General features: G+C 66.9%; 120 protein-coding genes and 1 tRNA gene (1 of these 121 only partly in view). 47 read left to right on the top strand and 74 right to left on the bottom strand.

Annotation, left to right across the window (positions count from 1 at the left end):
• Positions 1-323, top strand: partial view of a PLP-dependent aminotransferase family protein gene (locus ACLKOY_RS01740; protein WP_436452173.1) — the final stretch only. 1,081 nt of this gene lie to the left of the window's left edge; only the last 323 of its 1,404 coding nucleotides appear in the window; the start codon falls outside the window, past its left edge; its stop codon occupies positions 321-323.
• 138 nt (positions 324-461) lie between these two features.
• Here the strand turns inward: ACLKOY_RS01740 and ACLKOY_RS01735 are convergent, their stop codons facing one another.
• Both ACLKOY_RS01735 and ACLKOY_RS01730 read right to left on the bottom strand, forming a co-directional pair.
• Entirely contained in the window at positions 462-965 is a 504-nt protein-coding gene (locus ACLKOY_RS01735) for a DUF3145 domain-containing protein (protein WP_053096393.1), read from the bottom strand.
• A gap of 189 nt (positions 966-1,154) precedes the next feature.
• A complete protein-coding gene (locus ACLKOY_RS01730; RefSeq protein WP_241797560.1) occupies positions 1,155-1,928 on the bottom strand; it encodes a hypothetical protein in 774 nt (257 codons plus the stop codon).
• Positions 1,929-2,104: 176 nt separating this feature from the next.
• Here ACLKOY_RS01730 and ACLKOY_RS01725 point away from each other — a divergent pair, with 176 nt between their 5' ends.
• From ACLKOY_RS01725 to ACLKOY_RS01715, 3 genes are all read left to right on the top strand, one after another.
• Positions 2,105-4,108 carry a DUF262 domain-containing protein gene (locus ACLKOY_RS01725; RefSeq protein ID WP_436452172.1) on the top strand — a complete coding sequence of 668 codons (2,004 nt, stop codon included), beginning with the start codon at positions 2,105-2,107 and terminating at the stop codon, positions 4,106-4,108.
• Position 4,109: 1 nt separating this feature from the next.
• Entirely contained in the window at positions 4,110-5,357 is a 1,248-nt protein-coding gene (locus ACLKOY_RS01720) for an alpha/beta fold hydrolase (RefSeq protein ID WP_436452171.1), read from the top strand.
• 65 nt (positions 5,358-5,422) lie between these two features.
• Complete coding sequence (locus ACLKOY_RS01715; protein ID WP_436452170.1) at positions 5,423-5,704, top strand: hypothetical protein; 282 nt, start codon at positions 5,423-5,425, stop codon at positions 5,702-5,704.
• A 75-nt stretch (positions 5,705-5,779) separates the two neighbouring features.
• Here ACLKOY_RS01715 and ACLKOY_RS01710 read toward each other — a convergent pair whose 3' ends face one another.
• From ACLKOY_RS01710 to glgA, 3 genes are all read right to left on the bottom strand, one after another.
• Positions 5,780-6,037 (bottom strand): type B 50S ribosomal protein L31, encoded by a 258-nt coding sequence (locus ACLKOY_RS01710; RefSeq protein ID WP_042537536.1) that lies wholly within the window; start codon positions 6,035-6,037, stop codon positions 5,780-5,782.
• Positions 6,038-6,128: 91 nt separating this feature from the next.
• A complete protein-coding gene (locus ACLKOY_RS01705) occupies positions 6,129-6,914 on the bottom strand; it encodes an ABC transporter ATP-binding protein (protein WP_436452169.1) in 786 nt (261 codons plus the stop codon).
• A gap of 17 nt (positions 6,915-6,931) precedes the next feature.
• Entirely contained in the window at positions 6,932-8,116 is a 1,185-nt protein-coding gene (glgA, locus tag ACLKOY_RS01700; RefSeq protein WP_436452168.1) for a glycogen synthase, read from the bottom strand.
• Between the two features lie 69 nt (positions 8,117-8,185).
• On the opposite strand from glgA, the gene glgC reads away from it, so the two are divergent.
• The 3 genes from glgC to ACLKOY_RS01685 are packed head-to-tail and all read left to right on the top strand — an operon-like array spanning position 8,186 to position 10,855.
• Complete coding sequence (gene glgC / locus ACLKOY_RS01695; protein WP_140037274.1) at positions 8,186-9,427, top strand: glucose-1-phosphate adenylyltransferase; 1,242 nt, start codon at positions 8,186-8,188, stop codon at positions 9,425-9,427.
• Between the two features lie 60 nt (positions 9,428-9,487).
• Positions 9,488-10,123: a phosphoserine phosphatase SerB gene (serB, locus tag ACLKOY_RS01690; protein ID WP_436452167.1), complete on the top strand. Its 636-nt coding sequence runs from the start codon at positions 9,488-9,490 to the stop codon at positions 10,121-10,123.
• Between the two features lie 33 nt (positions 10,124-10,156).
• Positions 10,157-10,855, top strand: coding sequence for an alpha/beta fold hydrolase (locus tag ACLKOY_RS01685; protein WP_436452165.1), 699 nt, complete (start codon positions 10,157-10,159; stop codon positions 10,853-10,855).
• A 21-nt stretch (positions 10,856-10,876) separates the two neighbouring features.
• On the opposite strand, the gene fabG is transcribed toward ACLKOY_RS01685, so the two are convergent.
• Positions 10,877-11,584: a 3-oxoacyl-ACP reductase FabG gene (gene fabG / locus ACLKOY_RS01680; protein WP_436452164.1), complete on the bottom strand. Its 708-nt coding sequence runs from the start codon at positions 11,582-11,584 to the stop codon at positions 10,877-10,879.
• 103 nt (positions 11,585-11,687) lie between these two features.
• Between fabG and ACLKOY_RS01675 the strand changes: the two genes are divergently transcribed.
• From ACLKOY_RS01675 to ACLKOY_RS01660, 4 genes are read left to right on the top strand one after another with little or no spacing between them, the layout of a single operon-like run.
• Complete coding sequence (locus ACLKOY_RS01675; RefSeq protein WP_436452163.1) at positions 11,688-12,317, top strand: DUF4190 domain-containing protein; 630 nt, start codon at positions 11,688-11,690, stop codon at positions 12,315-12,317.
• Positions 12,318-12,368: 51 nt separating this feature from the next.
• Complete coding sequence (locus ACLKOY_RS01670; protein WP_436452162.1) at positions 12,369-12,725, top strand: DUF3099 domain-containing protein; 357 nt, start codon at positions 12,369-12,371, stop codon at positions 12,723-12,725.
• A complete protein-coding gene (locus ACLKOY_RS01665) occupies positions 12,722-12,916 on the top strand; it encodes a hypothetical protein (protein WP_140037279.1) in 195 nt (64 codons plus the stop codon). Before ACLKOY_RS01670 ends, ACLKOY_RS01665 begins: the two co-directional genes overlap by 4 nt.
• Positions 12,917-12,924: 8 nt before the next feature.
• Positions 12,925-13,725 (top strand): SURF1 family cytochrome oxidase biogenesis protein, encoded by an 801-nt coding sequence (locus ACLKOY_RS01660; protein ID WP_436452161.1) that lies wholly within the window; start codon positions 12,925-12,927, stop codon positions 13,723-13,725.
• Positions 13,726-13,731: 6 nt separating this feature from the next.
• Here ACLKOY_RS01660 and ACLKOY_RS01655 read toward each other — a convergent pair whose 3' ends face one another.
• The 4 genes from ACLKOY_RS01655 to ACLKOY_RS01640 all read right to left on the bottom strand — a co-directional run bounded on the left by ACLKOY_RS01655 (position 13,732) and on the right by ACLKOY_RS01640 (position 17,145).
• On the bottom strand, positions 13,732-14,499 hold the full coding sequence (locus ACLKOY_RS01655) for a hypothetical protein (RefSeq protein WP_436452160.1): 768 nt from the start codon (positions 14,497-14,499) through the stop codon (positions 13,732-13,734).
• A gap of 3 nt (positions 14,500-14,502) precedes the next feature.
• Positions 14,503-15,117, bottom strand: coding sequence for a pyridoxamine 5'-phosphate oxidase family protein (locus ACLKOY_RS01650; protein ID WP_436452159.1), 615 nt, complete (start codon positions 15,115-15,117; stop codon positions 14,503-14,505).
• Between the two features lie 50 nt (positions 15,118-15,167).
• Positions 15,168-16,766, bottom strand: coding sequence for an ABC-F family ATP-binding cassette domain-containing protein (locus tag ACLKOY_RS01645; protein ID WP_042537558.1), 1,599 nt, complete (start codon positions 16,764-16,766; stop codon positions 15,168-15,170).
• Positions 16,767-16,842: 76 nt separating this feature from the next.
• Positions 16,843-17,145, bottom strand: coding sequence for a CHY zinc finger protein (locus tag ACLKOY_RS01640; RefSeq protein ID WP_436452158.1), 303 nt, complete (start codon positions 17,143-17,145; stop codon positions 16,843-16,845).
• A 111-nt stretch (positions 17,146-17,256) separates the two neighbouring features.
• Here ACLKOY_RS01640 and ACLKOY_RS01635 point away from each other — a divergent pair, with 111 nt between their 5' ends.
• From ACLKOY_RS01635 to ACLKOY_RS01620, 4 genes are all read left to right on the top strand, one after another.
• Positions 17,257-17,877 carry a DedA family protein gene (locus tag ACLKOY_RS01635; protein ID WP_436452157.1) on the top strand — a complete coding sequence of 207 codons (621 nt, stop codon included), beginning with the start codon at positions 17,257-17,259 and terminating at the stop codon, positions 17,875-17,877.
• A gap of 5 nt (positions 17,878-17,882) precedes the next feature.
• On the top strand, positions 17,883-19,139 hold the full coding sequence (locus ACLKOY_RS01630) for a sensor histidine kinase (protein ID WP_436452156.1): 1,257 nt from the start codon (positions 17,883-17,885) through the stop codon (positions 19,137-19,139).
• Entirely contained in the window at positions 19,136-19,807 is a 672-nt protein-coding gene (locus ACLKOY_RS01625) for a response regulator (protein ID WP_436452155.1), read from the top strand. Before ACLKOY_RS01630 ends, ACLKOY_RS01625 begins: the two co-directional genes overlap by 4 nt.
• Positions 19,808-19,916: 109 nt before the next feature.
• Positions 19,917-21,233 (top strand): acyltransferase family protein, encoded by a 1,317-nt coding sequence (locus ACLKOY_RS01620; protein ID WP_436452154.1) that lies wholly within the window; start codon positions 19,917-19,919, stop codon positions 21,231-21,233.
• Here ACLKOY_RS01620 and ACLKOY_RS01615 read toward each other — a convergent pair.
• From ACLKOY_RS01615 to ACLKOY_RS01605, 3 genes are read right to left on the bottom strand one after another with little or no spacing between them, the layout of a single operon-like run.
• Entirely contained in the window at positions 21,180-21,773 is a 594-nt protein-coding gene (locus tag ACLKOY_RS01615) for a CbiQ family ECF transporter T component (protein ID WP_436452152.1), read from the bottom strand. The genes ACLKOY_RS01620 and ACLKOY_RS01615 overlap by 54 nt on opposite strands.
• Positions 21,770-22,462 carry an energy-coupling factor ABC transporter ATP-binding protein gene (locus ACLKOY_RS01610; protein WP_436452151.1) on the bottom strand — a complete coding sequence of 231 codons (693 nt, stop codon included), beginning with the start codon at positions 22,460-22,462 and terminating at the stop codon, positions 21,770-21,772. The genes ACLKOY_RS01615 and ACLKOY_RS01610 overlap by 4 nt, the downstream gene beginning before the upstream one ends.
• A complete protein-coding gene (locus ACLKOY_RS01605; RefSeq protein ID WP_436452150.1) occupies positions 22,452-23,039 on the bottom strand; it encodes a biotin transporter BioY in 588 nt (195 codons plus the stop codon). Before ACLKOY_RS01605 ends, ACLKOY_RS01610 begins: the two co-directional genes overlap by 11 nt.
• 57 nt (positions 23,040-23,096) lie before the next feature.
• Between ACLKOY_RS01605 and ACLKOY_RS01600 the strand changes: the two genes are divergently transcribed.
• On the top strand, positions 23,097-23,696 hold the full coding sequence (locus tag ACLKOY_RS01600) for a TetR family transcriptional regulator (protein WP_436452149.1): 600 nt from the start codon (positions 23,097-23,099) through the stop codon (positions 23,694-23,696).
• Here ACLKOY_RS01600 and ACLKOY_RS01595 read toward each other — a convergent pair.
• From ACLKOY_RS01595 to sufB, 7 genes are read right to left on the bottom strand one after another with little or no spacing between them, the layout of a single operon-like run.
• Complete coding sequence (locus ACLKOY_RS01595; RefSeq protein ID WP_436452148.1) at positions 23,659-25,032, bottom strand: MFS transporter; 1,374 nt, start codon at positions 25,030-25,032, stop codon at positions 23,659-23,661. The two genes, ACLKOY_RS01600 and ACLKOY_RS01595, sit on opposite strands and share 38 nt — an antisense overlap.
• A complete protein-coding gene (locus ACLKOY_RS01590; protein ID WP_436452147.1) occupies positions 25,029-26,183 on the bottom strand; it encodes a MalY/PatB family protein in 1,155 nt (384 codons plus the stop codon). The genes ACLKOY_RS01595 and ACLKOY_RS01590 overlap by 4 nt, the downstream gene beginning before the upstream one ends.
• Before the next feature lie 2 nt (positions 26,184-26,185).
• Positions 26,186-26,515, bottom strand: coding sequence for a metal-sulfur cluster assembly factor (locus ACLKOY_RS01585; protein WP_042537580.1), 330 nt, complete (start codon positions 26,513-26,515; stop codon positions 26,186-26,188).
• 10 nt (positions 26,516-26,525) lie between these two features.
• Positions 26,526-27,296, bottom strand: coding sequence for a Fe-S cluster assembly ATPase SufC (gene sufC / locus ACLKOY_RS01580; protein ID WP_140037293.1), 771 nt, complete (start codon positions 27,294-27,296; stop codon positions 26,526-26,528).
• Entirely contained in the window at positions 27,297-27,623 is a 327-nt protein-coding gene (locus tag ACLKOY_RS01575) for a non-heme iron oxygenase ferredoxin subunit (RefSeq protein WP_042537584.1), read from the bottom strand.
• Positions 27,620-28,825, bottom strand: a complete 1,206-nt coding sequence (gene sufD / locus ACLKOY_RS01570; protein WP_436452146.1) for a Fe-S cluster assembly protein SufD — start codon at positions 28,823-28,825, stop codon at positions 27,620-27,622. The genes ACLKOY_RS01575 and sufD overlap by 4 nt, the downstream gene beginning before the upstream one ends.
• Complete coding sequence (gene sufB / locus ACLKOY_RS01565) at positions 28,826-30,244, bottom strand: Fe-S cluster assembly protein SufB (protein WP_042537589.1); 1,419 nt, start codon at positions 30,242-30,244, stop codon at positions 28,826-28,828.
• A 233-nt stretch (positions 30,245-30,477) separates the two neighbouring features.
• On the opposite strand from sufB, the gene ACLKOY_RS01560 reads away from it, so the two are divergent.
• Complete coding sequence (locus ACLKOY_RS01560) at positions 30,478-31,581, top strand: COX15/CtaA family protein (RefSeq protein ID WP_436452145.1); 1,104 nt, start codon at positions 30,478-30,480, stop codon at positions 31,579-31,581.
• 100 nt (positions 31,582-31,681) lie between these two features.
• Complete coding sequence (locus tag ACLKOY_RS01555; protein WP_436452144.1) at positions 31,682-32,125, top strand: hypothetical protein; 444 nt, start codon at positions 31,682-31,684, stop codon at positions 32,123-32,125.
• Here ACLKOY_RS01555 and ACLKOY_RS01550 read toward each other — a convergent pair.
• Positions 32,071-32,976, bottom strand: coding sequence for a heme o synthase (locus tag ACLKOY_RS01550; protein ID WP_140038720.1), 906 nt, complete (start codon positions 32,974-32,976; stop codon positions 32,071-32,073). The two genes, ACLKOY_RS01555 and ACLKOY_RS01550, sit on opposite strands and share 55 nt — an antisense overlap.
• A gap of 369 nt (positions 32,977-33,345) precedes the next feature.
• Here ACLKOY_RS01550 and tkt point away from each other — a divergent pair, with 369 nt between their 5' ends.
• From tkt to pgl, 6 genes are read left to right on the top strand one after another with little or no spacing between them, the layout of a single operon-like run.
• Positions 33,346-35,442, top strand: a complete 2,097-nt coding sequence (tkt, locus tag ACLKOY_RS01545; protein ID WP_436452143.1) for a transketolase — start codon at positions 33,346-33,348, stop codon at positions 35,440-35,442.
• Positions 35,439-36,551 (top strand): transaldolase, encoded by a 1,113-nt coding sequence (gene tal, locus ACLKOY_RS01540; protein ID WP_140037297.1) that lies wholly within the window; start codon positions 35,439-35,441, stop codon positions 36,549-36,551. The genes tkt and tal overlap by 4 nt, the downstream gene beginning before the upstream one ends.
• Positions 36,548-38,155, top strand: coding sequence for a glucose-6-phosphate isomerase (locus tag ACLKOY_RS01535; RefSeq protein WP_436452142.1), 1,608 nt, complete (start codon positions 36,548-36,550; stop codon positions 38,153-38,155). The genes tal and ACLKOY_RS01535 overlap by 4 nt, the downstream gene beginning before the upstream one ends.
• A 22-nt stretch (positions 38,156-38,177) precedes the next feature.
• Positions 38,178-39,728 carry a glucose-6-phosphate dehydrogenase gene (gene zwf, locus ACLKOY_RS01530; protein ID WP_436452141.1) on the top strand — a complete coding sequence of 517 codons (1,551 nt, stop codon included), beginning with the start codon at positions 38,178-38,180 and terminating at the stop codon, positions 39,726-39,728.
• The gene (locus ACLKOY_RS01525) at positions 39,725-40,660 is read left to right on the top strand and encodes a glucose-6-phosphate dehydrogenase assembly protein OpcA (protein WP_436452140.1); all 936 of its coding nucleotides are present in this window, start codon (positions 39,725-39,727) and stop codon (positions 40,658-40,660) included. The genes zwf and ACLKOY_RS01525 overlap by 4 nt, the downstream gene beginning before the upstream one ends.
• A complete protein-coding gene (gene pgl / locus ACLKOY_RS01520; RefSeq protein ID WP_436452139.1) occupies positions 40,660-41,445 on the top strand; it encodes a 6-phosphogluconolactonase in 786 nt (261 codons plus the stop codon). The genes ACLKOY_RS01525 and pgl overlap by 1 nt, the downstream gene beginning before the upstream one ends.
• Positions 41,446-41,455: 10 nt before the next feature.
• Here the strand turns inward: pgl and ACLKOY_RS01515 are convergent, their stop codons facing one another.
• Positions 41,456-42,439: a DMT family transporter gene (locus tag ACLKOY_RS01515; RefSeq protein ID WP_436454076.1), complete on the bottom strand. Its 984-nt coding sequence runs from the start codon at positions 42,437-42,439 to the stop codon at positions 41,456-41,458.
• A 61-nt stretch (positions 42,440-42,500) separates the two neighbouring features.
• Here ACLKOY_RS01515 and def point away from each other — a divergent pair, with 61 nt between their 5' ends.
• The 3 genes from def to ACLKOY_RS01500 all read left to right on the top strand — a co-directional run bounded on the left by def (position 42,501) and on the right by ACLKOY_RS01500 (position 44,848).
• Positions 42,501-43,067, top strand: coding sequence for a peptide deformylase (gene def / locus ACLKOY_RS01510; protein ID WP_436452138.1), 567 nt, complete (start codon positions 42,501-42,503; stop codon positions 43,065-43,067).
• A 117-nt stretch (positions 43,068-43,184) separates the two neighbouring features.
• On the top strand, positions 43,185-43,700 hold the full coding sequence (locus ACLKOY_RS01505) for a septum formation family protein (RefSeq protein WP_436452137.1): 516 nt from the start codon (positions 43,185-43,187) through the stop codon (positions 43,698-43,700).
• 332 nt (positions 43,701-44,032) lie between these two features.
• Complete coding sequence (locus ACLKOY_RS01500) at positions 44,033-44,848, top strand: tyrosine-type recombinase/integrase (RefSeq protein WP_436452136.1); 816 nt, start codon at positions 44,033-44,035, stop codon at positions 44,846-44,848.
• On the opposite strand, the gene ACLKOY_RS01495 is transcribed toward ACLKOY_RS01500, so the two are convergent.
• The 24 genes from ACLKOY_RS01495 to ACLKOY_RS01380 all read right to left on the bottom strand — a co-directional run bounded on the left by ACLKOY_RS01495 (position 44,817) and on the right by ACLKOY_RS01380 (position 61,273).
• On the bottom strand, positions 44,817-45,050 hold the full coding sequence (locus tag ACLKOY_RS01495; RefSeq protein ID WP_436452135.1) for a hypothetical protein: 234 nt from the start codon (positions 45,048-45,050) through the stop codon (positions 44,817-44,819). The two genes, ACLKOY_RS01500 and ACLKOY_RS01495, sit on opposite strands and share 32 nt — an antisense overlap.
• Positions 45,051-45,071: 21 nt before the next feature.
• Entirely contained in the window at positions 45,072-45,359 is a 288-nt protein-coding gene (locus tag ACLKOY_RS01490; RefSeq protein ID WP_436452134.1) for a hypothetical protein, read from the bottom strand.
• Positions 45,349-45,672: a hypothetical protein gene (locus ACLKOY_RS01485; RefSeq protein ID WP_436452133.1), complete on the bottom strand. Its 324-nt coding sequence runs from the start codon at positions 45,670-45,672 to the stop codon at positions 45,349-45,351. The genes ACLKOY_RS01490 and ACLKOY_RS01485 overlap by 11 nt, the downstream gene beginning before the upstream one ends.
• A gap of 7 nt (positions 45,673-45,679) precedes the next feature.
• Positions 45,680-46,390, bottom strand: coding sequence for a hypothetical protein (locus tag ACLKOY_RS01480; protein WP_436452132.1), 711 nt, complete (start codon positions 46,388-46,390; stop codon positions 45,680-45,682).
• Positions 46,387-47,502 (bottom strand): SGNH/GDSL hydrolase family protein, encoded by a 1,116-nt coding sequence (locus ACLKOY_RS01475; RefSeq protein WP_436452131.1) that lies wholly within the window; start codon positions 47,500-47,502, stop codon positions 46,387-46,389. The genes ACLKOY_RS01480 and ACLKOY_RS01475 overlap by 4 nt, the downstream gene beginning before the upstream one ends.
• Complete coding sequence (locus tag ACLKOY_RS01470) at positions 47,499-47,999, bottom strand: hypothetical protein (RefSeq protein WP_436452130.1); 501 nt, start codon at positions 47,997-47,999, stop codon at positions 47,499-47,501. The genes ACLKOY_RS01475 and ACLKOY_RS01470 overlap by 4 nt, the downstream gene beginning before the upstream one ends.
• 13 nt (positions 48,000-48,012) lie before the next feature.
• On the bottom strand, positions 48,013-48,366 hold the full coding sequence (locus tag ACLKOY_RS01465) for a hypothetical protein (protein WP_436452129.1): 354 nt from the start codon (positions 48,364-48,366) through the stop codon (positions 48,013-48,015).
• Entirely contained in the window at positions 48,363-50,201 is a 1,839-nt protein-coding gene (locus ACLKOY_RS01460) for a M23 family metallopeptidase (protein WP_436452128.1), read from the bottom strand. The genes ACLKOY_RS01465 and ACLKOY_RS01460 overlap by 4 nt, the downstream gene beginning before the upstream one ends.
• Positions 50,192-51,613 (bottom strand): hypothetical protein, encoded by a 1,422-nt coding sequence (locus tag ACLKOY_RS01455; protein WP_436452127.1) that lies wholly within the window; start codon positions 51,611-51,613, stop codon positions 50,192-50,194. The genes ACLKOY_RS01460 and ACLKOY_RS01455 overlap by 10 nt, the downstream gene beginning before the upstream one ends.
• Before the next feature lie 123 nt (positions 51,614-51,736).
• Positions 51,737-52,090 carry a hypothetical protein gene (locus ACLKOY_RS01450; protein WP_436452126.1) on the bottom strand — a complete coding sequence of 118 codons (354 nt, stop codon included), beginning with the start codon at positions 52,088-52,090 and terminating at the stop codon, positions 51,737-51,739.
• Positions 52,087-52,470 carry a hypothetical protein gene (locus ACLKOY_RS01445; protein ID WP_367819864.1) on the bottom strand — a complete coding sequence of 128 codons (384 nt, stop codon included), beginning with the start codon at positions 52,468-52,470 and terminating at the stop codon, positions 52,087-52,089. The genes ACLKOY_RS01450 and ACLKOY_RS01445 overlap by 4 nt, the downstream gene beginning before the upstream one ends.
• Position 52,471: 1 nt before the next feature.
• Positions 52,472-52,888, bottom strand: coding sequence for a hypothetical protein (locus tag ACLKOY_RS01440; protein ID WP_436452125.1), 417 nt, complete (start codon positions 52,886-52,888; stop codon positions 52,472-52,474).
• Between the two features lie 11 nt (positions 52,889-52,899).
• Positions 52,900-53,289 carry a hypothetical protein gene (locus ACLKOY_RS01435; RefSeq protein ID WP_436452124.1) on the bottom strand — a complete coding sequence of 130 codons (390 nt, stop codon included), beginning with the start codon at positions 53,287-53,289 and terminating at the stop codon, positions 52,900-52,902.
• On the bottom strand, positions 53,289-53,609 hold the full coding sequence (locus tag ACLKOY_RS01430) for a hypothetical protein (RefSeq protein WP_436452122.1): 321 nt from the start codon (positions 53,607-53,609) through the stop codon (positions 53,289-53,291). Before ACLKOY_RS01430 ends, ACLKOY_RS01435 begins: the two co-directional genes overlap by 1 nt.
• 2 nt (positions 53,610-53,611) lie before the next feature.
• Positions 53,612-55,411, bottom strand: coding sequence for a head maturation protease, ClpP-related (locus ACLKOY_RS01425; RefSeq protein ID WP_436452121.1), 1,800 nt, complete (start codon positions 55,409-55,411; stop codon positions 53,612-53,614).
• Positions 55,404-56,627 (bottom strand): phage portal protein, encoded by a 1,224-nt coding sequence (locus ACLKOY_RS01420; RefSeq protein WP_436452120.1) that lies wholly within the window; start codon positions 56,625-56,627, stop codon positions 55,404-55,406. Before ACLKOY_RS01420 ends, ACLKOY_RS01425 begins: the two co-directional genes overlap by 8 nt.
• A 92-nt stretch (positions 56,628-56,719) precedes the next feature.
• Positions 56,720-58,033, bottom strand: a complete 1,314-nt coding sequence (locus tag ACLKOY_RS01415) for a hypothetical protein (RefSeq protein WP_436452119.1) — start codon at positions 58,031-58,033, stop codon at positions 56,720-56,722.
• 76 nt (positions 58,034-58,109) lie between these two features.
• Positions 58,110-58,496, bottom strand: a complete 387-nt coding sequence (locus ACLKOY_RS01410) for a hypothetical protein (RefSeq protein WP_436452118.1) — start codon at positions 58,494-58,496, stop codon at positions 58,110-58,112.
• Positions 58,497-58,671: 175 nt separating this feature from the next.
• Entirely contained in the window at positions 58,672-59,364 is a 693-nt protein-coding gene (locus ACLKOY_RS01405; protein ID WP_436452116.1) for an HNH endonuclease, read from the bottom strand.
• Positions 59,357-59,554 (bottom strand): hypothetical protein, encoded by a 198-nt coding sequence (locus ACLKOY_RS01400; protein ID WP_436452115.1) that lies wholly within the window; start codon positions 59,552-59,554, stop codon positions 59,357-59,359. The genes ACLKOY_RS01405 and ACLKOY_RS01400 overlap by 8 nt, the downstream gene beginning before the upstream one ends.
• Entirely contained in the window at positions 59,551-60,063 is a 513-nt protein-coding gene (locus ACLKOY_RS01395; protein WP_436452114.1) for a hypothetical protein, read from the bottom strand. Before ACLKOY_RS01395 ends, ACLKOY_RS01400 begins: the two co-directional genes overlap by 4 nt.
• A 93-nt stretch (positions 60,064-60,156) precedes the next feature.
• Positions 60,157-60,477, bottom strand: a complete 321-nt coding sequence (locus tag ACLKOY_RS01390) for a hypothetical protein (protein WP_436452113.1) — start codon at positions 60,475-60,477, stop codon at positions 60,157-60,159.
• Positions 60,474-61,097 carry a hypothetical protein gene (locus ACLKOY_RS01385; RefSeq protein ID WP_436452112.1) on the bottom strand — a complete coding sequence of 208 codons (624 nt, stop codon included), beginning with the start codon at positions 61,095-61,097 and terminating at the stop codon, positions 60,474-60,476. Before ACLKOY_RS01385 ends, ACLKOY_RS01390 begins: the two co-directional genes overlap by 4 nt.
• On the bottom strand, positions 61,094-61,273 hold the full coding sequence (locus ACLKOY_RS01380) for a hypothetical protein (protein WP_436452111.1): 180 nt from the start codon (positions 61,271-61,273) through the stop codon (positions 61,094-61,096). Before ACLKOY_RS01380 ends, ACLKOY_RS01385 begins: the two co-directional genes overlap by 4 nt.
• A 95-nt stretch (positions 61,274-61,368) precedes the next feature.
• Here ACLKOY_RS01380 and ACLKOY_RS01375 point away from each other — a divergent pair, with 95 nt between their 5' ends.
• Positions 61,369-61,677: a helix-turn-helix domain-containing protein gene (locus ACLKOY_RS01375; protein ID WP_367821320.1), complete on the top strand. Its 309-nt coding sequence runs from the start codon at positions 61,369-61,371 to the stop codon at positions 61,675-61,677.
• On the opposite strand, the gene ACLKOY_RS01370 is transcribed toward ACLKOY_RS01375, so the two are convergent.
• The 5 genes from ACLKOY_RS01370 to dusB all read right to left on the bottom strand — a co-directional run bounded on the left by ACLKOY_RS01370 (position 61,639) and on the right by dusB (position 67,021).
• A tRNA-Asn gene (locus ACLKOY_RS01370) sits at positions 61,639-61,711 on the bottom strand. The genes ACLKOY_RS01375 and ACLKOY_RS01370 overlap by 39 nt on opposite strands.
• Before the next feature lie 96 nt (positions 61,712-61,807).
• The gene (locus ACLKOY_RS01365) at positions 61,808-62,581 is read right to left on the bottom strand and encodes an ATP-binding cassette domain-containing protein (protein ID WP_363570060.1); all 774 of its coding nucleotides are present in this window, start codon (positions 62,579-62,581) and stop codon (positions 61,808-61,810) included.
• Between the two features lie 36 nt (positions 62,582-62,617).
• Positions 62,618-64,483: a DNA primase gene (dnaG, locus tag ACLKOY_RS01360; RefSeq protein WP_436452110.1), complete on the bottom strand. Its 1,866-nt coding sequence runs from the start codon at positions 64,481-64,483 to the stop codon at positions 62,618-62,620.
• A complete protein-coding gene (locus ACLKOY_RS01355) occupies positions 64,483-65,877 on the bottom strand; it encodes a deoxyguanosinetriphosphate triphosphohydrolase (protein WP_436452109.1) in 1,395 nt (464 codons plus the stop codon). Before ACLKOY_RS01355 ends, dnaG begins: the two co-directional genes overlap by 1 nt.
• Positions 65,867-67,021, bottom strand: coding sequence for a tRNA dihydrouridine synthase DusB (gene dusB / locus ACLKOY_RS01350; RefSeq protein ID WP_363570056.1), 1,155 nt, complete (start codon positions 67,019-67,021; stop codon positions 65,867-65,869). Before dusB ends, ACLKOY_RS01355 begins: the two co-directional genes overlap by 11 nt.
• A gap of 59 nt (positions 67,022-67,080) precedes the next feature.
• Here dusB and ACLKOY_RS01345 point away from each other — a divergent pair, with 59 nt between their 5' ends.
• Together ACLKOY_RS01345 and ACLKOY_RS01340 are read left to right on the top strand one after the other, a co-directional pair.
• On the top strand, positions 67,081-67,575 hold the full coding sequence (locus ACLKOY_RS01345) for a glutathione peroxidase (RefSeq protein WP_140037308.1): 495 nt from the start codon (positions 67,081-67,083) through the stop codon (positions 67,573-67,575).
• 39 nt (positions 67,576-67,614) lie between these two features.
• Positions 67,615-68,400 (top strand): phosphotransferase, encoded by a 786-nt coding sequence (locus ACLKOY_RS01340; protein WP_436452108.1) that lies wholly within the window; start codon positions 67,615-67,617, stop codon positions 68,398-68,400.
• Here ACLKOY_RS01340 and ACLKOY_RS01335 read toward each other — a convergent pair.
• The gene (locus ACLKOY_RS01335) at positions 68,397-69,089 is read right to left on the bottom strand and encodes a DsbA family oxidoreductase (RefSeq protein ID WP_363570052.1); all 693 of its coding nucleotides are present in this window, start codon (positions 69,087-69,089) and stop codon (positions 68,397-68,399) included. The two genes, ACLKOY_RS01340 and ACLKOY_RS01335, sit on opposite strands and share 4 nt — an antisense overlap.
• A gap of 53 nt (positions 69,090-69,142) precedes the next feature.
• On the opposite strand from ACLKOY_RS01335, the gene ACLKOY_RS01330 reads away from it, so the two are divergent.
• A complete protein-coding gene (locus ACLKOY_RS01330; protein ID WP_436452107.1) occupies positions 69,143-69,754 on the top strand; it encodes an AAA family ATPase in 612 nt (203 codons plus the stop codon).
• Here ACLKOY_RS01330 and ACLKOY_RS01325 read toward each other — a convergent pair.
• On the bottom strand, positions 69,694-70,497 hold the full coding sequence (locus ACLKOY_RS01325; RefSeq protein ID WP_436452106.1) for an isoprenyl transferase: 804 nt from the start codon (positions 70,495-70,497) through the stop codon (positions 69,694-69,696). The two genes, ACLKOY_RS01330 and ACLKOY_RS01325, sit on opposite strands and share 61 nt — an antisense overlap.
• Complete coding sequence (recO, locus tag ACLKOY_RS01320) at positions 70,494-71,240, bottom strand: DNA repair protein RecO (RefSeq protein ID WP_042537620.1); 747 nt, start codon at positions 71,238-71,240, stop codon at positions 70,494-70,496. The genes ACLKOY_RS01325 and recO overlap by 4 nt, the downstream gene beginning before the upstream one ends.
• A 34-nt stretch (positions 71,241-71,274) precedes the next feature.
• Between recO and ACLKOY_RS01315 the strand changes: the two genes are divergently transcribed.
• Positions 71,275-71,970: a trimeric intracellular cation channel family protein gene (locus ACLKOY_RS01315; protein WP_436452105.1), complete on the top strand. Its 696-nt coding sequence runs from the start codon at positions 71,275-71,277 to the stop codon at positions 71,968-71,970.
• A gap of 85 nt (positions 71,971-72,055) precedes the next feature.
• On the opposite strand, the gene leuA is transcribed toward ACLKOY_RS01315, so the two are convergent.
• Complete coding sequence (leuA, locus tag ACLKOY_RS01310) at positions 72,056-73,810, bottom strand: 2-isopropylmalate synthase (protein WP_436452104.1); 1,755 nt, start codon at positions 73,808-73,810, stop codon at positions 72,056-72,058.
• Between the two features lie 197 nt (positions 73,811-74,007).
• Here leuA and ACLKOY_RS01305 point away from each other — a divergent pair, with 197 nt between their 5' ends.
• Positions 74,008-74,646: a hypothetical protein gene (locus ACLKOY_RS01305; RefSeq protein WP_436452103.1), complete on the top strand. Its 639-nt coding sequence runs from the start codon at positions 74,008-74,010 to the stop codon at positions 74,644-74,646.
• On the opposite strand, the gene ACLKOY_RS01300 is transcribed toward ACLKOY_RS01305, so the two are convergent.
• The 12 genes from ACLKOY_RS01300 to hrcA are packed head-to-tail and all read right to left on the bottom strand — an operon-like array spanning position 74,643 to position 84,691.
• Entirely contained in the window at positions 74,643-75,593 is a 951-nt protein-coding gene (locus ACLKOY_RS01300; RefSeq protein WP_436452102.1) for a quinone oxidoreductase family protein, read from the bottom strand. The genes ACLKOY_RS01305 and ACLKOY_RS01300 overlap by 4 nt on opposite strands.
• Before the next feature lie 15 nt (positions 75,594-75,608).
• Entirely contained in the window at positions 75,609-76,067 is a 459-nt protein-coding gene (locus ACLKOY_RS01295) for a hypothetical protein (protein ID WP_436452100.1), read from the bottom strand.
• Positions 76,068-76,090: 23 nt separating this feature from the next.
• On the bottom strand, positions 76,091-77,074 hold the full coding sequence (locus ACLKOY_RS01290) for a hypothetical protein (RefSeq protein WP_436452098.1): 984 nt from the start codon (positions 77,072-77,074) through the stop codon (positions 76,091-76,093).
• On the bottom strand, positions 77,064-77,591 hold the full coding sequence (locus ACLKOY_RS01285; RefSeq protein WP_436452097.1) for an RNA polymerase sigma factor: 528 nt from the start codon (positions 77,589-77,591) through the stop codon (positions 77,064-77,066). The genes ACLKOY_RS01290 and ACLKOY_RS01285 overlap by 11 nt, the downstream gene beginning before the upstream one ends.
• A gap of 51 nt (positions 77,592-77,642) precedes the next feature.
• On the bottom strand, positions 77,643-78,539 hold the full coding sequence (gene era, locus ACLKOY_RS01280; RefSeq protein WP_436452095.1) for a GTPase Era: 897 nt from the start codon (positions 78,537-78,539) through the stop codon (positions 77,643-77,645).
• A complete protein-coding gene (locus ACLKOY_RS01275) occupies positions 78,532-79,827 on the bottom strand; it encodes a hemolysin family protein (RefSeq protein WP_436452094.1) in 1,296 nt (431 codons plus the stop codon). The genes era and ACLKOY_RS01275 overlap by 8 nt, the downstream gene beginning before the upstream one ends.
• Entirely contained in the window at positions 79,824-80,282 is a 459-nt protein-coding gene (ybeY, locus tag ACLKOY_RS01270) for an rRNA maturation RNase YbeY (RefSeq protein ID WP_140037322.1), read from the bottom strand. The genes ACLKOY_RS01275 and ybeY overlap by 4 nt, the downstream gene beginning before the upstream one ends.
• Positions 80,279-81,412, bottom strand: a complete 1,134-nt coding sequence (locus ACLKOY_RS01265) for a PhoH family protein (RefSeq protein WP_375137370.1) — start codon at positions 81,410-81,412, stop codon at positions 80,279-80,281. The genes ybeY and ACLKOY_RS01265 overlap by 4 nt, the downstream gene beginning before the upstream one ends.
• Entirely contained in the window at positions 81,369-81,716 is a 348-nt protein-coding gene (locus ACLKOY_RS01260; RefSeq protein ID WP_140037324.1) for an HIT domain-containing protein, read from the bottom strand. Before ACLKOY_RS01260 ends, ACLKOY_RS01265 begins: the two co-directional genes overlap by 44 nt.
• 45 nt (positions 81,717-81,761) lie before the next feature.
• Positions 81,762-82,490, bottom strand: a complete 729-nt coding sequence (locus tag ACLKOY_RS01255) for a 16S rRNA (uracil(1498)-N(3))-methyltransferase (protein WP_436452093.1) — start codon at positions 82,488-82,490, stop codon at positions 81,762-81,764.
• A 14-nt stretch (positions 82,491-82,504) separates the two neighbouring features.
• A complete protein-coding gene (gene dnaJ, locus ACLKOY_RS01250; RefSeq protein ID WP_140037326.1) occupies positions 82,505-83,620 on the bottom strand; it encodes a molecular chaperone DnaJ in 1,116 nt (371 codons plus the stop codon).
• Positions 83,621-83,659: 39 nt separating this feature from the next.
• Positions 83,660-84,691, bottom strand: a complete 1,032-nt coding sequence (hrcA, locus tag ACLKOY_RS01245) for a heat-inducible transcriptional repressor HrcA (RefSeq protein ID WP_436452092.1) — start codon at positions 84,689-84,691, stop codon at positions 83,660-83,662.
• Between the two features lie 90 nt (positions 84,692-84,781).
• On the opposite strand from hrcA, the gene ACLKOY_RS01240 reads away from it, so the two are divergent.
• Complete coding sequence (locus ACLKOY_RS01240) at positions 84,782-86,197, top strand: carboxylesterase/lipase family protein (RefSeq protein WP_436452091.1); 1,416 nt, start codon at positions 84,782-84,784, stop codon at positions 86,195-86,197.
• Between the two features lie 33 nt (positions 86,198-86,230).
• On the opposite strand, the gene hemW is transcribed toward ACLKOY_RS01240, so the two are convergent.
• The 3 genes from hemW to lepA all read right to left on the bottom strand — a co-directional run bounded on the left by hemW (position 86,231) and on the right by lepA (position 90,042).
• Complete coding sequence (hemW, locus tag ACLKOY_RS01235; protein WP_436452090.1) at positions 86,231-87,448, bottom strand: radical SAM family heme chaperone HemW; 1,218 nt, start codon at positions 87,446-87,448, stop codon at positions 86,231-86,233.
• 16 nt (positions 87,449-87,464) lie between these two features.
• On the bottom strand, positions 87,465-88,118 hold the full coding sequence (locus ACLKOY_RS01230; protein ID WP_363570023.1) for a DUF1990 family protein: 654 nt from the start codon (positions 88,116-88,118) through the stop codon (positions 87,465-87,467).
• A gap of 70 nt (positions 88,119-88,188) precedes the next feature.
• Positions 88,189-90,042 carry a translation elongation factor 4 gene (gene lepA, locus ACLKOY_RS01225; protein WP_363570021.1) on the bottom strand — a complete coding sequence of 618 codons (1,854 nt, stop codon included), beginning with the start codon at positions 90,040-90,042 and terminating at the stop codon, positions 88,189-88,191.
• Between the two features lie 240 nt (positions 90,043-90,282).
• Here lepA and ACLKOY_RS01220 point away from each other — a divergent pair, with 240 nt between their 5' ends.
• The 5 genes from ACLKOY_RS01220 to ACLKOY_RS01200 all read left to right on the top strand — a co-directional run bounded on the left by ACLKOY_RS01220 (position 90,283) and on the right by ACLKOY_RS01200 (position 96,793).
• Entirely contained in the window at positions 90,283-91,266 is a 984-nt protein-coding gene (locus ACLKOY_RS01220) for an ABC transporter permease (RefSeq protein WP_436452089.1), read from the top strand.
• On the top strand, positions 91,266-92,183 hold the full coding sequence (locus tag ACLKOY_RS01215; RefSeq protein ID WP_436452088.1) for an ABC transporter permease: 918 nt from the start codon (positions 91,266-91,268) through the stop codon (positions 92,181-92,183). The genes ACLKOY_RS01220 and ACLKOY_RS01215 overlap by 1 nt, the downstream gene beginning before the upstream one ends.
• Positions 92,180-94,111 (top strand): ABC transporter ATP-binding protein, encoded by a 1,932-nt coding sequence (locus ACLKOY_RS01210; RefSeq protein WP_436452087.1) that lies wholly within the window; start codon positions 92,180-92,182, stop codon positions 94,109-94,111. Before ACLKOY_RS01215 ends, ACLKOY_RS01210 begins: the two co-directional genes overlap by 4 nt.
• 118 nt (positions 94,112-94,229) lie before the next feature.
• On the top strand, positions 94,230-95,942 hold the full coding sequence (locus tag ACLKOY_RS01205; protein WP_436452086.1) for an ABC transporter family substrate-binding protein: 1,713 nt from the start codon (positions 94,230-94,232) through the stop codon (positions 95,940-95,942).
• Between the two features lie 83 nt (positions 95,943-96,025).
• On the top strand, positions 96,026-96,793 hold the full coding sequence (locus ACLKOY_RS01200) for an alpha/beta fold hydrolase (protein ID WP_436452085.1): 768 nt from the start codon (positions 96,026-96,028) through the stop codon (positions 96,791-96,793).
• Here the strand turns inward: ACLKOY_RS01200 and ACLKOY_RS01195 are convergent.
• Positions 96,744-97,946: an MFS transporter gene (locus tag ACLKOY_RS01195; RefSeq protein WP_436452084.1), complete on the bottom strand. Its 1,203-nt coding sequence runs from the start codon at positions 97,944-97,946 to the stop codon at positions 96,744-96,746. The two genes, ACLKOY_RS01200 and ACLKOY_RS01195, sit on opposite strands and share 50 nt — an antisense overlap.
• 300 nt (positions 97,947-98,246) lie before the next feature.
• Between ACLKOY_RS01195 and rpsT the strand changes: the two genes are divergently transcribed.
• Entirely contained in the window at positions 98,247-98,507 is a 261-nt protein-coding gene (gene rpsT, locus ACLKOY_RS01190) for a 30S ribosomal protein S20 (protein WP_042537672.1), read from the top strand.
• Between the two features lie 167 nt (positions 98,508-98,674).
• On the opposite strand, the gene holA is transcribed toward rpsT, so the two are convergent.
• The 3 genes from holA to ACLKOY_RS01175 form a co-directional block, all read right to left on the bottom strand.
• Positions 98,675-99,712 carry a DNA polymerase III subunit delta gene (gene holA, locus ACLKOY_RS01185; RefSeq protein WP_436452083.1) on the bottom strand — a complete coding sequence of 346 codons (1,038 nt, stop codon included), beginning with the start codon at positions 99,710-99,712 and terminating at the stop codon, positions 98,675-98,677.
• Positions 99,713-99,752: 40 nt separating this feature from the next.
• On the bottom strand, positions 99,753-102,044 hold the full coding sequence (locus tag ACLKOY_RS01180) for a ComEC/Rec2 family competence protein (protein ID WP_436452082.1): 2,292 nt from the start codon (positions 102,042-102,044) through the stop codon (positions 99,753-99,755).
• Between the two features lie 296 nt (positions 102,045-102,340).
• On the bottom strand, positions 102,341-103,924 hold the full coding sequence (locus ACLKOY_RS01175; protein WP_436452081.1) for an SLC13 family permease: 1,584 nt from the start codon (positions 103,922-103,924) through the stop codon (positions 102,341-102,343).
• 299 nt (positions 103,925-104,223) lie between these two features.
• Between ACLKOY_RS01175 and ACLKOY_RS01170 the strand changes: the two genes are divergently transcribed.
• The 7 genes from ACLKOY_RS01170 (at position 104,224) to ACLKOY_RS01140 (ending at position 109,639) form a co-directional block, all read left to right on the top strand.
• Positions 104,224-104,976, top strand: a complete 753-nt coding sequence (locus ACLKOY_RS01170; RefSeq protein WP_341957873.1) for an SDR family oxidoreductase — start codon at positions 104,224-104,226, stop codon at positions 104,974-104,976.
• 34 nt (positions 104,977-105,010) lie between these two features.
• Positions 105,011-105,421, top strand: coding sequence for a cupin domain-containing protein (locus tag ACLKOY_RS01165; RefSeq protein WP_341957875.1), 411 nt, complete (start codon positions 105,011-105,013; stop codon positions 105,419-105,421).
• 32 nt (positions 105,422-105,453) lie between these two features.
• A complete protein-coding gene (locus tag ACLKOY_RS01160) occupies positions 105,454-105,915 on the top strand; it encodes a hypothetical protein (RefSeq protein WP_436452080.1) in 462 nt (153 codons plus the stop codon).
• A 447-nt stretch (positions 105,916-106,362) separates the two neighbouring features.
• Entirely contained in the window at positions 106,363-107,259 is an 897-nt protein-coding gene (locus tag ACLKOY_RS01155) for an SDR family oxidoreductase (protein ID WP_436452079.1), read from the top strand.
• A gap of 85 nt (positions 107,260-107,344) precedes the next feature.
• Positions 107,345-108,178 carry a helix-turn-helix transcriptional regulator gene (locus ACLKOY_RS01150; RefSeq protein ID WP_341957881.1) on the top strand — a complete coding sequence of 278 codons (834 nt, stop codon included), beginning with the start codon at positions 107,345-107,347 and terminating at the stop codon, positions 108,176-108,178.
• Between the two features lie 46 nt (positions 108,179-108,224).
• Positions 108,225-108,644, top strand: coding sequence for a MerR family transcriptional regulator (locus tag ACLKOY_RS01145; RefSeq protein ID WP_341957882.1), 420 nt, complete (start codon positions 108,225-108,227; stop codon positions 108,642-108,644).
• Positions 108,641-109,639 carry an aldo/keto reductase gene (locus ACLKOY_RS01140; RefSeq protein WP_341957884.1) on the top strand — a complete coding sequence of 333 codons (999 nt, stop codon included), beginning with the start codon at positions 108,641-108,643 and terminating at the stop codon, positions 109,637-109,639. The genes ACLKOY_RS01145 and ACLKOY_RS01140 overlap by 4 nt, the downstream gene beginning before the upstream one ends.

The following is a 109,639-nucleotide window of genomic DNA, read 5'->3' as shown; positions in this document are numbered from 1 at the left end:
GTCGTGACGCCGTGGCGTCGGCACTCCGGTCGTTCGAGACCATATCCATGCCGCAGACGAGCGGAGGTCTCTCGGCCTGGCTCGACCTGGGCGCCCCCGTCTCGACCGCCCTGTCGCTGGCCGCCCGCGATCACGGGCTGATCCTCCCGCCCGGGCCGCGGTTCTCCACGGGCGGCGTCCTCGAGAGGCGCCTGCGGATCCCGATCACCCTGCCACCCGAGCGCACCGCCGAGGCCATGGATCGACTGCGGCTCGCCTGGGACGACGTCATGACAGGGGGCACAGCAGCCGGGGCCGAGATGCCCCGCTCGGCCGTCATCTGACAGACGAAGACCCCGTTCCCGGGTGCCTGGGAGCGGGGTCTTCGTCATGTGTGGAACGGGAATTCGCCTTCTCAGCGTCCGGGATCGCTCACCGGCATCCGATACTCGCGCCTTCCCGTTCCAGGTCTGCGTGGGCGCCTAGCCGACCTTGTGCAGCCAGACGACACGAGCGTCGTCGCTCGCATGCCGGAACGGCTCCAGCTCCTCGTCCCAGGCAGAGCCCAGGGCGATGTCGAGCTCGCGCTGCAGCTCGGTCGCACTGCCGGCGGCGATCTCCATCGCATAGCGGATGCGGTCCTCGCCGATGACGATGTTGCCCGCAGCATCCGTCTGCGCATAGTGGATGCCGAGGTCGGGCGTGTGCAGCCAGCGTCCGCCGTCGCTGCGGGGTGTCGGATCCTCGGTGACCTCGAAGCGGAGATGCTCCCAGCCACGGATGGCGGTCGCGAGAGCAGCGCCCGTGCCCACCGGGCCGTCCCAGTAGAACTCGGCGCGACGAGCGCCGTCGAGCACCGGCTGGTCGCTCCAGTCAAAGTTCACTGCGCGACCGATAGCGCGTCCTACCGCCCATTCCAGGTGCGGGCAGAGCGCGCGAGGTGCAGAGTGGATGAACACCACTCCGCGTGCGTAAGCCGTCGCCATGATCTCTCCGTTTCATCAGGTGCGTCTTCCCCAACGACCTGAAACAACGAGAACTGGCGTGAATATGCGGTTGTGGGGCTATTCTCGCCCAGACCAGGCGAAATAACAAGCGTGTGATTCATGCGACGAAGGCCCCGGTCACAGGGACCGGGGCCTTCAGACCGCGAACGGCCGTGGATCAGAAGAGGATCACGCCTCGCTCATGGCCTGCTTGACCTGCTGGCCCTTCGCGGCATAGTACGCGGCGCGGGCGGCGTCACGGCGAGCCTGCTCGGCGTAGCCTGCCTCGAGGACGTCCTGCGGGACCTCGACGTTGGGCACGTCCTGGGTTCCGTTGTACTTCTCGATGTAGGCGTCGAGCTCGGGGCCGGACGTCCACGACGTGATGAGGCAGTAACGCGGCTCGGTGCCCACGTGGGTCGCCGCGTGCCACAGACGCTGCGTGTCGACGATGAGCTGGGCGCCGGCCGGCAGAGCGATGCGGTACTCGATGCTGGGGTCGGTGCGGTTCTCACGGAGGACGAAGAAGCTGTCCTTGTCGTCGCTGAGGTTGAAGAATCCACGCACGACCCAGCCGGTGCCGTCGGGGTTCAGGCGGTTGTTGTCGTCCTGGTGGAGGTTGTAGAGGCACTCGCCGTACGGGGTCGGCTGCAGCTCGATCACGCGGCAGCGACCGACGTTGGCGCCGGGCTCCTGTGCGCGACGCGTCAGGTTCGGAGCCTTCGCGGTCTGCGAGTCGATCCAGACGCCGTCCTTGTCGGTGCGCGGCGGCTTGTGGTTCCAGAAGCCGTTGCACTCGATCTCGCCCTTGGCGCTGGCGAGCGGCGCGAAGCGGGTGTCACCCGACGACTTCCAGTCGTTGTACTCGATGTCGAGCCACTCCTTGGGGTCGAGCTCCTGGTTGTAGCTGTCGAGAACGACGAAGCCCTTGTCTTCGAGCGCGGCAGACTTGATGTATCCCATGATCTGAACCAGATCCTTTCATCGGGGGCCAGCACGTTTTAACAGGCCCTGATAAGGCAAGCCTAACAGGGCACCTCTGGAGCGCCGCCGAGGGCCGCCGTGAATAAGCGAATAGACTGAACCGGGCGCCTGGCGACTCCTCGGCGCCGGGCGTTACGGGAGGACGAGACACCAGCATGAGCACTGCGACCAACGTCGAGGCGACAGCTGTCAACACGATCGAGTGGCTCGCAGAGGACTCCACGACCATCGTCGTGCCGGTGTACCAGCGTCAGTACCGGTGGGATATCGGCGGCTGCGAGCAGCTGCTCTCCGACGTCCGTGCGGTCGCCCGCGAAGACTCCGCGCACCGTCACTTCATCGGGTCGATCCTCTCGGCTGCCGACGACAGCGAGGCCGACACCGACCTCGTGCTGATCGACGGTCAGCAGCGCATCACCACCTTGATGCTGCTGGTCGCAGCACTCCGGCACGCGGTTCAGGACTCCGATCCCCTGCTCGCCGCCGACCTCGACCGAGTGCTCGTGCGCCCCGAAGACCCCACGCGCACCAAGCTGCGCCCGCACGACGCGTGGGCCGAGCTGTATGAGTCCGTGGTGCTCGAGCGCGATGTCCAGGCAGAGCGCGAGTCGCGGTTCGATGACAACTACGCGTTCTTCCGCAGCCAGGTGCACGCCGACGAGGCGCCGCAGATCTGGGCGGGGCTGAACAAGCTCGAGCACGTCTCGATCACCCTCGGCGCCGCCGCCAACGCACAGCAGATCTTCGAGAGCCTGAACTCGACGGGCGAGCCGCTGCGCGATCACGAGCTCATCCACAACTACATGCTGATGGGGCTGACCCACGCAGAGCAGCTCGACGTCGAGGCACGGTTCTGGCTGCCGATCGAGCAGCACACCGGCGAGACCATCGGCGCGTTCTGGCGGCACTATCTCGTGATGACGACGGGCCGCGAGGTGGCCGCCAACGGCGAGCACGGTGTCTACAGCGCGTTCCGGCACTCCTTCCCCCGCGTCGACCTCGATCACCTGCAGGCGGATGCCGAGGTCTGGCGTCACTACGCCGAGATCTACGGCATCCTGCTCGATCCCTCGCTCGAGAAGGACCCCGAGATCGCGCGACAGCTGCGCTACGTGAACACCTTCGGACGCGCCTCGTATCCGCTGGTCCTGAACGTCTACAGCGATCACTCCCGCGGGATCATCGGTCGCGACGAGCTCATCGAGACGCTCGAGTGGATCCAGACGATGTACCTCCGCCGCACACTCGTGAACCTGCCCAACGAGCGGCTGGTCGCGAGACTCTGTCGTGCCAGGGCGAACGGTCGAGAGGCACTGGCGCGCGCGTTCGCCCGGATCACGCCGTCGGACGAGCGCGTCAGCGCCGTCCTGAAGTACAGCGAGCTGCCGCATCCGGCCTATGTCCTCGGGCGGCTCGAGGGGGTCGACGACCCGGACGAGTTCGATGTGGAGCACATCGTGCCCACCGTCCCCAGCGACAGCTGGTCGGGCGACGGCGTGCGCCCCTGGATCGACTACTCCGACGACGAGCGCAACGCACATCGCGCGCTCGCCCCGACACTCGGCAATCTCACCCTGCTCGAGCAGACGCTCGCAGAGCGCGTCTTCGGAGAGTCGTACTCCGTGAAACGCGACGCGGCGTACGCTCGCAGCTCGGTCGCCGAGACCAGGGCGCTCGCAGACACGGAGGCGTGGGGAACAGCGGCCATCTCGCAGCGCACGATCCGGCTCACCTCCGATCTGCTGAGGATCTGGGCCCGCCCCGCGCTGCCCGAGATCGACGACGACGGGCTCACCCCCATCCTCGATGCGGTCCGCCGACGCGGGTGGCCCGCCGGATGGGAGCGCGAGTTCGAGTACGTCGAGTACCGCGGGGAGCGCTGGGAGGTCTTCGACGTCAAGCATCTCTTCAACCGGGTCTTCCGTCGCGCGTGGACGGACACGCACGACGCCGCCATGTCGTACTGCGCCACACACGGCGGTCCGATCTACGAATCGATGGCCTGGAAGGGCCAATGGGATCAGCTCGACGCGACACACCATCTCTACATGGGCTGGGATTCGAACTACATGATGAACGCAGTGCAGGGCGTGCTCCACGAGGCGGACATCGCCTCGGAGGTGTTCGTCAAGTACTCCTACATCGGGAATGTGATGTGACATGACGACGACCATCCGCCGCCTCCTCGATCTCACCGTCGAAGAGCACACGCTGACCGTTCCGCTCGTATGGGGAGATGAGGCCGACTCCCGCACGATCGACATCTTCGCGCGGGTCGTCACACGCGAAGGCGGTGAGCGTCTCCCCTACCTGGTCTTCCTGCAGGGCGGTCCTGGACACGAGGCACCGCGTCCCTTCCATGCGTCGTCCTCCCCCGCCTGGCTCGACGAGGCGCTCGCGCACTATCGCGTCGTGATGCTCGACCAGCGCGGCACCGGACTCTCGACACCGGTCGGCGATGCGGATCTCGAGCGCGGCTCCGCCGAGGTCGCCGAGTACCTCACGCATCTGCGCGCCGACTCGATCGTCCGCGACTGCGAGGCGATGCGCGAGCACCTCAGCGCCGAGACGTGGAGCGTCCTCGGTCAGTCCTTCGGTGGATTCACGACCCTGGCCTACCTGTCGACCGACGCGGACTCGCTCGCCGATGTCTTCATCACGGGCGGACTCAGCACCGTGAACCGGCACCCCGACGAGGTCTACGCCCTCTGCTACGACAAGATGCGCGCCGCCTCCGAACGGTACTACCGCCGGTTCCCCGAGCACCGGGACGTGATGCGTCGCCTGGTCGATGGGGCCGCGGCGGGCGACATCGTACTGCCGGACGGCGAAGTGGTCTCGCCGTCACGACTGCGCTCCGTGGGCTCGGCGCTCGGCACGAACGACGGATGGCAGACCGTGTGGTCACTGCTCGAGCGCGACCCAGCGTCGAACGCCTTCCGCCACGATCTGATGCACGCGATGCCGTACGGCGGCCGCAACCCGCTCTACTTCGCGTTCCACGAGTCGAGCTACGCGAGCGGGCACGCCACACGCTGGTCGGCGGAGCGCACGGAGCCCCAGGACTTCCGCGATGACGTCACCCTGTTCACCGGTGAGCACATCCGCAGCGAATGGACCGAGACGGTGCCGGCCTTCCAGCCGTGGCGTGACGTCACGCTCGCGCTGGCGGACTTCGAGTGGCCTCGGATCTACAACGAGGTCGCGATCGCCGCCTCCGGTGCGACGGGTGCCGCGGCCGTCTATGTGAACGACGTCTATGTGCCGATGGAGTTCTCGCTCGAGACCGCTCGGCTGCTTCCGGGAGTCGAGCTGTGGGTCACGAGCGAGCATGAGCACAACGGCGTGCGGTCAGGCCCCGTCCTGACGCACCTCATCGACCTCGCCCACGGTCGCCGCATCCGGTGAGGATCCCCGCCGGAATCCTCCTGTAGACGGATGCCCAGGCGGCGGGAGCCGCATAGCCTGGTCTCATGGCCGACACACTCGGAATGCTCCTCACGATCGCGATCCTGCTCGTCGTCGTGATCGCGATCGTCGTGGTGATCGTGGCCGTCTACGCCACGGCGCCGCTCGAGAGGAAGTACGAGAGCGCAGGCGGCGGACTGGGCGGTTCCTTCGAAGCGGTCTGGATGCCGTCGGCGCACGAGGCCGGGATGGAACGAGACCGTCAGACGAAGCGCACGGCCCCCGCACCGTCTCCCGGCGACCCGCCCAGCAGGATCGACGGCGAACGCATCGTCATCGACATCTGAGCCAGGGTGCAACCCGGCTGAAACGACGAAGGCCCCGTGTTCCGAGGAACACGGGGCCTTCGAACGCGGTGGTCGTTACTTGCTCGATCCGCCGAAGCCCTTGAAGCGCTGGTTGAACTTCTCGACGCGGCCGGCCGAGTCCATGATGCGCTGCTTGCCCGTGTAGAACGGGTGCGATGCCGACGAGATCTCGACGTCGATGACGGGGTACTCGACGCCGTCGAGCTCGATCGTCTTGTCGCTCGAGACAGTCGAACGGGTGAGGAACGTCTCGCCCGAGCCGAGGTCGCGGAACACGACTGCCTTGTACACGGGGTGAATGTCAGTCTTCATGGGATTCCTTAGTTGCTGCCCTGGATTGTGCCAGGGACGAGGGAAGTCTGCGGTGCAGAGAGCACCAAGGATCGATTCTATCAGATCCGCGTCAGGATGCCGCGCGGGCCGCGTAACGGCCCTCTTCACTGCTGAGGACGATCGGCATGCCGAACGTCTCGGTCAGAGTGTCGGCGGTCAGGGTGTCGGCGATGGGCCCGGCTGCCACGATGCGCCCCTCACGCATGAGCAGCACATGCGTGAACCCGACCGGGATCTCCTCGACGTGATGCGTGACCATCAGCATCGCGGGTGTCGTCGGCGACGAGGCGTAGCCGCTCAGGAGCGCGAGCAGCTCCTCGCGCGAGCCGAGGTCGAGCGACGCGGTCGGCTCGTCGAGCAGCAGCAGCTCGGGGTCTGTCATCACGGCACGGGCGATCTGCACGCGCTTCTGCTCGCCATCGCTCAATGTGCCGAAGGTGCGATCGGCCAGGTGGTCGAGACGCCAGTCACCGAGCACCCGCAGCGCACGACGCTCATCGATGTCCTCGTAGTTCTCGTTCCAGCGACCCAACACGGAATAGGCCGCCGTGAGCACCGTGTTCAGGACCGTCTCTTCACGCGGCACGCGCTTCGCCATGGCGGAGGAGGCGAATCCGATGCGAGGACGCAGTTCGAACACGTCGGTGCGCCCCAGGGTCTCCCCCAGCACCGTGACGGCTCCGGAGGTCGGGTGCATCAGCGTGTCCGCCAGCTGGAGCAGCGTGGTCTTGCCCGCGCCGTTGGGTCCGAGGATCACCCACCGCTGATCATCGTCGACCTGCCAGGTCACGTGATCGATGATGTCGCGCCCCTCGCGGCGCACGACGACGTCGGTGAATTCCAGGGCGATCGACATGCGTCCAGCCTATCGGCTCAGGCGGTCAGCTCCGCGTACAGCGCGCGCGTGGTGTCGGCGATCGCATCCCAACTGAACTGCTCGCGCGCGCGCTCTCGACCGGCCGCACCGTAGGCGCGAGCCTGCTCCGGATCGGAGGTCACCTCGGTGAGCACGTTCGCGAGGTCGGCGACGTACCGCTCGGGGTCGACCGGCGTGCCGGTGCCGTCCTGCAGCTGCTCGATCGGCACCAGGCGCCCGGTGACGCCGTCGTCCACGACCTCGGGGATGCCGCCGGTGGCCGTGCCGACGACAGCTGCCCCGCACGCCATGGCCTCGAGGTTCACGATGCCCAGCGGCTCATACACCGACGGGCATACGAACGTCGTGGCCGCCGTGAGAATCGCCGAGAGCTCGTCGCGCGGCAGCATCCGATCGATCCAGATGACTCCCTCGCGGGTCTGCTGGAGAAGACGCACGCCCTCCTGCACCTCCGCCATGATCTCGGGGGTGTCAGGCGCCCCGGCGCACAGGATCAGCTGGACCTCCGGAGGCAGCAGGCGAGCGGCCTGCAGCAGGTACGGCAAGCCCTTCTGGCGCGTGATACGGCCGACGAACACGACAGACGGTCGGGACGGGTCCATGCCGACCGACTCGAGGAACGCGGGGTTCTGCACCGGGCGCCACCGCTCGACGTCGATCCCGTTGTGGATCACACGCACCCGGGCGGGGTCGACGGAGGGATAGCTGCGCAGGATGTCCTCCCGCATGCCGGCGCTCACGGCGATCACCGCCGCCGCGTTCTCGTAGGCGAGCTTCTCGATGCCGCTCGACACCGCGTACCCGCCGCCGAGCTGCTCGGCCTTCCACGGGCGCAGAGGCTCGAGACTGTGCGCGGTGAGCACGTGCGGAATGCCGTGCAGCTGCGAGGCGAGGTGTCCGGCGAAGTTCGCGTACCAGGTGTGGCTGTGCACGAGATCGGCATCGGAGATCGCCGCCACGATCTCGAGATCGGTGCCGAGCGTCTGCAGGGCGGCATTGGCCGAGGTGAGCTCTGCGGGCGCCTGGTAGGAGAAAGTACCGGCCTCATCCCGCGGGGATCCGAAGGCCCTCACCTGTACATCGATATTCTGCCGCAGGGCTGTAACCAGCTCCGCAACGTGCACACCGGCACCTCCGTAGATCTCCGGCGGGTATTCCTTCGTGATCATCTCGACGCGCATGTCTAGACGGTAGTGACTCACTTGTCCAGATGCTAGTTAGCCGAGCCGAATCACATCTATGGTGGGTGCATGTCCGCACCAAAGAAGATCTTCGGCATCATCCTCGCCGGCGGCGAGGGAAAGCGTCTCATGCCCCTCACGGCCGACCGAGCAAAACCTGCAGTGCCTTTCGGCGGACAGTATCGCTTGATCGATTTCGCGATCTCGAACCTCATCAACTCGGGCCTGCGCCAGATCGTCGTGCTCACGCAGTACAAGTCGCACAGCCTCGACCGCCACATCTCGCAGACGTGGCGCATGTCGGCGCTCCTCGACTCCTACGTCACTTCGGTGCCGGCGCAGCAGCGTCTCGGCAAGCGCTGGTTCTCGGGCTCCGCCGACGCGATCCTGCAGAGCCTCAACCTCATCAACGACGAGAAGCCCGACATCGTCGTCGTGATCGGCGCTGACCACGTCTATCGCATGGACTTCCGGCAGATGCTCGATGCGCACATCGAGTCGGGCGCGAAGGCCACCGTCGCCGGCATCCGCCAGCCGCTCGCGATGGCTTCCCAGTTCGGTGTGATCGACGCCGACACCGAGTCGGGTCGCATCAAGCAGTTCCTCGAGAAGCCCACTGATATCGCCGGTCTCGAGGACTCCCCTCACGAGGTGCTCGCCTCGATGGGCAACTACATCTTCGACGCCGATGCGCTGATCGCCGCCGTCGAGGCAGACGGAGAATCCCCCACCTCCGGGCATGACATGGGCGGCGACATCGTGCCGTACTTCGTCGATCGGGGCGAGGCCGGCTACTACGACATGAAGCGCAACGACGTGCCGGGGTCCTCCCCGCGAGACCGTTCGTACTGGCGTGACGTGGGTACCATCGACTCCTTCTTCGACGCGCACATGGACCTGATCTCCACGCTGCCCATCTTCAACCTCTACAACATGGAGTGGCCCATCCACTCGCAGGCCGTGAACTCGCCGCCCGCGAAGTTCGTGCGGGACTCCGTCGGGCGCATCGGCAACGCGATCGACTCGATCGTGTCGCTCGGATCCGTGCTCTCGGGCACGCATCTCGAGCGCAGCGTCGTCGGCCCGTGGACACTTGCCGGCGGCGGTTCGACCATCACCGATTCCGTCGTCTTCGACGGTGTGAGAATCGGGGCGGGTTCCCGCGTGCATCGAGCCATCCTCGACAAGAACGTCGTCCTCGCCGATGGTGCGACCGTGGGCGTCGACCGCGAACGCGATCTCGCCAGAGGCTTCACCGTGACCGAATCCGGCATCACTGTGGTGGGCAAGGGACTCTTCATCGAACGCTGAGTCGCCGCTCGCAGACTGCAGTGAACCGAGCAGCGGCTTCCGGTCGATAGGCTCGGAGGCGTGACCGCCGCGCGCTTCCTCGTCGTCCTCGATGCCGATTCCACCCTCATACGCAATGAGGTGATCGAGCTGATCGCCGACGAGGCCGGCCGCCGTGACGAGGTGCAGGCGGCGACCGAGGCGGCGATGCGGGGCGAGATCGACTTCGCCACGAGCCTGCGCTCACGCGTCGCGGCTCTCGAAGGCGTGCCGGTCTCGGGTTTCGCCCGTGTCCTCGCCCGCATCGAACCGACCCCCGGTGTGCGCGAGCTCACCGCAGCCGTGCATGAACGCGCGGGCGTCGTCGGGGTGGTGTCGGGCGGGTTCCACGAGATCCTCGACGACGTCGCACCCGGACTCGGCGTCGACCGCTGGCGCGCGAACCGGCTCGGTGTCGTCGACGGAGCGCTCTCCGGTCGTGTCGACGGCGAGATCGTCGATGCTGCGGCCAAGGCGACCTCGCTGTGCGAGTGGGCGGACGAACTCGGCGTGCCCCGCCACGCCACGATCGCCATCGGAGACGGGGCGAACGATCTGCAGATGATGGCGGCCGCCGGGCTCGGTCTGGCGTTCAACGCGAAGCCCGCCGTGCGCGCTGCCGCGAGCCTCGTCATCGGCCCGCAGGATCTCTCCGAGGTCATCGCACTGCTGCCCTAGCGGATGTCCGAGGCCCCGTCTAACCTCGGGCGCATGGACATCATCCTCATCCCCGGTCTCTGGCTCGATGCGTCCAGCTGGAGCGACGTGACCACTGATCTCGAACGCGCGGGGCACACGGTGCACCCGCTGACAATGCCGGGGGTGGGTCTTCCCGCCGCCGAGTCCGTTGATATCGGCATCGCCGAGTGGGTCGATGCTGCTGTCGCGGCTGTGGACGCCGTCGCCGCACCTGTGGTCGTCGTCGGTCACAGCGGCGGTGGCAACGTCGCCTGGGGCGTCGCCGATGCGCGGCCCGAACGCGTGTCGCGGGTCATCTTCGTCGACACCGTGCCGCCGCCGTCCGGTTTCGGCATCAGCGAGTTCGAGATCGTCGACGGCGTCGTCCCTTTCCCGGGGTGGGACTTCTTCCCGGCTGAAGACGTCGACGACCTCGACGCTGCGACCCGTGCGCGCACCGCGCCGCTCACGCACAGCGTGCCCGCGCGCGTGCCGACTGATGCGATCGAGCTCGGCCCGGGCGCGCGCCATCGGGTGCCGGTGACACTGCTCATGGGAGGTCTCGACCAAGAGACGTTTGAGTCCGAGCTCGAGCAGTGGGGGCCGTATGCCGAGGAGTTCCGTGCGATCGACGATGCCGAGGTGGTGCGCATCGGCTCAGGTCACTGGCCTCAGTTCTCGACGCCGGGCAGGCTCGCCACGCTGCTCGACGCCGCGATCACCCGCCGGTGACGGCGCGTTGACGCTTGAGCGTCAGTGCCCCATGCCGAGGCCGCCGTCGACGGGGATGACTGCGCCCGAGATGTACCCGGCGCCATCCCCCGCGAGCCAGGTGACAACACCTGCGACCTCATCGGGCGTCGCGAAACGTCCGGCCGGGATGTTCGCCTTGTACTGCTTCTGGGTCTCTTCGGGAAGCTCAGCCGTCATGTCGGTCTCGATGAAACCCGGCGCGACGACGTTCGCGGTGATGCCACGTCCGCCGAGCTCACGAGTGAGCGAACGTGCGAAGCCGACGAGCGCGCTCTTCGATGCGGAGTAGTTCACCTGGCCGGCCGAGCCGTAGAGGCCCACCACACTGGAGATGAGGATGACTCGGCCGAACCGAGCCCTCAGCATGCCCTTCGACGCACGCTTCACGACGCGGAACGTGCCACCGAGGTTCGTCGCGACCACGCTGTCGAAATCGTCCTCGCTCATCCGCAGCAGCAGGGTGTCCTTGGTGATGCCGGCATTCGCCACGACGACCTCGACGGGTCCGAGCTGCTGCTCGACCTCGGTGAAGGCCGCATCGAGCGCAGCGGCATCGGTGACGTCTGCGCGCACGGTGAGAGTGCCCTCGGGGCCTTCGCCGCTGCGAGCCGTGACGGCGACGCGATAGCCGTCCCTGACGAATCTTTCGGCGATCGCACGGCCGATGCCGCGATTTCCGCCGGTGACGAGGACGACGCGAGAACTCATTTCCACTCCTGATCTGGCCGGTGCGGGGGTGGCGGCCGGGTCGTCATCGATCCTACCGATGATGTCGCGACTCGATCGGGGCGACGTTTGACAGGAGAGCGCCGTGACTGGAACGCTGAACCCGACGAAAGGCTTCACCGTGAGCGACAACAGCATCCCCACTCCGCCTGACGCACAACCGACTCCCCCGCCGCCGGCACCCGCGCCCCCGGCTCCCCCCGCTCAGCCCTACCAGGCGTATCCCGGTGCGGCACCGTCGGTCGCCCCTTCGCAGGGCTACCCGACGTCGCCGCAACCGCCGCAGTACGCACCGCAGCAGCCCTACGGCTCTGCTGTGACTCAGCCCTACGGCGCCGCAGCACAGCCGCCCTACTACGCTGCGTCCGCTCCGGGTCAGCCCGGCGCCGGCTATCCGAGTTACGGGGCGACGCCCTACCCCGCGCCTCGCCCCGCGAGCGGACTTGCGATCACGTCGCTGATCTGCGGAATCGCCGGGGTCGTGCTCTTCTGGGCGGTCGTGCCGCTGCTCGCCTCGATCGTCGCAGTCATCACGGGCCACATGGCGCTGCGGCAGACGAAGCAGAACCCGGCGATCGGCGGCCGCGGGATGGCATTCGCCGGTCTGATCATGGGCTACACCATGGTCGGCTTCTTGGTCATCGGCATCGTCATGACGGTGATCAGTGCCGTGTTCTTCGGCGCCTTCACGCTGCCGTTCCTCTTCTCGGCTTGAGCCGCAGACGGGCGCGCCGTCGTGCCCGCACCGGCGTAGGCTGGACTCATCGTGAAGAGCAAGCCCCTGGTCCCTGCTGTCACCTCCCTTCCGCAGTCGCCGAAGGACGAGGCAGACCACCGCGTGCGCCGCTACGCGCTCACGATGACCATCCGCATCGTCTGCTTCGCGCTGATGATGTTCGTGCAGCCGTACGGCTGGTACACCTGGGTGTTCGCGCTGGCCGCCGCCCTCCTTCCCTACATCGCGGTCGTGTTCGCCAACGCGGGGAGCGACAGCACCGAGACGACGGCAGAGTCCCCGGTTCAGCAGCTGGAGGCGCCGACCCCGGCCCCGACGCTGCCGGTCGAACAGGACTCCGCTCCTGACGTCATCACCATCCACGAAAGCCGCCAGGATCGCGAGTGAGTGGACTGGAGTGCTCGCGTGCCGGATGCCGGAACGCGGCGACCAAGCAGGTGGTGTGGCGCAATCCCCGTATCCACGCCGCTGACCGCGAGAAGGTCTGGCTCGCATGCGATGAGCACGTCGACTTCCTCCACGACTACTTGGCAGCCAGGGACTTCCCCGTGACAGTGAGAGATGGTGTGCCCTCGTGAGTGCGCGGATGGGTAGATGGACCGTATACGTGCTGATCGCGATCGGATTCGCGATCGCCTGCGCGTTTCTGTCGAATTGGCAGTTCGAGCGCAACGAGACGCGATCCGAGCAGATCGCACTCGTCGAGAAGAACTACGATGCCGACCCCGTGCCGCTCGCCGCCCTCATCGGCCCCGACGGAACGCTCGATCCCGGTGATGTGTGGCATCCCGTGGTGCTGAGCGGCGAGTACATCGCCGACGAACAGCTGCTGGTGCGCAATCGGCCGCATGGCGGGACCAGCGCATTCGAGGTTCTGGTTCCGTTCCGCGACGTCGACGGTCGTGTGTTCATCGTCGATCGCGGATGGGTGCCGCCGGGCGACGGCGACTCCCCGGATTCAGTTCCGGCACCTCCGACCGGTGAGGTCGAGGTCATCGTGCGTCTGCGTCCGGACGAGCAGCTTCCTGCATCCGGGCGAGGCGCCCCCGAGGGGCAGGTGCCCACGATCAACCTTCCGTCGATCGCCGAGCTGGTCGACGGAGACGTCATCACGAGCGCGTACGGGCAGATCGTCAGCGAGGACCCGGCCGGCGAAGGAACCCTCGGCGGCTTCAGCTCACCCACAGACGACCCCGGCCCCCACCTGTCGTACGCGATCCAGTGGATCCTGTTCGCGCTGATGGGCTTCATCTTCATCGGGTACATCATCCGTACCGAGATAGTGAAGCACCGCGAAGAGGTCGAGGGCATGCCGGCACCGGTGAAGAAATCCCGGCGGCGCGACAGGGATGCCGACGTCGAAGACGAGCTCCTCGACGCGCGCTGACCGCGATCATTCCCAGGCCGTCACCTCGCCGATGACTGCGGTCTTGGGATACGCACCTATGGGCCCGCCGATCTCGAAGAGATCGATCATCAGGACCAGGGGATAGTCCGGCGCCTGGCCGAGGCGGCGCACCACCCGTCCCTCGCAGCCGATGATCGTCTCGTCATTGCCCCAGATCACGGTCCAGGTATGCGGCATGCGGGCATCGAACGGAAGGGTCACCTCGGCCATGTCGGTCGTCAACCTCGAGTCGTGGTGCGACTTGATGCCCGTGCGCGCCTGTGTCGTGCTCCCGATCGCTGAGGCGTCGATCTCGAAGATGCAGATCTCGCCGGCGTCTGTCTCGGAGAGGTGTTCGGTGCCGACCAGCCAGGCCGCGAGCATGCATCCTTCGTCGGCGCTCGCGGCGACCGTGAGGTCGATCCGCCCGCGACGGGGCGTGAAGAGCAGTCGCTGCGGCGTATGCGTCTCGACTACGAGTCCGTCGTCGCGGTGGCGATGCGTGCCGGCGGTCGATCCGGCCGGACCGGAGTACGTCGCCGTCTGCAGATTCGATACCCGCAGCGGCGCGTCGTCCGGGCGCCAGTCGAGCTGATCGTGCTCGATCCGGAGTTCCAGCCCGCCCTCGACGAAGGCGAATCGCGCTTCGGACCGCTCGGGAACCGTCCACTGCGGCAGGTAGTGCGGGATCCACTTCTCCGCGTCGAGCCCCCGCGAGAAGTCATCCGTCAGCGTCGGCGGTGTTGACGGCCGCGGTGGCAGGAGGTCGGCCACGGCTCAGTCCCGCCAGGGCATCGGCTGCTGATCTGCCATATCGCCCGTGATCGAGCGGCTCCATGCCGAATCGACGGCGTCGAAGACGACCCGGGTGTGACGGCGGTCTCTCGCCCCCTGCCAGAACTCGATCCGGGTGGGGACGATCCGCCACAGCACCCAGTCGCCGTCGGCGACCTCCGCATGCGCGGCCGGAGAGCGCGCAGCGAGATCGGCGGCACTCTCCTCGAGCGTCGCTTCTTCCACACGCCCGCGCACCCGCACTGCGCGCACCTGCGGCTGCCACCAGAAGTTCAGGGCGGCGGCCGGCGAGGCGGCCAGCTGCGCACCTTTGCGAGACGACCTCGTGCTGGCGAAGGCCCAGCCTCGGTCGTCGATCCGCTTCAGGATGAGCGTCCGAGCGTCGGGCAGTCCGTCGGCATCCACCGTCGCGAGGGTCACCGTGTGCGGCTCGGGGACTCCGGAATCCGCCGCCGCGCGCAGCCACGTGGCGAAGAGCTCGCCCGGGTCGTCCGGCAGCGCGTCGAGGTTCCATTCCGGGGCGAGCCCGGTGAGGGCGTGCCTGCCTCTCAACCACTCGTTGAGAGATGCAAGGTCGGTGTCGGATGGGTGCGTCACCCTTTCGACTATGCCACCGACCTCCGACGAAGTGCGTTCGCCGGGCCCGATCAGGCGAGCTCGATGAGGTCCTGGTACTCCTGGCTCCAGAGGTCTTCGACGCCATCGGGGAGGATCAGCACGCGCTCGGGGTTGAGCGACTGCACCGCACCAGGGTCGTGCGAGACGAGCACGACTGCTCCCTCGTAGTGCGCGAGCGCGCCGAGGATCTCCTCGCGCGAAGCGGGGTCGAGGTTGTTGGTGGGCTCATCGAGCAGCAGCAGGTTCGCGGACGAGACCACCAGCGTCGCGAGCGAGAGACGCGTCTTCTCACCACCCGAGAGCACTCCGGCGGGCTTGAGAACGTCATCTCCCGTGAACAGGAACGAGCCGAGCACCCTGCGCGCTTCCATCTCGGTGATGTGCGGAGCGGCCGACACCATGTTCTCGAGCACCGATCGATTCACATCGAGGTTCTCGTGCTCCTGCGCGTAGTACCCGACCTTGAGACCGTGTCCGGGCTCGAGCTGACCGGTGTCGGGCTGGTCGACGCCTGCGAGCATGCGCAGCAGTGTCGTCTTTCCGGCACCGTTGAGTCCGAGCACGACGACCTTGGATCCGCGGTCGATCGCGAGGTCGACGTCGGTGAAGATCTCGAGCGAGCCGTAGGACTTCGAGAGTCCGGTGGCCATCATCGGGGTCTTGCCGCAGGGGGCGGGCTTCGGGAAGCGCAGCTTCGCGACGCGTTCTTCCTGGCGGACGTCATCGAGTCCCGCGAGCAGCTTGTCGGCACGCGCGATCATCTGATGAGCGGCAGCGGCCTTCGACGCCTTCGCACCGAAGCGGGCTGCCTGCAGCTGCAGGGTCGTGGCCTTCTTCTCGGCGTTGGCGCGCTCCTTCTTGCGTCGCTCCTCGTCAGCCACCCGCTGGCGCAGGTAGTTCTTCCAGTTCATGTTGTAGGTGTCGATGATCTGGCGGTTCGCGTCGAGGTAGAACACCCGGTTGACGGTCTCGCCGACGAGTTCGACGTCGTGGCTGATCACGATCAGCCCGCCCTTGTAGTTCTTGAGGAACTCGCGCAGCCACACGACACTGTCGGCGTCGAGGTGGTTGGTCGGCTCGTCGAGGATCATCGTCTCGGCATCGGAGAAGAGGATGCGGGCCAGCTCGATGCGACGGCGCTGGCCACCGGACAGCGTCGAGAGCGGCTGGTCGAGGATGCGGTCGGGAAGCGAGAGGTTGTTCGCGATGGAGGCCGCCTCGGCCTCGGCCGCGTAGCCGCCCTGCCCTTCGAACTCCTCGGTGAGGCGCGCGTAGCGCTTCATCGCCTTGTCGGCGACCGCGGGGTCGTCGGACCCCATCGCCAGTGCCGCTTCGCTCATCCCGAGGTTGAGCTGGCCGAGCCCGCGTGCGTCGAGGATGCGCGTGCGAGCGAGGTCTTCGGGGTTGCCCGATCGCGGATCCTGCGGCAGGTAGCCGAGTTGGCCTGAACGGGTCACGCTTCCACCGGACGGCAGGACGTCGCCGGCGAGCACCTTGGTGAGCGTGGTCTTGCCTGCACCGTTGCGGCCGACGAGACCGATCTTGTCTCCGTCGCTCACACGGAACGACACGTTCTCCATCAGGAGGCGTGCGCCCACGCGGATCTCGAGTTCGTGCACGGCAAGCACAGGCGGGATGTCCGTTCTTTCAAGGGGATTCGGGCCGAGGGGCCAAACTCCCAGTATAGATCGCCCTGCTGAGTGTTCAGTCGAAGTACAGATCGTGATGCAGCCGGCAGCCCGGATTGAAGCCTGCCGCACACGTCGGACACTCGGATGTCTCGAGGTAGGCGTCGATGCGCAGCAGCGAACCGCAGACGCCGCAGAGCACCGCCTGCGTCGCACGATCTTTCGTCGACCACTGCCGCGTCTCGTGATCAGCCCGCTCCGCGTGACACAGATGGCACGGGTACCACTCGCCGCAGCAGGCGAACTTGAGGGCGATCACATCGAGCGGCCCCTGATAGTGCTCGCACCGGGTCTGGTCGTCGACCAGCAGGCCGTGCACGGTGGTCGCCCCGACCTCGGTCGGACGGTCGGCGGATCTACCTCTCCGGGGGGATGCAGTCGATACCTCAGGGTGATGCCCCACCTGCCACCTGCTTCCTAGCCTTCTGAGGTGGATGTTATCAACGAGCTCATTCTGCAGACCGTCGCGTCGCCCTGGTTGTACGCCGTGCTGCTCGCGGTGACGATCATCGACGGCTTCTTCCCGCCGGTTCCGAGCGAGACCGTGCTCGTGGCAGCGGCGGCTGTACTCGTGTCGACGGGTGAGTTCTGGGCGCTGCTGCCTCTCGGTCTCATCGCCGCTGTGGGCGCGACGGCCGGCGACAACATAGCGTTCGCCCTCGGTCGCCGGCTGGGCACGACCCGGTGGGCGTGGATGCGTCGTCCGCGAGTCACCTCGGCATTCGTCCACGCACAGAAAGCGCTCACGCACCGCAGTGCGGCACTCATCCTGGGCGCCCGCTATATCCCCGTCGGCCGCGTCGCGGTCAACATGTCCGCCGGTGCTCTGCGCTTTCCGTGGCGGAGATTCTTCCCACTGAGCATCGTGGCCGGCATCAGCTGGAGTGCTCTGAGCCTCGCCATCGGATTGCTCGCGGGCTCGTGGATCAAGGAGCAGCCGCTCGTGAGCGCTGGCATCGGCATCGCCGTGGCGCTCGTCATCGGCCTGGTGATCGATCGCGTCACGGCATCCCGCCGGAGACGCGCCCGTGTGGTGCAACTGGCAGGATGACAGACATGGCACGTCGTCGGCCGCGCATCGAGCGCGCTCCCCGCATCAGCCGTCGCACCGCCGCGCTCACGGCGCTCGGCGCTGCGAGCCTCGCGCTGTTCTCGGTGCTCGTGCCGATTCAGACCGTGCTGTACGGCACATCGCTGCCGCTCTCCTTCATCCTGGGTGCCGCACTGTGCGCTGCACCTCTGCTGTCGCTGCGTCACCCGCGGTGGGCGGTCGCGATGTTCTGCGCTGCGGCGTTCACGCTTCCGCTGCTCTGCGTCCCGACTCTCGCGACCGAGGCACCCTGGCCGTGGTCGGTGCCCGCTCTGCTTACCTTCGTGCTCCTGGTCGGCGTCGTGACCTTCATCCACGGGGCGAGAGCGGGCGTCTTCCCGCTGGCCATCGGAGCGCTGCTCTCCCTCACCGCGCCGCTGCTGCGCCCCGAGATCGTCGCGACTCCCGAGACGGCAGGCAGCGTCACCGCCGACCTCATCGTCACGACGTCGCTGGCTGCGGCGATGTTCCTGGTTGCCATCCTGGTCGCCGGGCGGGTGAGGGTGTCTGCCGAGCTCACTCGGGAGCGCGAGCACTCCGCACTCGAGGAGTCGCGACGGGCCCTCGTCGAGGAGCGCACCCGCATCGCCCGCGAGCTGCACGACGTGATCGCGCACAGCATGTCCGTGATCCAGGTGCAGGCGTCGACCGCACGCTACCGACTCCCCGAGATCGGCGATGCCGCGTCCGTGGAGTTCGACAGCATCGCGGCCACAGCGCGGACCTCGCTGACCGAGATGCGACGAATGCTCGGAGTGCTGCGCACCGAAGACCAGACAGCCGAGCTCGCACCCCAGCAGGGCATCGACGACATCCCCGCTCTTGTCGACACCATCCGTCGAGCGGGTGTGACCGTCGGCCTGGAGATCACCGGTGCGGTCGCGGACGCTTCACAGGCCGTGCAGATCGCCGCCTTCCGCATCGCGCAGGAGGCGCTCAGCAACGCCGTGAGGCATGCGTCAGGCGCCGCCGTCACAGTACGCGTCCAGGCGGATGCCGACATCATCGTCGTCCGCGTCCGCAACAGCCCCGCCACGACCTCGACCACGTCCACCGGCGGCGGATACGGTCTGCGCGGAATGCGCGAACGCATCGAGCTGCTCGGCGGATCGTTCACCGCGAGCCCGACCGCGGACGGCGGGTGGGAGGTCGCGGCTTCGCTCCCCCTGCACGAGAGTCCGTCGACCCCGCCCATCGCCCCGATCACCCAGGAGACCCCGTGACGATCAGCGTCCTCATCGCCGACGATCAGGCCATGGTGCGCGCCGGATTCGCCGCCCTGCTCGATGCCCACGAAGGGATCCGGGTGGCCGGTCAGGCCGCGAACGGTGCCGAGGCGGTCGCTCTCGCCACCCGCCTCGATCCGGACGTGATCCTGATGGACGTGCGGATGCCGGAGGTGGACGGCATCGAGGCGACCCGTCGCATCCTCGGCCCCGGCTACCCCGCCGCTCATGTGCCGAGGATCCTCATGCTCACGACCTTCGACATCGACGACTACGTCTATGACGCGCTCGAGGCGGGCGCGAGCGGGTTCCTGCTGAAAGACGCTCTTCCTGAAGAGCTCGTCCACGCCGTGCGCGTGGTCGCCGGCGGCGACGCGCTGCTCGCTCCCAGCGTGACCAGGCGGATGATCGAGCAGTTCGCCGGTCGGCGACCGCGTACGCCGCAGGCCGCGACCTCGCTGGCTGACCTCACCGAACGAGAGCGAGAGGTGCTGGTGCTCATCGGGCGAGGCCGGTCGAACAGCGAGATCGCTGCAGATCTGTTCATCGCGGAACAGACCGTCAAGACCCACGTCGGCAAGGTGCTGGCCAAACTCCGACTCCGCGACCGCGTGCACGCCGTGATCCTCGCGTACGACGCCGGCCTGGTCGAACCCGCGTCCTGAGCCGCGCCAGGATCACACCCTGGTAGGGGTGCGAACCGCTCCTGGGAGTGATCCCTCGGACGACACCGCGTCCATACGATCCTCGGACACCCCATCCGAGGAGGACTCCATGGCCATCGTCGAGGCAACACCCCGCCCCGCTCTCCGAGATCCGCTGCCGGCCGGTCGCGACACCGCGATCGACCTCCTGCGGGCGATCTGCGTCGCGGGAGTCGTGCTGCTCCACGCCATCATGGTCGGGGTCACGGTCGTCGACGGCGGTCCGGTGTTCGCGAATGCCAGCGAAGGAACGTGGTGGATCGTGCCCATCAGCTGGGTTCTCCAGGTGATGCCGCTCTTCTTCGTCATCGGCGGCTTCGCCGGCTACATCTCCTTCCGGCGCACGCACGCGCGCGGCGGCACATCGACCGCCTTCATCGCGGCCCGGGTGCACCGGCTGCTGCGGCCGGCGCTGTTCGCGATCGGGATCGTCGGCGCGGCACTCGCGGCGCTGAGCGCCGTCGGCATCCCGGCGGACATCATCGCCGTCGCCGGCTTCCGCTACAGCCAGCCGCTCTGGTTCCTCGCGGTCTTCCTGGGGTGCCAGGCGCTTCTTCCTGCCCTCGCGAAGGCTCACGCGCGGAGACCGCTGATCACGGTGACCGCACTGGTCGCGGCATCGATCTCCGTCGATGTGCTCCGGGCGATCACCGGGCTCGAGGGAGTGGGCTTCCTGAATCTCGCATTCGTCTGGCTCGCGCTGCAGCAGATCGGATTCTTCCTCGCCGATGGCACGATCGACCGACTGAGCCGACGAGCACGGGCGATCACAGGAGCTGCGGCCTTGACCACACTCATCGGCGCTTTCACGGGCGGCGTCTACTCCCCCGATCTCATCGCCAACATCAACCCGCCCACCGCAGCCCTGCTTCTCGTCGGGGTCGTGCACCTGAGCGCCGTCTCGCTGCTCCGCGATCACATCGGCGCGTTCAGTCGCCGCCCGCTCCCGGCTGCATTCGCGGCGTTCGTCAACAGACGCACCATGACGATCTACCTGTGGCACATGCCGGCGCTGCTCGCCATGGCAGGGGTCTGCGCGGTGGCCTCGCTCAGCAGCGGGATCGCGCTGCCGGAGCCGAGCACCTTCGCATGGTGGGTGTCTCGACCGCTCTGGCTCGCGACCGCGCTGACCCTCACCGCGCTGATCGCGGTCGCGCTCACGCGCATCGAGGCGCAGTCGTCCCCGCAATCTGCTGACTCGGCTCGCCGGATAACGATCGCAGCTGCACTCGGCATCGCCTCGGTCGTCGTGCTTCTCGTCGCGGGTACGACGGTTCTGACGGCCGCGCTCGTCGTCGGCGGAATGGTGTCCGCCCTGCGTCTGGCCCGCCGATCACACCAGACCGCGCGCGGCGAGAGCGTCTCCGACCTCGTCCGCGTGGCGTAGCGTCCTGACCATCAGCGGCACGATCGTTCGAAGCCCGAGACGGATGCCGCGTGCCCGCTGAGCCTCGCGCACCGCATGGGCGAACCCGGCGACCACCGGGATCATCGTGAGGGTCAGCGAGATCGTCATCGCGATCGCATCGGCGTCGACACCCAGCCTCCGCAGCGGCCGCAGCATCCGATGGAGCACGGCGAGCAGATCACCCATCCGGGTGGTGATCGTGAGGAGCGCAGCGAGCAGCAGCAGCGACGTCACCCTGACTGTACTGATCCAGGCGGTGAGCGGAGACGCGAAGATCCACAGCGCCGCGCCGAGAACCAGCACGAGCCAGCGCAGCCGCCACATCTCGACGATCAGGACCTTCGCCGGCAGCCCGGCGACGAGATACAGCAGGCACACGACGACGAGTGAGACCGTGACGCTCCGTCCGTCATGCGGATACGCGGACGACACGAGCGCGAGAGCGGCGAAGAGAGCGAGCTTGGGCCCGGCCCGCATCCGGTGGACGATGCTCGCTCCTGGCCGATACGACTGGATCATCCGCACAGCCCGCGGTACTCGGCGACCACGTCCTCCGGGGCGCCGGCTGCGATGAGCGAACCTGCATCGAAGAGCACCGCATGGTCGCATCTTGCTGCAAGTTCGAGGTCATGGGTGACGATGACGACCTGCGACGACAGTGCCAGCAGCAGCTCGGAGATCTTTCGCGAGTTGCGCAGGTCGAGCAGCGTCGTCGGCTCGTCGGCCACGATCAGCCGAGGTTCCTTGATCAGAACCGAGGCGAGAGCCAGCAGCTGCGTCTGACCGCCGGACAGCTCGGACGCAGGGATGTCCGCCCTGTCGGTCAGGCCGTGTTCGGCGAGTGCGGCGGCCACCCGACCGGCGACCTCCGTCCGGGGAGAGCCGCGCAGCGAGAGCGCGAGGTCCTCCGCGGGCGTCGGCATCAGGATCTGAGACTGCGGGTCTGAGAAGACGAATCCGACGCGGCGGCGAAGGGCCTTCGTGTCCAGCCGCGAGTCGAGGTCATGAACCGTGACTCGCCCTGCATCCGGCAGCACGAGGCCGTTCAGCAGGCGCGCGAAGGTCGACTTGCCCGATCCGTTCGCGCCGATCACCGCGATCCTCGGCGCTGTGAGCTCGACGCTGACATCGCGCAGAATCGACCGTCCTTCTCGCTCGACCGTGACACCGTCGAGCGAGATGGATCCGACCGCGGTCTCAGATCGCATGAACGGACGCGGGCGCTGCGGTCGCACGCATCCCGAACGCCCGGGGGTACGCGCGCCGCAGCGCGAGAACCAGCGCCGTCGCCGCGGCCGCCTTGAGCAGATCGCCGGGGAGGAACACCAGGCTCGCGAGCGCCGTCGCGCCGAGGTCGAGCCCGAGTACCAGTGCGGTCACGGGGATCCCGCACAGATACACGACCAGGATGCCGCCGACGACGACTCCGAGGGCGATCCGCCACCAGGTCAGCCGACCACTGCCCACGATCAGACCGATCACGACGACGCCAGCCACCCAGCCGAGCAGGTATCCGGCGGTCGGACCGACGAAGACGCCGAGGCCGCCCCGCCCGCCGGTGAGGACGGGAAGTCCGATCGCGGCGAGAACGAGCACCAGGAGCACCGAGAGCGGACCCAGGCGGGGTCCGAGCACAGCACCGGCGAGCATGACGCCGAGGGTCTGTGCAGTGATCGGCACTCCACCGGGAATCGGCACCGTCACCATGCCGAGGACCACGATGAGCGCTGCGAAGATCGCCACTCTCGCCAGTTCACGACCGAGATCATCGCGTTGTCGAGTCATATTTCCAGTACCTTCCTGAACACCGTTCACCTGAACGGTGTTCACTATACTGATCACATGACCCCAGAGCACAACGCCGCGCGCCACGACCGCGACGGCGTCGCGCGCGCGGCGCTGGCCCTCCTCGACGAGGTCGGTCTCGCCGACCTGTCGATGCGCCGGATCGCGGGCAGGCTCGAAGTCCAGCCGAGCGCGCTCTACTGGCACTTCTCGAGCAAGCAGGAGCTCCTGGCAGAGCTGGCCGATCGGATCACCGCAGGGATCCCCCGCGACGACGCCGACGTGCTCACCACCGCGCGCGGGATCCGCGACGCCCTCTTCACCTACCGCGACGGCGCGGAGCTGGTGCTCAGCACCTACGCCCTGCGTCTCGGCTCGTCGTACGCCCAGACCGCGCTCGAGTCCGCGCTCGCGCATCACGGTCACACAGACGCCGCCGAGCGCGCAGCGGCAATCCTGCACTTCGTGCTCGGCCACGCGACGCTCGTGCAGCAGCGCATGCACGCCGACAGCCATGGGGCGGCTCTCGCCGATGGCATGATAGACGTCACCGCCGGTCTGGATCGCGTCTTCGACCTGGGCGTCACCGCGATCGCCGGAGAACCGGCCAGCATCGGCGTCAGCCCTCAGACGACTCCGCGGCGTGGCCCAGTCTGAGTCCCGGCACGAACGCCAACAGCACCAGACCGAGGCAGAACGCGAAAACCACTCCGAACGACGCGGCGTCTCCGCCGAGCGTCGCGACGAGCAACCCGGCCAGCGCGATCGTCACCGCTGAACCCGCGGCGTCGGAGATCGACAGCGCCGACGAGTTGAACCCCTGATCGCCCTCGTTCGAGTACGCCAGCGTGAGTACCGTGAGGCGTGGATACAGCAGCCCCATCCCACCGCCGGCGAAGCCCCAACCGACGACGACGAACACAGGCGACACGCCCCACTGCGCCGCCGCGAAGACGAGCACGAGCGCCACGAGGAGGAGCGTCAGGCTGATCACGGTGATGCGGGTGTTGCCGAGACGTTCGCCGAAACTCCCCTGCAGCTGCGAAGCCCCGGCCCACGCGAATGCTGCCAGCATGAGCGCGATCCCCGCCCAGGTCGCCGTGAAGGCGAAGCGCTCCATCAGCAGGTAGGGGATGTACGCCTCGGCCGCGAAGAACGCACCCGCGGCGATGCCGCGCATGAGGACGACGCTCGGCAGACCACGCCCCGCACGAAGCGTGCGCCGGGGAACCAGCGGCAGCAGGGCAACGGCGATCACGACGACGGATCCGAGCGCCACAGGCCATGCGACGCGCACGCTCATCTCCGCCGTGAAACCGACAAGCACCGCACAGACCGCGACGACCACCGCGAGAAGAAGACGGATGACGAGCGCTCGGCGATTCTGCGGTTCACCTCGTCCGAGGTCGACGCCTCGCAACCGCGCCACGACGGTGATGAAGGCGGCGGTCGTCAGCACGGCGACGCCGAGGAACGCCCAGCGCCAATCGAGGTACTCGGCAACCGACCCGGCGAGGAACGGACCGATCATCGACGGCACGACCCACGCGGCGGCGAATGCCGCGAACACTCTGCCGTGAAGCTGGGGTGGATACAGCCGGGCCACCACGACGTACAGCGCGACGGTCTGCCCACCCGCGCCGAGCCCCTGCACGAGGCGCCCGACGAGGAACTGGTCCATCGTCACAGCGAACCCCGACAGCAGCAGACCGGCGATGAACAAAGAGACCGCGGCGTACAGCGCGCCACGGGGCCCACGAGAATCCGACCAGGCGCCCGCTGCGACCATGCCGATCACGCTCGTCGCGAGCGTTCCGGCGAAGGCGACGGCATACAGCTCGCGTCCATCGAGCGCTTCGCTGACGATCGGCATGACGGTGGTGACCGCGAGCGCCTCGATCGCTGCGAGAAAGATCAGCGCGACTGCACCGGCGGTGACCCAGAGTCGTTCGCGGTCCCAGATCGATGCGGTCGGCTGCTCCCCGGTGATCATCGATCCACGAGCGAGGCGATGCGCTCGATGGCCTCGGTGATGATCTCCGGACTCGTGCCGAAGTTCAGCCGGACGAATCCTCTGCCCTGCTCGCCGAAGGCGGGGCCGAAGTGCAGGGCGACCTTCGCCTCCTTGAGGATCCGCCGCGCGGGATTGTCTCCCCAGCCCAGACCCGAGAGATCGATCCAGGCCAGGTATCCCGCATCGGGGATCCGATAGCGCGCGGCAGGGAGCTTCGACGCCAGCAGATCTTCGAGCAGCACGCGATTCGCATCGAGCGTCCTGAGCAGCCCGTCGAGCCAGGGGTCGCTCTCCTCAGAGAATGCGGCCACGGCCGCGAGGAGTCCGAACTGCCCGGTACGCCACTCGACCTCGATCGGAAGCCCGCGCACGACGGCGCTGGTTCGGTCGGAAGCTGTCACCATGAGCGCGCACTTGAGACCCGCGAGATTGAATGCCTTGCTCGCGCTCACGATGGCGTAACCGACGCGCTCGGCGGCGTCGCCGACGTCGAGGAACGGCGTGAACCCGGTTCCAGGCTGGGCGAGCGGCGCATGGATCTCATCCGAGATCACCGCAACACCGTACTCGTCGGCGATCTCGGCGAGAGCGGTCAGCGAGTCACGGTCGTGCACCGTGCCGGTCGGATTGTGCGGGTTGCAGAGCAGCATGGCGGTGGCACCGTCTTCGAACGCCGCGCGGATGCCGTCGAGATCGAGTTCCCACTCCGTGCCGTTGTCGATCAGCGGCACCCGAGCGACTTCGGCGCCAGCCTCGGAGACCAGGTCGAAGAACGGCGGATACACCGGAGGGGTGACGACCACGCGCTCCCCCGGCTGCGTCACGCGGCGCAGGATCTCGACGATCCCCATGCTCACGTCGGCGGTCGTGCGCATCTGCGACGGATCGACGTGCCAGCCGAAACGACGGAGCGCGAAGTCTGCGTATGTCGCGGCGAGCGGGGTTCGCGAGGCTACGTACCCCGTGTCGCCGATGTCCACAGCGCGCCGAAGAGCGGATGAGATCGCCGGCGCCAACGGAAAGTCGGTCTCCGCGACGAAGAGAGGAAGTACATCGGCGGGATACTCCCGCCACTTCTCGCTGCTGCGCTCGCGAAGCTCCGCCAGAGGCAGGGCCGTGACCTCGAGCATCCTCAGATGGCGAAGCCGAGAGCGCGCATCATGTCGCGCCCGTCGTCAGTGATCTTCTCGGGGCCCCACGGCGGCATCCACACCCAGTTGATGCGGAAGCGATCGACGACGCTGTCCAGAGCCTGAGCGGTCTGGTCTTCGAGCACGTCGGTCAGTGGGCAGCCTGCGCTGGTGAGCGTCATGTGGATGACGAGAGCATCGTTCTCGTCATCCCATGCGAGATCGTAGATGAGGCCGAGGTCGACGACGTTGATCCCGAGCTCCGGGTCCATGACGTCCTTGAGAGCCTCGGTGACCTCGTCGTACTTCTCGTCGGTGAGGGTGGCTGTCATGCGAATCAGCCTACGCCTCGATGGGGGCTGCGGGGTCGAGGAATCGGTCGTATCCCTCGTCCTCGAGCCGGTCAGCGAGCTCCGGGCCACCCTCTTCGACGATCTTGCCCGCGACGATCACGTGCACGAAGTCGGGGCGGATGTAGCGCAGGATGCGGGTGTAGTGCGTGATGAGCAGCACACCGAGGCCCGTCGACTCCTTGGCACGGTTGACACCCTCGGAGACGATCTTCAGCGCGTCGACGTCGAGACCCGAGTCGGTCTCGTCGAGGACTGCGAACTTCGGCTTGAGCACCTCGAGCTGAAGGATCTCGTGGCGCTTCTTCTCGCCACCGGAGAAGCCCTCGTTGACGTTGCGCTGAGCGAACTTCGGGTCCATGCGGAGGTTGGACATGGCCGTCTTGACGTCCTTCGTCCACCCGCGGATCGCCGGCGCCTCGCCGTCGATCGCGGTCTTGGCGGTGCGGAGGAAGTTCGTCACCGTCACGCCGGGGATCTCGACCGGGTACTGCATCGCGAGGAAGAGACCCGCACGAGCGCGCTCGTCGACGCTCATCGCGAGGACGTCCTGGCCGTCGAACGTGATCGAACCGGACGCCACCGTGTACTTCGGGTGACCGGCGATCGTGTAGGCGAGCGTCGACTTGCCCGAGCCGTTGGGGCCCATGATCGCGTGCGTCTCACCCGTGTTCATCGTGAGGGTGATTCCGTTGAGGATCGGGGTGATTCCCGCCTCGGTCTCGACCGTCACGTAGAGGTCGCGGATTTCGAGAACAGACATTCAGACTTCCTTCGTCACGGTCGGGTCGATGAGCACGTCGTCGCCGTCGATCTCGACGACGTAGACCGGAACGGGCTCATAAGCGGGGAGATTCTGGGGCTTGCCGGTGAGCAGCGAGAATGCGGAGCCGTGGGCCCAGCATTCCACCGTCTCTCCTTCGACGAAGCCCTCTGAGAGAGAGATGTCACCGTGGGTGCAGGTGTCTCCGATGGCATGGATCACGCCTTCGGAGTCCTTGATGACGGTGATCGGCACGCCGTTCGGCTCGACACGCAGCGGCATGTCCTGCTCGAGTTCGGCTACACCGCAGACGCGCTCCGCGGTCATGCGTTCACCTCGGCGAGCTCCGTCTCGATCGCGGCGAGAAGCTCGGCCTCCAGCGCGGGGATTCCCAGACGCTGGACGATGTCTGTGAGGAATCCGAGCACGACGAGACGGCGGGCTTCCTCTTCGCTGATGCCTCGGGCCTGCAGGTAGAACAGCTGCTCGTCGTCGAAACGACCGGTGGCGCTGGCGTGGCCCGCTCCGAGGATGTCGCCCGTCTCGATCTCGAGGTTCGGGATCGAGTCGGCGCGAGCGCCCTCGGTGAGCACCAGGTTGCGGTTGGCCTCGTACGAGTCGGTGCCGTTCGCGTCGGCGCCGATCAGTACGTCGCCGATCCAGACGCTGTGCGCGCCCTGACCCTGGAGCGCACCCTTGTAGAGCACGTCGCCCTTGGTGTGCGGCCCCTTGTGATGCAGGAAGACCTGGCTCTCGAGGTGCTGCCCCGCGTCGGCGTAGGAGAGACCGTAGAGGTAGCCCTCCGAGCCTGCACCCGCAAGCTCGACGCTCGGGTTCACGCGCACGACGCCGCCGCCGAAGCTGATGACGAAGTGCTTGAGCGTGGCATCCGCGCCGACCCTGGCCTGGTGCGCCGACGTGTGCACGGCCTCGTCCTGCCACTGCTGCAGGCTGATGACGGTGAGCTTGGCTCCGTCGCGCACGATGATCTCGACGTTCTGCGAGTACTGCGCAGCGCCCGTGTGCTGGAGCACGACAGTGGCGGAGCTGTGCTCGAGCGCCTCGATCACGAGGTGCGCGTCGGCGCGCCGGTCTGCACCGAGTCCGTCGATCGCGATGAAGACGGGTTCAGCGACCTCTTCTTCGCGCGGGATGCGGACGTGCAGCGCCTCGGGCGAGCCCTGCCATGCGATCGCGGCGGTGATGTCCTCCGCGAGGAAGACCTCTCCGCGCGGTGCATCGCCGGCGGCGAGCGGCGCCGACACGTACTGCTCTCCCGAGCCGAACGAGTAGCTCACACCGTCGCCCGAGCCCGCGACCTCGAAGAGAGGCGAGAGCTTGGCGACCGGGGTGTGCTTCCAGTTGACCTCGCGCCCGGTGGGAGCACCGAAATCGTCGGGGTCGAACGAGTGGGGGCGCTCCGAGCGTGTCTGCACCGGGACGAATCCGGCTTGCGAGACCTGTGCTGCGGGGTCGATGTGCGCGTTCGTGTGCTGCGCCTCGCTGGGCGCTGTCGTCGAGGCCGCCATTTAGCCGACCGATCCTTCCATGCCCATTTCGATGAGCTTGTTCAGTTCCATCGCGTACTCCATGGGCAGTTCCCGTGCGATCGGCTCGATGAAGCCACGCACGATCATCGCCATCGCCTCGTCCTCGGGCATGCCGCGGGACTGCAGGTAGAAGAGCTGCTCTTCGCTGACCTTCGAGACGGTCGCCTCGTGGCCGAGCTGCACGTCGTCGACACGGATGTCGATCGCCGGATATGTGTCGGAGCGTGACTTGGTGTCGACCAGCAGAGCATCGCAGCGCACGGTGTTCGCAGAGTGGTGCGCATTGGCGTCCACCCTGACCTCACCGCGGTATCCCGCACGTCCACCGCCGCGGGCGATCGACTTCGAGACGATCGACGACTGGGTGTACGGCGCCATGTGGATCATCTTCGCGCCGGCGTCCTGGTGCTGGCCGGGGCCTGCGAAGGCGACCGAGAGCGTCTCGCCCTTGGCATGCTCGCCCATCAGATAGATCGACGGGTACTTCATCGTCACCTTGGAGCCGATGTTGCCGTCGACCCACTCCATCGTCGCGCCTTCGTGCGCGACCGCACGCTTGGTGACGAGGTTGTAGACGTTGTTCGACCAGTTCTGGATCGTCGTGTATCGAACGCGGGCGTTCTTCTTCACGATGATCTCGACCACGGCCGAGTGCAGCGAGTCCGACTTGTAGATCGGAGCCGTGCAGCCCTCGATGTAGTGGACGTAGCTGTCCTCGTCGGCGATGATCAGGGTCCGCTCGAACTGGCCCATGTTCTCGGTGTTGATGCGGAAGTAGGCCTGCAGCGGGATCTCGACGTGCACCCCCTTGGGGACGTAGACGAACGAGCCGCCCGACCAGACGGCGGTGTTCAGTGCGGCGAACTTGTTGTCGCCGGCCGGGATCACCGAGCCGAAGTACTCCTCGAAGAACTCGGGGTGCTCACGCAGAGCGGTGTCGGTGTCCATGAAGATGACACCCTGCTCCTCCAGGTCCTCGCGGATCTGGTGGTAGACGACCTCGGACTCGTACTGAGCCGCGACACCGGCGACGAGGCGCTGGCGCTCCGCCTCGGGGATGCCGAGGCGTTCGTAGGTCTCGCGGATCTCCGCGGGGAGGTCTTCCCAGGACTGCGCCTGCTTCTCCGTGGAGCGCACGAAGTACTTGATGTTGTCGAAGTCGATCTCGCTGAGGTCTGCACCCCACGTCGGCATCGGCTTGCGTCCGAAGAGCTGGTAACCCTTGAGGCGGGTCTTCAGCATCCATTCGGGCTCGTGCTTGAGCGCCGAGATCCCGCGAACCACCTCTTCGGAGATTCCACGCTTGGCGATGGCTCCGGCGGCATCTTCGTCATGCCATCCGAATTCGTACACCCCCAGGCCGTCAAGCTCCGGGCGGTCGATCAGTACATCCGACATCACACACTCTCCTCACAGGTCCCAAAACGGTGTCATCCGCCCCGACACACCTGATCCCCGTCGAGTCTGCGGGAGCGGGTGCCGTTGGTGGGCCCTCATCACCGGCGCATCCATCGCGCCTAAACTGTTGGTGATGCTTCAGCGCGGTAAGCGCTCATCACAACAATCCGATTCTACAGGTTCCGCCTGAAGACAGGGCCGCTCGCCATGTCCGGGCGGTTCGGAGAAGACTTATGCCCCAGCCCACGATCTCGTCTCCCGCGATCGCACCGACGTCGACGCATGCGATCCTCTGGGGACGAGCGCTCCGCGTGTTCGCCTGGCTGTCTTTCCTGGCACAGACGATCATCATCGGCACCGGCGGCGCAGTGCGCCTCACCGGATCCGGACTCGGCTGCTCCGAGTGGCCGCTCTGCACCCCCGAGTCACTCGTGCCGATCTATGCCGACCAGGGAATCCACGGCATCATCGAGTTCGGCAACCGCGTCATGACGGGCGTCGTCGGCATCATCGCCCTCGCCGCACTGCTGCTCGTGCTCGCACGTGTCGGCGGCCGTCTCCTGGTCTTCTCCGCCCTGCGGTTCGCGGCGGCAGGCATCGTCGCCGCCGTCATCACCTTCGCGATCGTGTCGCTGTTCTCCCTTCCGGCGACTCCGTTCGCCATGGGCGCTCTGCTCATCGCCGTGATCGCAGCCATGGTGCGATCAGTCCGGTTGGCGACGGAACGACGTGATCTCGTCATCCTCGCCTGGATCGTCCTGCTCGGAGTCGTCGCACAGGCGCTGGTCGGCGGCATCACCGTGCTCACCGGCCTGAACCCCTTCATCGTCGGATTCCACTACGTGTCCTCCCTGCTGCTGGTGTGCGTCACCGCGGCGTTCCTGGTGCGTCTGTACGGGCAGCCGGGCCCGAGGGATCGCGCGGTACCGAAGTGGTTCGCGATCCTGAGCCACGTCACGGGTCTGGCTCTCGCCGTCACGATCGTCTTCGGTGTGCTCACCACCGGTTCGGGCCCGCATTCGGGTGATGCCGACGTGCTGCGTCACGGGTTCGACGCCACCGTGCTGGCGCACGTGCACGCGTGGCCCGGATACATCCTCGCCGCACTCGTCGCCACGCTCACGATCTCCGCGTGGGTGCTGCGCCTCGAGCCCCGCAAGTGGCTGCTCGTGCTCGTGATCGCGATCCTCGTGCAGGTCGGTGTCGGCATCTGGCAGGCACGTGAGGGACTCCCTCCCCTGCTCGTCGGCATCCACATGGTGCTCGCGTCGCTCTCGGCAGCGGCGTACACGGTCGTGGCGCTGCACCTGAAGAAGCCGGTCGCGCCCCAGGAGTGACGGAGGTCGCCGATCGGTCGGCGCGCTCCGGAGCCTCGGCACAGTGAACGCATAGCTGCGGCATCAGAGGCTCATCAGTTCGTCGTGCAACGTGGCCGACATGAACAAGTCACTGACACGCAGCATCGGCTTCTGGCTCCTCCTCGTGCTCTCGCTCGCTTCGGCGGGCGTCGGCGGTTGGCTCATCGCCGGTCAGATCGGCACCATGACGAGCACTCTGCTCGACGGCACCGCGACCGGCATCGAGGTCTACGTCGGGCAGTCGCTCGTCGTCGTCGGCGCCGCACTGCTGGGCGCAGGCGTCATCGGAATCCTCGTCGCGGTGGCGCTGAGCGCGGTGCAGGCGCTTCTGCCCTCCCCCGCCCCCGTCGTCGTCGAGCCGATCGACTGGAACACCGAATCAGACGCCGTCGACCACAATGAGACCACGACGGTCGAGAACGACGCGACCGACGTGCAGGCCGAGCAGATCGCCGAGGACGACGAGGCTCAGAACGGCAGCAGCGGGTCGACCGCGACGGCCACGAAGATCAGCGTCAAGTAGGTGATCGAGGCGTGGAAGACTCGCATCGGCCGCGCCTCGTTGCCTCGCACCGCCTGGTTGTACAGACGGTGCGACTCGTAGATGAACCAGCCGCCGAACACGGCGGCTGAGACGCCGTAGACGAGGCCCATGTTCGCGATCGGGATCAGCAGCAGCGAGCAGGCGACGGTGGCCCAGGCATACAGAATGACCTGGAGTCCGACCTGCGAGGCGTTGCGGGTGACGCCGAGCATGGGCACGTCGACGTCTTCGTAGTCGTCCTTGTACTTCATCGACAGCGGCCAGTAGTGCGGCGGCGTCCAGAGGAAGATGAGCGCGAAGAGGATGAACGCCGGCCAGTCGAGCGAACCGGTGACCGCGGCCCAGCCGATGAGCACGGGGAAGCATCCGGCGATGCCGCCCCAGATGATGTTCTGCTCGGTGCGGCGCTTGAGGATCATCGTGTAGATCACGACGTAGAAGAAGATGGCGGATGCCGACAGGGTCGCCGCCAGCCAGTTCGTCGTGAACCACAGCCACACGGTCGAGACCACGGCCAGGGTCCACGAGAAGATCAGAGCGCCCCGCGGGGTGATCTCACCCGTGACGAGCGGACGGTTCTCGGTGCGATGCATATGCGCGTCGATGTCGCGGTCGAGATACATGTTGAACGCCGCGGCGGACCCGGCGCTCAACGATCCGCCGATCACGGTGGCGAGGACCAGCCACAGGTCGGGCAGACCGCCCTGGGCGAGGAACATCACCGGGACGGTCGACACCAGCAGCAGTTCGAGGACGCGCGGCTTGGTGAGGGCGACGTACGCCTTCACGGTGCGACCGATGGACTTCTTCACAACGGTCTGATCAGACATCGTCGAGATCTCGATCGCCTCCTCCACACGCGTCACGACAGCGTTTCCCAGTCTAGGGCACACGAGACGATGGGCTCGCCCGCGCTCAGGTCTTGGGCCCGCCTTCATGCTCTGCATCCGCCTCGCCCGGGCGTCACGGAATCGCGTTCCAGGAACGATGATCCGCAGTCCCAGAGTGCTGTGGAACTCGGGACGGATCCATGGAATTACTGGAAGCGCGGAGCGTTGTAAAGGGGGGTAATGGGTCAGACCTCGGCGCTATGCTGAAATGACTCGCGCGCCCAGCGCACATCACAAACCCTTCCTTTGCGTTGCGGACTGCGATCGTGCAATCCGGGCGCTCTCGAACAGTTGCAGAAGGGCTTCACAGTGTCGGAATTGCAGTGGGATGAGATCGACCGACGCGCGGTGGACACCGCGCGTCTTCTGGCTGCGGATGCCGTGGAGAAGGTCGGCAACGGCCACCCCGGCACCGCCATGAGCCTGGCTCCAGCCGCGTATCTCCTCTACCAGCGGGTGCTGCGTCACGACCCGACCGACACCGACTGGCTCGGCCGCGACCGCTTCATCCTCTCGGTCGGACACTCTTCGCTCACCCAGTACGTCCAGCTCTACCTGGGCGGCTTCGGCCTCGAGCTCGACGACCTCAAGGCGCTCCGCACCTGGGGCTCGCTCACCCCCGGCCACCCCGAGTACGGCCACACCAAGGGCGTAGAGATCACCACCGGCCCTCTCGGCCAGGGGCTCGCTTCCGCGGTGGGCTTCGCCTACGCCGCTCGCTACGAGCGCGGGCTCTTCGACCCCGAGGCTGAGGCGGGCACCAGCCCGTTCGACCACTTCGTCTACGTGATCGCGGGCGACGGCGACCTCCAGGAGGGCGTCACCAGCGAGGCCTCCTCGCTGGCCGGCCACCAGGAGCTCGGCAACCTCATCGCGATCTACGACTCCAACCAGATCTCGATCGAGGACGACACGAACGTCGCCTTCACCGAAGACGTCGCGAAGCGCTACGAGGCATACGGCTGGCAGGTCCAGACCGTCGACTGGAAGAAGACGGGCGAGTACGTCGAGGACGTCGCCGAGCTGCATGCTGCGATCGAGGCCGCCAAGGGCGAGACCTCGAAGCCGTCGCTCATCATCCTGAAGACGATCATCGGCTGGCCGTCGCCCGGCAAGCAGAACTCCGGCAAGATCCACGGATCCGCCCTGGGCGGCGACGAGCTCGCCGCGACCAAGAAGGTCCTCGGATTCGACGCCGACGAGCACTTCGCGATCGCCGACGATGTGATCGCCCACACCCGCGGTCTCGCCGATCGCGCCGCCGAGGAGCGTGCCGCGTGGCAGAAGTCGTTCGACGCGTGGGCCGCGGCCAACCCCGAACGCAAGGCCCTCCTCGATCGTCTCGAGGCCAAGGATCTGCCTGCGGACATCACCTCCGCTCTCCCCGTCTTCGAGAGCGGCAAGGACGTGTCGACCCGTGCGGCGTCCGGCCAGGTCATCAACGCTCTCGCCGCCGAGCTCCCCGAGCTCTGGGGCGGATCCGCCGACCTCGCCGAATCGAACCTCACCACGATCAAGGATTCCAAGTCCTTCATCCCCGCAGAGTGGTCGACGCACGAGTGGTCGGGTGACCCGTACGGCCGCGTGCTGCACTTCGGCATCCGCGAGCACGCCATGGGCGCGATCATCAACGGCATCGTGCTGCACGGCCCGACGCGCGCCTTCGGCGGTACGTTCCTCATCTTCAGCGACTACATGCGCCCGCCGGTGCGTCTGGCCGCGCTGATGAACGTGCCCAGCATCTTCGTCTGGACGCACGACTCGGTGGCCCTCGGCGAGGACGGTCCGACCCACCAGCCGGTCGAGCAGATCGCCACATTGCGCGCCATCCCGAACTTCACCCTGGTGCGCCCCGCTGACGCCAACGAGACCTCGGCCGCCTGGCTCGAGATCCTCCGCCGTCACGAGGGACCGGCCGGTATCGCTCTGACGCGTCAGAACATCCCGGTGTTCGAGCGCGGACAGGGCTCGGCGGAGGGCGATGTCTTCGCCTCGACCGACGGCGTCGCGAAGGGCGCCTACGTCCTCGCCGATGCTCCGAACGGCACGCCGGACGTGATCATCATCGCGACCGGTTCCGAGGTGCAGCTCGCGGTCGACGCACGCGCAGCCCTCGCAGAGGAAGGCGTGAACGTGCGCGTCGTCTCCGCTCCGTCGCTCGAGTGGTTCGACGAGCAGGACGAGGCCTACCGCGAGTCGGTCCTGCCCAAGGCCGTCACCGCGCGCGTCTCAGTCGAGGCCGGTTCGGTGCTCAGCTGGCGCGGCATCGTGGGCGACCGCGGCCGTTCGGTCGGCATCGACCACTTCGGCGCATCCGCCGACTACAAGACCCTGTTCCAGAAGTTCGGCATCACCACCGAGGCCGTCATCGCGGCCGCACGCGAGACCATCAAGGAGAACGCATGAGCACCCCCACCGCAGACCTCGCAGCAGCCGGTGTCAGCATCTGGCTCGACGACCTGTCGCGCACCCGCATCTCCTCCGGCAACCTCGCCGAGCTGATCGAGACCCGCAATGTCGTCGGCGTCACGACCAACCCGACGATCTTCGCCAACGCGATCACCGACAAGAACAACACGTCGTACGACGCGCAGGTCACCGAGCTCGCCGCATCGGGCGCCACGGCCGAAGAAGCCGTCTTCGCCGCGACCACGCAGGACGTCGCAGCCGCTCTCGACATCTTCCGCCCCGTGTGGGAGAAGTCGGGCCACGTCGACGGCCGCGTGTCGATCGAGGTCTCCCCCGACCTCGCGCACGACACCGAGGGCACCGTCGAACAGGCCAAGAAGCTGTGGGCCAAGGTCGACCGCCCCAACCTGCTCGTCAAGATCCCCGCGACGAAGGCGGGCCTGCCCGCGATCACCGAGGCGATCGCGTCGGGCATCAGCGTCAACGTGACCCTGATCTTCAGCCTGGAGCGCTACGCCGAGGTCATCGACGCGTACCTGGCCGGGCTCGAGCGCGCGCACAGCGCCGACTTCGACCTGTCGAGCATCCACTCCGTCGCGTCGTTCTTCGTCTCTCGCGTCGACACCGAGACCGACAAGCGCCTCTCGGCGATCGGCACCGACGAGGCCGAGGCCCTCAAGAGCAAGGCCGGACTCGCGAACGCCCGTCTCGCCTACGAACTCTTCGAGCAGAAGTTCGCCGAGAAGCGTGCGCAGGACCTCATCAAGCTCGGCGCGAATGCCCAGCGCCCGCTGTGGGCATCGACCGGCGTCAAGGACCCGGCACTGCCCGACACGCTCTACGTCACCGAGCTCGTCGCGAAGGACGTCGTCAACACGATGCCCGAGAAGACGCTCGAGGCGACCTTCGACCACGGCGTCGTCACCGGAGACACCATCACGGGCGGCTACGAGGATGCTCGCGCGGTGTTCGCAGGCCTTGACGCTCTCGGGATCGACTTCACCGACGTCACGCAGGTGCTCGAGGACGAGGGTGTCGCCAAGTTTATCGATTCGTGGCACGACCTCCTGACGCAGGTGGCCGAGGGCCTCGAGGCGCAGCGATGACTTTTGCGATCCACGCCTCTGGCGCGGCTCGGGTCGCGATCGACGAGACGGTTCCCGCTCTCGTCCACGACCTCGTCGCCTCGCGAGTCACCGGCGGCGACGCGGCCCTGTGGGGCCCGGCAGCCGAGTCCGAGGCATCGATCCGCCTCGGCTGGGTAGAGGCGGTATCCGTCTCACGCCCTCTGGTCGCTGAGATCGTCGCACTGCGCGCCGATCTGCACGAGAAGGGTGTGACGCGGGTCGTGCTCGCGGGCATGGGCGGCTCGTCGCTCGCCCCCGAAGTGATCGCCCAGACCGCCGGCGTCCCGCTGACGATCCTCGACTCGACCGCTCCCGGTCAGGTGCTCGCCGCGCTCGACGAAGGCCTGCAGAGCACCGTGCTCGTGGTGTCGTCGAAGTCGGGATCGACCATCGAGACCGACTCACAGCGTCGCACGTTCGAAGCAGCCTTCCGCGACGTGGGCATCGATCCGCTCGAGCGCATCATCGTGGTCACCGATCCGGCCTCGCCGCTCGACGTCTCCGCTCGTGAAGCCGGCTACCGCGTGTTCAACGCCGACCCGCATGTGGGCGGGCGCTACTCGGCGCTCACCGCGTTCGGGCTCGTGCCGACGGGCCTCGCCGGAGCTGACATCGATGAGCTTCTCGACGAGGCAGAGGCCTCGCTGCTCGAGGTCGCGATCGATTCGGCCGACAACCCTGCACTGCGCCTGGCCGCGGCGATCTCCGCCACGGTGCCTCGTCGCGACAAGCTCGGCCTGATCACCGACGGCACGCACATCAACGGCCTGCCCGACTGGATCGAGCAGCTCATCGCCGAGTCCACAGGCAAGGACGGCACCGGCATCCTGCCCGTCGTGCTGCTGCCCGTGTCGCCCGAGCTCGACTCCCAGCCGTCCGACCTGCAGATCGTGCGGCTCGTCGACGACGCCAACGAGTTCCACCTGCGCGAGCGGCACGAGGGCGAGATCCTCGTCAGCGGTTCGCTGGGTGCGCAGCTCATCGTCTGGGAGTACGCGACGGCGATCGCCGGCTACCTGCTCGGCATCAATCCCTTCGATCAGCCCGACGTCGAGTCGGCGAAGGTCGCGGCTCGAGGTCTGCTCGATGCCCGTCCGGCGCCGACCGCTCCCGCATTCATCGAGAACGGCGTCGAGGTTCGCGTGTCCGACCCCGCTCTGGCGGCGTCCGGAACCGTCGAGGGCGTGCTCGACGCGCTGTGGGCGGCGCTGCCGGCAGACGGCTACGTGTCGATCCAGGCATACGTCAACCGGCTCGACGTCCCGCAGCTGCCGGGGCTCCGCGAGCTCGTCGCCGCCGACTCCGGTCGGCCGACCACGTTCGGTTGGGGACCCCGGTTCCTGCACTCCACCGGCCAGTACCACAAGGGCGGGCCGGCGCAGGGCGTGTTCCTGCAGATCCTGGAGCGCACCGATGTCGATCTCGAGATCCCTGAGCGACCGTTCACGTTCGGCCAGCTCATCGAGGCACAGGCGGCCGGCGATGCCGCCGTCCTGGCCGAGCACGGCCGTCCGGTCGTCTCCCTGACGATCACCGATTCGTCGGCCGACGTCCTCACCCTCTTCGAAGCCGCACAGAAGTAACAGCCAGGAGAATCCCCCACTGATGTCTGTTCCCATCTCGCGCGGGCACAACCCGCTGCGTGACCCCGATGATCGCCGCCTCAACCGGATCGCGGGGCCCAGTGCTCTCGTGATCTTCGGTGTGACCGGAGACCTGTCACGCAAGAAGCTCATGCCCGCCGTCTACGACCTCGCCAACCGCGGGCTCCTGCCACCCGGATTCGCTCTCGTCGGCTTCGCCCGACGCGACTGGGAGGACCAGGACTTCGCGCAGGTCGTCTACGACGCGGTCAAGCAGCATGCGCGCACGCCGTTCCGCGAGGAGACCTGGGCGCAGCTTCTCCAGGGCATCCGCTTCGTCTCGGGTGAGTTCGACAACCCGGAGTCGTTCCGCAAGCTCCGTGAGACCGTCGACCAGCTCGACGTCGAGCGCGGCACGATGGGCAACCACGCGTTCTACCTGTCGATCCCGCCGAAGGACTTCCCTCTCGTCGCGAAGCAGCTCAAGGACTCGGGTCTCGTCGGAGCGAACGACGATGACGACGAGCGCTGGCGCCGTGTCGTGATCGAGAAGCCGTTCGGCCATGACCTCGAGTCGGCGCGCGAGCTCAACGCCGCCCTGGAAGTGGCGTTCTCGGCCGACTCGATCTTCCGCATCGACCACTACCTCGGCAAGGAGACGGTCCAGAACATCCTGGCGCTGCGCTTCGCGAACGAGCTGTACGAGCCGATCTGGAACCGCAACTACGTCGACCACGTGCAGATCACCATGGCCGAGGACATCGGCGTAGGAGGCCGTGCCGGCTACTACGACGGTGTCGGCGCTGCGCGCGACGTCATCCAGAACCACCTGCTGCAGCTGCTCGCGCTCACCGCCATGGAAGAGCCGATCAGCCTGTCCGCCGAGCATCTGCGTGCCGAGAAGGAGAAGGTGCTCGCCGCGGTGCATGTGCCCGACGACCTCTCCCTCGCGACCGCGCGCGGGCAGTACGCAGGCGGTTGGCAGGGCGGCGAGCAGGTCACCGGCTTCCTCGACGAGGACGGCATGAATCCTGAGTCGGCCACCGAGACCTACGCCGCGATCAAGCTCGAGATCGACACCCGCCGCTGGGCCGGTGTGCCGTTCTACCTGCGCACCGGAAAGCGCCTCGGACGTCGCGTGACCGAGGTAGCCGTCGTCTTCAAGAAGGCGCCGGAGCACCTGTTCGGCCGTTCGAACACGTCGGAGCTCGGCCAGAACGCGCTCGTGATCCGCGTGCAGCCCGATGAGGGTGTCACGATCCGCTTCGGCTCGAAGGTGCCGGGCAACGGAACCAACGTGCGCGACGTCACCATGGACTTCGGCTACGGCCACGCGTTCACGGAGGCCAGCCCCGAGGCCTACGAGCGACTGATCCTCGACGTCCTGCTGGGCGATCCGCCGCTGTTCCCGCGTCACGAAGAGGTTGAGCTCTCCTGGAAGATCCTCGACCCCGTGGAGAAGTACTGGGCAGCCGAGGGCGGCCCGGTCGACCAGTACGCACCCGGTTCATGGGGTCCGGCATCCGCCGACGACCTCCTTGCCCGTGACGGACGAGTCTGGAGACGCCCATGATCATCGACCTTCCCGACACGACCGTCAGCCAGGTCGCCAAGCAGCTCGTCAAGGTGCGCGAAGACGGCGGTGCTGTCGCGCTCGGCCGTGTGCTCACGCTGATCATCTCGGCCCGCAACGGTGTCGCCGAAGCCGCGATCGACGCGGCCAACGACGCGTCACGCGAGCACCCCATGCGCGTCATCGTGCTCACCACGGGCGAGGGCGACGCCAGACTCGACGCGCAGATCCGCGTCGGTGGCGACGCCGGAGCCTCTGAGGTGGTCGTACTCCGCGCCTACGGAGACGCCGCGAGCAACGAAGAGAGCCTCGTGACCGGACTGCTTCTGCCCGACGCCCCGGTCGTCGCCTGGTGGCCCGAAGAGGCACCGACGTCTCCGGCCACGTCCCCGCTCGGCAAGATCGCGCAGCGACGCATCACCGATGCGGCGACGGCACCCGACGTGCGCGATCGCCTCGCACAGCTCGGGGCGACGCATGCTCCGGGAGACACCGATCTCGCGTGGACCCGACTCACCCATTGGCGGGAGCAGCTGGCGGCAGTGCTCGACCAGCCCCCGTTCGAAGAGGTCACCGCCGTCGAGGTTCGCGGTGGGTCCGCCTCGCCGTCGACGGCCCTGCTGGCCGCGTGGTTGCAGATGGCCCTCGATGTGCCGGTCAAATGGTCGTACGAAGCCCCGGAGCACTGGCAGGAGGGCATCAAGTCGGTGCGGCTTCACCGCTCGTCCGGTGACATCCTGCTCGAGCGCCCGACGCCCGGCGTGGCAGTGCTGACGCAGCCTGATCAGCCCGATCACGACCTCCACCTCCCCCGCCGCACCCTGCGCGAGTGCCTCGCCGAGGAGCTGCGTCGCCTCGACCCCGACGTCCTGTACGGTCGAGTCATCACCGAGGGCTGGGAGAAGCTGGGTCCGCCCGAGACAGGAGAATGATGTCGACGCAGACAGCATCCGCTGAGAAGCGGGTCGTGGTCGAGTCCACGCCCGCGGCACTCGCCGCGAGCGTGGCCGACCGGTTCCTGACACGCCTGCGTGCCCGCACGCGAAACGGCCGCATCGCTCATATCGCCCTCACGGGCGGTTCGATGGGCGGCGCGGTGCTGCGGGCGACGCGCGACGACCCTCGGTCGGCTCAGATCGACTGGTCGCTGGTGCACTTCTGGTGGGGCGATGAACGGTTCGTCGCACGTGACGACGCCGATCGCAACGCCGTTCAGTCGCGCGAGGCTCTTCTCGACCACATCCCCGTTCCCGCCGAGAACGTGCACGAGGTCGCTGCAGCGGGCGAGGGCCTGACCCTCGACGAGGCTGCCGCGGCCTACGCGGCAGAGCTCGCTCGCTACGGCACCGACGACCACCCGTGGCCGTCGTTCGCCGTCTGCTTCTTGGGCGTGGGGCCTGACGGCCACGTCGCATCGCTCTTCCCCGATCGCCCAGAAGTCACGGTGACGGATGCCGCCGCGCTGCCGGTGCGAGACTCCCCCAAGCCGCCGCCCGAGCGAGTCACGCTGACGCGCCCGGTGCTCAACGCTTCGAAGCGTGTCTGGCTCGTTCTCACGGGCGCAGACAAGGCGTCGGCGCTCGGCCTCGCCCTTGCGGGTGCGAGCTACACGAACGTTCCGGCGGCCGGAGCCAAGGGGCGCAAGCGCACGGTGTTCTTCGTCGACGAGGCTGCCGCCTCAGAGGTGTCGCCTGATCTGATCGATCCCGCGTACTGAGTCAGCTCGCTCAGGCCTCGGGGTCCTTGGTCGCGTCGTCACTGCCGCGCTTGATCCCGAGGTCCTGGCTGTCGCTCAGCACCTGCGGGTGATAGCGCGCGAGATTCACGACGCCCCAGATCGCGACGGCGCCCGCGACCCCGAAGATCACCAGGACCCACCCCGGTGCAGCTGCCGCCTCGCCGAGGACCACCATTCCGATCAGGACGGCGATCATCGGATCGACGACGGTGAGCCCGGCGATGACGAGGTCCGGGGGTCCGGAGCTGTAGGCGGTCTGCACGAAGTAGGCGCCGACCGCGCCGGCCGCGATCAGCGCGATGACGCATACCAGGGTGATCCAGTCGAAGTCGCCGGCCCCGATGCGGCTGATCACGGCCTTGGCGAGAGTCGCGACGAAGCCGTAGAGGACTCCTGCTCCGATCACATAGAACAGAGCGCGCATGCGCTGGCGCAGCACCAGCCAGCATGCCCCCAGCACGATGATGACCACGAGCAGGATCGCCAGGATCGTGAACAGCTCGGTGTCGGTGATCTGCTTCTCCGTGGCGTAGATCGCCGCGAAGAAGACGAAGAGGAAGATGCCTCCCACGCAGCAGACGATCGCGATGATCGATTTCCTGGTCGGCGAGTGACCGGAGATCCGAGCGTTCAGCAGCGTCGTGATGACGAGAGCGATCGCGCCGAGCGGTTGCACCACCATCAGCGGGGCCTGCGAGAGCGCCGCGAGTTGACAGACGATCGCGAGACCGAGCATGAGCGTGCCGGCGATCCAGGAGGGGCGCGTGAACAGGCCCTTCATCTGGCTCATGCTCAGACCGCTGGCTCCGTCGGATCCGCTGAGCCGCTCCACCTTCTCGACGCCGCGATGCTGGTACTGCGCGCCGAGCGACATGAAGACCGCACCCGCAAGCGCGAGAGGGATGCCGAGGAGCAGTTTCGGGTTCTGGAAGACACCGACCAGCTGCTCGGTGACGTCTTCCGCCCCAATCATCCATACGGAGATGCTCACGCTACGACCCTACCCGGCGATGCGCGCCGAGTAGGGTTATGGCGTGGCTGTTCTTCCTATTCGCATCATGGGCGATCCCGTCCTGCACTCCCCCGCATCCGTCGTCGAAGAGATCACCGACGACATCCGCACGCTCGTCACCGACATGTTCGAGACGATGGACACGGCTCCCGGGGTCGGCCTGGCCGCACCTCAGGTCGGTGTGCCCCTGCGCATCTACACGTACGCCTACGTGGACGACGACGACCAGCCGTGGCGCGGGGTCATCATCAACCCCGAGCTGTGGATGGTGCCGCTCGAACCGGGCGAGCCCGACGACGAGCTCGAGTCCGAAGGATGCCTTTCGTTCCCCGGCGAGCGATTCCCGCTGCGTCGTTCCGAGCGGGTGCGCGTCACAGGCACCGATCTCGACGGCTCCCTCGTCGAGATCGCGGTCGACGGGTGGCGTGCGCGCATCATGCAGCACGAATTCGACCACCTCGACGGCATCCTGTACATCGATCGCCTCTCGGACGGCGATTGGAAGACCGTGCAGAAGATCGCCAAGAAGCGCGGATGGGGCAAGCCCGGCGCCAGCTGGGTGCCCGGCATCGACGACTTGGAAGGCTGACCTGCCTTTCAGCCCAATCAAAGCCTTCTCCGAGTTGCACCACAGACTCCGCGCCGGATAGCGTGCTTGAGGCGGGATATCGATATGCCCGTTCACGAAGGCTCTGGAGGGGACATCATGATGAAACTGCGCACGCGACGCGCACTGGCGCTGGCGGGTTCTGCTGTGGCGCTGTCGGTCGCACTGACCGGCTGTAGCGCGCTGAACGGCATCCTGGGCGGAGGCGCGGGAGACGCAGACCGCGACGAGGAGACCGGACAGGTCACCGAGAGCGCGAACATCGACATCTTCGCGCTGAAGGTCGGCGACTGCATGATGGAGGCTCCTAGCGGCCTCCTCGAGGACATCGACGTCGTTCCGTGCGCTGAGCCGCACGACCAGGAAGTCTTCCACGAGATCACCATGGACGATGGCGATTTCTCGGAGGAGGCTATCGACGCCGCTTCGCAGGAGTGCATCGGCGACGCGTACGCGAGCTTCGTCGGCGTTGCCTACGAAACCTCGACTCTCGAGGTCTACCCGATCACGCCGACCCAGCAGACCTGGGATGAGCTGAACGACCGCGTGGTGCAGTGCGTCATCTCTGACCCCGCGGGTCAGATCGAGGGCTCGCTCGAGGGCGCTGCACGCTGATCTGACTCTGATTCGCAGAAAGAGGCCCCGTCACTCGACGGGGCCTCTTTCTGCTGTGAGCACGGATGCGACTGTGCCTCTCGAAGAGGACGCCTCACGAAATGAGGACCCAAAGGGAAAAGCCCCTCCGGAGAGGGGCTTTTCATTGGCTCCCCGGCTTGGACTCGAACCAAGAACCTGCCGGTTCCCAGCCGATCGTGTCGCTGCGCGAGCGGTTCGCGGCGTGACTCACTACGTCATCTGATAACGACTGGGCGTCATCATGCGCCGGAGTGCATAAGTTGGCGCGGGCATGACTGAACGTGCATTCAACTGGATGGATGGATGTACCGATGAAGAATGACAAGATCCTTTCCGCCTACGAAACGTGGCTGCTCGCGAGCTCGCGGAGCGATGGGACGATCAAGCTGCGGATGCGGCACGTTCGGGCGCTCGCTCGTCGGCTACCTCTAGCGCTAGCGCGGGAACGACAGCTACAGGAAGTCCTCGGCGACTGCCGGCACCTGTCCACGGAGACGCGACACTCGATGCTTGCGAGCTGGCGGCTGTTCTACGGCTGGGCGGTCACCAAGCGGTTCATCATGGCCGATCCCACAGCCGAGCTGGAGAGCATTCCCGTTCCGGTACGCATGCCGCGCGTGGCACGCGATCGGGATATCCTCATGGCGCTCCAGGGCTCGGCGCCGCGCGATCGCGGTCTCGTGATGCTCGGCCGGTACGCATGTCTGCGGCTCACCGAGATATCGACGCTGCACATGCGCGATCGCGACGGCGATCTGCTGCGCGTGCTCGGCAAGGGCAACAAGGAACGCATCGTCTACGTGAACGACGATCTCGCCCACGCGCTCACGCGAATCGAACTCGAGCAACCGCGCGGCTTCTACTTTCCGGGCGGCACCGACGGGCACATGCACCCTCAGTCGGTGCACAAGATCATCAAGCGGCTCACGGGCTGGAATCCGCACGCGCTGCGCCATGCCGGCGCGACAGCGGCCTACCGGGCGACGGGCGATCTTCGCGCGGTGCAAGACATGCTCGGGCACGCCTCACTGCTCACGACGCAGCGCTATCTACATCTCGACGATGCTGCGCGCCGCGCCGCCGCCGCGGGAACGATTATCCGGCCGCCTTCGTCGCTCGCGGCTTAGCGCCCCACGTGACCTCGAATTTGCCGGGGCCTCTCTTGTCGACCGTGCGAGTCCCGATCAGCTCTTCCGTCTGATCGGGACTCAGCTCGTCAAGGCGCTGCGCGAGCAACTCGATCGCCGCCCACGGGCGCAAATCGGGATCCATCGTGCGATCGTCACGCATGGCGATCACCTGATTAAGCAGCGACTTCGTTTCTCCCATGCGAGGGAGTCTATGCCGTCGTCAGCGCGCGAGCGACCCCGGACGGTAGACGACACCGACGCCGCCGCCGATGATGCCCATGACGGTGGTGGCGACGCCGCCGGTCGCGAGCACCTGGCCGGCGATGTCGGGGAACCAGATGCCGGCGACACCCGATGCGAGCGCGGATGCGGCGGCGGTTCCCAGCGTCGCCCAGTACACCGCGTCACGCACGTTGACCGGGACGGCGGGGCGGTACTCGTCCGGCTCGGTGGCGGGGCGCGCTGCGGCGCGGCGCTCTGCTCGGGTGGGGGCTGTCTCATTCATCATCGGTGTGGCCTTTCTTCTGGATGGTGTCTACTCGGAAGGTCAGTGCTCTGTGGTCGGTGCGAAGTCCGCGAATGTCCTCGCGGATGCCGCCGATGTCGCGGCGGAGGTCGTTGAACCATCCGCGCGTTTCGGAGTGCCGGCTGTCGTTCTCTTCGCGCATGTTGGTGTCGTGGTGGTTCACAACCTGTTCGCGGGTGGCTGCGGTGTCCCGGCGCACGGCGGTCGTCTCGCGGCGGACGTTGCCGACACGCTTGGCGAGGATGCCGAGGACGGCGAGCGTGATCGCCTGCACGCCGGTGATGCAGGCGACCATGACGGCATCACTCACGTGGCCGGCCCTTGATCGCCTTGTGCAGCGCCTGCACTCGAGTCCAGTCGCCGCCACGGTCGGCGATGGTCGGGATGAGGTCGGGGATCGTGCCGTTGGCGGCTGGCTGCGCGCCGAAGAATGCGACGGAGACGAGAGCGCGCGAGTAGCCGGTGAGCTTCTCGATCTTGCCGCTCTCGGTGCCGTAGTAGAGGGTGCCGCTCTCGGGTGCGTCGCCGATCTTGGCGACGACGTTCCAGATGGGTGAGGTCATGGTGAGTTCGTCCTGTTCTGTCGTGAGAGTGCCGCCTGCCGGCGCGGGGTCGTAGCGGCGCGTGTCGAGATGGGGGAAGTACTCGCCGTGCCAGGGCTCGTGCTTGGCGAGGTTGTGGGGGTAGAGCGCGGTCTGTCGCCATCCGTTGGCTCGCCATACGGCGGCGGCTGCGGGGTCGTACCAGTCGTCAGAGTCGGCGGCGTCGCCTGAGCAGTGCACGGAGTCCTCAGCGCCGAGCGCGAACGGCGCTTTTGGTGCCCACGGGCCGCCGTTGAGGTAGCGCTCGTAGGCGAGCCATTTACGACGGTTCTCGTTGGCTTTCTCGGGCGATCTGCCGGCCTCGTTGATGTCGGCGAGGCGACCGAGCTGGCGATCGATGCGGAGGATGGATGCTGCCGCGGCAGGAGAGGCCCAGCCGCGACCGTGGCCGAGATCGACTTGAGTGGTCACGACAGACCTCCGAAGATGAGCGCGTGGACGGCGAGGGCTTCGAGCAGCGCGGCGCGGCTGTTCTCGTGCAGCGTGTCGAGCATGAGCAGATGTGCGAGCGCTTGGTCGTAGGTGCCGATCACCGCCTCGAAGTCGATGAGGGGCCAGTCGCGAGCCTGGGCGATCGAGTACAGATGGGCGGACAGCGCCTCGGCCTCGGGGCGCGTGCGTGCTCCTCCGAGACCGCCGGGGTTCACGATGATGACAGGGACGCCTCGGGTCGCGAGGGCGTCGTAGTAGGTCGTGATGGCGAACAGGTTGGTGATCTCGTTGGTGCCGAGTGCGCTGATGATGAAGTCGGGATCGGTGGCGGGGCCGGCGACGACTGTCGACCAACGTCCCGTGCTGCCCGCGGGCGACCAGTCAGCCGCTGCGGACGATGGCCGCGCGGGGTTGTCGATGATGAGTCCCGGCGCGGCGTTCTGGTTGATGCGGATGCCGGCGACGTAGAGATCGGCTGTCGTCGCGATCGTGACCGTCAGCGGGCCCGGCACAATACCGGTCAGATCGATGGACGAGAAGCCGGATACTGCCGGGATCGTGATGGCCTCTGACGTGCCGTTGATCGTGAGCGTCGCCGAACCGCCGCCGGGAATGCGCGCGAGCAGCTTGCCGCCGGATGATGTGACGGTGCCCGTGAACGTGACCGACTTGGTGGCGGTCGAGCCGGCGGTCGTCGGCTGGAGACCGATCGAGGTCGTCGGGCTCGGCGACATGCCGGCGGACGTCCATCGCGCGTCCATCACGCCGCTGTCGGCCTGCACGAAACCTTCGAGCGCGTCGAGCAGCCGGCGCAGTTGCGTCGGCCATGACACGACCGTTCCCAGGTACTCGGAAGACTTGGAATCGGCGGTGACGAGCAGCGAGCACGTGCCGCGGCCAAGCATGGCGCGCATCACCTTCTGGCGAATGGTGAGCAGCGCGGGGCTCTCGGCGTTGAACACCGGCGCTTTGAACGTCGCGGTGACACCGGGGCGGGATACCTCGGTGCGCGACACGAAGTCCTTCGCGATCGCCCGCCGGCCCGTCTCGTCGAGCGCAAGCGCATCGGTGAGGGTAACGAAGTAAGTCACGGGACGATCACCACAGGCTGACCGTCCGCCACGCCGGGAAGTGCCGCCGGCCAGCCCGCTCGCGTCTTGCTCTGCAGGACGGTGCTGATCGGCAGGCCGGCAACGGCGAACTGCACGAAGACGGCCACAGAGTCATTCACCGACAGACGAACGATGTTGCCGCCGGTGTTGATCCGGTAGTCATGAGTCGTCGTGTAGAAGGGGCGGAACGGTGCAAGATCCGTTCGCGAGAACAGCTGCCAGGAAAGCCCCGCGGCCTCGGGAGGAAGAACGATCTTGTCGAAGATCCAGTCAACATCGGACCCCTCGCGCATCATGAGCAGTCGGCCCGACGCGATTCGACCGGGGGTGATCAGTCCGGTGATATCCCGCACACCGGTGAACGACGCGGCGTCGGACGCCTGACCGTCGAACAGGAGCTGCGCGCGACCGGCGGCGGCGTTTACGTTGCTGGTGAAATCCGCTCGAGTAACGAGGGTCTTGTTTGCGTCAGCCATGATCTGTGGTCTCCTACCAGATGAGTTCCGGCGCGGTGGCCGATGGGGTCGGGAAAGGTGTGGCGCGGGCGACGAGAGCGGCGTTCTCGTCGGGGATGAGGTAGTGAGTCGCGGTGGGCGCGTTGGGGCCGTCCCACACCCATTGCCCGGCTTCCAGGTGCACACACTTCGCGAGCCCGAGCTTCGTAGTGATCGCAGCGGTAACCGCGGCATTGGCGAGCGAGGCGAAAAGCGGGTCGCTGGCGTCGAACTTGTCATCGATGAAGCCGTCGATGTCTTCGGCCATCTGCTTCAGCTCGGGGCCGAGATTCTTGGCCTTGCTCGCCCCGTCGGGGTAGCGGATGCCGTGCGGGGTCACGCCGCTCATGCGGTGGCTCCAATCGTGATGTTGCCGAGATCGGCGAGGGTAATGTCGTCAGCGAAGTCCGCGATCGTCGGTTCGTCTCGGGTGACGAGACCGGCGACGGTGACGCCTTCGCCGTGACCGAGCGCCGGAGCGACTGTCGCATCGAGAGTCCAGCCGCCCTCGGCGTAAACGAGCGTGCCGCCGATGATCTGGTGAACCGCTGCCGCGTCGAGCATCGTGGCGAAGACAGAGCCAGGAAAGTAGAGCGGGACACGCGAAGTCTTGGTGTCGATGAATGCATCCGTGACCGTGTCGCTGTACTCGAAGTGTCGCCAGTCGAGGCGCAGCGGTGGCATCACGCTCTTACCGGTGAGCTGCCCGAGCGCGGCGGCGGTGCGCGCCGCGATCGCTGCGAGCTTGGAATCGTCGGCCGGCTCGGGTGCCGGCGGCGTCGCGCTCTGCCGGTCGGCCATCCAGATTTGGGGATCCATGTGCGCGCCGTTGACGTAGGTCTCCAGGTGCAGATGGTTTCCGCTCGAGTTGCCCGTCGTGCCGACGTAACCGAGCACGCTGTCGAGTGTGACCGCCTCTCCGATTGCGAGGGTGGACGGGTCGACCATGTGCGCGTACCGGGACGAGAGCCCGTCGCCGTGGTCGATGACGATGGTGTTCCCCCAGCCGCTGTGGAGTGTGGTCTTCTCGGAGACGACGCCAGGGCCGACGGGATGAATCGCCGCGCCGCCGATGTCCGGATATGAGAAGTCGAGTCCAGCGTGGAAGCTGTTCGTTTCCTCTCTCCAGCCGTAAGGGCTGTTCATGACCGAGAGCGGGAACGGGTACTCGTAGACCGCGCCGCCGGCGTCGGGCCGGTCGGGCGCAGTGAAAAAGTCGGTAGCGATTCGATGCTCGCGGCGTCCGCCGGCGATCATGTCGTACCCGGCGACGGCGTGCTCGACCACGTTCTCGTACTGGGAGATCGTGAATCCGCCGGCGCCGTCGTCAGCGATCGTGCTTCCGCCGGAGTGCGCGAGCACGATGTCGATCGCTTCGTCGATGCCCGTGGTGGCTTTGTAGCCATTCGGCACCGCGATACGTGACGCCGGGATCGCTTGGCCGCCGCTCGGAACTGTGATCGTCAGGGTGCCGGCGGCCCACGTCAGCGCGAGGCCGGCAGAGACGGCGGGGGTGCCGATCTGGATGGTGTTCGTGTGCGGGTCGAACATCGCGTGTCCGAGAGCATGGCCGGCGTAGAGGTTCTCGATGATCTCAAGAGCGGACTTCTCATCCGCCCACGTGGCGACTCTTACGCCGGGGTCGCCGTCGGGCAGGGGCGTCCATGCGATTCCGCCGGGGACGATCGCCCGAGCGCCCTGGTTGAGCACGTCGGTGAGTCGCTGCTCGGCAGAGCCGTTCGGCCAGTACCCCGGCCCGAGCGCGGGCACGAGCGGCCCGCCGGGGCCGGGGAGGACGACGCGCGCGAGGTCTGCGAGGCTGTCGGATGCGCTGACCGAGAGCCGCCATACCCGCCGGCGGTAGAACAGGTTCGGGTCAGTGATCCAGGCCACCTCGACGCCGTAGTGAGTCACGCGACCGCGGAAGATCACGCGCCGCGTGCCGTCGGCTGCCGGGCCACGGGAGATGATGACGGGCTCGCCGACGAGACTGGCGTAGCCGTCCAGGTGGCCGTCGGTGTCGATCAGCTCGAAGTATGCCTGTGCGGGTACGGCGCGGTCGGTGTGCGACTTCCGTCCCCATGTCAGGCGCACGCCGTCGATCCCGATCCGCTCGGCGAGCGTCCAGGCGTTCGAGACGACCGTCGAGCCGATCTGGATGCGGGGGGCGTCGGTCAGCGCCATGTCGTCCCCCCGCCGCCGGTGCGCTTGTCGTGCTCGCCGAGGATGCCCTTGAGCTGACGGGCGGCCGAGTCCACGTCCACGACACCGTTCACGGTCACGTTGTTGTTGGTGACGTTGTCGCCGGCGCGAGGCGCGCTGGTGGCGGCCCACGAGTCCCAGCCGCCGCCGCTGCTCGTTGCGGACGATGCGGGGGCGATGGTGCTGGCAGACATAGCCATCAGCGCCGGGGTGACCTCGGGGCCGCCTCCCCCATTGCCGCCGCCGCGGTGCGTGCGCGGCGTTTCGCCGGCGGCACCGAACAGTGAACCGATCCAGCCGATGGCGTCCTTGATCCAGCCGATGGCGGTGTCAATGGCGGCGATGATGTTGTCCCAGACTTCGCCGGCGACGCGTCCGACTTCCTCCCAGTTAGTGATGAGGAAGACGATCGCGGCCACGACAGCGGCGATCGCGAGGATGATGAGGCCGAGCGGGTTCGCGCTCATGGCGACGTTCCACGCGATCTGTGCCGCGGTGGCGATCGCGGCAATGGTGCGGTACGCCGAGATCGCGCCGTTGGCGATCAGGATCGCGCCGGCGAACGTCCCGAGCACCACGGCGAGAGCGGTGACAAGATCCGAGTTCTCGGCGACCCACAGGGCAACGTCGGCGAGCATGGTCGAGAACTGCGCCATGATCGGGAGCAGACGCTCCCCCAGCACGGCCATCGCGTTTTCGTACTGTGCGTTCGCGATCTGCTGCGAGCCGGCGGCGGTGTCCGTCTCGCGGGCAAACTGCCCGGTGACATCTGCCGTCTGCTTGGTGAGCAGCGCGAGCACGGCCTGAGTCTCGGCGGACTTCGCCGCTTCGCCCTCCAGGTCGGCCATGCCCATCGCGGCGAGCTGCGCGTTCACGTCGGCCTGCTTGATCGAGACACCAAACCTCTCGATCGGGTCGCGCTCACCGCGCAGCAGCGAGGCGAGCGCCGACACCGCGTCAGAGGTCGAGCCGCCGAACGTGGCGGCGAGATCCGCGCCGAGCGACACGAGATCGTCGGTCTGGCCGGCGAGGTCGTTCATGGGCACGCCCATGTTCTTGAGCTGCGAGCCAATGACGGATGACAGCTCCATGTACTGCGACTCGGCGAGCCCGACGTTCTCGGCCGCCTGGTCGGCCATCTTCTTGACCTCGTTGGCGTGGGTGCCGTAGACAGACTCGATCGCGCCCGTGGCCTGCTGGAGGTTCGATGCGCTCTGGCCGGCCTGATACGCGAGCGCGCCGATGCCAGCGGCGAGGATGGCCGCACCGCCGGCGGCCTTCCCCATTCCGTCATCGAACGCCGCGACCTGCTTGTTCGTCTCGGCGAACTCTCGGCCCGCCTGCTTGCCGTCCGCGATGATGCGGATGGCGAGAACAGCACTCTTGCCGGCCATTACCTCACCTCACTTTCCGGGCCTCGGCGCGCTCGTTGAGCAGCTCCACGAATGTCTCGATCACTTCGTCGTCGGCGTCGAGCAGATAGGGCATCGGCTGCCCCGTCTCGATCGCGATTTCGATCAGGAGCCGTGCTCGGCTCCCGGCGTGAAAGGGGCCACGTCGTCACCGCTCTCGCCGGCGATCGCCTGCTCGGGGGTGACGGGCTCGCCATCTTTCAGGTACGTGACATTCACCGCGCGATCGATGAACTGCTCGACGGTCTCGCTCTGCGGGATCGATCCCGAGCGGAGCAGCGCGAAGTAGGCCACGACGGTCGCCCACAGGATCGGAGCGTCAGACGATCCCGGCCAGCCCTTGCGCGCGCGGATCAGGTCGAACCGCACCATGTCTCGGTTGTCGCCCTCGACGGTGTACTCGATCGTGTCGTCGGTGCCCTCTCGCTCCAGCTCGACGGCCAGTGTCATGCGCTTCATGTTGTTCCCTTGACTTTCTCTAGAGTCGTGTCGATGTAGTCCTCGTAGACGCGAATCCAGCGACCTTCGCTGTCCTGTGCGCCTCGCGAGATGAATGGTTGAGCCTTGATGTGCCGGCGCCCCCAGCCCCAGTGGATGGGGCCGGCATACGGGACGCGGGCGAAGCCGGCGCGAACGATGCCGGCGGTCTTGGTGCCGGCTGCGCGAATCGTGTCGCGCAGCCGGCCGCTCTTGACCGGAGCGAGGGCGCTCGATGCCTTGGCGGCGATCTCTGCGGCCTCGCGGTGAGCTTTGGTGAGGTCTTGCAGGTCGTCGCCGGCTTGTCGGAGGGTGCGGCGCAGCTCGCGCCCTCCCTCGACTTTGTAGACCGGCGACGACATGTCAGACTCGCGCCTCGAAGACCGGAGGGCCGACGAGATCGAACGTGACCTCGGCGCTCGGCTTCGTCTTCACGTCGCCGCCGATCTCGATGGCTTCGACAACGAGCGTGCCAGTGATCTTTCGATCGAGGGTGTTGTTCGGCACGTACTCGAACGGGTGCTGCTCGCCCCGGTGTGCCCACAGCCATTCGGTGTTGGAATCGGCGTGGCCGAAGTCGGACTGCAGGGTGACGACGATGGTGTTCTCTTCGGTGCGATCGCCGGGAGCCTGCTCGCCCGACAGCACATCGATGGGGTCACCCTTGGTGACGTTCGGCACGAGCTTCGCGCCACGGATCTGACTCGAAAAGTTGGTGAGGGCGGCTTCCGAGCCGATGGTGAAACTGCCGGGGCCGACAGTGGGAGCCTTGACGGGCATGATTCCTGCTTTCAGTCGTCGATGAGAGTGTCGGGGTTGAGGTTGATCGTGTAGCCGGGCAGGGGTGCCGAGCCGGTCGGGGCGAACATGTCGCCCCGTGCGGTGGTCATGTCGAGCTTCCCGACGCGCAGCGCCTCGATGATCGAGTCGAGCGTTTCCCATGCGTGCAGGAGGTTGTCGGCGGGGCCGGCGATGACTGACAGCTCGTAAGTCGCCTCGGTGCTCGTGAACGTCTCGAAGGTGAGATCGGGCGGCGAGATCACGATGATGCCGTTTCGAGCACCAGACGCGATCTCGCGGGCGTCGAGCGTCACGGTCACCTTGTCGAGGCCGGCGTCAGCGAGCATCACGCGGAGCTGTGCCGCCTTCGTGTTGGCCTGGACGATGCGCGGGGCGACCATCAGAGCCCCATCACGAGATAGCGGCGCAGCAGCGGGTATGCCGCTGCCATCGGATCGCGGTTCAGGCGGAACATCTGCGGCTCGACACCCTCCATCGTGACGACACCGTTTCGGCTCGCCTTCCGGTAATAGAGATCTGCGCCGACTTCGAGCACGGCGCGCGCCACCACCTTGACCGGGACGCCGAAGGGGTTGCCGTCACCGATGAAGTCGGTGACCATCTGCGTTGCAACCTCCTCGGATTCCTTCGCGAATGGTGCGTCGGCCGAGACGGCTTGGACGTACCATTCGAGGGTGGTGGCGGGCGTCGGCTCGGGCATGCTCAGCCGCCGATAGCCGGCTCGACCTCGACGGCCTGGATGGCGTCGGGGAACTGCGATGCAGCGGCCAGGTAGCCGTACTGCGAGATCGCGTCCGTGAGGTTGACGACGTTCGAGTCCTGGAGGCGGAACGGTGCGCCGGGGCTCTCCCAGGTCGTGATGCCGAGACGGTCGTGGAATTCGACGGTGTTGGCGACCGCGCCGGGGAGAATGCGGAACTGGACGCTTGCCAGGTCGCCGGTGATCTCGCGCAGGTCGAGTTCGCCGATCTGGTTCATGCCGGTGCCCCAGACACGCATGAGGCTGTTGCCGTTGGTGTCCTCCAGCCGGATGAGGCGCTTGAAGACGTCCTTCGAGACGAGACCGCCGTCAAGGTTGAACGAGTTGTCGTCGAACAGGCCGGCGGCGTCGACGATGAGATCGAGCCACTCGTACGCGGTCGCGTCGGCGGCGATCGACAGCGTCGGGCCGGCGGCGATCTTCGTGGCGATGACCTCGCGGAGAAGGTCGCGGACGACTTCCTCAGTGGCGCGGGCGTACTCCAGCGTCATCGCCGTGTTCGCGGTCGAGATGTACGCGGCGCTGCCACGGTCGATCTGCTGGCGGGTCAGCTCGGTCCAGCCGCCGTACGTCTCGACCGGCGTCGAATCGCTCTTGAGCGACACCTTGCCCTTGACGAGATCCGCGCCCTCTGCGGTCTGCTTCGCCACAGCGATGCTGTTGGACTCGAGCTGGAGGTATTCCAGCGTCATGCCGTCAGCCGGGAGCGGCTGCGTCGAGAACTCGCCCATGATCTTCCGCGTGCGTCGGATCAGGTGGATGGCGTCGCGAATCCAGGTGTTTGGCTGCTTGTCGTCAGCAGTGGTCGAGCCGTCGTAGGCGGCGTGGGTCTCGTAGAAGGCCATCGCGTCAGTGGAGCCGCCGATGAGATCCTTGATGAAGTGGCCGAACGTCGGCCAGGTGGGGCCGGCGGTCGCTGCCGGGTTGGAGAACGTCGCGAGACGGGTGTCGAGCGTCCGGTTCTGCGACTCGGCGTGCTCAGACAGCGCCTGGTCGAGATCCGCGCGGGTGAGTTCGGACATGGGGCGTTCCTTTCGGTTTGACGCCATGGCGGCGACAGGGAGGGGTGCGGAGGCCGCTGCGCGGCCCGCGTGGGCGTACATGGACAGGTCGAACAGGTTCGAGACGGTGGCCTCGTCTTCGTCGGCGTCTTCGGCGTCGGCGTCTGTGCGGTCGGCGAGGCCGGCGGCTACTGCCTCGGCTGCGCTGTACCAGGTCTCGGCCTTCATGAGCGCGCGCCAGGCAGCTGCGTCGCCGCCGGCCTTCGCGGCGTACATCTCGGCGATGTTGCCGCTGATCCGGTCGAGGTCGTCGGCTGCGGCGAGCATGTCGTCGGCGTTGCCGATCGCCAGTCCCCACGCCTCGTGGATCATGAACTCGCTGTTCTCGGCCATGATCACCTCGTCGCCGGCGCACGCGATGAACGATGCGGCGGATGCGGCGAGGCCGTCCACCGTGATGATCACGCGGGCCTTGTGGCTGCGGAGGGCGTTGCGAATGGCGATGCCGTCGTAGACGTTGCCGCCGGGGCTGTTGACGTAGACGTTGAGGGTGTCCACGTCGAGATCGCGGATCGCCGGCACCATTTCGGCGGCGTCGATGCCGCCCCAGTAGCCGCCGATCGCGCCGTACAGGTGCAGGTTGCCGGTGCGGGTGTCGTCGTCGGTGGCGACGTTCCAGCGCGACTCAAGGCCGGCGGCGAGGGCGGCGAACTTGTCGCGCGCGGTGGTCAGGTCAGGCATTCGCGGCCTCCGGGGTTTTGGTCGTCGTCTTGCGGGCGTCGAGTTCGGCGCGCTGCGCGTCGGTGAGGGGTGCCATGCCTTCGAGGGCTCGCACCTCGTCGGCGGTCGCCCAGCCCTTCTGCGGGTCGAGCGACATGCCGTGCGCCTCGTAGCGGGTCTTGGTGTCGGAGCGCAGCAGCGCGTCGATCTTGAATCGGGCGGTCTGCTTGCCGGGGAGCAGCTCGGTCAGCGCTTCCTCGATCTCGCGGAGCGGCTTCATGAGGCTGAATCGGACGTATCCGATCCATTCCTGCTCGACGTTGCTGTAGGTCTCGCTGGAGCCCTCGACGGCCACGAGCATGATCGACGCCGGCGCACCGATCAGGCGCGCCATCTGGATCGTGGAATACTGCTGGGTTTCCAGGAACTGCACGTCCGACGGCTTGAGCAGCAGCGGCGTGTAGCTCAGCCCCTTGCCGAGCACGCGCAGCCGTTCGCCGATGGCCTTGTCGGGGGCATCCGTGATCGTCGTGCCGTCGGGGTTGCGCCCGTACCAGACGTTCTTGTACTTCGTGGTGTCGCCCGGGGCGAGTTCCTGATCGGTGGACAGCACGCCGTCGGGCATGTTCGAGTCGGTGAGCCACATCGCGCCGTAGTCGCGGGCGTCGAGCGCGCCGCGCACTTCGATCTGCGCGGCCTGGATCGGGCCGAGCCCGCGGCGCAGGCCGGGGATGCGGAGCAGCTGGAGGTGCTTCACGTCGCGGCGGGTGAGCTTGAGGCCGCGCCATCCGAACGTGACTGTCTCGTTGTTGTGGCGGTCGTACTCGACGTTCACGGAGACTTCGTGAGGGTTGAGGGCCACGAGGTTGACCACCTGGCCGGCTTCGTTGCGGATGATGCGCCAGAAGGCGTTGCCGTCCACGTAGAGCGACACGACGGTGTACTCGATGAACGCGGATCGCGTCTCGTCGATGTCGGGGCGCTGCACCAGCGCCGGCGTGGGGATGATCTCGCCGTCGCGCTCGACAGCGATCGAGAGTTGGCAGGCGGCGGTCGCGTGAATCTGAATGCCGCGATAGACCGTCGAGAGGGAGAGGGCACGTTCCGTCGTCACCGCCGCCTGCCGCTGCCGTCCATCGGGGAACACGTCGGGGTAGCCGGCTGGGGCATCCGGTACCTCATTGAGCCACTTCGCGGCCTTGATGACCGCCTCGCGGACTGTGCTGATGAACGACATGGCCACGACTCTGACGGCGAGCGGACGCGACCCCCAAGAATCGCGACCACTCGCGACCGGTCACGACATCTCGTGACCGGTCGTGACCGATCTCAGCCGAGCTGGAAGGCGCGCACGGCGGGCAGGTGATGGATGCCGTAGCTGCCGAGATTCGCGGACTCCAGAGCACTGATCGAGCCGACGGAGGCACGCCGGCCAAACAGCCATGTGCCATCGCCCGAGAATCGCTTGGTGGCAAGCTCTGCCGCCGCGTCAAGCTTCGGGTGAGGCCGATAGCGCCACGTCGGGCCGGACGGGTTCTGGATGCCGGATACGGTGCCTTGCGTGGCTGCGACCGCGTCGGCGGTCTTGACCGGGATCAGCTCGAAGCCGTCGCGTTCGGCTTCGTCGTGCAGCGCAGCGGACGGGCCATAGGGGTCGATGATGAATCCCGCGTCGGGGTACTTCGCGCGCAGCTCGCGCAGCTTGTCGAGCGCGCCGTAGGTGTGCTCCATCCATCCGCCCTTGACGACGGCCGATAGCGTGCCGGGGCCGTGGAGCTGCGTTGCGGTGATCGTCGTGTCCACGCCGTCGACGCCGACTGCTGCGGCGAAGCACACGCGACCGGGTGCCGGCGGCGTGGGATCGTTCCACGCGGCGCGCTTCCAGGGCTCGACCGGGATGACGCGTTCAGTCGCGCCGGTGCGGCGGTTGCCGAACGCGCGGGCGAATTCGCCGGGAGAGTCGGCGAACTCGGCTCGGAACGCGTCGAGGCCTTCACGCGTGAACAGAAACCCAGAGCCGGGGTGGCGCTCATAAATCCGGTCGAGGTCGAATGGGTCGTCGTCCTCCAGGATGCCCCAATCGAAGAATGCGACCGTGGGGTCAGGCTCGGCGCTGCGGCACTCCTCGAGCAGCGCATTCAAGGCCGTCGATTCGACAGTGCCTTCCGTCGAGAAGATCCACGTTTGGGGGCGCTGACCGGTGACCATCTGCCGGGTGAGCTTGGTGGCGCTGAACGACTGGCGCAGCACCGCGTACTGCTGACTCGTCCAGTACCAGAACTCATCGAGGCTGACCTTGTCGGCCTGCTTGCCGTCGAGCGCACCTTCGACCGGGGCGAACGGTCGGAACTTCGAGCCGTTGACGAACGGCAGGGCTGCGGAGCCGTTCGAGCGGCGAGCGACCGGCGCGAGCTGCCGGATGCCGCACTCTTCCCAGAGCTCGACCATCTCAAGGAACTTCTCGGTGGCGTGCTGGCCACTCTGCGCGGTGTACCACGTGCGTCGCTTCTTGCCGAGTAGGGCGTTCTGGATCGATGACGCGAGATCAAGGGTCGTCTTGCCCGCTTGGCGGGGCACGGTGATGACGATCGTCGAGTACACGAACAGGCCGAAGCTATCGACCTCCAGGGCGACATCGGCCACATACCGCTGCCACGGAAGCAGCGGTTGTCCCATCTCGGCGGCGGTCGCCGCGAGCTTCGCGCCATGGGTGGCGCGCTCATAGTTCCGCGGGGTCACCTTCCGGGGCGGCGTCAAATTGTGCGGGAGCCTCAAAAGCGTCAAGGAGTCGCCTCATTTCGGGAGTGAGTTTGCCGTCGTCGACCGTCTCGTCGGCGGCTGCAGCCGGCGCGAGCTGCATCATGATCGCGACGAGCTGCTGCACGTCGTTGGCCACAGAGCGGCCTTTGTTGTTCCCACGGTCGATGCTGATGGCGAGGGCGATGGCCGCCTGGGAGAGCGTGCGGCGGATGCCGCTCAGCGGGTTCTCGGCAGATATCTCAGCGATCGCCGCGCGTGTCTCCGATTCGGTCGCGCCTTGGCCATAACCCGGCTGGATCGGCGCGTTTTGGCCTTCGATTTCGAGGCCTGAGAGCATCGAACTCATGGCCGCGCTCGCTTTCTTTTTTCTGGGTTGACCTGGGGAGATGAGGACGGTGGACGCGGGGCTTCCGTGCGTTCACTGTCGGAAAAACGGCCTCTCGGACAGGTGCACGCGCACAGCTCGCATCCGGTGCGGTCGTGGTACTGAACGCCGTGCACGCATGACACACACGACTCGCTCACCAGTCACCGCCTGCTGCTGGGGCTTGAGGCGTGGCGAGCATGGCCGCGACTGATACCTCGGGGTCTTGGTGGGTGGCGTACCAGCGCTCAACATGGTGCATCATCGCGGCAGGGCGCATGGTGCGGGCGCGCTGCTCGACGATGGCGCGGCCTGGGTCGATGGTCTCGATGCGCCAACCTAGGGCTCGGTACTCGGCGAGGTCGTCGGGCTGGGGTATGGCGTGGATGAGCCATACGGTGATGCGCTCGCGCAGGCGGGTAGCTCGGCGGATGGCTGCCTTGCGTGCTGCGATCGCGACGTGTCGGACGTGCTCGGGGTAGTCGTGTGAGCTGTCGGGGTCGAGGGGCATGAGGGCGCGGGCGATGCGATCCATGTCGATGATCACGTCGGTGGGGCGTGCGTGCTGGAGCACGTATGTGGTCTTGCCTGCCGCCGGCGGGCCGGTGACGACGATGACCGCTGCACCATAGCCGCTGATGACGCGATCCTGCCGCTTGCTGTTGCACGACTTGCAGGCGGGGCGCATGTTCTCCAGCGTGTCCGGGCCGCCGGCGGCATGCGGGATGACGTGATCCTTCGTCGTCGCGATGCCGGTGCACCCTGGGAGCTGGAGCCAGCACACGCGGCCGTACGTCTCCAGCACGAGCCGGGTGAGGCTCTGAGACGCGCGCCCGCCGCGCCTACCCACGGTCACGCCTCGCTGCGCACCATGCGTGCACGTCAACCCACGCATAGCGGATCTCGCGGCCTACCGTGAGGAACTTCGGGCCGGTGCCGTCGCGGCGCATCGTGCGCAGCTTGCGGGCACCCTGAGAGCCGAGCTGGAGCCATTCGGCGAGCTGCTCGGGTGTCGCCCATGCGCGGCGCGTCTCGATCATCGTGCCATCGCCTCGCTCTCGGTGGCCCACTCGTCGCCGAGCAGGTCGAACAGTGTGTGCTCGGCAGGCTCAGGAACGTAGCCAGCGATGATCTCGAACGAGACCGGATATCGGATATCGCCTGTCGTCGGCCACGTCCACGAGCCCTGATTGTTCGGGCGGGCGGCATCCGCAAGCCAGTACTTCGTGCCGATCTGGACGTCGAGCAGCGAGCCGCCGAGCTTGCGTGCGTACTCGTTCACGTCGTACTCGGTGATGCCACGCACGACAAGCGGGCCCGAGCCGATGATCATGCCGCGCCAGGGCGTGAAGTAGGCGACGACATCGCCGAGCTGCGGCGCGACCTGATGCGCCGATGCGCGGTGCTCCTGAACGGCGTGGGCGTTCTCGCCGAGGATGCGTTCGCGGTCGTCTCTCCAGTCAAGCTCGATGGGACGGAGCAGGGTGGCGATGTGCATCCCGCAATCGGGGCAGAACGGCTGCAGCACGGTCGTGGCGTACTCGTTCATCGCTGGCCCTTCGTGTTGGGGCGGCGTTCGAGCCACCAGACGGCGAGCCACGCGAGGGCGGCTACTGGCATTCCGATTTCGAGCGGGATGAGGTCAGGCATCGTTCGCGCCGTTCTGTCGCTTCTGCGGGGCTTTGAGCGAATCGCGAAGGCGACGTGCCCCGGCGACTCGGCCGAGCGCTTCCCTCGATGCTTCGGTGAACGCTTCCGCCTCGGCGACGCTGATCGCTCCCGAGAGGATGTATCGCGCGGTCGTGGCGAGCTGTCGTGCGCTGCGTCGGCAGTCGGCTTGCGCCTGGCCTGTCCAGAGCGTCGATTCGATGGTGAATGCGTCGGATGCATCCCAGAGCTTCGCCGAGAGTGCGAGGCGGTCTGCGAAGCCGATGCGGTTGTCGGCGGGGGCGGTGGTGGTCATGAGGCTTCTCCCAGAGTCAGAGCTGCGGGGCATCCGCGCTCGCAGTGACGGTCGTCGATGAGCGGGTGTCCGCAAGCGCCGTGAGCGAGTCGGCGCTGGGAGTTATCCACAGGCCTCTCTGTGGTTGCGCTGGGACGGGTTTTTTTATTGTTCTTAAGTTGGTCTTCTTTAGTCGTTGGGTTAGCCGACGCGGTTGAGCCGTCGTCGGTCGAACCGTCGTCGGGAAATCCGCCACGGTCTGACCTGGGGTTTTCCAAACCGGGCAGAACCGGCGGCACAGCGTTATTCACAGGCTCGAACGGGTCGAGAAGTGTCCATGTTGTGCCACCGAACTGTCCGCGTCGGCGTGTCTTGGAGCGGCGCAGATAGCCGTAGTGCTCCAGCTCGTTGACCATGCGACGGATGGCGTCTTTGCCTTCCGTGCCGGCTGACACCAGACCGGCAATGCTCACGTCATAGCCTGCGTCATGCGTCATGAGTTCAGCGAGCAGTCCGCGAGCACTGCGGGATAGCCGGCGGTCGCGCAGCCACGTGTTCGGCAACTGCGTGAAGTCACGCTCGAAGCGCATCTTCGCGCGATGCAAGGTGCCCTGGTTCGGGTACGTGGCCTGGTCGGTCACTTGGCGTCCTCCGGTGCCGACTGCTCGATGTCGTCGCGGTCGAACAGATACGCACCGGTAGCCGGTGACAGCTTCTGCACGGGGACGATTGAGCCGGCCTTCACGCGGCGAAGAAAGACGCTGCGGTCGATGCCAAGGATGATCGCTGCTTCAGCCGATCCGATGAGCTTTGCCATGTCATACAGCATTGCCCAATGAGCAGGCAAACTTAGGCATTGCCTATCCGCGCGGCGTGTTGCATAAGTTGAGGCATAGGTGCCAAGATCGAGCTATGTCGATGCAACCCATGAACGCTGAACGTTACGAGTTTGATGCTGCTGACCGCATCCGGCGCGCGATGCGAGTAGCCGACGTTGGAGTCACCGAGCTTGCGAAGGCGCTCGACGTGAACCGCAACACGGTCGGCAACTGGATCAACGGCCACACGATCCCGCGTAGGCGCGATCTGATGGCGATCGCTATGCGTACGGGTTTTCCGCTGGCCTGGCTCGAAACAGGCGAGGCCCCTCACGATGGAGGGACCTCGCCTGGAGGGGGATTGCTCCCCGGCTTGGACTCGAACCAAGAACCTGCCGGTTAACAGCCGGCTGCTCTGCCAATTGAGCTACCGAGGAATGTGCTCCGCTGCGCGGGCAACTCGTCAATCCTAGCAAACTCCAGAGCGTGGTCGTGACACGGGCCGCAGGTCGGGCGTGTCGTCGGCAACCCTGTCAGTGCCCGGAATCCGCCTCGGCATTGGGGGCCCACAGCAGGTCCTTGCCGACACCGCGCGCGACCACATGACCGCCGCGCAGCATCAGCGTCTCGGCGTTCAGCTCGCGGATGAAATCGGCGTCGTTCGTGACCAGCAGCGCCCCCATCCCCTGCTCCTTGCGGCGTCGGGTGATCGCGTCGAACACCACGGGGCGGACCTCGAGATCGAGGTTGGCGAGGATCTCGTCGGCGATGAGCACCCGGGGCTCGAGCACGAACGACCTGGCGATCGCGACGCGCTGGCGCATGCCTGCGCTCAACTCATAGGGGAACTTCGATGCCGTGCCGAGCGGCAGGTGCAGCTCATCGAGGAGCGTCGCGACTCGGATGGACAGAGCTTTGGTGTTCACCCGCTTCTCGCGGATCAGGATCGGCTCGGAGATGACCTCGCTGACCGTGAGCTGGGGAGGAAGGTCGGCGCCGGCACCCTGCGGCACGAAACCGGTGCGGTAGGTGAGCACGCGATGCTTGCGACCCGGCCGGCGGATGTCGACACCGCAGACCTGTGCACTGCCGCCCACGACCCGGACGGACGGATCGGTCGAGCCCGCCAGTGCGGCGACCAGAGTGGACTTGCCCGAGCCGGTCGGGCCGGCGACGCAGATGAGTTCACCCGGCGCGAGCGAGAAGCTGACCCCGTCGATGGCGCGGGTCGGGCCGCTGTGCCCGATGCGGTCGATCACCAGATCTGAGCTGTCGATCGCATTGGTCGATTCGGGCCGAGAGAACATTCTTCCATCCTGCCCTGCCGCGCCTGACTGCCGCCGTTACGACTCGGCGAACCGCTGACGCTCGACGTCGATGTCACGAAGGCGCATCCGCAGCGCACGCCCGCCGTCGGAGTCCGCCGGAACCCGCTGCACCGCTCCGAGGAGCTCCTGCTTCTCGTGCTCCAGAATGCGCATGATGAGTCGCTTGGCGAGGTCGGTCGTCGAAGCGACGGCGCCTTCTTCGTTGCGCGCCGGGAACGGCGTCATCAGCAGTTCGCCCGCGAGCGACCGATAGGGCTCGCGAACGGAGTTGACCGTGTCCGTCACCCAACCGGCTCGAGTCCGATCGGATGCCGAAGCGACCGCCTCACGCACCGCATCCAGCCCCGGTGTGCGGAACGGCGCGCTGAGCGCCCGCGTGAGCAGTTCCTGATCGATCTGATGTCCGTACTGCAGAGCCCCCATCAGAGCATCTCGTTCCACGGCCGCATCCGCAGTGCGCGGCAGGCTCGCGAGGGTGACCGGCGCCATGCCCGGCGTGCCGGAAGCGGAGTCACCAGCGCTCTCGTGCCTGGCCGGCTCGTGTCTCGACGTCTGAGATCCCCCGCGCGCTGCGCGCTCGACCTCGTTGCGCACCTCGGTGGGGTCCATGCCCAGTCGCCGGGCCAGCACGCGCTCATAGCCGGGTCGCAGCAGACGATCGCGGATCTCGGCCACGATCGGCGCCGCCGCACGAAGCGCGCCCACACGACCCTCGACCGTCGAGAGGTCGAATCCGCTGAGCTTCCTGTCGATCGCGAACTCGAACATCGGCTGCTTCGTCTCCATCAGCGAGCGCACGGCGGCATCGCCGCGCTGCAGTCTGAGGTCGCACGGGTCGAGCCCGTCGGGCGCCACCGCGACGAAGGTCTGGGCGTTGAAGCGGTCGTCCTCCGTGAAGGCCCGGAGAGCCGCCTTCTGCCCGGCCTCATCGCCGTCGAAGGTGAAGACGACCTCTCCTGAGGCGTTGTCGTCGCCCATGACGCGACGCAGCACCTTGATGTGATCGGTTCCGAAGGCGGTGCCGCACGTCGCGATTGCGGTCGTGAGCCCCGCGAGGTGGCAGGCCATGACATCGGTGTACCCCTCCACCACCACGACCCGACGAGGGTCGCCACGAGAGATGTCTCGCTTGGCGAGATCGAGACCGTAGAGGACCTGGGCCTTCTTGTAGATCGGAGTCTCGGGGGTGTTCAGGTACTTCGGGCCCTGGTCGTCGTCGAACAGCTTGCGCGCGCCGAACCCGATGGTCTGACCCGACACGTCGCGGATCGGCCAGACGAGACGGCCGCGGAAGCGGTCGTACACACCGCGCTGCCCGGTCGACACCAGACCGGCGGCACTCAGTTCGTCGCGGGTGAACCCCTGCGCGGTGAGAGCCTTCAGCATCTTGTCCCACCCGCGCGGTGCGAAGCCGACACCGAAATGCGCAGCAGCACCCGCGTCGAATCCCCGCTCGCCGAGAAAACGGCGTCCTGCCTCGGCGTCGGCGGTGAGCAGCTGCGCCCGGAAGTACTCCGCGGCGGCGGTGTTGGCGGCGTACAGGCGGCTGCGCCCACTCGTCTCCGGAGCCGACCCGCCGTCCTCATAGTGCAACGCGTATCCGATGCGGCCCGCGAGACGCTCGACCGCCTCGGTGAAGCTGACGTGGTCCATCTCGCGGAGGAACGAGTACACGTCGCCCGATTCTCCGCAGCCGAAGCAGTGGTAGTAGCCGACCTGCGGCCGCACGTGGAAGCTCGGACTCTTCTCGTCGTGGAAGGGGCACAGCCCCTTGAGAGAACCGACACCTGCGGACTTCAGGGCGACGCGCTCTCCGACGATGTCGGCGATGTTCGTGCGGGCCTTGACCTCGTCGACGTCGGCCTGGCGGATGCGGGGCATCAGCCGGCCCCTTCGACGACCGCCTGCCGCGGCGTGTGCTCCCGCACACCGGGCCGCGCGTGACGTGGTGTCCAGATGCCGACCTCTGCGGGGTCGATCTCGCCGACCAGCCTGTTGTGCCAGTCGATCGCGCTCTGATCCGTGAGGCTCGCGATCTGGTCGACGATCACCCGTGCGCGTTCGGCATCCGTCGTCGCGGCGACGAAGTCGGCGGAGAAGGCGGGCTCGAGCACATCGGCGCCTGCCGACCAGAGGGTGTCGGTCGACCACAGCGCATCGGCGAGGCGCTTGAGCACGCGGCGCTGCTCTTTGTAGACGCCCTTGCGGGCCTCGATCGTGACGATCGCCTGGCCCATGATGCCCTTGAGGACAGCGATCTCGGCCTCGATGACGCGCGGCACGACGACGTGCGCGTTGTAGCGCACGAGGGCCGGGCCCGCATACGCCTCGCGCGTGGCCGATACGGCTGCGCGCGCGAAGCGACCGATGAAGTCACTCGTGAGGTTCTTGAGCCGAGCGAGATCCCGACGAGAGCGGTCGAACGACTGCAGCCACATCGGCTGAGACGACAGACGGTAGAGAGCATCGGCGAGCTCATCGCGCGTGAAGTCGTAACCCACCCACTGCTGGATGCGGTCGATCAGCGCCTCGTGCGCCTGCGGGTCGGCGAGCTGGGAGACGTCGACGTAGCCGTTGAGGATCGCATCTTCGAAGTCGTGCACCGAGTAGCCGATGTCGTCGGAGAGATCCATGATCTCGGCCTCGATGCAGCGCCGCCGCCCCGGAACACCGTCGCGCATCCAGCGGAACACGGCTTCGTCTTCGGGGTACACGCCGAACTTGAGGCGACCGCCCGGATCGGGCACCGGGCTGTCGACGGTCCACGGGTACTTGCAGGTCGCGTCGAGGCTGGCCCTGGTGAGGTTGAGGCCGACCGACTGACCGTTGTCATCGATGGCCTTGGCCTCGAGCCGCGTCAGGATGCGCAGGGACTGCGCGTTGCCTTCGAAGCCGCCGATCGGCTCTGCCCACTCGTTGAGCGCACGCTCGCCGTTGTGACCGAACGGAGGGTGCCCGAGGTCGTGGCTGAGACAGGCGGTGTCGACGACATCGGCTGAGACACCGAGCGCGGTCGCGAGTTCGCGTCCGACCTGAGCGACCTCGAGCGAGTGAGTCAGGCGGTTGCGGGCGAAGTCCGCCGTGCTCGCGGGGCTGAGCACCTGCGTCTTGGCCGCCAGACGTCGAAGAGCCGCGGAGTGCAGCACGCGCGCGCGATCGCGGGCGAAGTCGTCGCGTTCGGATCGATGGGTCTCGGCGAAGAATCGCTCGGCGTCGCGCGGGTCGTATCCGTCCGAGCGACCGCGCCCCGGGTATGCCTGAGGATCAGCCGCCACTGTTCTCGATCTCCGCCCCTCGCATCATCTCGGATGCCGATGCCGCGAGCTCGCGCGACTCCAGCCATTTGTCCGGCAGCGCCGGTCGCTTCGGACGTCCGGATCGACCGCGCTGCCCTTCGGCATCCGCACCGGGATAGGGAGCCGTGTGATCGAGCTGGCCGAGCAGTTCGTCGATCTCAGCGAGGCTCGATGCGGTCGCGAGCCCGGTGCGGATGTCGCCGCCCACCGGGTAGCCCTTGAAGTACCAGGCGACGTGCTTGCGCACATCGCGGCATCCGCGATCCTCGTCTTCGAAGAACTCGACCAGCAGTTCGGCATGACGGCGGAAGGCATCCGCCACGAAACCGAGAGTCGCGTCGACCGGGTGGGATTCGGCACCGAACGCCGCGGCGAGCTCGCCGAAGAGCCACGGGCGACCGAGGCACCCGCGTCCGACGACCACGCCGTCGCAGTCGGTCTGCTGCATCATGCGCACGGCGTCGTCGGCCGACCAGATGTCGCCGTTGCCGAGCACCGGGACGCTCGTGACCGCCTGCTTGAGCTCGCCGATGGCGTTCCAGTCGGCGAAGCCGGAGTAGAACTCGCTCGCCGTGCGCGCGTGCAGCGCGATCGCCGAGACACCTGCGTCTTCGGCGGCGCGACCCGCATCCAGGTAAGTGAGGTGGTCGGGATCGATGCCCTTGCGCATCTTGATGGTCAGCGGCACATCGCCTGCTGCCTTGACCGCCTGCGTGACGATCTGCGAGAACAGCGTGCTCTTCCACGGCAGGGCTGCTCCCCCGCCCTTGCGGGTGACCTTGGGCACCGGGCAGCCGAAGTTCAGATCGATGTGGTCGGCGTGGTCTTCGGCGACGATGATGCGGACGGCCTCAGAAATGGTGTGCGGGTCGACGCCGTAGAGCTGGATCGACCTCGGAGTTTCGGACTCGTGGTGGCGGATCAGTCGCATCGTCGTCTCGTTGCGCTCGACCAGCGCCCGCGACGTGATCATCTCGCTCACATACAGCCCTGCGCCGTACTCGCGGCAGAGGCGACGGAAAGCGGTGTTGGTGATGCCGGCCATGGGTGCGAGCACGACCGGTACGTCGAGTGCGATCGGACCGATGTTGAGGGTGCGAGCGGAGGCGGTGGCGAGAGTCATGGCCCTCCCATTCTCCCAGACATGGAGCCGGTATCGGCGCACCGACCTAAGCTGTGAATATGACCGATCCCGCAGTCCGTTCCATCCCCTTCACAGACGCCGACGGCAACGAGAAGACGATCGACGATCTCGGTGCCGACGTCGTGCTCGTGGTCAACGTCGCCTCCAAGTGCGGCCTCACCCCGCAGTACGAGCAGCTCGAAGAACTGCAGCGTCTCTACGGCGACCGCGGGTTCAGCGTCGTGGGGTTCCCCTGCAACCAGTTCTTCGGTCAGGAGCCGGGTTCGGTCGATCAGATCATGGAGTTCTGCTCCACAACCTACGGCGTGACCTTCCCCATCAACGACAAGGTGAAGGTCAACGGCAAGAACGCCACCGAGCTCTACAAGACGTTGAAAGAGACGCCGGATGCGGGCGGCAAGGCCGGCCGTGTCGAGTGGAACTTCGAGAAGTTCCTCGTGCTGCCCGATGGCGAGGTCGTGCGCTTCCGCCCGAAGCAGAAGCCGAACGACCCCGAGATCGTCGCAGCGATCGAAGGCGCGCTGACTCGCTAGAACGCCGCGTGGTTCCCGCCGGCTGGATAGTGTCGGTGCATGGACGACGAGCAGACGCTGTCCGGCGGGAATGCGAGCGGCACCGTCACCCGAATCGGCGATACAGTCCGCAAGCAGTGGACCGCCTCGACGCCGAGCGTTCATGCCTTCATGACACATGTGCGAGAACGCGGTGTCGATGTCCCGACGCCACTAGGTCAGGACGAGCAAGGACGCCAGCGCATCGAGTTCGTACCGGGGCCGCTCGCGATCGACGCCGGGCCGCTGAGCGCAGACGGGTTGCGGCGCGTCGGTGCGATCGTGCGGGCGATACACGACGCAAGCGAGACGTTCTCTCCCCCGGCTGATGCGCGCTGGGATACCGCGATCCCTGCGCCGGATGCGCAGATCATCTGCCACAACGACCTCGCGCCGTGGAATCTCGTCCTCGGAGACCGGTGGGTCTTCATCGACTGGGATGCCGCGGCACCGAGCAACCGTCTCTGGGACCTCGCCTATGCGGCTCAGGCATTCACGCTCTCGGCGGTCGACGTCGCGCCGGAGGTCGCAGCCGAGGGCCTTCGTTCCTTCGTCGACGGTTACGGCGCCTCTGCCGAGCTCAGGAACCGGCTGCCCGCGATGATGCACCGACGCGCCGCAGCGATGCTCGAGCTGCTGACCACCGCGCATGCAAAGGGCCGCGAGCCGTGGTCATCCGTGTTCGCGGATGGCCACGGCTCGCACTGGTCTGCAGTCGTCGGCTACGTCGGCACGAATCAGCAGACCTGGTTCGACGCGTTGACCGCGCCGCTGTCCGCTTCCGCTCCGGCGGAGTCTGACCGCTAGACCGCGGCGGTCTCGCTCTCGGCCTCTGTCTCGCCGCGCTTGGCCCAGAGGTCGCGCAGTACGTTCTCGAAAGCTGCGGGCGGCTGGGCGCCGCTGATGCCGTACTGGCCATCGATCACGAAGAACGGAACGCCCTGGATGCCGTAGGCCTGGGCCTGCGCCTGATCCTGACGGACATCGGCCAGGTGACGCGCCGAGACGAGAGCCTCACGTGTGTCGTCGGGGTTCAGCCCCACCTCGACCGCGAGCTCGACCAGGTCGTCGATGCGACCGACGTGCTTGCCCTCGGTGAAGTATGCGGACATGAGTCGCTCCTCCATCTCGTGCTGCACGCCCTGCTCCTTCGCGAAGTGCAGCAGCTCATGCGCCTTCACCGTGTTCGTGTGCTGCAGCAGGTCGAAGCGGTACTCGAGACCGGCGTTCTCGGCGACACCGGTGACATGCGAGAGCATCTGCTCGACCTGCTCACGAGGCATCCCCTTATGACCGGCGAGGAAGTCGATCTCATCGCCGTCGAAGTCGACAGGAGTGTCGGGCGAGAGCTCGAACGAGTGGAAGGTGATGTTCACCTGCGGGGCGTCGTCGTCGCCGGCGACGGCTTCGAGTCCCTTCTCGAGGTTGCGCTTGCCGATGTAGCACCAGGGGCAGGCGATGTCGGACCAGATGTCAATCGAGATGGCTTCACTCACACTGACATCCAACCGCATGCACCTATGGGCTATTCCGTCGGTAGGATTCTCGGATGCTCTCCGCCGCCGATCCGCTGCCGTTCAGCCCGGAGCGAGTACTGATCGCTGGTGTCACCGGATCGGGCAAGACGACGCTCGCGCGGCGCGTGGCTGAGCTCTGGGATCTGCGCCACGTCGAGATCGACGGCCTGTTCCACGGCGAGAACTGGACTCCACGCCCGTCCTTCCTCGATGACGTCCGCGCCTTCGCTGCCGAGGACCGCTGGGTCACCGAGTGGCAGTACACGAGCAAGGGCACCGACGAGATCCTCGCTCCACGCGCCCACGTCGTGCTCTGGCTGGACTATCCCTACCGCGTGGTGCGCACGCGTCTGCTGCGGCGGACGATCGGGCGCAGTGTCCTGCGCACCCGGATGTGGAACGACAACGTCGAGAAGCCGATCTGGAAGATGTTCCGGGGTGATCCCGAGGAGAACATCATCGCCTGGCAGACGAAGACTCTGTATAAATGGGCGGAACGGATGCCGGAGGTCACCGGCGACCACCCGCACCTCACGATCGTGCGCCTGCGGCACCCGCGCGAGACGGAGAGTTGGCTGCGTGCTCAGGCGGAGGCGTCAGGCGTATCGATCGCCCCACCGAAGCGACGGTCACGCGACAGGTAGACCTCGATGGCGCGCCACAGCTCCTCGCGCGAGAAGTCGGGCCAGAGCGTGTCGAGGAACACCATCTCGGCATACGCCGCCTGCCAGAGCAGGAAGTTGGATGTGCGCTGCTCGCCCGAGCTGCGCAGGAACAGGTCGACGTCCGGCATGTCGGGCACGTAGAGGTTGCGACGGATCATCTTCTCGGAGATCGCGTTGGGCTTCACTCGACCGGCGGCGACATCGGCGGCGATCGACCGCATCGCGTCGACCAGCTCGACACGTCCGCCGTAGTTCACGCACATGGTGAGCGTGAGCACGTCGTTGTCCTTCGTGAGCTGCTCGGCATATTGCAGCTCCCTGATGACGCTGCCCCACAGCCGGGGCTTGCGGCCGGCCCAGCGGACTCTGACGCCCCACTCGTTGAGCTGGTCGCGTCGGCGATGCAGGACATCGCGGTTGTATCCCATGAGGAAGCGCACCTCGTCAGGGGAGCGCGCCCAGTTCTCGGTCGAGAACGCGTAGACGGAGAGGTGCTTGACCCCCGCCTGAATCGCACCGGCGACGACGTCGAGAAGCACCTCCTCCCCTGCCTTGTGCCCTTCGACACGGCTGAGACCCCGACGGTTGGCCCAGCGGCCGTTGCCGTCCATGACGATCGCGACGTGCTCCGGAACCGATCGGAAGCTCGGCGGATGGATGCCCGTCCAGTCAAGTGGGCGATACGCCACGGCATCCTTGTGCGTGTAGGGCTTGGGACTCACCGTGCTCCTTCTCGGGGGATGTCGGCCACCAGGTGCTCGAGCGAACGGATGCCGCGCTCCAGGTGCCATTGGGCGTAGGCGGCGACGAGGCCGGATGCCGCGGCGTTGTCGGCGTGCGGAGCAGCATCGATCGCCTCCCACTCACCGGCCATGAGCGACCGCAGCAGCGACAGGGTCTTCTCTGCGACCTTCGGGCTGCCCGCCGGCGCGCAGTTCGGGCACACGGCCCCGCCGAGCTGTCCGACGAAGTGCGCATGGGGCCCCGGAGTGGCGCATCGCGCGCAGTCGCCGAGCGACGGAGCCCACCCGGACAGCGCCATGACGCGCAGCAGATAGGAGTCGAGGATGCTGCGGGGCGAATGCTCGCCCCGAGACAGCGCACGCAATCCACCCACGAGCAGCAGATACTGATCGGGCGTCGCCTCGGAATCGCTGAGCCGGTCAGCCGTCTCGACCATCGCATTGGCCGAGGTGAATCGGTCGTAGTGCGCCGCGATGTCAGACCCGTACGACCCTAGCGACTCTGCCTGCTGCACGATGTCGAGCGTGCGCCCCTGATACAGCTGCACATCGGCGACCATGAACGGCTCGAGACGCGAGCCGAACTTCGACGACGTGCGTCGCACGCCCTTCGCGACCGCGCGGATCTTGCCGTGCCGCCGAGAGAGCATCGTGACGATACGATCGGCCTCACCCAGCTTGTGGGTGCGCAGGATCACCGCTTCGTCTCGGTAAGTGGGCACCTTTCGATTATCCTCCGTGCGGGAGAATAGAGGCGTGACCGAACCGCTCTTCATCATTCCGCTCTGGGCGGACCTGCTCGGCGTCGGTCTCGGAGGTGTCCAGGGCGCGATGTTCGCCTCGGGATTCCAGGGCCAGCGACGCCTCGACTGGCTCGGTGTCGCGATCATCGGCATCATGATCGGCATGGGCGGCGGCCTCATCCGCGACATCCTGCTCGGGCAGACCCCGGCCACGCTGCAGAACCAGTGGTATCTGGTCACCGCGGGCGGCGCAGCTCTCTTGGGAATGCTGCTGGCGGGACTCTTCAGCCGCCTGAACACGGTGATCGTCGTGCTCGACGCCGTGGTGATCGGCATGTTCGGCGCCTTCGGCACCAGTAAGGCGCTCGCCTTCGGCATCCCCGAGGTTCCTGCCGTCTTCATCGGCGTGTGCGCGGCCGTCGGAGGCAGCGTGCTCCGCGACATGCTCATGGGGCTGCCGACCGCGATCATGCACGTCGGTTCGCTCTATGCGGTCGCCGCCGGCGCCGGCTGCACGTTCATCGTGATCGCCGTGGCACTGGGCATGCCCATCACGATCGCCGCCGTGGTCGGCATCGCCGTGACCACCGTGATCCGCATCCTCGCCGTCACCTTCGATGTCTCGCTCCCCGAGCAGCGCCGCATCTACCGCCGCAAGGTGGCAGCCGAGACCGGCGTGATCCCGATCATCAAGCCCAGCGCCGAGTGAGCGCAACTGCTCGGCCCGTCGTGCCGTGGCAGACGAACGCCCCGTCCGATGCTGAGATCGGGCGGGGCGTTCGTGCGCACCGAGGTCAGACCGCCGCGAGCTCCTGCTGACGCGTGCGGATCGAGCGGTTCACGCCCGAGACGATCGCCTTGAGCGATGCGGTCGAGATGTCGCCGTCGATGCCGACGCCCCACAGCCGCTGGTCGCCGACCTGCAGCTCGACGTAGGCCGCGGCCTGCGCGTCGCCACCGGCGCTGAGAGCGTGCTCGACGTAGTCGTAGACCGTGATGTCGAAGCCCTGACCGCGCAGCACTTCGACGAACGCCGCAACCGGACCGTTGCCGTTGCCGGAGACCGCCACCTGCTGATCGTCGTCGCGCAGGACGACGTCGAGCACGACGTCGCCCGACATGTCGCTGCGGGTCTGTGTGGCCAGCAGCTCGAAGCGGCCCCACTTGGCTGCCTCATCGGCCGCCGGCAGGTATTCGTCGTTGAAGATCGACCAGATCTGCTCGCTGGTGACCTCGCCGCCCTCGGCATCGGTCTTGGTCTGGACGACACCCGAGAACTCGATCTGCAGCTTGCGCGGCAGGTCGATCGCGTGGTCGGCCTTGAGCAGGTAAGCGACACCTCCCTTGCCCGACTGCGAGTTGACGCGGATCACGGCTTCGTACGAACGGCCGAGGTCCTTCGGGTCGACCGGCAGGTACGGCACGGCCCACTCGATGTCGTCGACCGTGACACCCTCGGCCTCGGCCCGGGCGGCCATCGCCTCGAAGCCCTTCTTGATCGCGTCCTGGTGCGATCCGCTGAACGCGGTGAAGACCAGATCGCCGGCCCACGGGCTGCGCTCGGGCACCGGCAGCTGGTTGCAGTACTCGACCGTGCGCTTGACCTGGTCGATGTCGCTGAAGTCGATCTGGGGGTCGATGCCCTGCGTGAAGAGATTGATGCCCAGCGCCACGATGTCGACGTTGCCGGTGCGCTCGCCGTTGCCGAACAGGCAGCCTTCGATGCGGTCGGCGCCGGCCATGTACCCGAGCTCGGCGGCCGCGATCGCAGTGCCGCGGTCGTTGTGCGGGTGCAGCGACAGGATGACGTTCTCGCGGTGAGCGAGGTTGCGGCTCATCCACTCGATCGAGTCTGCGTAGACGTTCGGCGAGGCCATCTCGACGGTCGCGGGCAGGTTGATGATGACCTTGCGATCGGGAGTCGGCTCGAAGACCTCGATCACCTGGTTGCAGACATCGACGGCGAACTCGAGCTCGGTGCCCGTGTAGCTCTCGGGCGAGTACTCGTAGTAGACCTTGGTGTCGGGAATCGTCTTCTCGTACTGACGGCACAGGCGCGCACCCTCGAGGGCGATGTCGATGATGCCCTGCTTGTCGGTGCGGAACACGACCTCACGCTGCAGCACGCTCGTCGAGTTGTAAAGGTGCACGATCGCCTGCTTCGCGCCGGCGATCGACTCGTAGGTGCGGGCGATCAGGTGCTCACGCGCCTGGGTCAGCACCTGGATCGTGACGTCATCCGGAATCAGGTTCTCTTCGATGAGCTGACGGACGAAGTCGAAATCGGTCTGGCTGGCCGAGGGGAACCCGACCTCGATCTCCTTGTAGCCCATGCTGACGAGCAGCTCGAACATGACGCGCTTGCGCTCGGGAGACATCGGGTCGATGAGCGCCTGGTTTCCGTCGCGGAGATCGACTGCGCACCAACGGGGAGCCTCGGTGATGCGGGCGTCAGGCCACGTGCGGTCGGGCAGGTGGACGGAGATCTGCTCGTGATACGGCCGGTACTTGTGGATCGGCATCGCGGACGGGCGCTGAGTGTTCTGCATGATGGGGCTTCTTCTCTTCGTCAGAAATGTGAACGGGCCAACACAAGCGCCGCGACGAGGAAGGCCCTAGCTTTAGGACTCGTCGCGGCAGCTAAGAAGAAGCAGACCGCCGAAAGGCATGCGGCCATGGTAGCAGGGATGCAGAAGCCGTCTGACTCGCCGCTGAGACGATCGACCGACACGAGACACTGTCAGGTATGAGCACATCGCGCAGTCGCATGCTTCTCGCAGCAGCAGCCCTCCTGGGCGTGCTCGGTCTCGCCGCGTGTTCCACCGGCCCCGGCTCCTCGCCCGCACCCCCGAGCTCGGGACCGCCCGCGTGGGAGGCCGCGAATGTGGCGCCTCCGGAAGGACGCGTCATCGGCACCGGCACGGTTCTGGACGTCGCCGGTGAAGCTCAGCTGTGTCTCGGGGGCGTCGCCGAGTCGTACCCACCCCAGTGCTCGGGGATCCCGCTCGAGGACTGGACGTGGGAAGGTGTCGACGGCAGTGAGACCAGTGCCGACACCACCTGGGGCAGCTACGCCGTCTACGGCACCTTCGACGGTGAGCGCTACACCGTCACCGACCCGCCCATCATGCTCGCGCTCTACGATCCCGTCCGGCCGGAGGACCCAGCAGGCGGTGTCGACGGCACGAGCTCCGAGGCAGATCTCATCCGCGTGCAGGACGAGCTCTCGGCCTCGTTGGGCCTCGATGCCCTCTCGCTCTGGATCGAGCGTGGCTATGTCTGGGTGAATGTCGTCTGGGATGACGGCACGCTGCAGGATGCGGTGGATCAGGCGTACGGCGACGGAGTCGTCATCGTGACGTCAGCTCTGCGCGAGATCGACTAGGACGACGGGATGAGCGCGAGCTTGCCGCCGGGGTGGCCGCCGGCGAGCAGCGAGAGCGCGGCAGGCGCGTCTTCCAGCGGGAAGGTGCGCGCGACCGGAACGACGAGGTCTCCATTCTGTGCGAGCGCGATGAGCTCACCACGAACACCGTCGCGGAAGCGGGCGCTCGCGGGCATCGAACCGGCTATCGCGAGGATGCCGTCGGAGTCTGCCCTCGCGGAGGCGGCGATCGTGACGATCCGCGAGCGGTCCCCTACGAGCCCCAGAGAGACATCGATGGCCTCCTGCGTGCCGACGGCGTCGAGGGCAGCCGACACGCCTGCCGCTCCGGCAGCCTCTCTGACCCGCTCCGTCAGACCGGGACCGTAAGGCACGGGGACTCCCCCGAATCGACGGACGACATCGAAACGCTCAGCACTCGCCGTGCCGATCACCCGGATTCCTCTCAGCGCGGCCTGCTGCAGCAGGCTCACGCCGACCGCGCCTGATGCGCCGTGCAGCAGGATCGTCTCGCCAGGTGCAGCGCCGGTGACCCAGAGCATCTCAGCCGCCGTGGTGCCGGCCAACAGCAGGTTCGCCGCCTCCGGGTGCGAGAGAGTCGTCGGCTTCGCGAAGACCTTCGCGGCGGGGACGGTCAGCTCGGTCGCGTATCCCCCGCGGACGCGGAAGGCGATGACCTCGTCACCCACCGCCGCCTCACCGGATCCGACACGGGTGTCCGCCCCGATCGCGCTGATCCTGCCCGAGACCTCGTAGCCGATCGGCACCGGGAGCTGCGCCCCTGAGCGGGCGGACGCGACATGCTTCGCGTCTGCCGGGTTCACACCCGCCGCGCGGACGCGGATCGTGACCTCGCCGGGGCCGGGGCGAGGAACCTCGTACTCGACGAACTCCCACGTGTCAGGGGCACCCCAGGACGATGCGATCCAGTGCTGTGCGAGTGTCATGCCGTGACTCTATCCTCAGAGCACGCAGCGGACGTTGGTCGAGGTTCCGTTGACGTTGGTCCAGCCTCCCGCGGGGGCGGTGGCCAGCACCGTCGCGCCGTTGCGCGCCTGCGCGAATCCCCCCGAGCGCGCGTCCGCCAGCGACCTCACCGGGAAGGATGTCGGGATCGCGAGGATGCCACACGTGCTCCAACTCAACCGTGCCCCGGTGAGCGCCGTTCCGGTATAAACGCACACCAGACCCGTCGTGCAGCTGCCCACGGCGGCAATAGACACGGCTCGGACGTGAGCACCGACGACGAGCTCCATGCCCAGCTCGGGCCAGACGGCGTGCCGCGAGTCGACGACGACTCCGCCAGGGACCTCTGCCATCACCTCGAGGATCAGCGGTGCGATGCGATCCCCGTCGTCCACCGCAGGGGCCGCGACTGCAGGACCCCCGAGCATGAGGGCCGCGAGGAGACCGGCGGCCACGGCGGGAAGTATGCTCCGTGATCTCATCTCACGAGTTCCTCATCGACGTCCCACATCGTGTACGAGATGATCGCGCCACCGGCTATCAGGTCGTTCGCGATGAGGTTGGTCCGCTCGACACCGACGATCCTCCCCGTGTCGAGGGACAGGAGCACGACGTCACTCGCAGCGCCGTCCGACGTGATCACTCGCAGTCCTGCGACCTGTCGTCCCAGGCGGTCGGTCGTGGTGCCGAGCGCCTCCACCCCGTCCGCATCCGCGAGGACATCGAGCACCTGCGACTCCTGGGCGTTCGTGAGGGTCCAATACTCGAGCACCGCTGTCGCGGCGGCGACGACCTCGGAGCCCGTCGGATCCGTCGGCATCCCGAACGCGGTGAGAACGGCGGACACCTCCTCACGGGAGTCGCCGAAGACGTCGGGAACGGGGGTCCCCAACTGGCCGGGCTCGATCGACAGATCGACGGTGACCTCACCCGAGCTGCTGATCTCAGCGCCGATGTTCGCGGACGCGTCCGTGGGGTCGTACGGCACCCCCCTCACCGAGACCATCCGCCCCGAGAGGTCGGGCTCCCAGCGAAGAGTGGTGAGCTGCGGGACGACCTTCGTCGCTCCGGTGCTGCCGTTGATGTCGAGTCCCCAGGTCGCCGACCGCACGACGCGCTCCGGCTCGGCGGGGCCCGGCGTCGCGCTCAGCGTCGACCGCGCCGTGTCCAACGTCGCAGCAGTGCTCTCACCACCCGAGAAGTCCAGCGGTGCGGGCGAGCCTGCGACCGCCGCACCCTGTGGAACCAGGACGGCGACGGCGACGACCGCCGCCGCGGCCGCCATCACGACACCCGAGGCCCACCCCAGAGCGCGCCTGCGTCGAGGCCGAGGCTTCGCGGCGGTGCGGATGATCCGGTCTCGAGTCCACTCTGCCGCGGCGTCCGGCTTCGCATCGCGTGGTGTCCTGGCAGGATCGGCCTGCGTGAGGACACGTTCGAGCAGCGCGTCGTCAGTCGACATGATCCCCCCGCCCCTCCAGTCCGAGCTCCGCGCGCAGCTTCACTTGAGCGCGCAACAGCTTCCTCCGCACTCGGACACGCGGGCTGCGCAGCAACTCAGCGATCTCCCCCACTGCGAGCCCATCCCAGTACTTCAGCATGATGATACGCCGCTCACGCCCGCTGAGGGCTCCCAGTGCTGCGAGAACCCTGGCACGCATGGTCAGATCAGGCGGCGCTTCGTCACCCGACACCCCGCCATGCACGGCATCGATGGCCGTGCGCCTCAGGGTCGACCGCGCCGATCGGCCGCTGAGAACCCGATCCGCCGCGCGGATCAACCAGATCCGATCCATCGGCTTCGTCGGGATGAGTCGGGACCACGCCGCGAGAAAGATCTCCGAGACGATCTCGGTGACCTCCGCGGGGTCTTCGACGACACCCTCGACATGATGTCTGACCGCTGCCCAGTTGGCGTCGAAGAGCCGAGTGAAGGCTTCGTTCCTCTGGGTCTCGCGGTTCTCACCGCGGACGCTCATCTCTCTCGTCCGCTGGAGCACCCGATCCGCGTCGCGTCTCGGTGTCGCATGTCAGAAGCCGAGGCGTCCGAGCTGCTTCGGGTCGCGCTGCCATTCCTTCGCGACCTTGACGTGCAGACCCAGGAAGACCCTCGTGCCGAGGAGCTCTTCGATGCCCACTCGGGCACGGCGTCCGACGTCAGCCAGACGCTTGCCCTTGTGGCCGATGATGATCGCCTTCTGGCTGTCGCGCTCCACCACGATCGACGCATGCACATCGGTCAGGTCGGTGCCCTCACGGGGAGCGATGTCGTCGATCATGACTGCGATCGAGTGCGGAAGCTCGTCACGGACACCGTCGAGCGCCGCCTCGCGGATCATCTCGGCGATGCGATCCTCCTCCGACTCATCGGTCGTCACCCCTTCGCCGTAGAGCGCGGGCCCTATCGGCATGAGAGCGAGGACCTCGTCTGCGAGAACCTCGAGCTGGTCGTTCGTGAGGGCAGAGATCGGGATGACAGCGTCCCAGTCCTCGCGCAGCGCGTCGACCTCGATGAGCCGTTCGGTGATCTCGTCGCGCCCTGCAGCATCCGTCTTCGTGACGATGGCGATCTTCTTGGCACGACGGTACCCGTCGAGCGAGGCTGCTATGCGGCGATCGCCCGGTCCGACCTTCTCGGTCGCCGGCACGCAGAAGCCGATCACGTCGACGTCGCCGAGCACCTGCTCGACGAGGTCGTTCAAGCGCTCACCCAGAAGCGTCCGCGGCTTGTGGATGCCAGGTGTGTCGACGATGACGAGCTGTCCCTGGGGTCGGTTCACGATCCCGCGGATGGCCCGTCGGGTCGTCTGCGGCTTCTCGCTGGTGATCGCGATCTTCTCGCCCACCAGCGCGTTCGTGAGAGTGGACTTTCCGACGTTCGGCCGCCCCACGAAGGTCACGAACCCGCTCCGCGTCTGCTCAGTCATCGTTTCCGTCTCTCTCATCTGCGGCGTCTCCCGCGTCGTGTGCCACGCGTTCGACGAACACGGTCGCGATTCCGCGACCTCGCCCTCGAGACGCGCCGCCGGTGAGGGTCAGCCCCTCCACCGTCGCTGTGGATCCCGGTTGCGGGACCTGGCCGAGGGCCTTGCCCAGCAGACCGCCGATGGAGTCCACGTCCTCGTCCTCGAGTTCGAGGCCGAACAGATCGCCGACGTCCTCCAGCGAGAGTCGGGAGCTCACGCGGTAGCGTCCGTCGCCGAGTTCGACGACTTCAGCCGATACCTGATCGTACTCGTCGGAGATCTCGCCCACGAGTTCCTCGATGAGGTCCTCGAGTGTCACGAGACCGGAGATGCCGCCGTGCTCGTCGATCACGAGGCACACGTGCACGGCGTCGCGCTTCATCTGCTGCAGCAGCGTCTCGGCACGCATGGACTCGGGCACGAAGGTCGCAGGCCGCGAAATCGGACGGATGGACGCGGTGCGCCACGCGTTCTCATCACGGAAGGCGAACAGCACGAGGTCCTTCAGATACAGCACTCCGACGACGTCATCGGCGTCGTCATCGACGACCGGCATGCGCGACACACCACGCTGCAGGAACAGCGTCATGGCCTCGCTCGTCGTCGCGGTCGCGTCGACCGTCACCATCTCGGTGCGCGGCACCATCACCGCGCGTACGAACTGATCGGTGAAGTCGAACACCGAGTGGATGAGGTCGCGATCATCAGCCTCGATCAGGTCGTTCGAGGCGGCCTCGTCGACCATGCTGAGCAGTTGCTCCTCGGAGGTGAACGAGCTGCGGCCGCGTCCTGGGGTCACCCGGTTGCCTAGCACCACCAGTCCCTCGGCGAGCGGTCCGAGGATGATGCGCAGCCCGCGGACGATCCGTGCATTCGCGCGGAGCATGCCCTCTGCGTGGTGTCGGCCGAAGGAGCGAGGACTCGCCCCCACCAGCACGAAGCTGATGCCCGTCATAAGCAGGGCCGCGGCGAGCATCGCCCACCAGATGTTGTCGAACAGGATGCTGAACGCGACCGTGACGAGCACGGCGGCGGCTGTCTCGGCGAGCACGCGGATGAACGCGACGGCGTTGACGTGTGCGTCCGGGTCGGCCGCGATCCGCACCAGCTGAGGACCGTTGCGCCCCTCGGCGCCCATCTCCTCGATGTCGGAGCGCGACGTGACCCCGAAGGCGGCGTCGATGGCCGCCATGAGGCCGCCGAACGCGACGAGCAGGACTGCGCCTGCGAGCAGGAGAGCGGCGGTCATCGTCGACGTTCAGCCGCGGCGAAGCCCTGGATGAGCTCCTTCTGCAGTCCGAACATCTCGCGCTCCTCTTCGGGCTCGGCGTGGTCGAAACCGAGGAGGTGCAGCAGTCCGTGCGTGGTGAGCAGGATCAGCTCATCCATCAGCGTATGACCGGCCGCCTGCGCCTGCGCCTCAGCGACCTGAGGGCAGAGGACGATGTCTCCGAGCAGTCCTGGGGCCGTGGGGCGATCTTCGGTGCCGGGACGCAGCTCGTCCATCGGGAAGCTGAGCACGTCCGTGGGACCGGGCTCGTCCATCCACTGCACGTGGAGGGCCTCCATCGCGGCCTCGTCGACGAGGACGATCGCGACCTCGGCATCCGGGCTCACGTGCATCTGCGCCAGGTTGAAGTCGGTCAGGCGCTGCAGCACGGTCTCGTCGACATCGATCGCCGACTCGTTGTTGATCTCGATCATGAGAGTCCTCGTTTCGGCGTACGGTCGCGGGGTCCTGGTCTCTGCGCGCCCCGCCGCTCGGCGCGATTGGCGAACTCCGCCGCCTGCTCCCGCTCGAAGCGCTGAGCCGTGCGGCGCTCGTCGTATTCGCTGTAGGCGTCGACGATGCGACCGACGAGCGAGTGCCGCACGACGTCGTCGCTCGTGAGTCGCGCGAAGTGGATGTCGTCGATGCCGTCGAGCACCCTGGTCACCAGGCGGAGCCCCGAGGATCCCTGCGGGAGGTCGACCTGGGTGATGTCGCCGGTGACGACCATCTTCGAGCCGAAGCCGAGACGCGTGAGGAACATCTTCATCTGCTCGGGCGTCGTGTTCTGCGCCTCGTCGAGAACCACGAACGAGTCGTTCAGGGTGCGGCCGCGCATGTACGCGAGCGGCGCGACCTCGATGGTCCCCGTCGCCATCAGGCGCGGGACGATCTCGGGGTCCATCATCTCGTTGAGCGCGTCGTAGAGCGGGCGCAGATACGGGTCGATCTTGTCGGTCAGAGTGCCGGGGAGGAAGCCGAGCCGCTCTCCCGCTTCGACGGCGGGGCGCGTCAGGATGATCCGTGTGACCTCCTTGCGCTGCAGCGCCTGGACGGCTTTCGCCATCGCCAGGTAGGTCTTGCCTGTTCCGGCGGGACCGATGCCGAACACGATCGTGTTCTCCTCGATCGCGTCGACGTACTCCTTCTGGCCCAGGGTCTTCGGTCGGATGACCTTGCCGCGGGTCGACAGGATCGCCTCGCCGAGCACCTCGCTCGGGCGCGGTCCTCCGTCGTTGCGCAGCAGGCGCGCCGAACTCGTGACGTCGCTCGGAGCGAGGTCGTGGCCGGCCTTCGTCATGGTCATCAGCTCGTCGACGAGGTTCTTCGCCTTGGCTACGGCATCCGCCGAGCCGGTGAGAGTGATCTCGTTGCCGCGCACGAGCACCTGCACGTCGCGGTGCTCCTTCTCGAGCATCCGCAGCAGGCGGTCCTGCGGGCCGAGCAGCTGCACCATGGCGACGCCGTCGGCATAGATCTTCTCGACAGCGGTGTCGGATGCGGTGGCAGGGTCGTTTTCGTCAGAAGCCAACGAGCTTGTTCTCCTCGATATCGCCGAGCACATGGGCGTGCACGTGGAAGACGGATTGGGCGGCGCTCGCGCCGTTGTTGAAGATGAGACGGTACTCGCCGTTGGCATGCTCTGCCGCGAGCTGCTTGGCTGCGGCGACCATCTCGGCGAGAAGCCCCGGGTCGCCCTGAGCGAGCTCGGTGACGTCTCGGTAGTCCTCGGTCTTCGGGATCACGAGGGCGTGCAGCGGCGCCTGCGGGTTGATGTCGCGGATCGCGAACACCCGGCCGGTGTCGAGCAGGATCTCACCGGGGATGTCACCGTTGAGAATGCGCGTGAAGATCGAGGGCTCGGACATGCTCTCAGTCTACTGACCGGAGCATGACCGGGTCCGTAGCCGTGTTCACCAGCGGCCGAGCGCCACCGACAGCACGGCGATGGCGGCAGGACCCGCCGTGGAGGTGCGCAGTACCGTCTTGCCGAGGAGCACCCGTTCGGCGCCGGCGTCGGAGAGCTTCCTGAGTTCGTCGTCGGAGATGCCGCCCTCCGGGCCGACGACCAGCACGAGGTCGCGCCCGTCCGGCTCGAGATCGGACAACCGCGTCGATGCGCTCGGGTCGAGCAAGAGTAGGCGCTGAGACGATGCGCGTGACGCGAGACCTGCAGTCGTCACCGGAGGCGAGACCTCGGGAACCCAGGCGCGGTGTGCCTGCTTGGCGGCCTCTCGGACGATCGTCGACCAGCGTTCGCGTCCCTTCACGGCCTTCGGCCCTTCCCAGCGCGACACGCTGCGGCTGGCCTGCCACGGAATGATCTCATCGACCCCGAGCTCGCACGCCGCCTGCACCGCCAGCTCGTCGCGGTCCCCCTTGGCCAGGGCCTGCGCGAGGATGATCCGCGGGTTCGGTGCGGGTTCTTCCGAGCGGGCCGACACGCGCACCTCGACGCGAGACGGCGACACCTCTTCGGCGACGCCGGTGAGCCACACCCCTGAGCCGTCGCCGACCGTGACCGCCTCACCGACGCGGATCCTGCGGACCACCGCTGCGTGCTTCGCCTCGGCACCGGTGAGCGAGACGAGGTCACCGACCGCGGAATCCGCCGAGTTCTCGACGAGGAAGTGGAGTGCCATGAACGCCGTCCGGATCAGTGAGAACGGAAGCGGTCGCGGAGCTTCGAGAACAGTCCCTGCTGGAACTGCGCCAGCTGCGGGCCCGGCGCCTTAGTCTTCTTCGCGAAGTCCTCGATCAGCGCGCGCTGCGCCGAGTCCAGCTTCGTCGGGGTGACCACCTGCACGCCGACCCGCAGATCGCCGCGCTGGTTTCCCCGCAGCGGAGTGATGCCGCGGCCCTTGATGGTCAGGACGTCGCCCGACTGAACGCCCGAGCGGATCTCGAGATCGACCTCGCCGTCGAGCCCCTGAATGGTGGTCTCGGTGCCGAGGACGGCATCCGGCATCGACACCTCGAGCGTCGCGAGCAGGTCGTCGCCGTCACGGCTGAACGAGGGATGCGGGTTGACGGTGACCTCGACGTACAGGTCGCCGTTCGGGCCACCGGCCTTGCCGACCTCTCCCGACCCCGGGAGCTGCAGACGGAGTCCGGTCTCGACGCCGGCGGGGATGTCGAGGGAGACGGTGCGGCGCGAGCGCACTCGTCCCTGACCGCCGCAGGTGCCGCACGGGTACGGGATGGTCGTGCCGTAGCCTTCGCAGGTGCCGCAGGGCTGAGACGTCACGACGTTGCCGAGCAGGCTCCGCACCTGACGCTGAACGTGGCCGGAACCGCCGCAGATGTCGCAGGTGACGGGCGACGTGCCCTCCTGGCAGCACGAACCGTTGCACGTCTCGCACAGCACGGCCGTGTCGACCTCGATGTCGCGATGCGCGCCGAAGACGACGTCGCCGAGATCGAGGGTCACGCGAACGAGCGCGTCCTGGCCGCGCTCGCGCCGCGAACGCGGACGCGCTCCGCGCCCGCCGCCCTGACCTGCACCGAAGAACGTCTCGAAGATGTCTCCGAAGCCGCCGAAGCCGCCGAAGTCGTTCGCCGCTCCGTCTCCCCCACCCATGTCGTAGCGGCGACGGGAGTCGTCGTCGCTCAGCACGTCGTACGCGTGCGTCACGAGCTTGAACCGCTCAGCAGCGTCTTCACCCGGGTTCACGTCGGGGTGGAGCTGACGGGCGAGGCGTCGATACGCCTTCTTGATCTCGTCCGTGGAGGCGTCGCGAGAGACGCCGAGTACCTCGTAGTGGTCTGCCACAATGGCCCTTCTGCGTGTGCTGTCATCTGGGCGGCCGCGTCAGCGGGCCGCCTCGTCTTCATCGAGCATCCGCGACAGGTAGCGGGCCACAGCCCGTGCCGCCGCGAGATTGCTCGGATAGTCCATGCGGGTCGGCCCCATCACGCCGACGCGCGCCGTGCCGCTCGGGGCGGCGTAGTTGCTGGCGACGATCGACGCCTCACCGAGTCCGAAAGACGCGTTCTCGGTGCCGATGCTGGCTGCGAGGCCGTGCGAGTCGGCCTCCATCTCGCTCATCAGGCGCAGGAGCGTCACCTGCTCCTCGATCGCCTCGAGGATGGGATGGATGCTGCCTCGGAAGTCCTGCTCGCGCCGAGCCAGGGTCGCCGCGCCCGCCATCACCAGACGCTCCTGGCGGAACGCGCCGAGTTCGTCGATGACGATGGTCGCGAGTGCGCGGAGCACCGTGTCTTGCGAGTGCTCATCGTCGGTGAGCAGGGTCTGCAGACGCTCAGCCGCATCACTCACCGCCCGCCCGGTGATCAGGGCCGACAGGCGTGCACGGAGCACGGCCATGTCGGCGTCATCGACGTCGACGGGCAACGGGGCGATGCGCTGCGAGACTCCCCCCGCATCGGTGACGAGCACGATGAGAAGTCGATTCGGCGCGAGCGCGACGAGTTCGAGGTGTGTCAGATGCGCCCGGGCGAACGAGGGGTACTGCGCGAGCGCGACCTGGCCGGTGAGCTGGGTCAACACCCGAACGGTGCGCACCATCAGGTCGTCGAGGTCGGAGGGAGCGGTGAGGAACGACTCGATCGCCGTGCGCTGCGCGACCGAGAGCGGCCGCAGCTGCGCGAGGTGGTCGACGAAGACGCGATACCCCTTGTCGGTGGGGACTCGGCCGGAAGAGGTGTGCGGGGCGGCGATCAGCTCTTCGTCTTCGAGAAGGGCCATATCGTTGCGGATGGTCGCGGCCGACACCCCGAACGAGTAGCGATCGACGATCGATCTGCTGCCGACGGGCTCGTGAGTCTCGACGTAGTCCTGCACGATCGCGCGGAGAACCTGGAGGCCTCTTTCGCTGACCATCGCAACTCCCTCCCTTTGGCACTCACTGGCTACGAGTGCCAATTCTACCCGCCGACGCCGACCACATGCTGATCGCCATACGATGAGCCCATGAGTGTCGCCCCACAGGTCGCCGTGTCCACCGGAATCGTGCGCGGCGAGGTGGTCGACGGCGTCCGCCGGTTCCTCGGCATCCCGTATGCGGCGGCGCCTTTCGGACCCAACCGCTTCCGCGAGCCTCAGACGGCACCGCCCTGGGACGGAATCCGAGATGCCACGGCATTCGGGCCGACCGCGCCCCAGCTTCCGTACCCCGGTGCAATCGGCGATCTGCTGGGCTCGGTCGAGATACCCGGCGACGACATCCTCTCCGTCAACATCTGGGCCCCGAAGGATGCCGACCGTGCCCCGGTCGTCCTCTGGATCCACGGCGGCGCTCTCGAACGGGGCACCGCGGCGCTGCCGCTGTACGACGGCGCCGGCTTCGCACGCGCCGGGATCGTCTTCGCCTCGATCAACTACCGTCTCGGCTCTGAAGGATTCTCCGTGCTCGAGGGCGCTCCCCGAAACCTCGGATTGCAGGATGCCGCGGCGGGCCTCTCCTGGGTGCACAGGGAAATCGCCTCGTTCGGCGGAGACCCCGGGCAGATCACGGCCATGGGCGAGTCCGCAGGCGGAGCTATCGTCGCGGGACTCCTTGCGAACGAGTCGTCTCGGGCGCAGATCGCGCGGGCCATCATCGAGTCCGGGCCTCTCACAGCGCAGACCGAGAAGAAGGCCGGCCGCGTGACCGCCCAGCTGGCGAAGCGGCTCGGCGTCGCAGCCGACCGAGCGGGTTTCGCCGCGGTCTCCTCCGAGCGGCTGCTGGAGGCACGGCGCCAACAGGCCGCAGGGTCGTCTCCGCTCGGTGGCGCCCCCGGGTTCCAGTTCGCGGTGGATGCCGGGTCTCTGCCCCGGTCACCGCACGAGGTCCTCGCCGGCGCCGATGTGCCGCTCCTGATCGGGAGCAACACCGACGAGTACCGGCTCTGGTTCCCGCCTGCCATGCTCGCAGGGATCAGCAGGATGAAACTGCTGCTCGGACGACTCGCCCTGCGGATCCCCCGCCGAGCGGTGGCCGCCTACCGGTCAGCCTTCCCCGGCGCGACCACGGGCGAGATCTTCGGCCAGCTCGCGACCGACATCATGCTGCGAGGGCCACTGACCACGCTCGCCAGAGCGCGCACGGCGCCGACCTACGTCTACGAGTTCGCGTGGCGGAGTCCGGTTCGCGACCTGCGTGCCGCGCACGCGCTCGAGCTGGGCTTCGTCTTCGATCGGCTCGGCGACCCCGAGGCGCAGCGCCTCGCGGGTGCCGATGCACCACAGCGACTCGCCGACGAGATGCATGCCGCCTGGATCTCCTTCATCAAGACCGGCGATCCCGGATGGCCGGTCTTCGGCACGGAGCGGAACACGCGTCTGTTCGACACCGACAGCACCACGGTGCCGCAGCGTCGGACGGAAGCGCTCGACCTGCTTCCGTAACGCGCGTCTCTGCTCAGTCGATTCTCTCTCTGCTCAGTCGGTGAGTTCGCGCACGACGGCGTCAGCGAGCAGACGACCGCGCAGAGTGAGCTGAACTCGTCCGCGCACTGCGGCGGCGGGGTCGACGAGGCCGTCCGCAATCAGGCCGGCGACACGGGGGCGCTTGTCCGGTCGCAGGTCGGCGACCGCGATCCCCTCGCGGATGCGGCTGAGCAGGAGGACCCGCTCCAGCATCGCGGACTCCTCATCAGGGCGCTCGGTGCCGGCTGCCGGAGACTCCGAGGCCGCGAGGCGCTGAGCGTAGGCGGCCGGATGCTTGACGTTCCACCAACGAAGGCCAGCGACATGACTGTGCGCGCCGGGACCGAACCCCCACCAGTCGGTGCCCCGCCAGTACGCGAGGTTGTGTCGCGAGCGCTGATCCACGCTGCGAGACCAGTTGCTGATCTCGTACCAGTCGAAGCCCGCCGCCGCGAGACGCGCGTCGGCGAGCTCGTACATGTCGGCCTGCAGGTCGTCGTCGGGCGCTGGCACCTCGCCCCGCCGGATCTGACGGGCGAGCTTGGTGCCGTCCTCGATGATCAGCGCATAGGCCGAGATATGGTCCGAGTCGAGCGACAGAGCCGCATCGAGCGACGCCTCCCAGTCCGCCAGCGACTCCCCCGGAGCTCCGTAGATCAGGTCGACGCTGACTGCGAGACCCGCATCCTTGGCCGCTGCGACAGCGGTCGTCACGTTCTCCGGCCGATGCGTGCGATCGAGAGCTGCGAGCACATGGGGAACCGCCGACTGCATGCCGATCGACAGCCGCGTGACCCCGGCATCCGCAAGGGTTCGAACCACCTCGGGCGTCACCGTATCGGGGTTGGCTTCCACCGAGACCTCGGCGCCGTCGACGAGCCCGAACGCGTCTGTCGCGGCATCGAGCATCCGGGCGAGGTCACCCGCCGGCAGCAAAGTCGGCGTGCCACCGCCGAAGAACACCGTGTCCATGGGGCGCAGCGTGCCGGCATCCGCGAGCACTCGCCTGGCGAGGTCGATCTCCGTGATCAGCGTCGAGGCGTAATCCTCTTGCTTCGCGCCGCGGAGCTCTCCCGAGGTGTAGGTGTTGAAGTCGCAGTAGCCGCAGCGCACCCGACAGAACGGGACGTGCAGGTACGCGGAGAAGGGCACATCGGCGTCGATCGACAGATCGGAGGGCAGACGGCCGTCGGCCGGTGCCGGATCGCCGAGGGGAAGCGGGCCGGCCATCAGAGAAGTGCGGCCATCAGACCGGAGTCGCGTAGAGCGGCGAGATCGCTCGCAGATAGCGTGCGAACAGCTCGCGGCGACGGCGCTTCACGAGAGGCGGGATGACGCGGTAGAGCAGCGAGTTCGGCGCGTCGAACGCTCGCACGGAGAACCAGACCTCGTCGTTGTCCTCACGCCAGTCGATGTCGAAGGACTCCTCGCCCCGCACCACGGACCCGCCGACGGTGCCGAGCACGAAACCGATGCGGCGCTTCTCCTCGGTCACGGAGATCACGCGAAGCTCGGCGTCCGCTCGCATGCCGGCGACCCGGCCGTGCAGGCGCAGGGTCATCCCCGGGCCCGCGAACGGAGTGCCCTCTGCATCGAAGCGCTGTTCGACATCGTGCTTGCTCGGTGCGATCGGAGTGCCCTCTGCATCGAAGCTCACGCCCGCGTAGGCGGGACCCGGAGCAGGACGCACGTCTTCGACGCTGAGCCCTGAGGCGCGCTGCGCCGTCCAGGTGAGCAGTGCCTCTCCCGCAGACTGGAAGCGCTCGAAGCCGCTGCCGATCCGCCAGGAGTTCTCCGCCGGGATGCTGCGCTCCGGTGGGTACTGCATCAGATCGGGCGCGTGGGTTGCACCCACGGCCGCATAGTCAACCGTGTCGTCTCGGAAAGTCCCGCGCCGCATGAGTTCCAGCCTACTTCCCGTTCCCTGGACGATCACCCCCACGCGCCGACGATGCCCGGCTCGTGGGACTCTACTTCTTGTCCTTGCCCTCGACGTCGCCGGAGAGCGCGGCGATGAACGCCTCCTGCGGGACCTCGACCCGACCGACCATCTTCATGCGCTTCTTGCCCTCCTTCTGCTTCTCGAGGAGTTTGCGCTTTCGGCTGATGTCACCGCCGTAGCACTTGGCGAGCACGTCCTTGCGCAGTGCGCGGATCGTCTCGCGGGCGATGATCCTGGCGCCGATGGCGGCCTGGATCGGCACCTCGAAGTTCTGGCGAGGGATCAGCTTGCGCAGACGCTCCGTCATCAGTGTCCCGTACGCGTAGGCCTTGTCGCGGTGCACGATCGAGCTGAACGCATCGACCTTGTCACCCTGCAGCAGGATGTCGACCTTCACGAGGTCCGCTTCCTGCTGTCCGGCGGGCTCGTAGTCGAGCGACGCGTAGCCCTGCGTCTTGGACTTGAGCTGATCGAAGAAATCGAAGACGATCTCGCCGAGCGGCATCGTGTAGCGCAGCTCTACGCGCTCCTCGGAGAAGTACTCCATGCCCAGCAGCGTCCCTCGGCGGGACTGGCAGAGCTCCATCACGGTGCCCACGTAGTCCTTCGGCAGGAGGATCGCTGTCTTGACCATCGGCTCCGACACCGAGCCGATGCGCCCGTCGGGGTACTCGCTCGGGTTGGTCACCGTCACCGTCTCACCCGTGTCGCTGGTGAGGACCTCGTAGATCACGCTCGGCGCGGTCGTGATGAGATCGAGGCCGAACTCGCGTTCGAGACGCTCGGTGATGATCTCGAGGTGCAGGAGTCCGAGGAATCCGCAGCGGAACCCGAATCCGAGGGCGACCGAGGTCTCCGGCTCGTACTGGAGCGAGGCGTCGGAGAGCTTCAGCTTGTCGAGCGCCTCGCGAAGGTCGGCGTAGTCGCTGCCGTCGATCGGATAGATGCCCGAGAAGACCATGGGCTTCGGATCCGTGTATCCCGGAAGCGCCTGGGTCGAGGGTTTCCGTGCCGTGGTCACGGTGTCGCCGACCTTCGACAGGCGGACATCCTTCACACCGGTGATGAGGTAGCCGACCTCGCCGACACCCAGGCCCTTCGAGGGCACGGGCTCGGGGCTCGACACGCCGACTTCGAGCGCCTCGTGGGTCGCGCCCGTGGACATCATCTGGATGCGCTCGCGGGGCGACAGGCTGCCGTCGATCATGCGTACGTAAGTGACGACACCGCGGTAGGCGTCGTAGACGGAGTCGAAGATCATAGCTCGGGCAGGCGCGTCGGCGTCGCCGACAGGTGCCGGGATCTCCTTGACCAGGCGATCGAGCAGTTCCTCGACGCCCACACCGGTCTTGCCGGAGACGCGCAGGACGTCTTCGGGCTTGCCGCCGATCAGGGAGGCGAGCTCCTTCGCGTACTTCTCGGGGTCAGCTGCCGGCAGGTCGATCTTGTTCAGCACCGGGATGATGTGCAGGTCGTTCTCGAGCGCCAGGTAGAGGTTCGCGAGAGTCTGAGCCTCGATGCCCTGCGCGGCGTCGACGAGCAGGATGGCGCCCTCGCAGGCGGCGAGAGAGCGTGACACCTCATAGGTGAAGTCGACGTGGCCGGGAGTGTCGATCATGTTGAGCGCGAACGTCTCGCCATCGATCTCCCACGGCATCCGCACGGCCTGGCTCTTGATCGTGATGCCGCGCTCGCGCTCGATGTCCATGCGGTCGAGGTACTGCGCGCGCATGTCTCGATCCGAGACCACGCCGGTGATCTGGAGCATGCGGTCGGCGAGCGTCGACTTGCCGTGGTCGATGTGCGCGATGATGCAGAAATTGCGGATCTGCACCGAAGGCGTCGCGGCAGGCTGAAGCGGAGTGAGGGCGCGTGGTGACATGTCCTGACGATTCTACGGTGAGGCGCGACTAATGCTCACTTCGTCCGATCCGGTGATATTCTGCCGAGGTTGCCCGGGAGCCATCCGTGACACCGGATCCCGTGAGCGACAAGACTCCGTCACAGACCAAGTGGAGGCGTCGTGTCGCGCAGATCGGCTGATGGTGATTGACTGTCTTCCCGGCTCAGCGTTGCGTCGGCGGATCCCGCGTGCGTCTGTAAAAGAGAAAGAATCATCACCTTGATCAAGTATCTGTTGCGCCGCCTGCTGGGTTGGGTGCTGATGATCGTCATCGCGACGAACATCACGTACTTCCTCGCGTGGCTGTACCTCGACCCCGAGAACAACTACGTCGGACGGCGTCCTCCTCTCTCCGCCGACCAGATCGACAATCTGCTGGGTCCTCGCAACCTCAGCGAGTCGGTGCCTCTCATCGAGCGGTGGTGGACCTGGTTCTCCAACATCTTCTTCCACTGGAACTGGGGGCTCAGCCCGACGGGCGAGTCGATCAACGAGCAGGTCGCCTACCGCGTCTGGATCAGTGCCGAGCTCGTCCTCGGTGCGACGATCATCACGACGATCCTCGGCATCGCCCTCGGCGTGTACACCGCCTCGCGGCAGTACAAGCTCGCTGACCGCATCGGTCAGGGCACCAGCATCATCACGATGAACATCCCCACCGTCGTCGCCGGCTTCGCTCTGGTGCTGCTGGCGATCAACTTCAACAACGCCGTCGGCACGACCGTCTTCTACGTGGTGGGTTCATCCAGTCAGGGGGTGGAGGGCTTCTTCCCCGTTCTCGTGGACGTGCTGCAGCATCTGACGCTGCCCACGCTGGCGCTCGTGCTGACGGGCTATGCGGGCATCCACTTCCTGCAGCGCTCGCTGCTGCTCGACAACATCAAGGCCGACTACGTGCGCACCGCGCGGGCGAAGGGCCTGACCAAGCAGCAGGCGATCCGCAAGCACGCGCTGCGGACATCGCTGATCCCCGTGACGACGCAGGTCGCGTTCACCATCCCGGCCGTCTTCACGGGCGCGGTGCTGACCGAGACGATCTTCAACTGGAACGGGATGGGTCGGTACTTCATCCAGACCCTCAACAACAACGACATCCACGGCGTCGTCGCGGTCGCGGCGTTCGGCGCCCTGATGACGGCGATCGGTGCGATCCTCGCCGACATCGCCGTGGTCGTCCTCGATCCGAGAGTGCGGGTGAGCTGATGGCTCTGGACAGCATCGGGGTCTCCCCCGAAATCGCAGACAAGCCGAAGAACCGCAAGCGCACCTCGATGCTGACGCTCTACACGCGTCGCTTCATGCGCAACCGCGGCGCGCTGATCGGCGTCGTCATCCTCGCCCTGCTGGTGGTGTTCGCGATCGTCGGCCCGCTGATCTCGCCCTATTCGCACACCGACCTCGACTTCCTCGCGCTGCGCAAGGGGCCGTCGGCCGAGCACTGGTTCGGGACGAACGGATCGGGCAACGACAACTTCGCCCAGGTCGCCGTGGGTCTTCAGCGCTCCATGATGATCGCCGCGCTGGTCGCCATCGGCACCACTGTCGTCTCCGCGCTCATCGGCGCCACCGCCGCCTACTTCGGCGGTCGGTACGAGCGGATCATGCTCGCGATCATCCACTTCATGATGGTCGTGCCGAACTTCCTGATCCTCGCGATGATCTCGAACGACGCCGGAGGCAACTGGCTCGTGATCTCGCTCGTGATGATCTTCGTCGTCGGCTGGTTCTTCCCCGCGCGCGTGATCTGGACGCTGTCGCTGTCGATCCGCGAGCGCGAGTACGTCCACGCCGCACGCTACGCGGGTCTGTCGGGCATGCGGATCGTGATCCGACACATGCTGCCGAACATCGGCTCGCTGCTGGTGATCAACTTCACCCTCGGCGTCGTCTCAGCGGTTCTCACCGAGACCGCCCTGTCGTTCCTCGGGTTCGGTGTGAAGCTGCCTGACGTGTCACTCGGCGCGCTCATCGGCTACGGCTCGAGCACGCTCGTCAGTGCTCCGTGGCTGTTCTACTTCCCCGCGGCGGCGCTGACGCTGCTCACCGTCTCGATGGCTCTCATCGCCGACGGTCTGCGCGACGCCCTCGATCCGACCTCGGCGGCTGGAGGTCGCGCATGAGTACTGTCCTTTCCGTCCGTGACCTCAAGGTCAGCTTCCCGTCCGAAGCGGGTCGCGTCGACGCCGTGCGCGGCGTCTCGTTCGATCTCGAAGCGGGCAAGACGCTCGGCATCGTCGGCGAGTCCGGCTCGGGCAAGTCCGTCACCTCGCTCGCGATCATGGGCCTGCTCGACGACAACGCCAAGGTCACCGGTTCGATCATCTACGACGGCCAGGAGCTGCTCGGCAAGTCCGACAAGCAGCTCTCGGTGATCCGCGGCAACGGCATGGCCATGGTCTTCCAGGATCCGCTGACGTCGCTCACCCCCGTCTTCACGATCGGCGACCAGCTGATCGAGGCGCTCACGGTGCACCGTCGACTGTCGAAGAAGGAGGCATGGGACCGCTCGGTCGAACTGCTGAAGCTCGTCGGGATCCCCGAGGCGGAGCGCCGGATGAAGGCGTTCCCGCACGAGTTCTCGGGCGGCATGCGTCAGCGCGTCGTGATCGCGATCGCCATGGCCAACGATCCGAAGCTGATCATCGCCGACGAGCCGACCACCGCGCTCGACGTCACCATCCAGGCGCAGATCCTCGAGCTCATGGAGAAGGCGCAGGAGGAGACCGGCGCCGCGATGATGATCATCACGCACGACATGGGCGTGGTCGCGAAGACCGCCGACGATGTGCTCGTGATGTACGCGGGCAAGCCCGTCGAACATGCGCCGGTGCGCGAGCTGTTCTACCGCACCCGGATGCCGTACTCGATCGGCCTGCTCGGAGCCATCCCCCGCGTCGACAAGACCGAGAAGGTGCCGCTGATCCCGATCAAGGGCAACCCCCCTCTGCTGATCAACCTGCCGGATGCGTGCCCGTTCGCGGCGCGCTGCCCGATCGCGATCGATGCGTGCCGTGAGCGTGAGCCCGACCTGCTGCCGATAACCACGAGCGGGCACACCGATCACTCGGTCGCCTGCATCCGCGCGAACGACATCGACGACGACGGGAAGATCGGCGGGCTGCCGGTGTTCCCGATCCCCGAGATCCCCGAGGGCACGCTCGCAAAGGTCCCGCGCCAGGATCGTCCGATCACGCTGGAGGCGGTCAACCTCAACAAGATCTTCCCGCTGATGAAGGGCGCCTTCTTCAAGCGCAAGGTCGGCGAGGTGCACGCCGTCAAGGGCATCAGCTTCGACATCCGCCAGGGTGAGACCCTCGCGATCGTCGGCGAGTCGGGCAGCGGCAAGACCACGACGCTGCTGCAGATCATGGACCTGGTCGAGCAGGAGGACGGCGACATCAGGATCGGCGGCACGAGCGTCTCCGACATCAAGAACCGTGCGGAGGAGCGCAAGCTCCGCCGTGACCTGCAGATCGTGTTCCAGGATCCGATGGGGGCACTCGACCCGCGTATGACGGTCTGGGACATCATCGCCGAGCCGATGTTCGCGATCGGGATGAGCAAGGACGACGTGTTCGACCGCGTCGAGGAGCTCATGGGGCTCGTCGGCCTCGACCCCGCGCACAGCGATCGCTTCCCGCAGGCCTTCTCGGGCGGTCAGCGTCAGCGCATCGGCATCGCCCGAGCGCTCTCGACGAACCCCAAGATCGTGGTCCTCGACGAGCCTGTCTCGGCGCTCGACGTCTCGATCCAGGCCGGCGTGATCAACCTGCTCGATGAACTCAAGGCGAAGCTCGGTCTGTCGTACCTGTTCGTCGCGCACGACCTGGCGGTCGTGCGGCACATCGCCGACAGGGTCGCCGTGATGTACAAGGGCTCGTTCGTCGAGCACGGTGACGTCGATCAGGTGTTCGACGATCCGCAGCATCCGTACACGAAGGCGCTGCTGTCGGCTATCCCGATTCCCGACCCCGACATCGAGCGCACGCGCGAGCGGATCATCCTCCCCGTCGAGGGCTTCGATGCCGAGGCAGTCGCCGCCAGCTGACCCGTACATCGATGTGCACAGTCCGGTAACGGTTCCGTGTCCCTGGGGTTTCGCCCGCCATATGCGGGGTTAGTCTGCCCCTATCCCCAAGTAAGGCCGACAGGCACTAAGGAGTACCATGAAACGGCATCAGAAGCTGATGGGCATCGCTGCTCTCGGCGCCGCCTTCGCACTCGTCATGAGCGGGTGTGCACCGGCAGGCAACGGCGGCGGCGACAGCGGCGAAGGCGAAGCTCAGACGGTCGAAGGCGCGGACTACAACCCGCAGCCCCGCGAGAACCTCGCAGAGGGCGGCGAGCTCCGCATCCCCGTCTCGAACATCGCCGAGCAGCTCAACTACTTCCACAGCGACGGCGACGCTCGCGTCACCCAGATCGCGACGTGGTTCCGCCCGCAGATCCTCCTCATGGATCCCGACGGCACCGTCAAGAAGAACGACGCATATCTCGACGACTACTCCTTCGGCGTCGAAGACGGCAAGACCGTCCTGCACTTCAAGGTCAACGAGAAGGCCGTCTGGAACGACGGCACGCCTATCGACGTCACCGCGTTCAAGGCCACCTGGGAAGCCAACAGCGGCGAGAACGAGGAGTACCAGCCGAACGCGACCGACGGCTGGAAGGAGATCGAGTCCGTTGAGGCCGGCGAGAACGACCGCGACGTCGTCGTGACCTTCAAGGGCGAGTTCGCCTGGCCCGAGATGGTCTACTCGCAGCTGCTGCACCCTGCAGTCAACACGCCTGAGCTCTTCAACACCGCCTTCCTCGGCGACTGGCACCCCGAGTGGGGTGCTGGCCCCTACACGGTCGACAACTTCGACAAGACCGGCGGCGTCGTCACGCTCGTCCCGAACGAGAAGTGGTGGGGCAACGCTCCGCTGCTCGACAAGGTCTCCTTCATCCAGATGGAGCCGACCGCGGCAGTCAACGCCCTGCGCAACGGCGAGGTCGACATGGCAGAGACCGGCAGCGCCGAGCTGCTCGCACAGGTCGAGGGCCTCGAGGGCGTCAAGACCTACAAGGGTCAGGCCACCGCGAACGCGATCTTCACGCTGAACTCGACCAACCCCGTGCTGGAGGACCTCGAGGTCCGCAAGGCCGTGTTCGAGGCGATCAGCATCGAGCAGGTCAAGGACATCGTCTTCAACGGTCTGAACTACACGGAGGAGCCTGCCGGCTCGCTCACGCTGTTCTCGTTCCAGCCGGACTACATCAACGCGCTGGAAGAGGCCGGCCGCAAGGACGGCGACGTCGAAGGAGCCAACAAGCTCCTCGACGAGGCCGGCTGGGTCGCCGGTGCCGACGGCATCCGCGAGAAGGACGGCCAGCGCCTGTCGCTCGTCTTCCCGAACCACTCCGACACCGAGACCGCTCGTGCCCGCACGCTCGCGGTGCAGGCCCAGCTGAAGGAAGCCGGTGTCGAGGTCGTAATCGACCAGCGTCCGTCCGCGGACTTCGCTGAGGACTACACCACGCAGAACGGTGACATCTTCTTCCTCAACTTCACGTCGTCCGACCCGTTCGGTGCTGCCTGGTTCTGCCAGCTGTACTGCTCGGACAGCGGCCTGAACCTCTCGGGCACCGGCACCGAGGAGATCGACAAGATGATCCACGAGGAGCTCGAGACGATCTCCGACCCGGTCGAGCAGACCAAGAAGGCCATGGAGATGGAGTCCGAGATCTTCGCAAAGACCTGGGGTGTCATCCCGGTGCTCAACGGTCCGGAGATCTGGACCGTCAAGGAGGGTCTCGCCAACCTCACGCCCGAGCCCTACGTGGGCCTCGACCTCTTCGGCATCACGCCGGTGGAGAACGTGGGATACGAGAAGTAATCCATCCGGAGCCTGACTCGTCAGTGCTTCGCAGCGGGGTCGGTGGTTCATCCACCGGCCCCGCTTTTCTCTATGCTGAAGGCGTGAGCGTCCAGATCGTCTTCGTGCACGGCATCCGCACGTCCGCGACGATGTGGCGTTCGCAGCTGGAGTTCCTCGACGAACAGGGAATTCCCGCGGTCGCCGTCGATCTTCCCGGCCACGGCACGCGCATGGGCGAGGACTTCACCCTGCACGAGGCCCTGCACACGATCGACGCCGCCGTGCGCGATGCCGCCACGCGAGGGCCTGTGCTGCTCGTCGGACACTCGATGGGCGGCCTGCTCTCGCTCGCCTACGTCGGGGGCGCACAGACGCCGCGGGTGGCTGGTCTCGTCGCAGCATCCTGCACCTCGCTCCCCCAGGGTGCCGGGCTCGCGGCCTACCGGGTCTTCGCTCGTGCCGTGGATCGGCTGCCGGACCGTGGGATGTGGCTCACACGACGGTTCCTCGCGGCGACGATCCCGATCGAGACGCGCGGAGACTTCGCAGCGGGCGGCTACGCCTTGGACACCCAGGACACGGCTCTCCGGAACCTCGCCACCCTCGACCTCGCGACGGCCGTCGCCCGCATCGAGGTGCCGCTGTGGTTCGTGAACGGGCAATGGGATCAGCTGCGGGTGAACGAAGCCCTCTTCCGAAGGCTCGCGCCGCACGCCGAGCTGATCGTCGTGCCTCGCACCACCCATCTCGTCACCGCGATGCGACCGCAGATCTTCAATGCCGTGCTGCGTCTGGCCGTCGCGACCATCGAGTCCGGAGCTACGACTGCGGCAGTGGATCCCGCGCAGGCTGCCGCGCGAGAGCGGTGAGCCCACCGCCGACGAGCGACAGCACGGCGGCGGCTATGAACACGAGCCAGAACCCGCCGACCAGCGCCACGAGACCAGCGCCCAGCACAGGGCCGATGAGCTGACCGAGCGCGGCGGTGACGTAGACGATCCCGAGATCTCGGGCGTGATCCTTCTCACCGGGCAGCAGATCCGCGGCGAAGGCGAGTCCGACGGTCGAGAACGCACCGTAGCCGAGACCCATGAGCGCCGCCGCGACCATCGTCGCCTCGAACGTCGGCACGACGGCGATCACGACGCACGAGGCCGCCTGCACGAACGTGGCAAGGATCGTGAGCGTGCGTCTGTTGCCGGTGCGGTCAGACAGCACGCCCGTGAACACCGACGCGAGCACTACGAAGAGCGTGTAGACCACGATCAGGAGCAGCAGATTGTCCTGCGCCACCGTCGTCTCCTGATGCAACCCGTGCAGCAGGAAGAAGAGGAACAGTGCGGTGCCCAGCGCGTTGCCGATGTTGGTCACGAGGCGACCCGAGAGCATCCAGGCGAAGTCCCGGTCGCGCAGCGATGCCAGCAGACGACGGTCACGGTTGCCCGGCAACGAGCCTGCGAATGCAGGCGGGTCGGGAAGAAGCAGCGCCGCGGACGTCCCGACGACGGTGATCACGGCGGCGAGCAGGAGATAGCCATCCCGGATGCCGAGCCCGAGGATCACCACGAGACCGACACCCAGGACGATCCCGACGGCCTGACTCGATCCGACGGCGGCGGCTGCCGCACCGCGCTGCGTCGTCGGAAGCTGGTCGGCGATCAGTGCGGTGAAGGCCGCAGACGACACCGAGACGCCGATCGACACCCCGACCCACGCGGTCCCCACAGCCCAGGGGCCCTCGCTGAAGCCTGTGACGACCAGGAACACCGCGGTGACCAGCACGCCGCCGATCGCCCACGGGCGCCGGCGTCGACGCCCGACACGTGCTCGGTCTGACAGGGCGCCGGCCATGGGTCCTGCGACGATGCCGGCGAGACCGCCGATGCCGAGCACGAAACCCGAGGAGATCACGCCGCTGATCCAGTCGTCCTCCGCGGTGTCGAGCTGAAGGGGCAGCAGAAGCTGCACGGGCGTGAGCTGCACCGTCCAGATGGCCAGCCAGGCGAGGGTGAAAATGGTCATCCATCGCGGTCCGACCCTGCGCGAGCCGGGCACCGGCGAGACAGGAGGGAGGGCGGGGCTCATGTCGCTCCTTGCCGTCGATGTCGCGAAGCGAGTGTCGGGATACTGATGATTGTGCACCCGCATGCACCGATGCTGCACCCGCAAAAGGGCGGCATCGCCCCGTTTAGGGTGAACCGGCCGGATGCTGGTAGAGTTGGTTCTTGGCTTGCGTGTGGGTTCTTCCCTCACGACCGCCGAGTGGAAGCCCTCTTCTTCTGCCGGCATTTCCTAACAACTCCGTACAGAAAGCGTCCACACGTGGCAAACATCAAGTCGCAGATCAAGCGCAACAAGACCAACGACAAGGCTCACGAGCGCAACAAGGCCGTGAAGAGCGAGCTGAAGACGCACATCCGCGCGACGCGCGCTGCTGTCATCTCCGGTGACAAGGCTGCAGCCGAGAAGGCTCTGAAGGCCGCCTCCCGCAAGCTCGACAAGGCCGTCAGCAAGGGTGTCATCCACCAGAACCAGGCTGCGAACCGCAAGTCCTCCATCGCCAAGCAGGTCTCCGCTCTCTGAGCTGATTCCACGCCTGACGGTGTGACAAGAGCCCGTCCCGTTCGCGGGGCGGGCTCTTTCGCGTGCGCTCGATGCACACGGCGACGCGTCGGGCAGGCATGACAGCGCCCGTTCGACCTCGCGAAAGCGAGGATGTCAGTGACGGTGTCGCGCGACCGCGGCGACGCTCACTCGCCGAACGGCTGACGGGTCGCGATGACCGTGAGCATGCGCTCGAGCGCGAAGATCGGGTCGCGCGCCGCGCCCTTGACCTCGGCATCGGCGCGAGCCGTCGCCTGGATGGCCATGCCGAGCGATCGCTCATTCCACCCGGCGAGGTCACGCCGCGCGCGGTCGACCTGCCAGTCCTTCATGCCGAGCCGCTGGGCGAGCTGACGGCTGGGTTCGCGGTTGCCGGCGACGCGCGCCATCGTGCGCAGCTTCATCGCGAAGGCGGCGACCATGGGCACCGGATCAGCACCGGATGCGAGCGCATGCCGCAGCGCGACCAGTGCCTCGCCGTAGCGGCCGGCGATCGCCGTGTCGGCGACGACGAAGGCCGACACCTCGACGCGCCCGCCGTAGTACTTCGTGACGACGTCTTCGGTGATGTCGCCCTCGACGTCGACGATCAGCTGCTGGCATGCCGCAGCAAGCTCGGTGAGGTCATCGGCGAACGCCGAGACCAGGGCGCGCAGCGCAGGCGGTGCGATCCGCTTCTTGGCCGCCTTGAACTCCCCCGCGGCGAAGTCGACGCGATCGCCGTCGCGCTTGATCGCCGGGCACGGGATCTCGATGCCGTCGCCGGTGCCCGCGCGCACTGCGTCGAGCAGCTTCTTGCCTCGAACGCTGGCTCCGGTGTGCCGGAGGATGACCGTCGCACCCTCCTGGGGGTGATCCAGGTAGGAGACGGCCTCCTGCAGGAAGGCGTCCGAGCACTTCTCGACTCCCGACACGCGTACGAGACGGGGCTCGCCGAACAGCGACGGCGACGTCAGCGAAAGGAGGGTGCCCGGTGCGTAGTCGTCAGCGCGGACATCGGTCACCTCGAGCGCCGGGTCTTCGGTGCGGAGGTAGTCGCGCATTCCGGCGATCGCACGCTCTGCGCAGACCTCTTCGGGGCCGAACACGAGCACGACAGGAGCCGGTCGCGGCTCGCGCCAGGAGACCTGCGCGATCTTGGCTGCCTTCGCTCCGCCGCGGGAGGGGGTACGAGAAGCAGCCATGCTTCCAGACTACCGGGGGCCGCCGACGTCGCCCTCGTCGTCAGGGCGGCTGTCTCTCCGTCCAGAGCTGCAGCTCATCACCATCGAGACCGACGAGGAGTCGGCCCTGCTGATCGGTGCGCAGCACCCGAGCACCGGCAGCCTCGAGCGACGTGAGAGTCTCTGCTCGAGGATGCCCGTAGTCGTTGTCGACGCCGGCACTGAACAGGGCGATGACCGGGCGCAGATCCTGATACAGCGGGAAGTCCTGATCACCGCTGCCGTGGTGTGCCACCTTGACCACCGCGTAGTCGCCTCTGAGATGCGCGGTGCGCACCAGCATCCGCTGAGCCTCCGCCGACAAGTCGCCGAGGAACAGCGCCCGCGGCACCCCGCCGCCTTCGACCTCGAGAACCACGCTCTGGTCGTTGCCCGGTGGGAACACCTCCGAACCAGGCTGCGGCCACAGCACTTGCCACGATGCTGCGCCCAGTTCGCCCTGCATCCCCGCCCCGGCGAGGGTGACCGTCGCACCGCCGTCGGCGAAGCGCTGCAGCATCCGCTCGTCGCCGCTCTCCCCCGGCGGTCCGTGCAGCACCTCACCGACTCTGCCCTGCACGGCCTCGACGCCGCCGACATGATCGAGGTCGAAGTGAGTGAGAACGAGCACGTCGATGTGCTCGACACCGAGACTGCGCAGACAGGCGGCCAGGGGCTCCGACTCCGGGCCTGTGTCGATCAGCGCGATCCGGTTGTCAGACCTGACGAGCAGCGCATCTCCTTGGCCGACATCGCAGGCGGCGATCGACCAGTGATGCGGGCTGGTCGCGCTCGCGAGCGGACCGTTCAGCACGACGTGGGCTCCGCCCAGAGCGAGCACCACGGCGAGAACGGATGCGGAAGCCCCTCTGACGATCGGGAGTGTGCGGCATCCGTCGGCCAGGATCACCCCGGCCGCCGCGCTGACGATGCCGACGAGAGCCGCGCTGGCGACCCCGGGAACCACCGGTACCTGCGCGAACGGAAGCCGGGCGGTGATGCCTGCCGTGTGAGCGATCCAGGCGGCCGGCAACCACGCGGACGCCGCCAGAAGGTCGGCGAGCAGTGGCACCGGAGCCGCGAGGCACGCGAGGAGCCCGATGATCGTGGCGATGGGTGCTGCGGGCGCAGCCAGCAGGTTGGCAGCCAGACCTACGAGCGATTGCTGCTCGGCGAACAGGGCGATGACAGGGCCGCACACCAGCTGCGCTGCCGTCGGCACGGCGATCGCGAGAGCGAGAGGCTGTGGCATCCACCGTGCGAGGCCGCGCGCGAGCGAGGGCGAGAGCATGATCAACGCACCCGAGGCGGCGACCGAAAGGGCGAACCCCGCGGTGGAGGCCAACCACGGATCGGCGATGAGGATGCCGCACGCGCTGAGCGCCAGCATTCCGGCCCCGGCGCTCGGCCGACCGAGCAGCAGTGACAGCATCGCGACGCCGGCCATGACCGCCGCCCTGATCACGCTGGGTTCGGGCGTCACGAGGACGACGAATCCTGCGAGGGCTACGGCGGCCGCGACGACCCGGGTCACACGTCCGGCCCCGCACAGCGCGGTCAGCCAGAACACGGCACCGACGACGATCGCGCAGTTCGCTCCGGAGACCGCGGTCAGGTGGCTGAGTCCGCTCGTGCGCATGTCGTCGTTCAGCTCCGTCGACACCGCACGCGTGTCCCCGACGGCGAGTCCCGGAAGCAGCCCTGCGCCCGGTTCGGGGAGACGTGTGGACCGCTCGATGAAGTCGCTGCGCAGGTCGGCGGCGACCGCGAACACCCCGGATGCCGGCACCTCGACCGATGCGGTACTCGCGAACACCACGAGCGCAGACTTCTCCCCCGGATCCGTCGCCGCTGCCTCGCCCTTCACCCGGAGCGTCGCACCGAGATCGAACCCGTCTGCCGGATCGATGCCGACCCGCACCGGCGCCGATGCCGCGCGCACCGACCCCGGCGACCCGATGCCCGTCAGCTGCACCTCCATCCACAGCCGACCGTCCCGACCGACCGACGCCGACGATGTGACCTCCCCCGTCGCCTCGACCACACGCCCATCCCACGACGCCGCGCTGTCGCGAGCCGGCCCCGCCGTCAGGACGGTGATCGACACCGCAGCCATCGCCGCGAACACGACGAGCGCGAGAGCGGCACGGGACCCTGCGCAATCCGCGCGTCGCAGCACGAGCCCGCATACGACGGCCGCTCCACCTGCTGCCGCGAGCGCACACCATCCGGCCGCGGCAGGCGCGAATACGCACACGAGAGCAACCGCCCACACTCCCCCGGCGACGGGAAGAAGCCGCAGATCCCGCCTCACACGAGCACCCCGTCACGGCTCTGGAAGATCACAGTCCCGCCCAGATCGTTCGCCCCGGTTGCTCCTCGCATTCGCACACCGTAGTAGCCCGACTATTTGCGGCATCCGACACCAACCGCCGACGGTGAATAACACGTCATCACGGGTGTGACGTGCAGGAGCGCCGGACGGAGGCCGCGTCCAACGCCAACTCGAGGAGCCTCCACGCTGGTCGCTGGATGAGCCGTCAGCGAGGGCTCGACCCGCTGCCGCGAGTTAGTCGAATCGGCCCTCGTTTGCGGGCCCGATCGCTGCTCTCAGAACGGCCAGATTAGTGGCACGTAAAGTACCGCGACGGCGATGTAGACGAGGGCGAGCGGGAGTCCGAGACGCCAGTAGTCGCCAAAGCGGTATCCCGCCGGCTGCATCACCATGAGGTTCACGGGAGTCGCGATGGGCGTCAGGAACGCCGCGGCTCCGACGACGGTGAGCGCCATCATGAACGGCTGCACGCTGACGTCCATGCTCGATGCGACCGAGACGGCGATCGGGGCGATCACGAGCACGGTCGCGACGTTCGAGATGAACTGACCGAGGATCACCGATGCGACGCAGATGGTGAGCAGTGCGAGGTACGGCGAGGTGTTCCCGACGAGCTGGAGCACGGCATCACCGACGAGATCGGCGGCGCCGGTCGACACGAACGCCGACGACAGCGGGATCAGGCCGGCGATGAGAGTGACGGTGGGCCACGAGATCGCCGAGAACGTCTGCGACACGGTGAGCACACGCGTCAGGATGAGGGCTCCGGCGGCGAGCAGCCCCGCGATCACCGGAGGGACGACGCCCGTCGCGAGGAGCACGACCATCACGCCGAGGATCACCAGCGCCCGGCGGGCCCCGCGCCCGAGCGGCACGGTCCGCTGCATCTGCTGCGGCGCGCTCACTGGGATGACGTCGGGCGACGCGGTGTAGCGATGTAGCGCTTCCCACGGGCCCTGAACGAGGACGGCATCGCCTGCTTGGAGAGTGACGGCACGGGTTGCCTTCCCGCCGACGATACCCTGCCAGCTGCCGTGTCGGAGAGCCAGAATCACGAGGTCTTCCTGGCGCGTAGTCATGCCGGGCGAAACAGTGCGGCCGATCAAGCTCGAGCGCGGCGCGATCAGGACCTCGGCGACTCCTTCGCCGACTGTGAAGAGGCGCCCGGTGTCGAGTGTGACGTCGTAGGTTTCGCGCCACGCCTTCGCATCGTGACTCGGGTCTGCGGGTTCCGCGAGGCGGTCCGGAACGCGCTCTGGAAGGAGCTTGTCGCCGAATGCGAGCACGAGGACCACCGTCAGGATAACTATCGGGATGCCGACGAGGGAGAACTCGAAGTACCCGAACGCGCGCCCGCCAGCTTCTTCGGCGGCTTGGGACACAACGATGTTGACCGGCGTTCCGGTGAGCGTCAGAAGGGAGCCCGCGCCGGCCGCGAATGCAAGGGGCAACAGCATCTTGGAGGGCACGATCCCTGCCCGTACCGCCACGAGCACGACGATCGGCAGGAGCGCTGCCACGGCACCGTTGATACTGATGACCGCGGAGAGTGCTGCGGCAAGCAGGCACACAATCATCAGGAGGCGTGAACGCCCCTTCCCCGCACGCTGCATGAGCTGCTGGCCCACCCACGAGGTCACCCCTGTCGCATCGAGTGCCTCACTGACGATGAACAGCGCGACGATGAACAGAACGATGGGGTCACCGAATCCGGCGAAGGCCTCACCAAGGGCGAGGACGCCGGTAGCCCACAACGCGATGGGCACCGCCATCGCGACGATCACCATCGGGATGCGGTTCGTCACGAACGCGATCACGGCGGCGCCGAGGATGATGAAGGTGATGATCTCTGGGTTCATACCCGAGCCTCCCTGTGAAGTATGCGGCGGTCTGAGAGCAAGGACGACGGCGACGTCCCCCGGTGAGGCTACGATCAGCGTCTTCTCGCCGCGCTCTTGATTATGCAGCCTGGTGAGACCTGCGGTTCTCGGCGCCTTGACATCTGGTAGCACGGCATGGGTGTGTCGTCACAGAATCTGGCAAGCGCTCTGCCGAGGCCTGCGGGCTAGTGGTCGCCGTCACAAATCCAGCTCGTGGCTGGTCACCTCTAATGACAGGGCCGCAACATACTTCGGGCCCGCGCATCGAAAGGAACAGCATGAGAATCGTAGTCATCGGAGGATCCGGCTTGATCGGAGCCAAGCTCGTGGAACTCCTCAAGAATGCCGGGCATGACGTCATTGCAGCGTCCCCATCCACTGGCGTCAACACGCTCACTGGCGCGGGCGTCCGTGAAGCATTCACCGGCGCAGACGTCGTCGTGGATATCCCGAACTCGCCGTCTTTCGAAGACGAGCCCGTCATGAACTTCTTCCAGACCTCGACACGCACTATCGCTGAGGAGGCTGAGCGCGCCGGCATCGGCCACCACGTGGTGCTCTCCATCGTCGGAGCCGACCGAATTCCCGACATCGGCTACATGCGCGCGAAGGTCGCTCAGGAGGAGATCGTCAAAAAGGGAGCAACTCCGTACACGATCGTCCGCGCCACTCAGTTCTTCGAGTTCATCGCCGGAATCGCTGAGGGCACGGCAGACGAGACGACCGTTCGGTTGTCGCCGGTGCTGATGCAGCCCATCGCGGCTTCAGACGTTTCCGCCGCCCTCGCAGAGGTCGCCACGAAGGCGCCCACCAACAGCACCTGGGAACTCGCCGGACCGGAAGCATTTCCGATCGTAGAACTGGGCCGTCGCGTACTCGCCGACGCCGGAGACAACCGTGAGATCGTCGTCGACCCCACGATCGGCTACTTCGGCGGAAACGTGAACGACCAGTCCCTGACCCCGGGCAACGACCCCGCTCTCTCATACCGACTGGCCGAAACAACCCTCGACGCGTGGCTCGCGCGCTGACCACGAATCGATCGGCGTAGAAATGGAAAATGACATGACAGACAACAACGACCTCGTTGACAGCTCGAAGGAACCCATCATCACGATGCTGGCCACCGTTCCGGGGCCGCACATCCCTGAGCCTGCCGAGGTGATGACGATCCTCGTCACCTCTCCCCCTGGCAGCCCTGGAACGCCCCCTCACCGACACAGCGGCCCGGCCTTCGGGTACGTCATCGAGGGCGCGGTGACGTTCGAACTCGAGGGCGAGCCGGTTCGGGTCGTGCGCGCCGGCGAAACCTTCTGGGAACCGGGTGGCGACCTCATCCACTACCAGGACGGCAACCACCTTGCTGACGAGACCACACGGTTCGTCGTCACCATGTTCGGAGTCCCCGGTGAACCGATGCTGACCTTCGTCACGGCAGAGGAACTCGAAGAACGCCGACACCTCAGGATCACCTGAGTCTCATGCGGCGGGAACGACTCACGAGTCAGATGAGCTTGACTCTCACGGGGCGCCGACTGATCCTGTGGCTGCTTTCGCTCTTCGCTGCTGCTATCGGCGCCTGGTCGCTGCTGTTCCCGGCGGAATGGTATGACACGTTCCCTGACGGCTCGGCCTCGTGGGGGTTCGGTCAGTGGATCCTGATGGATGGCCCCTTCAACGAACACCTGATCCGTGACGTCGGCGCGATGTACCTTGCTCTAGCCGGTGGAGGCATCGTCGCGGCACTCTCGAAGAGCGTCACCGCGACCCGCACAATGGCGGTGGCTTGGATCGTGTTCTCCGCTCCTCACCTCGTCTACCACTTGCAGCATCTGCACGGACTGCCCACGATCGACTTGATCGGTGAACCGATCTCCCTCGCACTGACGCTGGTTCTTCCGCTGTTCCTCCTCGGTCCCGAGCGCACCAGACGCCAACCCGTCACCCAGGCAAAGGAAGTACCTCGATGAGGATCGTGATCGCCGGAGGCACCGGAACCGTAGGGAGGCATATCGCGGAGCCAACGGGCCCATCCTCGAGGTGCCGCTACCTGGCGGTTTCGGTCGAGCGATCCGCGACGGAACTCTCACTGCCGGTACGGCAGCCACACTCAGCACGCTGACGTACGCGGACTGGATCGAAGAGATCAGATCCGGGCGGACTCCTGCCCCTGATGCTGATGTTTGACCTGCAGTTCAGCCGTCTACCGACACGCGCCGGGACCTCGCGAAGTCGTCATCGAACCCATCGCCAGCCAGATAGCGGAAACCTTCAATCCCCGACTGCGGGCACAGCCCGCTCTGGCGCACGAGAGGCTCGTCAACATCCTGGTGAGGATCTGGCATGGGTCATGCGCGGTATTGGCCGCAGGCTGAGGGGAATCATTCATTGGAGGTGCCGTGAAGGCGATAAGAGATGTGCCCGTTCCCGACCTGACCGGGAAGGTGGCGGTCGTGACGGGAGCGAGCGATGGCATCGGACTCGGCATCGCGGTGCGGCTCGCGAGAGCTGGCGCGGAGTTGGTACTCCCGGTTCGGAACCCGGCGAAGGGGGCCCGGGCCCTGGAGGTGGTCGCGGCCAGGGCTCCCGGCTCTGTGGCGAGCACTCGCGAGCTTGATTTGGCTTCACTATCGTCAGTGAAGCATCTCAGTGAGACCCTTCTCTCGGAAGGGCGTCCGCTGCACCTGTTCGTGGCGAACGCGGGGGTGATGACGCCACCAGAGCGCACACTTACGACCGATGGATTCGAGTTGCAGTTCGGCACGAACCATCTAGGGCACATGGCATTGATCGGCCGCGTCCTGCCGCTGCTTCAGATGGGGGAGGCACGCGTCACCACCATGTCGAGTTCGGCAGCAGCGCAAGGCGCGACGGACTGGGATGACCTCGCTCGTGCCAATCGCTATAAAGCGATCCGTTCCTATTCCGCCTCGAAGCTTGCCCAACTCATGTTCGCGATGGAACTGGATCGAAGGAGTCAGGAGCTCGGGTGGCGGATATCCAGCAATGCTGCACACCCCGGCACGACCTACAGCAACCTTTACGCGTCCGGTCCGAATCTGGGGCGTACCAAGCCGTCACCGATCGATGGGATCTTCCGCAGGCTCTCCACCATCGGCGTCTTCGTGCAGTCGGTCGACTCCGGGCTGCTGCCGGCTCTGCATGCTGCGGTGTCACCCGACGCAGAAGGTGGACGCTACTACGGGCCTGACGGGCTGGGCCAGTTCACCGGGAGCGCGAAAGAGTTGAAGCTGCCTCGGCGGGCGAATGCACACAGCGACGCGGCGCGGCTCTGGGCTTGTCTGAAGAGGTGACAGGTGTGACCTTCCCGCCCGCAGCGAGCTCCGCCAGCTCCGACGACACGGGAGGCCGACCCTCAGACCCGAGAAGAGGGAGACGATGAACGATCGGCCGCAGCTTTCGAAGTTCCTTCGGGCGCGCCGAGAATCGATCCAGCCGGAAGACGTGGGGATGCCCCGCGGCCCGCGTCGGCGGACCAGCGGACTACGCCGTGAGGAAGTCGCCGCCCTCAGTGGCATCTCAAGCGACTATTACAGCAAGATCGAGCAGCACGACGGCCCAGTGCCGTCGCAGCAGATCCTCGCATCGATCGCACGAGGCATCCAACTGAACCTCGACGAACGCGACCACCTGTTCCGACTTGCCGGATACACGGCCACGTCCCGTGCGGTCCGAAACGAGCACGTGAATGCGGGCCTCATGCGAGTGCTGAACCGCCTCGGAGACACCCCCGCACAGGTGGTCACGATGCTCGGCGAAACGCTCGTGCAAACCCGGCTGGCGGTTGCCCTGCTTAGCGACGAAACCTCCTACACGGGTCTACGCCGCAACCGGATCTACCGTTGGTTCACCGACCCTGACGAGCGTGCTCTGACTCCGGTAGAAGATCACGAGCGGCACTCCGCGACCCTGGTCGGTCACCTGGTCGCCGCAAGCACTTCTGCCTCCCTGGCGGACCCCGCGCGCATTCTCATCTCCCGCCTTCGCAGGGCCAGTCCGGAGTTCGCGGCCCTATGGGAGTACCAACCCGTTCCCGGACCGTACTGCGAAGCCACGCGCATCCTGCACCCCGAGGTCGGCGAGGTCGAGCTCTACGGCCAGACCATCCTCGACCCCGATCAGTTCCAGGCCCTGATGATCTTCACCGCTGAGCCTGGCAGCCCCAGCGCCGAGAAACTGGAGCTCCTCTCAGTCATCGGCGTCCACCCGTGACTTCGACGTTTGACCTGGAGTGCACTCCAGGGTGCACGATGTGATCATGGCTGCCGTCACACTCCCGACTGTCGATATCGACATACCCGAGGGCGGGCTGCCCATCAGCGCGGTTGCGCGGGCCACCGGGTTGAGTATCGACACACTCCGCTACTACGAGGGTGCCGGGCTGCTGCTGAATCCCGCACCGCGTGACCACGGCGGCCGGCGCCGGTACGGCCAGAACGACGTGGATTGGATCGCCGGCTTGATCATGCTCCGTGAGACCGGCATGAGCATCGCCGATATACGACGGATGGCCGAGCTCAGCCGCATCGACGGCACAGAGGCGGAGCGGCTCATAGTGCTCGAGCAGCACCGGCTTCACGTTCTCGCGAAGCTCGACAGAACCCGCGCGCACCTCGCAGCACTCGAATCGAAGATCGCCGCATATTCCGAAGCATCAACCAAAGAAGGATCATCATGACACTTTCGACACCTCTACCGACCGCTGCCCTCGGAGACGGCCTGCGGGTCTCGGCCATCGGCTTGGGCGCCATGGGCATGAGCGCTTACTACGGAACCAGCGACGAGAAAGAATCGATCGCCACACTCCGCCATGCCGTCGACACCGGCGTGACTTTCATTGACACCGCCGAGGCATACGGCCCGTTCGAGAACGAGAAGCTCATCTCGCGCGCGCTGGGCGACCGCCGTGATGAAGTCACGCTCGCAACCAAGGCCTCCGCAGAGACCGACGACGATGGCACCATCCACGGCCGGAACGGTACTCCCGCCTATATCCGCAAGGCGGCAGAACGGTCCCTGCGCCATCTTGGCACCGAGGTCATTGACCTGTACTACCTCCACCGAGTTGACCCGGACGTCCCCATCGAGGAGAGCGTCGGCGCGATGTCCGAGCTCGTGACCGAAGGCAAAGTGCGGCACATCGGCTTGTCCGAAGCATCGGAGGCCACCATTCGACGCGCACACGCCGTGCATCCGCTCGCTGCGGTGCAGTCGGAATTCTCTCTCTTCGCCCGCGATGTGCTGCACAACGGCGAACTGGCCGCTCTGCGCGAACTCAACATCGGTTTCGTGGCGTTCTCGCCACTGGGTCGTGGATTCCTGACGGGAGAAATTCGCTCAGTGCACGATCTTGATCCCGCGGACGCTCGCCTGGGCCTTCCCCGGTTCCAGCCCGAAGCCATCGCCGCGAACTTGGCGCTCGTCGATCGGGTGAATGCGATCGCTTCCGAGAAGGGAGTCACCAACGCGCAGATCGCCTTGGCATGGCTGATCGCGCAAGGGGTGGTGCCGATCCCCGGCACCCGTCGGCGCAACCGACTCGACGAGAACACCGCCTCAGTGCGTGTCCGTCTCGACGACGCCGACCTCGCTCGGCTCAGCGCGGCGCTGCCCGACGAACAGATCGTGGGCACGCGCGACTATGTCGCGCACGCAGACGGTGTGGATCGATGA

The organism is Microbacterium sp. K2, assembly GCF_051365005.1.
Lineage (GTDB): Bacteria > Actinomycetota > Actinomycetes > Actinomycetales > Microbacteriaceae > Microbacterium > Microbacterium foliorum_B.
Note: the sequence above shows the minus strand (reverse complement) of the source record. Positions and strands in the feature narration are given on the sequence as shown.

Excerpts from the sequence above, each read along its gene's own strand:
- ACLKOY_RS01735 (WP_053096393.1), bottom strand. The coding sequence starts at position 965 with ATGGCGACGGCTTACGCACGCGGAGTGGTGTTCATCCACTCTGCACCT.
- ACLKOY_RS01730 (WP_241797560.1), bottom strand. The coding sequence starts at position 1,928 with ATGGGATACATCAAGTCTGCCGCGCTCGAAGACAAGGGCTTCGTCGTT.
- ACLKOY_RS01725 (WP_436452172.1), top strand. The coding sequence starts at position 2,105 with ATGAGCACTGCGACCAACGTCGAGGCGACAGCTGTCAACACGATCGAG.
- ACLKOY_RS01720 (WP_436452171.1), top strand. The coding sequence starts at position 4,110 with ATGACGACGACCATCCGCCGCCTCCTCGATCTCACCGTCGAAGAGCAC.
- ACLKOY_RS01715 (WP_436452170.1), top strand. The coding sequence starts at position 5,423 with ATGGCCGACACACTCGGAATGCTCCTCACGATCGCGATCCTGCTCGTC.
- ACLKOY_RS01710 (WP_042537536.1), bottom strand. The coding sequence starts at position 6,037 with ATGAAGACTGACATTCACCCCGTGTACAAGGCAGTCGTGTTCCGCGAC.
- ACLKOY_RS01705 (WP_436452169.1), bottom strand. The coding sequence starts at position 6,914 with ATGTCGATCGCCCTGGAATTCACCGACGTCGTCGTGCGCCGCGAGGGG.
- glgA (WP_436452168.1), bottom strand. The coding sequence starts at position 8,116 with ATGCGCGTCGAGATGATCACGAAGGAATACCCGCCGGAGATCTACGGA.
- glgC (WP_140037274.1), top strand. The coding sequence starts at position 8,186 with ATGTCCGCACCAAAGAAGATCTTCGGCATCATCCTCGCCGGCGGCGAG.
- ACLKOY_RS01685 (WP_436452165.1), top strand. The coding sequence starts at position 10,157 with ATGGACATCATCCTCATCCCCGGTCTCTGGCTCGATGCGTCCAGCTGG.
- fabG (WP_436452164.1), bottom strand. The coding sequence starts at position 11,584 with ATGAGTTCTCGCGTCGTCCTCGTCACCGGCGGAAATCGCGGCATCGGC.
- ACLKOY_RS01660 (WP_436452161.1), top strand. The coding sequence starts at position 12,925 with ATGGGTAGATGGACCGTATACGTGCTGATCGCGATCGGATTCGCGATC.
- ACLKOY_RS01630 (WP_436452156.1), top strand. The coding sequence starts at position 17,883 with ATGGCACGTCGTCGGCCGCGCATCGAGCGCGCTCCCCGCATCAGCCGT.
- ACLKOY_RS01620 (WP_436452154.1), top strand. The coding sequence starts at position 19,917 with ATGGCCATCGTCGAGGCAACACCCCGCCCCGCTCTCCGAGATCCGCTG.
- ACLKOY_RS01615 (WP_436452152.1), bottom strand. The coding sequence starts at position 21,773 with ATGATCCAGTCGTATCGGCCAGGAGCGAGCATCGTCCACCGGATGCGG.
- ACLKOY_RS01610 (WP_436452151.1), bottom strand. The coding sequence starts at position 22,462 with ATGCGATCTGAGACCGCGGTCGGATCCATCTCGCTCGACGGTGTCACG.
- ACLKOY_RS01605 (WP_436452150.1), bottom strand. The coding sequence starts at position 23,039 with ATGACTCGACAACGCGATGATCTCGGTCGTGAACTGGCGAGAGTGGCG.
- ACLKOY_RS01600 (WP_436452149.1), top strand. The coding sequence starts at position 23,097 with ATGACCCCAGAGCACAACGCCGCGCGCCACGACCGCGACGGCGTCGCG.
- ACLKOY_RS01595 (WP_436452148.1), bottom strand. The coding sequence starts at position 25,032 with ATGATCACCGGGGAGCAGCCGACCGCATCGATCTGGGACCGCGAACGA.
- ACLKOY_RS01590 (WP_436452147.1), bottom strand. The coding sequence starts at position 26,183 with ATGCTCGAGGTCACGGCCCTGCCTCTGGCGGAGCTTCGCGAGCGCAGC.
- ACLKOY_RS01585 (WP_042537580.1), bottom strand. The coding sequence starts at position 26,515 with ATGACAGCCACCCTCACCGACGAGAAGTACGACGAGGTCACCGAGGCT.
- sufC (WP_140037293.1), bottom strand. The coding sequence starts at position 27,296 with ATGTCTGTTCTCGAAATCCGCGACCTCTACGTGACGGTCGAGACCGAG.
- ACLKOY_RS01575 (WP_042537584.1), bottom strand. The coding sequence starts at position 27,623 with ATGACCGCGGAGCGCGTCTGCGGTGTAGCCGAACTCGAGCAGGACATG.
- sufD (WP_436452146.1), bottom strand. The coding sequence starts at position 28,825 with ATGGCGGCCTCGACGACAGCGCCCAGCGAGGCGCAGCACACGAACGCG.
- sufB (WP_042537589.1), bottom strand. The coding sequence starts at position 30,244 with ATGTCGGATGTACTGATCGACCGCCCGGAGCTTGACGGCCTGGGGGTG.
- ACLKOY_RS01560 (WP_436452145.1), top strand. The coding sequence starts at position 30,478 with ATGCCCCAGCCCACGATCTCGTCTCCCGCGATCGCACCGACGTCGACG.
- ACLKOY_RS01555 (WP_436452144.1), top strand. The coding sequence starts at position 31,682 with ATGAACAAGTCACTGACACGCAGCATCGGCTTCTGGCTCCTCCTCGTG.
- ACLKOY_RS01550 (WP_140038720.1), bottom strand. The coding sequence starts at position 32,976 with ATGTCTGATCAGACCGTTGTGAAGAAGTCCATCGGTCGCACCGTGAAG.
- tal (WP_140037297.1), top strand. The coding sequence starts at position 35,439 with ATGAGCACCCCCACCGCAGACCTCGCAGCAGCCGGTGTCAGCATCTGG.
- ACLKOY_RS01535 (WP_436452142.1), top strand. The coding sequence starts at position 36,548 with ATGACTTTTGCGATCCACGCCTCTGGCGCGGCTCGGGTCGCGATCGAC.
- zwf (WP_436452141.1), top strand. The coding sequence starts at position 38,178 with ATGTCTGTTCCCATCTCGCGCGGGCACAACCCGCTGCGTGACCCCGAT.
- ACLKOY_RS01525 (WP_436452140.1), top strand. The coding sequence starts at position 39,725 with ATGATCATCGACCTTCCCGACACGACCGTCAGCCAGGTCGCCAAGCAG.
- pgl (WP_436452139.1), top strand. The coding sequence starts at position 40,660 with ATGTCGACGCAGACAGCATCCGCTGAGAAGCGGGTCGTGGTCGAGTCC.
- ACLKOY_RS01515 (WP_436454076.1), bottom strand. The coding sequence starts at position 42,439 with ATGATTGGGGCGGAAGACGTCACCGAGCAGCTGGTCGGTGTCTTCCAG.
- ACLKOY_RS01505 (WP_436452137.1), top strand. The coding sequence starts at position 43,185 with ATGATGAAACTGCGCACGCGACGCGCACTGGCGCTGGCGGGTTCTGCT.
- ACLKOY_RS01500 (WP_436452136.1), top strand. The coding sequence starts at position 44,033 with ATGAAGAATGACAAGATCCTTTCCGCCTACGAAACGTGGCTGCTCGCG.
- ACLKOY_RS01495 (WP_436452135.1), bottom strand. The coding sequence starts at position 45,050 with ATGGGAGAAACGAAGTCGCTGCTTAATCAGGTGATCGCCATGCGTGAC.
- ACLKOY_RS01490 (WP_436452134.1), bottom strand. The coding sequence starts at position 45,359 with ATGATGAATGAGACAGCCCCCACCCGAGCAGAGCGCCGCGCCGCAGCG.
- ACLKOY_RS01485 (WP_436452133.1), bottom strand. The coding sequence starts at position 45,672 with ATGGTCGCCTGCATCACCGGCGTGCAGGCGATCACGCTCGCCGTCCTC.
- ACLKOY_RS01470 (WP_436452130.1), bottom strand. The coding sequence starts at position 47,999 with ATGGCTGACGCAAACAAGACCCTCGTTACTCGAGCGGATTTCACCAGC.
- ACLKOY_RS01465 (WP_436452129.1), bottom strand. The coding sequence starts at position 48,366 with ATGAGCGGCGTGACCCCGCACGGCATCCGCTACCCCGACGGGGCGAGC.
- ACLKOY_RS01460 (WP_436452128.1), bottom strand. The coding sequence starts at position 50,201 with ATGGCGCTGACCGACGCCCCCCGCATCCAGATCGGCTCGACGGTCGTC.
- ACLKOY_RS01455 (WP_436452127.1), bottom strand. The coding sequence starts at position 51,613 with ATGGCCGGCAAGAGTGCTGTTCTCGCCATCCGCATCATCGCGGACGGC.
- ACLKOY_RS01450 (WP_436452126.1), bottom strand. The coding sequence starts at position 52,090 with ATGAAGCGCATGACACTGGCCGTCGAGCTGGAGCGAGAGGGCACCGAC.
- ACLKOY_RS01445 (WP_367819864.1), bottom strand. The coding sequence starts at position 52,470 with ATGTCGTCGCCGGTCTACAAAGTCGAGGGAGGGCGCGAGCTGCGCCGC.
- ACLKOY_RS01440 (WP_436452125.1), bottom strand. The coding sequence starts at position 52,888 with ATGCCCGTCAAGGCTCCCACTGTCGGCCCCGGCAGTTTCACCATCGGC.
- ACLKOY_RS01435 (WP_436452124.1), bottom strand. The coding sequence starts at position 53,289 with ATGGTCGCCCCGCGCATCGTCCAGGCCAACACGAAGGCGGCACAGCTC.
- ACLKOY_RS01430 (WP_436452122.1), bottom strand. The coding sequence starts at position 53,609 with ATGCCCGAGCCGACGCCCGCCACCACCCTCGAATGGTACGTCCAAGCC.
- ACLKOY_RS01425 (WP_436452121.1), bottom strand. The coding sequence starts at position 55,411 with ATGCCTGACCTGACCACCGCGCGCGACAAGTTCGCCGCCCTCGCCGCC.
- ACLKOY_RS01420 (WP_436452120.1), bottom strand. The coding sequence starts at position 56,627 with ATGTCGTTCATCAGCACAGTCCGCGAGGCGGTCATCAAGGCCGCGAAG.
- ACLKOY_RS01410 (WP_436452118.1), bottom strand. The coding sequence starts at position 58,496 with ATGAGTTCGATGCTCTCAGGCCTCGAAATCGAAGGCCAAAACGCGCCG.
- ACLKOY_RS01400 (WP_436452115.1), bottom strand. The coding sequence starts at position 59,554 with ATGATCGAGACGCGCCGCGCATGGGCGACACCCGAGCAGCTCGCCGAA.
- ACLKOY_RS01395 (WP_436452114.1), bottom strand. The coding sequence starts at position 60,063 with ATGAACGAGTACGCCACGACCGTGCTGCAGCCGTTCTGCCCCGATTGC.
- ACLKOY_RS01390 (WP_436452113.1), bottom strand. The coding sequence starts at position 60,477 with ATGACCACCACCGCCCCCGCCGACAACCGCATCGGCTTCGCAGACCGC.
- ACLKOY_RS01380 (WP_436452111.1), bottom strand. The coding sequence starts at position 61,273 with ATGGCAAAGCTCATCGGATCGGCTGAAGCAGCGATCATCCTTGGCATC.
- ACLKOY_RS01375 (WP_367821320.1), top strand. The coding sequence starts at position 61,369 with ATGTCGATGCAACCCATGAACGCTGAACGTTACGAGTTTGATGCTGCT.
- ACLKOY_RS01365 (WP_363570060.1), bottom strand. The coding sequence starts at position 62,581 with ATGTTCTCTCGGCCCGAATCGACCAATGCGATCGACAGCTCAGATCTG.
- dnaG (WP_436452110.1), bottom strand. The coding sequence starts at position 64,483 with ATGCCCCGCATCCGCCAGGCCGACGTCGACGAGGTCAAGGCCCGCACG.
- dusB (WP_363570056.1), bottom strand. The coding sequence starts at position 67,021 with ATGACTCTCGCCACCGCCTCCGCTCGCACCCTCAACATCGGTCCGATC.
- ACLKOY_RS01345 (WP_140037308.1), top strand. The coding sequence starts at position 67,081 with ATGACCGATCCCGCAGTCCGTTCCATCCCCTTCACAGACGCCGACGGC.
- ACLKOY_RS01340 (WP_436452108.1), top strand. The coding sequence starts at position 67,615 with ATGGACGACGAGCAGACGCTGTCCGGCGGGAATGCGAGCGGCACCGTC.
- ACLKOY_RS01330 (WP_436452107.1), top strand. The coding sequence starts at position 69,143 with ATGCTCTCCGCCGCCGATCCGCTGCCGTTCAGCCCGGAGCGAGTACTG.
- leuA (WP_436452104.1), bottom strand. The coding sequence starts at position 73,810 with ATGCAGAACACTCAGCGCCCGTCCGCGATGCCGATCCACAAGTACCGG.
- ACLKOY_RS01305 (WP_436452103.1), top strand. The coding sequence starts at position 74,008 with ATGAGCACATCGCGCAGTCGCATGCTTCTCGCAGCAGCAGCCCTCCTG.
- ACLKOY_RS01300 (WP_436452102.1), bottom strand. The coding sequence starts at position 75,593 with ATGACACTCGCACAGCACTGGATCGCATCGTCCTGGGGTGCCCCTGAC.
- ACLKOY_RS01290 (WP_436452098.1), bottom strand. The coding sequence starts at position 77,074 with ATGTCGACTGACGACGCGCTGCTCGAACGTGTCCTCACGCAGGCCGAT.
- ACLKOY_RS01285 (WP_436452097.1), bottom strand. The coding sequence starts at position 77,591 with ATGAGCGTCCGCGGTGAGAACCGCGAGACCCAGAGGAACGAAGCCTTC.
- era (WP_436452095.1), bottom strand. The coding sequence starts at position 78,539 with ATGACTGAGCAGACGCGGAGCGGGTTCGTGACCTTCGTGGGGCGGCCG.
- ACLKOY_RS01275 (WP_436452094.1), bottom strand. The coding sequence starts at position 79,827 with ATGACCGCCGCTCTCCTGCTCGCAGGCGCAGTCCTGCTCGTCGCGTTC.
- ybeY (WP_140037322.1), bottom strand. The coding sequence starts at position 80,282 with ATGATCGAGATCAACAACGAGTCGGCGATCGATGTCGACGAGACCGTG.
- ACLKOY_RS01265 (WP_375137370.1), bottom strand. The coding sequence starts at position 81,412 with ATGTGCTCGGCGATATCGAGGAGAACAAGCTCGTTGGCTTCTGACGAA.
- ACLKOY_RS01260 (WP_140037324.1), bottom strand. The coding sequence starts at position 81,716 with ATGTCCGAGCCCTCGATCTTCACGCGCATTCTCAACGGTGACATCCCC.
- ACLKOY_RS01255 (WP_436452093.1), bottom strand. The coding sequence starts at position 82,490 with ATGGCACTCCACTTCCTCGTCGAGAACTCGGCGGATTCCGCGGTCGGT.
- hrcA (WP_436452092.1), bottom strand. The coding sequence starts at position 84,691 with ATGGTCAGCGAAAGAGGCCTCCAGGTTCTCCGCGCGATCGTGCAGGAC.
- ACLKOY_RS01240 (WP_436452091.1), top strand. The coding sequence starts at position 84,782 with ATGAGTGTCGCCCCACAGGTCGCCGTGTCCACCGGAATCGTGCGCGGC.
- hemW (WP_436452090.1), bottom strand. The coding sequence starts at position 87,448 with ATGGCCGGCCCGCTTCCCCTCGGCGATCCGGCACCGGCCGACGGCCGT.
- ACLKOY_RS01230 (WP_363570023.1), bottom strand. The coding sequence starts at position 88,118 with ATGCGGCGCGGGACTTTCCGAGACGACACGGTTGACTATGCGGCCGTG.
- lepA (WP_363570021.1), bottom strand. The coding sequence starts at position 90,042 with ATGTCACCACGCGCCCTCACTCCGCTTCAGCCTGCCGCGACGCCTTCG.
- ACLKOY_RS01215 (WP_436452088.1), top strand. The coding sequence starts at position 91,266 with ATGGCTCTGGACAGCATCGGGGTCTCCCCCGAAATCGCAGACAAGCCG.
- ACLKOY_RS01210 (WP_436452087.1), top strand. The coding sequence starts at position 92,180 with ATGAGTACTGTCCTTTCCGTCCGTGACCTCAAGGTCAGCTTCCCGTCC.
- ACLKOY_RS01205 (WP_436452086.1), top strand. The coding sequence starts at position 94,230 with ATGAAACGGCATCAGAAGCTGATGGGCATCGCTGCTCTCGGCGCCGCC.
- ACLKOY_RS01195 (WP_436452084.1), bottom strand. The coding sequence starts at position 97,946 with ATGACCATTTTCACCCTCGCCTGGCTGGCCATCTGGACGGTGCAGCTC.
- holA (WP_436452083.1), bottom strand. The coding sequence starts at position 99,712 with ATGGCTGCTTCTCGTACCCCCTCCCGCGGCGGAGCGAAGGCAGCCAAG.
- ACLKOY_RS01175 (WP_436452081.1), bottom strand. The coding sequence starts at position 103,924 with ATGAACCCAGAGATCATCACCTTCATCATCCTCGGCGCCGCCGTGATC.
- ACLKOY_RS01170 (WP_341957873.1), top strand. The coding sequence starts at position 104,224 with ATGAGAATCGTAGTCATCGGAGGATCCGGCTTGATCGGAGCCAAGCTC.
- ACLKOY_RS01165 (WP_341957875.1), top strand. The coding sequence starts at position 105,011 with ATGACAGACAACAACGACCTCGTTGACAGCTCGAAGGAACCCATCATC.
- ACLKOY_RS01160 (WP_436452080.1), top strand. The coding sequence starts at position 105,454 with ATGAGCTTGACTCTCACGGGGCGCCGACTGATCCTGTGGCTGCTTTCG.
- ACLKOY_RS01150 (WP_341957881.1), top strand. The coding sequence starts at position 107,345 with ATGAACGATCGGCCGCAGCTTTCGAAGTTCCTTCGGGCGCGCCGAGAA.
- ACLKOY_RS01145 (WP_341957882.1), top strand. The coding sequence starts at position 108,225 with ATGGCTGCCGTCACACTCCCGACTGTCGATATCGACATACCCGAGGGC.
- ACLKOY_RS01140 (WP_341957884.1), top strand. The coding sequence starts at position 108,641 with ATGACACTTTCGACACCTCTACCGACCGCTGCCCTCGGAGACGGCCTG.